General features: G+C 63.8%; 105 protein-coding genes and 2 tRNA genes (2 of these 107 only partly in view). 40 read left to right on the top strand and 67 right to left on the bottom strand.

What is annotated here, in order from left to right:
- A protein-coding gene (locus tag BN3266_RS03015; RefSeq protein WP_059003659.1) for an aldo/keto reductase crosses the window boundary here: on the bottom strand, positions 1-135 show its beginning. It extends 720 nt beyond the left edge of the window; 135 of the gene's 855 nt are visible here — the first part of the coding sequence; the start codon lies at positions 133-135; the stop codon falls past the left edge of the window.
- Between the two features lie 214 nt (positions 136-349).
- On the opposite strand from BN3266_RS03015, the gene BN3266_RS03010 reads away from it, so the two are divergent.
- Entirely contained in the window at positions 350-1,264 is a 915-nt protein-coding gene (locus BN3266_RS03010) for a phosphotransferase family protein (protein WP_059003657.1), read from the top strand.
- Positions 1,265-1,490: 226 nt separating this feature from the next.
- Here BN3266_RS03010 and BN3266_RS03005 read toward each other — a convergent pair whose 3' ends face one another.
- The 5 genes from BN3266_RS03005 to cdd form a co-directional block, all read right to left on the bottom strand.
- Complete coding sequence (locus BN3266_RS03005) at positions 1,491-2,120, bottom strand: TetR/AcrR family transcriptional regulator (RefSeq protein WP_059003655.1); 630 nt, start codon at positions 2,118-2,120, stop codon at positions 1,491-1,493.
- A gap of 17 nt (positions 2,121-2,137) precedes the next feature.
- Entirely contained in the window at positions 2,138-2,572 is a 435-nt protein-coding gene (locus BN3266_RS03000) for a hypothetical protein (RefSeq protein WP_059003653.1), read from the bottom strand.
- Positions 2,573-2,884: 312 nt separating this feature from the next.
- Positions 2,885-3,415 carry a hypothetical protein gene (locus tag BN3266_RS13715; RefSeq protein ID WP_154668955.1) on the bottom strand — a complete coding sequence of 177 codons (531 nt, stop codon included), beginning with the start codon at positions 3,413-3,415 and terminating at the stop codon, positions 2,885-2,887.
- A gap of 359 nt (positions 3,416-3,774) precedes the next feature.
- Entirely contained in the window at positions 3,775-4,662 is an 888-nt protein-coding gene (gene rsmA, locus BN3266_RS02995; RefSeq protein WP_059003652.1) for a 16S rRNA (adenine(1518)-N(6)/adenine(1519)-N(6))-dimethyltransferase RsmA, read from the bottom strand.
- A gap of 3 nt (positions 4,663-4,665) precedes the next feature.
- Positions 4,666-5,073, bottom strand: a complete 408-nt coding sequence (gene cdd / locus BN3266_RS02990; protein ID WP_021660369.1) for a cytidine deaminase — start codon at positions 5,071-5,073, stop codon at positions 4,666-4,668.
- A 222-nt stretch (positions 5,074-5,295) separates the two neighbouring features.
- On the opposite strand from cdd, the gene BN3266_RS02985 reads away from it, so the two are divergent.
- From BN3266_RS02985 to BN3266_RS02970, 4 genes are all read left to right on the top strand, one after another.
- Positions 5,296-5,790, top strand: a complete 495-nt coding sequence (locus BN3266_RS02985) for a deoxycytidylate deaminase (protein WP_021660367.1) — start codon at positions 5,296-5,298, stop codon at positions 5,788-5,790.
- Between the two features lie 29 nt (positions 5,791-5,819).
- Positions 5,820-6,728 carry an NAD(P)-dependent oxidoreductase gene (locus BN3266_RS02980; protein WP_059003650.1) on the top strand — a complete coding sequence of 303 codons (909 nt, stop codon included), beginning with the start codon at positions 5,820-5,822 and terminating at the stop codon, positions 6,726-6,728.
- Between the two features lie 137 nt (positions 6,729-6,865).
- Entirely contained in the window at positions 6,866-7,729 is an 864-nt protein-coding gene (locus tag BN3266_RS02975) for an AraC family transcriptional regulator (RefSeq protein ID WP_059003648.1), read from the top strand.
- Positions 7,722-8,192 carry a hypothetical protein gene (locus BN3266_RS02970; protein ID WP_059003646.1) on the top strand — a complete coding sequence of 157 codons (471 nt, stop codon included), beginning with the start codon at positions 7,722-7,724 and terminating at the stop codon, positions 8,190-8,192. Before BN3266_RS02975 ends, BN3266_RS02970 begins: the two co-directional genes overlap by 8 nt.
- 129 nt (positions 8,193-8,321) lie before the next feature.
- Here the strand turns inward: BN3266_RS02970 and BN3266_RS02965 are convergent, their stop codons facing one another.
- Positions 8,322-9,308, bottom strand: a complete 987-nt coding sequence (locus BN3266_RS02965) for a nucleoside hydrolase (RefSeq protein ID WP_082671613.1) — start codon at positions 9,306-9,308, stop codon at positions 8,322-8,324.
- A gap of 26 nt (positions 9,309-9,334) precedes the next feature.
- Entirely contained in the window at positions 9,335-10,423 is a 1,089-nt protein-coding gene (locus BN3266_RS02960; RefSeq protein WP_082671612.1) for a BMP family ABC transporter substrate-binding protein, read from the bottom strand.
- A gap of 67 nt (positions 10,424-10,490) precedes the next feature.
- Here BN3266_RS02960 and BN3266_RS02955 point away from each other — a divergent pair, with 67 nt between their 5' ends.
- Both BN3266_RS02955 and BN3266_RS02950 read left to right on the top strand, forming a co-directional pair.
- The gene (locus BN3266_RS02955) at positions 10,491-11,123 is read left to right on the top strand and encodes a Crp/Fnr family transcriptional regulator (RefSeq protein ID WP_059003642.1); all 633 of its coding nucleotides are present in this window, start codon (positions 10,491-10,493) and stop codon (positions 11,121-11,123) included.
- A gap of 134 nt (positions 11,124-11,257) precedes the next feature.
- Positions 11,258-11,884, top strand: coding sequence for a Crp/Fnr family transcriptional regulator (locus BN3266_RS02950; protein WP_059003640.1), 627 nt, complete (start codon positions 11,258-11,260; stop codon positions 11,882-11,884).
- 8 nt (positions 11,885-11,892) lie between these two features.
- Here BN3266_RS02950 and BN3266_RS02945 read toward each other — a convergent pair whose 3' ends face one another.
- Positions 11,893-12,564 (bottom strand): HD domain-containing protein, encoded by a 672-nt coding sequence (locus tag BN3266_RS02945; RefSeq protein WP_059003639.1) that lies wholly within the window; start codon positions 12,562-12,564, stop codon positions 11,893-11,895.
- Between the two features lie 202 nt (positions 12,565-12,766).
- Between BN3266_RS02945 and BN3266_RS02940 the strand changes: the two genes are divergently transcribed.
- The 3 genes from BN3266_RS02940 to BN3266_RS02930 are packed head-to-tail and all read left to right on the top strand — an operon-like array spanning position 12,767 to position 14,714.
- Positions 12,767-13,252 carry an RNA polymerase sigma factor gene (locus tag BN3266_RS02940; protein WP_059003637.1) on the top strand — a complete coding sequence of 162 codons (486 nt, stop codon included), beginning with the start codon at positions 12,767-12,769 and terminating at the stop codon, positions 13,250-13,252.
- Entirely contained in the window at positions 13,249-13,860 is a 612-nt protein-coding gene (locus BN3266_RS13710; RefSeq protein WP_059003635.1) for a zf-HC2 domain-containing protein, read from the top strand. The genes BN3266_RS02940 and BN3266_RS13710 overlap by 4 nt, the downstream gene beginning before the upstream one ends.
- The gene (locus BN3266_RS02930; protein WP_059003633.1) at positions 13,857-14,714 is read left to right on the top strand and encodes a YfjL-like protein; all 858 of its coding nucleotides are present in this window, start codon (positions 13,857-13,859) and stop codon (positions 14,712-14,714) included. Before BN3266_RS13710 ends, BN3266_RS02930 begins: the two co-directional genes overlap by 4 nt.
- 329 nt (positions 14,715-15,043) lie before the next feature.
- On the opposite strand, the gene rbsK is transcribed toward BN3266_RS02930, so the two are convergent.
- On the bottom strand, positions 15,044-15,979 hold the full coding sequence (gene rbsK / locus BN3266_RS02925) for a ribokinase (protein WP_059003631.1): 936 nt from the start codon (positions 15,977-15,979) through the stop codon (positions 15,044-15,046).
- 396 nt (positions 15,980-16,375) lie between these two features.
- Positions 16,376-17,077, bottom strand: a complete 702-nt coding sequence (locus BN3266_RS02920) for a peptidylprolyl isomerase (protein WP_082671610.1) — start codon at positions 17,075-17,077, stop codon at positions 16,376-16,378.
- Positions 17,078-17,334: 257 nt separating this feature from the next.
- On the opposite strand from BN3266_RS02920, the gene BN3266_RS02915 reads away from it, so the two are divergent.
- Both BN3266_RS02915 and BN3266_RS02910 read left to right on the top strand, forming a co-directional pair.
- Complete coding sequence (locus BN3266_RS02915; RefSeq protein ID WP_021660351.1) at positions 17,335-17,679, top strand: DUF1292 domain-containing protein; 345 nt, start codon at positions 17,335-17,337, stop codon at positions 17,677-17,679.
- 946 nt (positions 17,680-18,625) lie between these two features.
- A complete protein-coding gene (locus tag BN3266_RS02910) occupies positions 18,626-19,345 on the top strand; it encodes a tRNA threonylcarbamoyladenosine dehydratase (RefSeq protein ID WP_059003630.1) in 720 nt (239 codons plus the stop codon).
- Between the two features lie 92 nt (positions 19,346-19,437).
- On the opposite strand, the gene BN3266_RS02905 is transcribed toward BN3266_RS02910, so the two are convergent.
- From BN3266_RS02905 to BN3266_RS02835, 15 genes are all read right to left on the bottom strand, one after another.
- Positions 19,438-19,800 carry a VOC family protein gene (locus BN3266_RS02905; protein WP_059003628.1) on the bottom strand — a complete coding sequence of 121 codons (363 nt, stop codon included), beginning with the start codon at positions 19,798-19,800 and terminating at the stop codon, positions 19,438-19,440.
- Complete coding sequence (gene ruvX / locus BN3266_RS02900; RefSeq protein ID WP_059003627.1) at positions 19,797-20,237, bottom strand: Holliday junction resolvase RuvX; 441 nt, start codon at positions 20,235-20,237, stop codon at positions 19,797-19,799. Before ruvX ends, BN3266_RS02905 begins: the two co-directional genes overlap by 4 nt.
- Before the next feature lie 20 nt (positions 20,238-20,257).
- Positions 20,258-20,914 carry a histidine phosphatase family protein gene (locus tag BN3266_RS02895; protein ID WP_021660346.1) on the bottom strand — a complete coding sequence of 219 codons (657 nt, stop codon included), beginning with the start codon at positions 20,912-20,914 and terminating at the stop codon, positions 20,258-20,260.
- A gap of 72 nt (positions 20,915-20,986) precedes the next feature.
- Positions 20,987-21,403 (bottom strand): DUF3887 domain-containing protein, encoded by a 417-nt coding sequence (locus tag BN3266_RS02890; RefSeq protein ID WP_059003625.1) that lies wholly within the window; start codon positions 21,401-21,403, stop codon positions 20,987-20,989.
- Positions 21,394-22,104, bottom strand: coding sequence for a YhfC family glutamic-type intramembrane protease (locus BN3266_RS02885; protein WP_154668953.1), 711 nt, complete (start codon positions 22,102-22,104; stop codon positions 21,394-21,396). The genes BN3266_RS02890 and BN3266_RS02885 overlap by 10 nt, the downstream gene beginning before the upstream one ends.
- Positions 22,105-22,593: 489 nt before the next feature.
- Positions 22,594-24,510 (bottom strand): lysine--tRNA ligase, encoded by a 1,917-nt coding sequence (gene lysS, locus BN3266_RS02880; protein WP_059003622.1) that lies wholly within the window; start codon positions 24,508-24,510, stop codon positions 22,594-22,596.
- A 117-nt stretch (positions 24,511-24,627) separates the two neighbouring features.
- Positions 24,628-25,104 carry a transcription elongation factor GreA gene (greA, locus tag BN3266_RS02875; RefSeq protein WP_021660339.1) on the bottom strand — a complete coding sequence of 159 codons (477 nt, stop codon included), beginning with the start codon at positions 25,102-25,104 and terminating at the stop codon, positions 24,628-24,630.
- Between the two features lie 98 nt (positions 25,105-25,202).
- The gene (locus tag BN3266_RS02870) at positions 25,203-25,958 is read right to left on the bottom strand and encodes a hypothetical protein (RefSeq protein WP_059003620.1); all 756 of its coding nucleotides are present in this window, start codon (positions 25,956-25,958) and stop codon (positions 25,203-25,205) included.
- A gap of 162 nt (positions 25,959-26,120) precedes the next feature.
- Positions 26,121-27,488 carry a S41 family peptidase gene (locus BN3266_RS02865; protein ID WP_059003618.1) on the bottom strand — a complete coding sequence of 456 codons (1,368 nt, stop codon included), beginning with the start codon at positions 27,486-27,488 and terminating at the stop codon, positions 26,121-26,123.
- 235 nt (positions 27,489-27,723) lie between these two features.
- The gene (locus tag BN3266_RS02860; protein ID WP_059003615.1) at positions 27,724-28,923 is read right to left on the bottom strand and encodes a murein hydrolase activator EnvC family protein; all 1,200 of its coding nucleotides are present in this window, start codon (positions 28,921-28,923) and stop codon (positions 27,724-27,726) included.
- Between the two features lie 31 nt (positions 28,924-28,954).
- Positions 28,955-29,860 (bottom strand): permease-like cell division protein FtsX, encoded by a 906-nt coding sequence (gene ftsX, locus BN3266_RS02855; RefSeq protein ID WP_059003613.1) that lies wholly within the window; start codon positions 29,858-29,860, stop codon positions 28,955-28,957.
- A complete protein-coding gene (ftsE, locus tag BN3266_RS02850) occupies positions 29,857-30,537 on the bottom strand; it encodes a cell division ATP-binding protein FtsE (protein ID WP_021660333.1) in 681 nt (226 codons plus the stop codon). The genes ftsX and ftsE overlap by 4 nt, the downstream gene beginning before the upstream one ends.
- Before the next feature lie 18 nt (positions 30,538-30,555).
- A complete protein-coding gene (locus BN3266_RS02845) occupies positions 30,556-31,641 on the bottom strand; it encodes a PucR family transcriptional regulator (protein WP_021660332.1) in 1,086 nt (361 codons plus the stop codon).
- Between the two features lie 402 nt (positions 31,642-32,043).
- Positions 32,044-32,673 carry a hypothetical protein gene (locus BN3266_RS02840; RefSeq protein WP_154668951.1) on the bottom strand — a complete coding sequence of 210 codons (630 nt, stop codon included), beginning with the start codon at positions 32,671-32,673 and terminating at the stop codon, positions 32,044-32,046.
- Positions 32,670-34,640: a hypothetical protein gene (locus BN3266_RS02835; protein WP_154668950.1), complete on the bottom strand. Its 1,971-nt coding sequence runs from the start codon at positions 34,638-34,640 to the stop codon at positions 32,670-32,672. The genes BN3266_RS02840 and BN3266_RS02835 overlap by 4 nt, the downstream gene beginning before the upstream one ends.
- Positions 34,641-35,234: 594 nt before the next feature.
- Between BN3266_RS02835 and BN3266_RS02830 the strand changes: the two genes are divergently transcribed.
- Both BN3266_RS02830 and BN3266_RS02825 read left to right on the top strand, forming a co-directional pair.
- Entirely contained in the window at positions 35,235-35,819 is a 585-nt protein-coding gene (locus BN3266_RS02830) for a chitin-binding domain-containing protein (protein WP_059003608.1), read from the top strand.
- A gap of 5 nt (positions 35,820-35,824) precedes the next feature.
- The gene (locus tag BN3266_RS02825) at positions 35,825-36,400 is read left to right on the top strand and encodes a hypothetical protein (protein ID WP_059003606.1); all 576 of its coding nucleotides are present in this window, start codon (positions 35,825-35,827) and stop codon (positions 36,398-36,400) included.
- A 101-nt stretch (positions 36,401-36,501) separates the two neighbouring features.
- On the opposite strand, the gene BN3266_RS02820 is transcribed toward BN3266_RS02825, so the two are convergent.
- The 3 genes from BN3266_RS02820 to BN3266_RS02810 form a co-directional block, all read right to left on the bottom strand.
- Complete coding sequence (locus BN3266_RS02820; RefSeq protein ID WP_059003604.1) at positions 36,502-38,517, bottom strand: HAD family hydrolase; 2,016 nt, start codon at positions 38,515-38,517, stop codon at positions 36,502-36,504.
- A gap of 251 nt (positions 38,518-38,768) precedes the next feature.
- Positions 38,769-39,533 (bottom strand): 23S rRNA (guanosine(2251)-2'-O)-methyltransferase RlmB, encoded by a 765-nt coding sequence (gene rlmB, locus BN3266_RS02815; RefSeq protein ID WP_059003601.1) that lies wholly within the window; start codon positions 39,531-39,533, stop codon positions 38,769-38,771.
- A 343-nt stretch (positions 39,534-39,876) separates the two neighbouring features.
- Positions 39,877-40,134 (bottom strand): hypothetical protein, encoded by a 258-nt coding sequence (locus BN3266_RS02810; protein WP_044992675.1) that lies wholly within the window; start codon positions 40,132-40,134, stop codon positions 39,877-39,879.
- Between the two features lie 608 nt (positions 40,135-40,742).
- Between BN3266_RS02810 and BN3266_RS02805 the strand changes: the two genes are divergently transcribed.
- Both BN3266_RS02805 and fba read left to right on the top strand, forming a co-directional pair.
- Complete coding sequence (locus BN3266_RS02805) at positions 40,743-41,678, top strand: DNA-3-methyladenine glycosylase family protein (RefSeq protein WP_082671608.1); 936 nt, start codon at positions 40,743-40,745, stop codon at positions 41,676-41,678.
- A gap of 113 nt (positions 41,679-41,791) precedes the next feature.
- Positions 41,792-42,727, top strand: a complete 936-nt coding sequence (fba, locus tag BN3266_RS02800) for a class II fructose-1,6-bisphosphate aldolase (protein WP_044992674.1) — start codon at positions 41,792-41,794, stop codon at positions 42,725-42,727.
- A gap of 179 nt (positions 42,728-42,906) precedes the next feature.
- On the opposite strand, the gene BN3266_RS02795 is transcribed toward fba, so the two are convergent.
- Both BN3266_RS02795 and BN3266_RS02790 read right to left on the bottom strand, forming a co-directional pair.
- Positions 42,907-43,857 carry a nucleoside hydrolase gene (locus tag BN3266_RS02795; protein ID WP_059003599.1) on the bottom strand — a complete coding sequence of 317 codons (951 nt, stop codon included), beginning with the start codon at positions 43,855-43,857 and terminating at the stop codon, positions 42,907-42,909.
- A gap of 19 nt (positions 43,858-43,876) precedes the next feature.
- Complete coding sequence (locus BN3266_RS02790; RefSeq protein WP_059003597.1) at positions 43,877-44,848, bottom strand: nucleoside hydrolase; 972 nt, start codon at positions 44,846-44,848, stop codon at positions 43,877-43,879.
- 73 nt (positions 44,849-44,921) lie between these two features.
- Between BN3266_RS02790 and BN3266_RS02785 the strand changes: the two genes are divergently transcribed.
- On the top strand, positions 44,922-45,542 hold the full coding sequence (locus tag BN3266_RS02785; protein WP_059003595.1) for a Crp/Fnr family transcriptional regulator: 621 nt from the start codon (positions 44,922-44,924) through the stop codon (positions 45,540-45,542).
- Between the two features lie 228 nt (positions 45,543-45,770).
- On the opposite strand, the gene BN3266_RS02780 is transcribed toward BN3266_RS02785, so the two are convergent.
- From BN3266_RS02780 to gltX, 3 genes are all read right to left on the bottom strand, one after another.
- The gene (locus BN3266_RS02780; RefSeq protein ID WP_154668949.1) at positions 45,771-48,122 is read right to left on the bottom strand and encodes a SpoIIE family protein phosphatase; all 2,352 of its coding nucleotides are present in this window, start codon (positions 48,120-48,122) and stop codon (positions 45,771-45,773) included.
- 356 nt (positions 48,123-48,478) lie between these two features.
- Positions 48,479-49,057: a cyclase family protein gene (locus tag BN3266_RS02775; protein WP_059003591.1), complete on the bottom strand. Its 579-nt coding sequence runs from the start codon at positions 49,055-49,057 to the stop codon at positions 48,479-48,481.
- A gap of 103 nt (positions 49,058-49,160) precedes the next feature.
- A complete protein-coding gene (gene gltX, locus BN3266_RS02770) occupies positions 49,161-50,615 on the bottom strand; it encodes a glutamate--tRNA ligase (RefSeq protein WP_059003588.1) in 1,455 nt (484 codons plus the stop codon).
- 917 nt (positions 50,616-51,532) lie between these two features.
- Here gltX and BN3266_RS02765 point away from each other — a divergent pair.
- From BN3266_RS02765 to BN3266_RS02755, 3 genes are all read left to right on the top strand, one after another.
- Positions 51,533-52,723, top strand: a complete 1,191-nt coding sequence (locus BN3266_RS02765) for an aminotransferase-like domain-containing protein (protein ID WP_059003586.1) — start codon at positions 51,533-51,535, stop codon at positions 52,721-52,723.
- Positions 52,724-52,754: 31 nt separating this feature from the next.
- Positions 52,755-53,765, top strand: a complete 1,011-nt coding sequence (trpS, locus tag BN3266_RS02760; protein ID WP_059003584.1) for a tryptophan--tRNA ligase — start codon at positions 52,755-52,757, stop codon at positions 53,763-53,765.
- Between the two features lie 203 nt (positions 53,766-53,968).
- Entirely contained in the window at positions 53,969-54,226 is a 258-nt protein-coding gene (locus BN3266_RS02755; RefSeq protein WP_021660530.1) for a helix-turn-helix domain-containing protein, read from the top strand.
- Between the two features lie 133 nt (positions 54,227-54,359).
- Here the strand turns inward: BN3266_RS02755 and BN3266_RS02750 are convergent, their stop codons facing one another.
- Both BN3266_RS02750 and BN3266_RS02745 read right to left on the bottom strand, forming a co-directional pair.
- Positions 54,360-54,881, bottom strand: coding sequence for a spore maturation protein (locus BN3266_RS02750; protein WP_021660532.1), 522 nt, complete (start codon positions 54,879-54,881; stop codon positions 54,360-54,362).
- Positions 54,878-55,507 carry a nucleoside recognition domain-containing protein gene (locus BN3266_RS02745; protein WP_082671605.1) on the bottom strand — a complete coding sequence of 210 codons (630 nt, stop codon included), beginning with the start codon at positions 55,505-55,507 and terminating at the stop codon, positions 54,878-54,880. The genes BN3266_RS02750 and BN3266_RS02745 overlap by 4 nt, the downstream gene beginning before the upstream one ends.
- 170 nt (positions 55,508-55,677) lie before the next feature.
- Here BN3266_RS02745 and BN3266_RS02740 point away from each other — a divergent pair, with 170 nt between their 5' ends.
- Entirely contained in the window at positions 55,678-55,917 is a 240-nt protein-coding gene (locus BN3266_RS02740; protein ID WP_021660535.1) for an AbrB/MazE/SpoVT family DNA-binding domain-containing protein, read from the top strand.
- A gap of 212 nt (positions 55,918-56,129) precedes the next feature.
- Here the strand turns inward: BN3266_RS02740 and BN3266_RS02735 are convergent, their stop codons facing one another.
- The 3 genes from BN3266_RS02735 to BN3266_RS02725 are packed head-to-tail and all read right to left on the bottom strand — an operon-like array spanning position 56,130 to position 58,266.
- Positions 56,130-56,990: a DUF975 family protein gene (locus BN3266_RS02735; RefSeq protein WP_059003582.1), complete on the bottom strand. Its 861-nt coding sequence runs from the start codon at positions 56,988-56,990 to the stop codon at positions 56,130-56,132.
- Positions 56,991-57,019: 29 nt separating this feature from the next.
- A complete protein-coding gene (locus BN3266_RS02730; protein ID WP_059003580.1) occupies positions 57,020-57,562 on the bottom strand; it encodes a cob(I)yrinic acid a,c-diamide adenosyltransferase in 543 nt (180 codons plus the stop codon).
- Between the two features lie 53 nt (positions 57,563-57,615).
- Positions 57,616-58,266 (bottom strand): histidine phosphatase family protein, encoded by a 651-nt coding sequence (locus BN3266_RS02725; protein WP_059003578.1) that lies wholly within the window; start codon positions 58,264-58,266, stop codon positions 57,616-57,618.
- Positions 58,267-58,432: 166 nt separating this feature from the next.
- On the opposite strand from BN3266_RS02725, the gene BN3266_RS02720 reads away from it, so the two are divergent.
- On the top strand, positions 58,433-59,110 hold the full coding sequence (locus BN3266_RS02720; protein WP_353590584.1) for a helix-turn-helix domain-containing protein: 678 nt from the start codon (positions 58,433-58,435) through the stop codon (positions 59,108-59,110).
- 246 nt (positions 59,111-59,356) lie between these two features.
- On the top strand, positions 59,357-60,703 hold the full coding sequence (locus BN3266_RS02715) for an APC family permease (RefSeq protein ID WP_242861704.1): 1,347 nt from the start codon (positions 59,357-59,359) through the stop codon (positions 60,701-60,703).
- Between the two features lie 823 nt (positions 60,704-61,526).
- On the opposite strand, the gene gap is transcribed toward BN3266_RS02715, so the two are convergent.
- The gene (gene gap, locus BN3266_RS02710; RefSeq protein ID WP_021660543.1) at positions 61,527-62,543 is read right to left on the bottom strand and encodes a type I glyceraldehyde-3-phosphate dehydrogenase; all 1,017 of its coding nucleotides are present in this window, start codon (positions 62,541-62,543) and stop codon (positions 61,527-61,529) included.
- Positions 62,544-62,798: 255 nt separating this feature from the next.
- Between gap and BN3266_RS02705 the strand changes: the two genes are divergently transcribed.
- A complete protein-coding gene (locus BN3266_RS02705) occupies positions 62,799-63,956 on the top strand; it encodes a sensor histidine kinase (protein WP_195891599.1) in 1,158 nt (385 codons plus the stop codon).
- 260 nt (positions 63,957-64,216) lie between these two features.
- Here BN3266_RS02705 and BN3266_RS02700 read toward each other — a convergent pair whose 3' ends face one another.
- Both BN3266_RS02700 and BN3266_RS02695 read right to left on the bottom strand, forming a co-directional pair.
- Positions 64,217-65,179 (bottom strand): hypothetical protein, encoded by a 963-nt coding sequence (locus tag BN3266_RS02700; protein WP_059003576.1) that lies wholly within the window; start codon positions 65,177-65,179, stop codon positions 64,217-64,219.
- A gap of 11 nt (positions 65,180-65,190) precedes the next feature.
- The gene (locus tag BN3266_RS02695) at positions 65,191-66,555 is read right to left on the bottom strand and encodes a citrate synthase (RefSeq protein WP_059003574.1); all 1,365 of its coding nucleotides are present in this window, start codon (positions 66,553-66,555) and stop codon (positions 65,191-65,193) included.
- A gap of 258 nt (positions 66,556-66,813) precedes the next feature.
- Here BN3266_RS02695 and spoIID point away from each other — a divergent pair, with 258 nt between their 5' ends.
- The 4 genes from spoIID to BN3266_RS02675 all read left to right on the top strand — a co-directional run bounded on the left by spoIID (position 66,814) and on the right by BN3266_RS02675 (position 73,963).
- Positions 66,814-67,842: a stage II sporulation protein D gene (spoIID, locus tag BN3266_RS02690; RefSeq protein ID WP_059003572.1), complete on the top strand. Its 1,029-nt coding sequence runs from the start codon at positions 66,814-66,816 to the stop codon at positions 67,840-67,842.
- A 241-nt stretch (positions 67,843-68,083) separates the two neighbouring features.
- Positions 68,084-68,443, top strand: a complete 360-nt coding sequence (locus tag BN3266_RS02685; RefSeq protein ID WP_021660427.1) for an ArsR/SmtB family transcription factor — start codon at positions 68,084-68,086, stop codon at positions 68,441-68,443.
- A 32-nt stretch (positions 68,444-68,475) separates the two neighbouring features.
- Positions 68,476-71,289: a heavy metal translocating P-type ATPase gene (locus BN3266_RS02680; protein WP_059003570.1), complete on the top strand. Its 2,814-nt coding sequence runs from the start codon at positions 68,476-68,478 to the stop codon at positions 71,287-71,289.
- Between the two features lie 1,207 nt (positions 71,290-72,496).
- Positions 72,497-73,963 (top strand): amidohydrolase, encoded by a 1,467-nt coding sequence (locus tag BN3266_RS02675; protein WP_059003568.1) that lies wholly within the window; start codon positions 72,497-72,499, stop codon positions 73,961-73,963.
- 163 nt (positions 73,964-74,126) lie between these two features.
- On the opposite strand, the gene BN3266_RS14405 is transcribed toward BN3266_RS02675, so the two are convergent.
- The gene (locus tag BN3266_RS14405; protein WP_059003566.1) at positions 74,127-75,098 is read right to left on the bottom strand and encodes a GNAT family N-acetyltransferase; all 972 of its coding nucleotides are present in this window, start codon (positions 75,096-75,098) and stop codon (positions 74,127-74,129) included.
- A 253-nt stretch (positions 75,099-75,351) separates the two neighbouring features.
- On the opposite strand from BN3266_RS14405, the gene BN3266_RS02665 reads away from it, so the two are divergent.
- The 3 genes from BN3266_RS02665 (at position 75,352) to BN3266_RS02655 (ending at position 77,017) form a co-directional block, all read left to right on the top strand.
- Positions 75,352-76,650 carry an alkaline phosphatase family protein gene (locus BN3266_RS02665; protein WP_059003564.1) on the top strand — a complete coding sequence of 433 codons (1,299 nt, stop codon included), beginning with the start codon at positions 75,352-75,354 and terminating at the stop codon, positions 76,648-76,650.
- Positions 76,651-76,801: 151 nt separating this feature from the next.
- Positions 76,802-76,888: transfer RNA gene (locus BN3266_RS02660), tRNA-Ser, on the top strand.
- 38 nt (positions 76,889-76,926) lie between these two features.
- Positions 76,927-77,017 (top strand) — tRNA-Ser (locus BN3266_RS02655).
- A gap of 138 nt (positions 77,018-77,155) precedes the next feature.
- On the opposite strand, the gene BN3266_RS02650 is transcribed toward BN3266_RS02655, so the two are convergent.
- The 12 genes from BN3266_RS02650 to BN3266_RS02595 all read right to left on the bottom strand — a co-directional run bounded on the left by BN3266_RS02650 (position 77,156) and on the right by BN3266_RS02595 (position 89,675).
- On the bottom strand, positions 77,156-77,602 hold the full coding sequence (locus BN3266_RS02650; protein ID WP_059003562.1) for a hypothetical protein: 447 nt from the start codon (positions 77,600-77,602) through the stop codon (positions 77,156-77,158).
- Positions 77,599-77,997: a hypothetical protein gene (locus BN3266_RS02645; RefSeq protein ID WP_059003560.1), complete on the bottom strand. Its 399-nt coding sequence runs from the start codon at positions 77,995-77,997 to the stop codon at positions 77,599-77,601. The genes BN3266_RS02650 and BN3266_RS02645 overlap by 4 nt, the downstream gene beginning before the upstream one ends.
- 12 nt (positions 77,998-78,009) lie before the next feature.
- Entirely contained in the window at positions 78,010-80,967 is a 2,958-nt protein-coding gene (locus BN3266_RS02640; protein ID WP_059003558.1) for a DUF859 family phage minor structural protein, read from the bottom strand.
- 48 nt (positions 80,968-81,015) lie between these two features.
- Positions 81,016-82,962 (bottom strand): phage tail spike protein, encoded by a 1,947-nt coding sequence (locus BN3266_RS02635; protein ID WP_059003557.1) that lies wholly within the window; start codon positions 82,960-82,962, stop codon positions 81,016-81,018.
- Between the two features lie 79 nt (positions 82,963-83,041).
- Positions 83,042-83,752 (bottom strand): phage tail family protein, encoded by a 711-nt coding sequence (locus BN3266_RS02630; protein WP_059003555.1) that lies wholly within the window; start codon positions 83,750-83,752, stop codon positions 83,042-83,044.
- A 200-nt stretch (positions 83,753-83,952) separates the two neighbouring features.
- Positions 83,953-84,558 carry a lipoprotein gene (locus BN3266_RS02625; protein ID WP_059003553.1) on the bottom strand — a complete coding sequence of 202 codons (606 nt, stop codon included), beginning with the start codon at positions 84,556-84,558 and terminating at the stop codon, positions 83,953-83,955.
- A 188-nt stretch (positions 84,559-84,746) separates the two neighbouring features.
- Entirely contained in the window at positions 84,747-85,625 is an 879-nt protein-coding gene (locus tag BN3266_RS02620) for a hypothetical protein (RefSeq protein WP_059003551.1), read from the bottom strand.
- 63 nt (positions 85,626-85,688) lie between these two features.
- Entirely contained in the window at positions 85,689-87,665 is a 1,977-nt protein-coding gene (locus tag BN3266_RS02615) for a phage tail tape measure protein (RefSeq protein ID WP_154668947.1), read from the bottom strand.
- Positions 87,666-87,815: 150 nt separating this feature from the next.
- On the bottom strand, positions 87,816-88,259 hold the full coding sequence (locus BN3266_RS02610; RefSeq protein WP_059003546.1) for a hypothetical protein: 444 nt from the start codon (positions 88,257-88,259) through the stop codon (positions 87,816-87,818).
- A gap of 11 nt (positions 88,260-88,270) precedes the next feature.
- Positions 88,271-88,831 carry a hypothetical protein gene (locus BN3266_RS02605; protein WP_154668946.1) on the bottom strand — a complete coding sequence of 187 codons (561 nt, stop codon included), beginning with the start codon at positions 88,829-88,831 and terminating at the stop codon, positions 88,271-88,273.
- A 203-nt stretch (positions 88,832-89,034) separates the two neighbouring features.
- Positions 89,035-89,478 (bottom strand): sigma factor-like helix-turn-helix DNA-binding protein, encoded by a 444-nt coding sequence (locus tag BN3266_RS02600; protein ID WP_059003542.1) that lies wholly within the window; start codon positions 89,476-89,478, stop codon positions 89,035-89,037.
- Positions 89,479-89,483: 5 nt separating this feature from the next.
- Entirely contained in the window at positions 89,484-89,675 is a 192-nt protein-coding gene (locus BN3266_RS02595; RefSeq protein ID WP_059003539.1) for a hypothetical protein, read from the bottom strand.
- A 503-nt stretch (positions 89,676-90,178) separates the two neighbouring features.
- Between BN3266_RS02595 and BN3266_RS02590 the strand changes: the two genes are divergently transcribed.
- Complete coding sequence (locus tag BN3266_RS02590; protein WP_059003537.1) at positions 90,179-90,565, top strand: desulfoferrodoxin family protein; 387 nt, start codon at positions 90,179-90,181, stop codon at positions 90,563-90,565.
- A gap of 54 nt (positions 90,566-90,619) precedes the next feature.
- Here the strand turns inward: BN3266_RS02590 and BN3266_RS02585 are convergent, their stop codons facing one another.
- The 7 genes from BN3266_RS02585 to BN3266_RS02555 all read right to left on the bottom strand — a co-directional run bounded on the left by BN3266_RS02585 (position 90,620) and on the right by BN3266_RS02555 (position 97,700).
- Entirely contained in the window at positions 90,620-91,552 is a 933-nt protein-coding gene (locus BN3266_RS02585) for a 3'-5' exonuclease (RefSeq protein ID WP_059003536.1), read from the bottom strand.
- Positions 91,553-91,565: 13 nt separating this feature from the next.
- A complete protein-coding gene (locus BN3266_RS02580) occupies positions 91,566-92,003 on the bottom strand; it encodes a hypothetical protein (RefSeq protein ID WP_059003534.1) in 438 nt (145 codons plus the stop codon).
- 149 nt (positions 92,004-92,152) lie between these two features.
- Complete coding sequence (locus BN3266_RS02575; RefSeq protein WP_059003532.1) at positions 92,153-94,102, bottom strand: carbohydrate-binding domain-containing protein; 1,950 nt, start codon at positions 94,100-94,102, stop codon at positions 92,153-92,155.
- A gap of 17 nt (positions 94,103-94,119) precedes the next feature.
- A complete protein-coding gene (locus BN3266_RS02570; RefSeq protein ID WP_021658060.1) occupies positions 94,120-94,812 on the bottom strand; it encodes a DUF4956 domain-containing protein in 693 nt (230 codons plus the stop codon).
- Complete coding sequence (locus BN3266_RS02565) at positions 94,805-95,554, bottom strand: polyphosphate polymerase domain-containing protein (protein ID WP_059003530.1); 750 nt, start codon at positions 95,552-95,554, stop codon at positions 94,805-94,807. Before BN3266_RS02565 ends, BN3266_RS02570 begins: the two co-directional genes overlap by 8 nt.
- Positions 95,555-95,757: 203 nt before the next feature.
- Positions 95,758-97,029 carry a sensor histidine kinase gene (locus tag BN3266_RS02560; RefSeq protein ID WP_059003528.1) on the bottom strand — a complete coding sequence of 424 codons (1,272 nt, stop codon included), beginning with the start codon at positions 97,027-97,029 and terminating at the stop codon, positions 95,758-95,760.
- Positions 97,026-97,700 (bottom strand): response regulator transcription factor, encoded by a 675-nt coding sequence (locus BN3266_RS02555; RefSeq protein ID WP_044991735.1) that lies wholly within the window; start codon positions 97,698-97,700, stop codon positions 97,026-97,028. The genes BN3266_RS02560 and BN3266_RS02555 overlap by 4 nt, the downstream gene beginning before the upstream one ends.
- A 344-nt stretch (positions 97,701-98,044) precedes the next feature.
- Here BN3266_RS02555 and BN3266_RS02550 point away from each other — a divergent pair, with 344 nt between their 5' ends.
- The 4 genes from BN3266_RS02550 (at position 98,045) to BN3266_RS02535 (ending at position 101,958) form a co-directional block, all read left to right on the top strand.
- The gene (locus tag BN3266_RS02550) at positions 98,045-99,373 is read left to right on the top strand and encodes a replication-associated recombination protein A (RefSeq protein ID WP_059003526.1); all 1,329 of its coding nucleotides are present in this window, start codon (positions 98,045-98,047) and stop codon (positions 99,371-99,373) included.
- A gap of 149 nt (positions 99,374-99,522) precedes the next feature.
- Positions 99,523-99,849 (top strand): hypothetical protein, encoded by a 327-nt coding sequence (locus tag BN3266_RS02545; protein ID WP_059003523.1) that lies wholly within the window; start codon positions 99,523-99,525, stop codon positions 99,847-99,849.
- 42 nt (positions 99,850-99,891) lie between these two features.
- On the top strand, positions 99,892-100,491 hold the full coding sequence (locus BN3266_RS02540; RefSeq protein WP_059003521.1) for a DJ-1/PfpI family protein: 600 nt from the start codon (positions 99,892-99,894) through the stop codon (positions 100,489-100,491).
- 72 nt (positions 100,492-100,563) lie between these two features.
- Positions 100,564-101,958, top strand: a complete 1,395-nt coding sequence (locus BN3266_RS02535) for an MFS transporter (RefSeq protein ID WP_059003519.1) — start codon at positions 100,564-100,566, stop codon at positions 101,956-101,958.
- Between the two features lie 307 nt (positions 101,959-102,265).
- Here BN3266_RS02535 and BN3266_RS02530 read toward each other — a convergent pair whose 3' ends face one another.
- Both BN3266_RS02530 and BN3266_RS02525 read right to left on the bottom strand, forming a co-directional pair.
- Positions 102,266-102,796: a GNAT family N-acetyltransferase gene (locus tag BN3266_RS02530; RefSeq protein ID WP_059003518.1), complete on the bottom strand. Its 531-nt coding sequence runs from the start codon at positions 102,794-102,796 to the stop codon at positions 102,266-102,268.
- A 70-nt stretch (positions 102,797-102,866) separates the two neighbouring features.
- Positions 102,867-104,042, bottom strand: coding sequence for a VanZ family protein (locus tag BN3266_RS02525; RefSeq protein WP_059003516.1), 1,176 nt, complete (start codon positions 104,040-104,042; stop codon positions 102,867-102,869).
- Positions 104,043-104,694: 652 nt separating this feature from the next.
- Here BN3266_RS02525 and aspS point away from each other — a divergent pair.
- The 3 genes from aspS to gatB are packed head-to-tail and all read left to right on the top strand — an operon-like array spanning position 104,695 to position 109,667.
- Positions 104,695-106,770, top strand: coding sequence for an aspartate--tRNA ligase (gene aspS, locus BN3266_RS02520; RefSeq protein ID WP_059003514.1), 2,076 nt, complete (start codon positions 104,695-104,697; stop codon positions 106,768-106,770).
- A 21-nt stretch (positions 106,771-106,791) separates the two neighbouring features.
- A complete protein-coding gene (gene gatA / locus BN3266_RS02515; protein ID WP_154668965.1) occupies positions 106,792-108,240 on the top strand; it encodes an Asp-tRNA(Asn)/Glu-tRNA(Gln) amidotransferase subunit GatA in 1,449 nt (482 codons plus the stop codon).
- Between the two features lie 20 nt (positions 108,241-108,260).
- On the top strand, positions 108,261-109,667 hold the full coding sequence (gene gatB / locus BN3266_RS02510) for an Asp-tRNA(Asn)/Glu-tRNA(Gln) amidotransferase subunit GatB (protein WP_082671627.1): 1,407 nt from the start codon (positions 108,261-108,263) through the stop codon (positions 109,665-109,667).
- Positions 109,668-109,747: 80 nt separating this feature from the next.
- Here gatB and BN3266_RS02505 read toward each other — a convergent pair whose 3' ends face one another.
- Together BN3266_RS02505 and BN3266_RS14550 are read right to left on the bottom strand one after the other, a co-directional pair.
- Complete coding sequence (locus BN3266_RS02505; protein ID WP_242861703.1) at positions 109,748-110,683, bottom strand: translation factor GTPase family protein; 936 nt, start codon at positions 110,681-110,683, stop codon at positions 109,748-109,750.
- Between the two features lie 38 nt (positions 110,684-110,721).
- Entirely contained in the window at positions 110,722-111,933 is a 1,212-nt protein-coding gene (locus BN3266_RS14550; protein ID WP_059003506.1) for a GTP-binding protein, read from the bottom strand.
- 131 nt (positions 111,934-112,064) lie between these two features.
- Here BN3266_RS14550 and BN3266_RS02495 point away from each other — a divergent pair, with 131 nt between their 5' ends.
- Positions 112,065-112,577, top strand: coding sequence for a nitroreductase family protein (locus BN3266_RS02495; protein ID WP_059003504.1), 513 nt, complete (start codon positions 112,065-112,067; stop codon positions 112,575-112,577).
- Positions 112,578-112,639: 62 nt separating this feature from the next.
- Here BN3266_RS02495 and BN3266_RS02490 read toward each other — a convergent pair whose 3' ends face one another.
- Positions 112,640-113,108 carry the 3' portion of a thymidine kinase gene (locus BN3266_RS02490; protein WP_059003502.1) on the bottom strand. Its footprint extends 92 nt past the window's final position, so 469 of the gene's 561 nt are visible here — the last part of the coding sequence; its start codon lies beyond the right edge, outside the window — the gene reads right to left on this strand; the stop codon is at positions 112,640-112,642.

Raw genomic sequence — 113,108 nt, 5'->3', positions numbered from 1 at the left:
GTGGCGGTAGCCGATGTCGATGGCCGCCCGCACCGCCCGGTAGGTCTCCTCCTCGTGGGTCTTGTAGGTGCCATAGCCCACACAGGGCATTTTGACGCCGTTTTTCAAAATATAGCAGTCTTGTAGGTCCTTCATTCCAAACCTCCCGGCTCTCGTGTTTCCGTATAGGCCAAAGGCCGTCTTTAGTATACCATCGGCGCGCCGGGGCAAAAGGGAAGATTTTGTGAACTTTTGCCATTTTCCCTTCAAAAAAGCGGCCGCGCCATTGTCTTTTTTTCCGCTGGGTGGTATCCTGTTCTCCCACGGCAAAACGCCGCCGGAAAGGCGGCCCGAAAAGGAGGAAGCGCGTGTGAACGAGTGGCAGGACATCCCCGGCGCCGGGCGCTGGGACGAGGTGACCCCCATCCTCGCCGGCTGGTCGGCCGAGCGAAAGTACCGGGTGCGCACCCGGGCGGGAGAGGACTTTCTCCTGCGGATCACTGATGCACAGCAGCGCCCCCAAAAAGAGGTGGAGTACCGGCGCATCCACCGCTTCGGCGAGCTGCCTTTCCCCCTCTCCCGCGCGGTGGAGATGGGCGAGTGCCAGGGCGGCAGGTCCCTCTACATGCTGCTGGAATGGGTCGAGGGCGAGTCGCTGGAGACCGCCCTCCCCCGCCTTGCGCCGGATGAGCAGTACCGGCTGGGGCGGGAGGCCGGCCAGTTCCTGCGGACGCTGCACAGCCTCCCCCTCTCGCCGGGGGAGGGGGCGGAGGACCTGCTCGGCCGGCGGCTGGACAAGTTGGCCCGATACGAGCAGAGCGGCGCGCGGGTCGAGGGGGACCAGGCCGCCCTCGACCTGGTCAAAGCCCAACTGCCCCTGCTGGCGGCCCGACCGGCCGTCTACCTGCACGGCGACTTTCACCTGGGCAACCTGATTTTCACCCCCCAGGGGCGGGTGGGGATCATCGACTTCAACCGCCAGCGCATCGGCGACGGGTGGGAGGAGTTTCGCATGGTCCAGGCCTTTGACGTCCCCGTCAGCGTTCCCTTCTCGGTGGGGCAGGTGCAGGGCTACTGGCAGGGGGAGCCCCCGGGACCCTTTTGGCAGGCCCTGGCGGCCTATGTCGCCTACAACTCCCTCGGCGCCGTCGAGTGGGCCGAGGCCTTTGGTCCCGCCAAGGTGGCGGATATGCAGGCCCGCTGCCGCAGCGCCCTGGCCGACTACGACGGCTTTGCCCAGCCGGTCCCCCGCTGGTACCGGGAGTGGAAGGGTCTCCCCACCTAGAGAGCGGCAGCCTCCGCCTTGCCCCTTTTCTCTGCGCCCTGTCCGGCCAGGCCCGCTCTCCCGGGCACGGGGCGGGGAGAGAGGGGGGAGGGAGGCGCTCCTCCCTCCCCACAAGTAGCCCTGCAAAGTCGGGCCGCCTGCCCTGTCATCCGGCGGCGCACCATCCCCCCTTTCCCCGACGACAGAGACAAGAGAGGGGCGGCCGATGATTCGGCCGCCCCTCTCTTTATTGTTCTGCACCGCTCCCGTGGTCGGCGGCGAACTGAGCCACATGCCGCTCCAACAGGGCCAGGCAGTCCTCCTCGTCCTCCGGTCCGGCGCAGCGGGAGAGCAGCAGGAAGATGGGCCCGTAAAACTGCAGGGCCATGGCCTTTGCATCCCCCTCGCGAAAATAGCCCTGGGCGATCATCCGGGAAAAAAGCTCGGTCTGAAAGGCAATCGGCCCGTCCAGAAAGAAGTCTCGGTAGGTCGCCATCACCTCGGGCGAGGCGTACTGCTCGATGGTGAGCATCTTGCGAAACTGGGTGGCGTAGGGGTCGCGGGTGCTGTGCAGGAACATCTTCCGGCAGAGGTCTGCCAGCTGCTCCGGCCCGATCTCGCCGTAGGCTGCGGCGAGGTCCCCCTCCCCCGCCTGGGGGACCTGCAGGGCCCGCTCAGCGGCGGCATACCGGCCCCGCATCTCCTCCACAATGGCGTCAAAGATGGCACGCTTGCCCGGAAAGTGTTTGTAGAGCGAGCTCTCGCGGATGCCCACGGCGGCGGCGATGTCCCGCACGCTGACCCCGGCGTACCCCCGCTGGGAAAAGAGGTCCAGCGCCCTCTCCAAAATGATCTCCTTGGTGTTTCGCCTGGGCATGCGACCCCTCTTTTCTGTCAGAATTTCCAGCCTGTGCTCCCCGACAGCCAGAACCAGACGCGGGAGAGTTCTACAAAGGCAATTTTCACCAGCATACACCCGGTGGCCGTGAAAAACAACCCCCGCCGCCCCGACTGGCTGCCCACAAAGGGGGTGATGATCGCGCAGAGGACCACCGCTGCCGCCAGCGCCCCGCCGACGATGGCCTGGGGGCCCGCAGCGGCGAAGAGGCCGGGTGCGCAGCTGCCGTCGATGGCGTGCTGCACCGAGAGGTGGTAGCCGTCCCGCACGGCGGCCTGTGCGCAGAGCACCAGCCCCCAGGCCAACACCAACAGGGTCCTGCGGCCCCAGTGCTGGATCTCCGCCCGCCGCCAGAAGGCGAGGGCCGCATAGGCCACAAACCCCGCCAGCAGCAGGGTGGTCAGGGTCGATTTTCCAAAATAGAGTTTCATAAAACCTCCTCGGCGGCAGGCCGCCATTAAGCTAACGTTCGTTCGCTTTTATATTAGCTAACAATCGTTCTCCTGTCAAGTGATTTTTCTGTTTGGGAGCAAAGCCCTGGCACTTCCCACCGGACTCCTGTGCAGCCCATTGCCCCACAGAGAGGGTTCCCGTTCGGGCAGCGAGGTGTGTTCCCCACCGGGAAAGGCGGCGGAAAACGTCCCTTTTGCCTCGGCGGGCAGCCCCCTCTCCGTCTTCGCACACAGAAAGGGCCATTCCTCTATCCCCCCCCCGCGGAAAGAATGAAGGCTTGGCAGCCCGCCTCAAACACTCTCCATCCCCGCTGCACAAAAGGTGATATTTCTCTGTTCCGGCCCACAAAAAAGTTCCCGCAGGCTTGGCGGCCCACGGGAACTTTTTCTGTTATCTCTCTTTTCCCTCTGCGGCGATCCCGTTTGGGAATAGGAGCAGAGGGTAGACGGCAGTGCGGCCGACTGTTCCATGGAAGAGGTTTCCGCCTGGGCAGCGAGGACGATTTCCACTTCGGCAAAGGCGGTGGGAACGTCCCTTTTGCCTCGGTGAATAGTCCCGAACCTTCCCCACCCCCACCGCGTAGAAAGGGGTATTTCTCTGCTCCATCCCACAAAAAAGTCCCCGCAGGCCTGGCAGCCCACGGAGACTTCTTCTGTCATCTCTCTTTCCCCCTGCGGCGATCCCGTTTGGGAAGAAGGGCAGAGGGCGGTCGCCAGTTTGGCTGGCTTTTCCACGGAGGGGCCTCCTCCCGGGCGGTGGGTAATTTTCACGCCAGCAAAGATGGCGGAAAACGCTGCTTTTGCCTCGGTGAACAGCTCCAAACCCTCCCCACCTCCGCCGCGCAGAAAGTGGTATTTCCCTGCTCCAGCCTGCAAAAAAGCCCCCGCAGGCCTGAACCCACGGGGACTTCTTCTGTCATCTCTCTTTTTCACCCTGCAGCGATCCCGTCTGGGAATAGGAGCAGAGGGCAGTCGCCAGTGCGGACAACTGTTCCATGGAAGGGTTTCCGACCGGGCGGTAGGGTGCGTTTCCCACCGGTAAAGGCGGCGGAAACTGCCGTTTTTGCCTCAGCCCGCAGCCCCGGACCCTCCCCACCTCCGCCGCGCAGAAGGAGGTATTTTCCTGCTCCGGCCCACAAAAAAGCCCCCGCGGGCCTGACAGCCCACGGGAACTTTTTCTGTTATCTCTCTTTTTCACCCTGTGGCGATCCCGTCTGGGGGAAGAGGGCGGCCGCCAGCGCGGCCAGCTGTTCCATGGAGAAGTTTTCCGCCCGGACGGTGGAGGCGATCCCCGCGCCTTCAAAGGCGGCGGACACCGTCTCCTTGGGCAGCCCCAGGTTCATGGAGAGGCTGTTGACGGCGGTCTTGCGGCGGCCGGCGAAGGCGGCCTTCACCACCCGGAAAAAGGCCCGCTCACTCTCCACTTCCACCGGGGGACGCTCCCGCACCGCCAGTTGGATCACCGCCGAGTCCACCTTGGGGGCGGGGAGAAAGCTCCCCGCCGAGACCCCAAAGACCACCCGCGGCTCGCTGAAATAGCGCACCGCCACCGTCACCGCGCCGCACTCCCGGCTGCCCAGGGGGGCGCAGAGACGGGCGGCCGCCTCCTTCTGCACCATCACGGTGATGGATCTCAGGGGCAGCCGCTCCTCCAGCAGGCGCATGATGACCTGGGAGGTGATGTAGTAGGGCAGATTGGCGCAGAGGCAGACCTCCATCCCGGCGAACTCCCGCTCGATAAGCCCTTTCAGGTCGATTTTCAGGATGTCGCCGTGCACCACCGTCACATTCTCCCGGCCGCCCAGGGTCTCCTCCAACACCGGCAGCAGCCGGTCGTCCAGTTCGATGGCCACCACCTTGCGCGCCCGCTTGGAGAGCTCGGCGGTCAGCACCCCAATGCCGGGGCCCACCTCGATCACCCCGCTGTCGGGGGTGACGCCGGAGACCTCCGCCATCCGGGGGCAGACGGTGGGGTTGATGAGGAAATTCTGGCCCAGGGCCTTGGAGAAGGTGAAGCCGTGCCGGGAGAGGATGTCCTTGATGGAGCCAATCTTCCAGAGCTGCGGCATCCGCTAGTCCTTCTTGAAGGAGGTGAAGGCGAACGGCATGATCTCGGCAAAGGTCTTGACCATGTAGTCGCCGTTTCTGGCCACGGTGTAGACCGGGGCGTCGGGCGCCATGAACTCGCAGAGGAACTGCCGGCAGATGCCGCAGGGCATGGTGTCACAGGTGTCGCCGGCGGCCACGGCCAGGGCGAGGATCTTGCGGGAGGAGCTGTTGGTCATCATGTTGATGGCCGCCGAGCGCTCGGCGCAGATGGTGGCGCCGTAGGAGACGTTCTCCACATTGAAGCCGGTGTAGAACTTGCCGTCCTCGCCCAGCACGCAGGCGCCCACGTGAAAGCCGCTGTAGGGCACATAGGCCCCCTCGCAGGAAGCGATGGATTTTTCGATGAGAATCTTCTCTTGCTCTTTTGTCATGGAAATGACCTCCTCAAAATCAGGTGGCGGCCGGTGGGCCGCCCGCTTGGGCCCGGTCGCGCCGGGCGGGCTGTCCTGCGGCCATTATAGCACACTTTTTTGGCTGGGAACAGTCCCCATCCCCCGCTGGAAAATTGGGGATCTCCTTGCAAACGGTTTCAAAATCTCCTATGATAGAGAAAACGCCACCAACTTGAAAAAGCAACCTGGGAGGGATCGGATATGGAAAGACGGCGGGACAAGACAAACTACTACCTGGACATCGCCGAGAGCGTGCTCACCCGCGGCACCTGCCTGCGGCGAAAGTACGGGGCCATCATCGTGCGGGACGACGAGATCATCTCCACCGGCTATGTGGGCGCGCCCCGGGGCCGCAAGAACTGCTGCGACCTGGGCTACTGCATGCGCAGCAAGCTGGGCATCCCCCGGGGAGAGCGCTATGAGATCTGCCGCAGCGTCCACGCCGAGGCCAACGCCATCATCTCCGCCGAACGCCAGAAGATGATCGGCGCCACCCTCTACCTGGTGGGGCGGGAGTGCGAGGGGGGCGACTACGTCAAGAACGCCAGCTCCTGCTCCATGTGCAAGCGGCTCATCATCAACGCCGGCATCAAGACGGTGGTCATCCGCGACACCCGGGACGAGTACCGGGTCATCGACGTCCAGTCCGCCTGGGTGGACGAGGACGATTCCCTGACCGACGTGCTGGGCTACTGAATTTTCATCGACCGAGGGAGGAATACAGGATGGAGCGATTTTCCCATGCGGTGGTCATCGACCCCACCAATCTGACCGATGAGGGGCGGGCGGAGCTGCGCGCCCTCTGCGACCGGGTCGACTTTTTCGACACGGCCCCCGACAGCGAGGAGGAGACCGTCCGCCGGATGGCGGGGTGCGACGCCCTCTTTGTCTCCTACAAGACCCCCATCTCCGCCGCGGCCATTGCCTCCGCGCCGGGCCTGCGCTACATCGGGATGTGCTGCAGCCTCTACGGGGCCGACAGCGCCAACGTGGACATCCGCGCCGCCGAGGCCCGGGGCATCCCGGTGACCGGCATCTTCGACTACGGCGACGAGGGGGTCATCGAGTACGAGGTGGCCGCCCTGGTCAACCTGCTCCATGGCTTCGAGGGGCCCCTCTGGCGGGGGGAGCCGCGGGAGCTGGGGGGGCTCAAGGTGGGCATCATCGGCCTGGGGACGGTGGGCGTCAAGCTGGCCCGCGCCCTGCAGTTTTTCGGCGCCCAGCTCTACTACTTCAGCCGCACCCCCAAGCCCCAGGTGGAAAAGGAGTTGGGCATCCGCTATCTGCCCCTGAAGGAATTGCTGCAGACCTGCGACGCCGTCTCCACCCACCTGCCCCGGGGGACCCGCCTGTTGGGCGGGGAGGAGTTTGCCGCCTTCACCGGCGGGAAGCTGTTGCTCAACACCTCTTTGGGGGACACCTTCGACCGGGCCGCCCTCAAGGAGTGGCTGGCGGAGGACGGGGACAACTACTACCTCTGCGACGGCTGCGGCATCGGCGACGCCGCCCCCGAACTGGAGGGGCTGCGGGGGGTGCTGCTGACCCACCGGGGCTCCGGCGCCTCCCTCCAGATGAACCAGCGGCTCAGCCGCAAGGTGCTGGACAACGCCCTGGCCTTTTTACAGGGCAGGTAGACACCCGCTTTTCCCGCGCGGCGGCAGGGGCGCTCTCCCCCGCCGCCGCGCGTTTTTTCGGCCTCGCAGGACCCGGCCACCAAAAGAGAGGACACCTTCCGCCCCCGGCGGTATGATGGAGACAAGGAGTGGATTTCATGGAGTGGATCGAGCAACTGAACCTGGCCGTGCGCCATATCGAGGAGCACCTCGCCGGCGAACTGGACCTGGACGAGGCGGCCAAGGTTGCCTGCTGTTCGTCCTATCACTTTCAGCGGATGTTCAGCTACCTGGCGGGGGTCCCCCTCTCCGAGTACGTCCGCCGGCGGCGGATGTCCCTGGCCGCGGTGGACCTCTGCCGGGGGGAGGAGACGGTCCTCGACATCGCCCTGCGCTACGGCTACGCCTCCCCCACCGCCTTCAACCGGGCCTTTCAGGGCGTTCACGGCATCGCCCCGTCCCTGGCCAAGAAGGGCGGCGTGCCCCTGAAATCCTACCCTCCCGTCAGTTTCAAAATCACCGTCAAAGGAGTGGAGGAAATGAACTACCGCATCGAAGAGAGAGGCCCCATCCGCATCCTGGGGATCAGCGCGCCCCTGCACCGGGAGATCCAGCAGAACTTCACCGTCGTCCCCCAGATGTGGGAGCGGGCCGCGACCGACGGCACCATCCCCCGGCTGGCCGCCCTGATGGACACCCCGCCCATGGGGCTTTTGGGGGTCAGCGCCTGCGGCGACGAGGAGGAGTGGCGCTATTTCATCGCCGTCTCCTCCAGCCAGCCGGCGCCCGAGGGGCTGGAGGAGTACACCATCCCCGCCTTCACCTGGGCCGTCTTCCCCGGCGGCGGCACCGGCCGCTCCATCCAGGAGCTGGAACAGCGCATCGTCACCGAGTGGCTGCCCACCTCGGGCTACGAGTACGCCGACGGCCCGGACGTGGAGGTCTATCTCAACCCCGACCCCCAAAACACCCAGTACGAAGTCTGGATCCCGGTGGTCAAGAAGGAGTCCCCCCGTGGCTGACGGCGCGCCGGAGCACTTTCTCGCCGCCCTGGGCGAGGGGGAGCGCCCTGTGGCCCAGGCCCTGATCCGGCAGCTCGCCGAGGGCGGGTGTCCCTGTACCCTTAAAGAGGCCAAGAGCGGGCCCACCCTCTCCTTCAAGCGGGGGGCCAAAGGGGGCACCCTGGCGGTCTTTGTCTGCCGCAAGTCAGGGGCCAAGGTGCGCCTCTACCCCCAGCGCGCCCTCGCCGACGCCGCCCTCCTCGACAGTCTGCCCGAGGGGATGAAGGACGCCGTCCGCCGCGCCGCCCCCTGCAAGCGGTTGGTGGGGAGCGGGGCCTGCAACCCCCGCTGTCCCATGGGGGTCTCCTTCTCCCTGGACGCACAGCCGCTGCAGCTCTGCCGGCACACCGCCTTCTTCTTTCCCCTGCGGGAGGAGACCCTCCCCGCCCTCCAGCGCCTGCTCGCGAGCGAACTGCCCGCATAGCGGCTGCAAAACGCCCCCGCCTCGCGATTGAGAGGCGGGGGCGTTTTTGGCGGCCAAAAGCGCCGGGGCCCGCAGGCCCCGACGCTCTGGTTTGGAAAAAGGGGAGGTTTCAAATGCCCTTGCGGGCACTCACCTGCTCAGCACCCGGAACAGCTCGGTAAACACCCTGTCCCGGTCGATGCTGTAAATATAGCCCATCAGGTGGCGCAGGGAGCCCACCTCGTAGTAGCCGCTGTAAGAGGGCTGCACGCTGGTGACCAGCCGGCTCTGGGCGAAATCGTCCTCCATCAGCCAGGCCACCGGGGCCACGTCCCAGATGATGCGGCTCCAACAGCCCTCCTGGTGGTAGATGGCCGCCTCCTTCTCGGTGACGTCGCAGAGGTAGTCACAGAGGGGGTTTTTCCCCCGCAGCCAGTACTCCAACTCGGGGCCGGTGACGGCCAGGGTGTTGGTGACCCCGTTGGCCGGGCACTGCACCAGGGGCAGCCCGGTGCCGAAGAGGACCCGTGCGGCGGCGATGTCCTGCAGGAGGTTGAAGCCCTTGCAGTTGGGCCAGTCCCGGCTGTGGCCGCCCAGCCAGACCACCACGATCTTCTGGCAGATGGCGGGCTCCAGCAGCACGGCGGAGGCCAGGTTGGTGGCGGCGGCAATGCCGATCACATAGAGGGGTTCGTCGTCGGGCTGGGCCAGGGCCAACTCCACCAGCCGCCGGGCGGCCGGGGTGTCCTCCGGCTCGGTCTCGCCTTTTAGAAAGCGCTCCGCCCCCCGGTAGACCAGTTCGGCCTTCTCCTCCTGTCCCACCAATTTTAAGACCCGCAAAATTTCCTGGTAGGAGCGCTCCATCCCCAAAGCCGGGGTCTCGGCCTTGATGTTTTGGAAGGGAGCGGCTAAAATAGCCTTGAGGTCAAAGCGCTGGGGATTTTTGAGCAGGTAGGCCAGGGCGTACTGGTCGTCCACCTCGTTAAAGGTGTCGGTGTCCAGCACCACCGCCAGCCGCTTGCCCCCTTCGGGGCGCTGCAAGCGCCGGGCCAAAAAGTCGGGGCTGCAGGCGGACTGGGGCCATTCGCGGCCGTATCCTGCGTCAAAGTATGCCTGTAAAATGGGGCTGCAATCCATTGTTCATCCTCCCGGTCGGTTTTCCGCTAGGGCTTGACCCCGTCGCGCATCTGTACGAAGACACTCTGCTCCATTCCATAGGCAGTCTGCACCTTCAGCTCACCCGAAGAGATCTTATCTTCCAGGCCGTCGATGTAGTCGCGGGTCTCCTGCGGCACCTGTTTTTGATAGTAGTCGTTTTCTGCCAGCACCGTGGCCCCCTCTTTGACCCCCCACTTCACCTTAGTGCCGTAGGGCGTTTCCCCCTTGATGGTCTCGCCGATGGTTTTGTAGAGGGATGTGTCGTTGCGCTTGGTCATTGAAGTGAGGATCACGTCGGCAATTTCGGGTTTGCTGTCCACAAAGAACTCCCGCTGGTCGGCGTCCACCCCAATGCCCCAGACCTTTCTCTCCTGACAGGCGGAGAAAAGGCCTAGTCCGGCACCGCCGGCCACCTGGTGGAGCACGTCGGCCCCCGACTGGCTGATCTGCACCAGCGCCAACTCTTTTGCCTTGGCGGTGTCGGTGTAGCCCCCCACGTAGGAGGAGGCCACCTTCCCCTCGGGGTTGGCGTAGGTCGAGCCCTGGATGTAGCCCACCAAAAAGTCGTTGATGCCGGTGGAATCGTTGCCGAGCACACAGCCGATGGTGCCGGTGTTCGACATCTTCTGGGCCAGGGCGCCGGCCAAAAACTCGCCCTGGTGCTGCATGTAGGTGATGGCAAAGACGTTCTCCATGTGGAGCTCGTAATCGGGGTCGATGTCAAAGCCGATGAATTTGGTGTTCGGGTAGTCCTGGTAGTACTGCTCCAAGGTCTCGATGACCTCGTTGCCGGTGAAGACCACAATATCGTAGTTTTCGGCGGTGTCGAGCAGGGTGGGGGCGATCTTGGCCTTGTCGGTGCCGTACTCCACGGCTTTGGCCTCGATCCCGTAATCCTCGCCCGCTTTTTTCACACCGGCCCAGGCCAGGTCGGCAAAGGACTTGTCGCCCAGGGCACCGGTGATAAAGGCCACGTTACGAAGGTCGCTTTTTTCGGATGTGTCGCCGCCCGCTCCCTTCTGGTCGCCGCACCCGGCAAGCAGGGCGCCGGCGGCAAGGGTCAGGGCCAGCAAACTGGCAATTGTCTTCTTCATTTTTCTTCCTCCAAAAAATCCATCTGGGTCATTGTCTTTCCATTATTGAGCAAAAGGGGTGATTTTCATGTTGATGCGGGGACCCTACGACATCCTCAAGAGCCACGGTCACCTGAACCGGTGGACCGAGGTCGCCTTTCAGGCAGGCGACGTGATCTCCTCCATCGGGGAGATCATCGTTCAGGTCTACCTGATCGTCGAGGGCGAGGTGCGCACCGTCCTCCCCCTCACCGACGGGGTGGAGCTGGAGGTGGCGCGGGTGGGTCCCGGCACCTTTTTGGGCGAATTGGCTGTCCTCTGCGATGAGCCACCCCTGGTGGACACCATCGCCTGCACCCCCTGCAGGATGCTCCGCGCCCCGGCAGGCGTCTATCTGGACATCCTGCGGCGGGACAACGAGCTCTGCCTCTGGGCGGCGCGGTACTGCGCCCAGGGGATCCTCAACTACACCCGGGACACCGTCTCCAACATCCACCGCCCCCTCAAAGGGCAGATCGCAGAATACCTTCTGCGGGAGGCACGCCGCCGCGGCGAACCGCTGCGGCTGGACAAGCCGTCTATGGCCACCTTCCTCGGCACCACCGTGCGCACGGTGAACCGCTATCTCAAAGAGCTGCGGGAGGAAGGGATCATCGCCCCCGTCGGGGACGGCGTCCGGATCGCCGATCCCCAGCGCCTCAAGGGGCTGATTTCATTGTAAACAATAAGGCAGGACCGCGAATAGGTTCGCTGTCCCGCCTTGTTGCACAAACAATCAATATTTTTTTGTGTAAATCTTCCAACGCGCTACTTTTGAGCCGTGCCGCTGGGCACGGGGAAAGGGGGACGCCCACAGTGGACAGCCCATATCAACTCCTCCGCGCAAGCAAACAGCTGGGGCGCTGGCGGCCGGTCTCCTTCGCCGCCGGGCAGACCATCTTCTCCCCTGGAGAGATCGCCGTGCACGTCTACCTGCTCCTGGAAGGGCAGGTCTGCACCCTCCGCCTTCTCCCCAACGGCACCTATCTGGCCGGCCGCCCGGTGGGGCCCGACATCTTTTTGGGGGAGTTGAACGTCCTCACCGGGGAGGCCTCCCTGGTGAAAATCGAAGCGGTCACCCCCTGCCGGGCGCTGCAGATCACCGCCGGGGAATTTATGGAGATCATCCGCGACGACCCCGCCCTCTCCCTTTGGGAGGCGCAGTACTGCGCCCAGGGGATCCTCAACTACACCCGCCAGGTGGTGTTCGACCTCTACCGCCCCGCCAAGGAGCGGGTGGCCGAATACCTCTGGACGCTGGCCCAGAACCGAGGCCAGCCCCTGGCTGTCGACAAGGACGCCCTGGCCGCCATTCTGGGCAGCACGGTGCGCACCGTCAACCGCTATCTGAAGGAGCTGCGGGACGACGGGGTCATTGCCCTGGTGGAAGGGGGCGTTGCCATCGCCGACCCCGCCCGTCTCAAGCGGCGCTTTCGCCCCTGAACGGGCCCCTACGAGACCAGCAGCACCCCGTTGATCTCCAGGTGAAAGCGCAGCTTGAGGAAATTGGCCGCCTTTTTGCACAGGACCATCCGCTGCATGAAAATCTCAAAGTAGTCCATCACGTCGGAGATGGCGCTGTCCAGTTCCAGCCGCAGGAGGATGACCGACCGGTCTTCGGAGAGCTGCAGGCTGCTGTTGGTGACGGCGTAGTTGACCCGGTCGTGGATCTCGTGGTGGCGCACCGGGCCCCGCACCCGGTTGCGGCGCACGTCCGACTTGTCGGCCAAAATCAGGGCCGCCGAGGCGGGGTTGACCGGTTGGGCCGTGCCCTCGTCGTGGTTGCCGATGGCCGCCACCACCGTGGCCACCTCCTCCGGCGCCATCCCCAGCTCCTCCAGCAGGCGAAAGGCCATCAGCGCCCCCGACTGGGCATGGGCCACCCGGTTGACGGTGTTGCCGATGTCGTGCATGAACCCGGCGATGCGGGCCAGCTCCACCTCCCGGGGGGAGTAGCCCAGGGCCGCCAGCAGGTCGCCGGCCTTCTGGGCGCAAAGGGTCACATGGGCAAAGGAGTGCTCGGTAAAGCCCAGGGCCGAGAGCATCTCGTCCGCCTTTTGAATGTAGGTGCGAATTTTCGGGTTGCTGCGAATGTCCTCATAGGTGATGGTGTTTTCGTTCATCCCGCTCCTCCTTCTCGGCTGCAGGGCGCAGCCACTCTGTGTTTAATGTTTGATGATAGCACCCATCCTATCCCGCGTCAAGCAAACAATTTTGCAGTTTGCCCCTTTTTTTCGAGAGGGGGTGTAACGCCGGACCCCTTTTTGGCGACAGATAGGTGAAGACACCCCAATGGGCCCGACGGCCGGAGAGGAGGGAGCCGCCTTGCACCCCATCGAGCGCTTTTACCGGCAGTACCGGGACGATGTCTACCGCTACCTGTTGGGGCTGGCGCGGGACCCAAATCTGGCCGAAGACCTCCTCTCCGAAACGTTTTTGGAGGCGCTGCGGGCCCTTCCCGCCTTCCGGGGGGAGTCCACGGCCAAGACCTGGCTCTTCGGCATTGCCCGCAACGTCTGGCTGCGGCAGCTGCAAAAGGGGCGCGCCCACGCCCCCCTCGACGAGCGGCTGGGCCTCTACCTGGCCGACGGGCTGGACGACCTCTGCCGCCGCCAGACCCTGGCGCGCATCGGGGAGCTGCTGCGCCGGCGAGGCGACCCGGCCGAAACGGTGGTGCGGATGCGGGCCGACGGCTGGCCCTACGCCGAGATCGCCGGGCGGCTGCAGATTTCCGAGGCGTCGGCCCGGGTGATCGATTTTCGCACCAAGCGCTGGCTGCGCGCCGCGCTGGAAAAGGAGGGATCGCTGTGAGCGGTGAACGAACCGACATCCCCTGCCAGGTCTGCCTGGACCTCTGGCCCCTGGTCTGCGACGGGGTGGCCAGCGAGGAGAGCCGCCGCCTGGTGGAAGACCACCTGGCCCACTGCCCGTCCTGCCGGGCCGAGACCGCCGGAGAGACCCCCTTCCTCCCCCCCTCGCCCCCCAGCGACGAGCGGGTGCTGGCCGCCCTGCGCCACCGGCTGCTGGCCGGAGGGCTGCTGCTGGCCGGGCTGGGCTGCCTGGTGGGGCTGGCCATCACCTATTCGGCCAACATGTTTTACAACCTGCTCCTCCTCCCCCTGGCGGGGGCGGCGGGGGCCCTGGCCCTGGGCAGGCGCTGGCCCTGGGCGCCCCTGGGCTGTTTTGGGCTGACCTACCTCTGGCTGTTTCTCCGCGCCGGCTGGGAACTGCTGACCTCCCCCGGGAGTATGGGGTGGGGGGAGGGGCTCTCCCTCCTCCTCTTTTCCCCCTTCTTGATGGCCCTGATTTACAGCCTGCTCGCCCTGGTGGGGGCGGTGATCGCCAGGCTGCTGGCCTTTGTCTTTCGGCGGGAGCCCGGCGATCCCGCCCGACCCCACCACCCAGGAGGTGCAAAATGAACGCCAACCGAACCCGCAAGAAAACCGCCCTGAAGATCCTGGCCCTGGCGGCCGCCCTGCTGCTGATGGCGCTGCTGGCCTTTTTGGCAAACGCCTTTGTGGGCAACCCCCTCTCTGCCTGGATGGCGCGGCGGGACATCGTCGCCTACCTGCAGGCCGCCTATCCCCAGCAGGAGTGGCAGGTGGAGAAGGCCCGCTACAACTTCAAGTTCGGCGAGTACACCGCCCAGGTGCAGAGCCCCGACAGCGAGGACACCCACTTTGCCGTCTACTGGCGGGGCGGCCGGGTCAAGCACGACGACTACGGCACCTATGTCACCGACCGCTGGAACACCCGCCAGCGGCTGGAGGAGAGTTACAGCGCCGAGGTGATCCCCCTCCTCCAAGCGGTCCCCGGGTTGGAGGGGAACCGTTCGATGGTGACGCTGGGGGGCAAGGGCAGCGCCTCCGAGGCGGTCGTTCGCGCCCTGCCGCTGGACGTCCCCTTCTCCAAATCCCTCTCCGATCAGTGGGAGCTCACCATCCGCGCCGACTGGGAGGACGACTCCCTTCCTGCCCTGGCGGAGATGTTCGAGGCTGCCCACCAAAAGCTGACCACGGCCGGCTGCACCTTTGCCCGCTACCACTTTTTCACCACCACCGAGGAGGGCGCCACCATCATGATCGACGGCCTCACCCCCGCCGACATCGAGAGCGGTGAACTCCTCGCCCGGCTGGAGGCCGCCCAGCGGGAAGGGGAGGCTCGGGAAGAGGAGGAGCGCCGGCAGATGGAGGAGAGCGGCGGCCGGCTGGAAAAGGGGGAGCCCCTCGACGAAAACCGCCTCACTGTCTACATCCACCGCAAAGAGGGATAGCTTCTCTGCCCAATCAAAGCCGCCGGTAAAGCGGGCGGTGCGTGCGGGCCCGAGAGGGGCGCTGTTCCGGCGTGCCTCCTCAAGGGGCATCAAAACCTTAGGGGGCACTGCTCCACCACCGCCGGTCATCTGGCAAGTTAGGGTGTCCTTTCGCGTTCTCCGCACCCGGAGACCGCCCTTCCTCTTGCGCCGTTGGGCATTGGCGCTCTCCCACCCAGAGAGCCTGTTTGTCCCCCGGCAGGACCGGGGAGCTTGGGCGCTCGAGCGGCAGGCAAAGCGGCCCGCCCCCTGCAACAGGGGCGGGCCGCTTTTTTCTGCACCGTTATGCGCTATCCCATCAGGCCGTTTGCGGCGATGAAGGCGTCCACTTCGGCGCGGTGGGGCATGGCCACCGAGGTGCCCATCTTGGTCACCGCCAGGTTGGAGACCGCGTTGCCGAAGGCGCAGGCCTCAAAGAGGTCCTTCCCCTCGGCCAGGGCAGCCACAAAACCGCCGTTGAAGGCGTCCCCCGCGCCGGTGGTGTCCAGCACCGGCACATCGTAGTTGCCAAAGAGCTGGTGGCGCTGGGGGGTGACGGCCAGCACCCCCTGTTTGCCCAGGGTGATGACCACCTGGCCCACCCCCTTGTCCAAAAAGACCTGGGCGGCCTTCAGGGCGTCGTCGGGTGTCTTGATCTCCACCCCGGTGAGGATGGAGGCCTCCACCTCGTTGGGGGTGATCACGTCCACCTGGCGCAGCATCTCGTCGGTGATGGGCTGTACCGGCGCGGTGTTGAGCAGCACCGTGGTGCCGCTGCGGTGGGCGATGTCGATCACCTTTTCCACCGCGTCCACATTGGTCTCCAGCTGGGTCAGCAGGATGCCCGCCCCCTCGATGAGGGGGGTCACCTGGGCGATGTCGGCGTCGTCAAAGGTGGAGCAGGCGCCCAAGGTCACCAGGATCTGGTTTTGGCTGGTGTGCTCATCCACCATGATGAGGGCCGCGCCGGTGGACGCCTTGTCGGTGACAAAGACGTGGGATCGGTCCATCCCCTCGCCCTCCATCATCTCCAGGCAGACGTTGGCAAAGCTGTCTTTGCCCAACTTGGTCACCATCTCCACCTCGGCGCCGGCCCGCTTGGCGGCCACCGCCTGGTTAAAGCCCTTGCCGCCGGGCCCCATCTTGAACAGGTCGCTCTTGACCGTTTCGCCGGGCACGGGCAGGTGGTCCGCCCGGGCCATCAGATCCACCACGAAACTGCCGAATACCACCACTGGTTTTGCCATCGAACATCTCTCCCCTCACCGGCCCGCCGTGGGGCCGGAAAACTTCTTGATAAACCCATTGTACCCTTCTCGGAGAGGCTCCGTCAACCGGTTGTAAAAACGTTTTTGCAAAATTGGAAATCTAGCCAAAAAAGGGGGCTTTCCTTGTGCAGGATGGCGCAAATCTTTGCCGTGTTCGACCGGGTTTTACTCCCCCAGGGCAATGGTGACCCACCGGCAGGGTTGTTTGAGCCTTTTGTGCAGTTGGCAGACCGCACTTTTATGGTATCAAAAGGAACTTCCATTCTCCCCGCAGCGCCAACGCCTTTCTGGTCCCCCGGCACAGCCGGGGAGGGGCTTTGACAAAAAGGCGCCCCGCCGGCATCGCAGCCGACAGGGCGCCCCCGCTCTCTTTTTTTACTGGGCCCATTCGCCGTAGGTGGTCACGTCGATGGACTGGATCACCACGTCCTCTTTGGGCTTGTCGCCGGCGCTGGTCTCCACCTTGGAAATGGCGTCGGCCACCTCCTGCCCGGCGATGACCTGGCCGAAGATCGAGTAACCGCCGTCCAGGTGGGGGCTGCCGCCCTTTTCCCGGTAGGCCTTGATGATCTCCTGCGGCCAGCCCAGCTGCTCCATCTGCTTCAGCAGCGAGGAGTCCACCTTGTCGCCGGTGACGATGAAGAACTGGCTGCCGTTGGTGTTGGGGCCGGCGTTGGCCATGGAGAGGGCCCCCACAAAGTGGCGCAGGTCGCCGCTGACCTCGTTTTCAAAGACGCGGCCCCAGATGCTCTGGCCGCCGCGGCCGGTGCCCTCGGGGTCGCCGCCCTGGATCATAAAGCCCTCGATCACCCGGTGAAAGATGACCCCGTCGTAGTAGCCGTCCTTGGCGTGGGTGAGGAAGTTCTCACAGGCCTTGGGGGCCTTTTCGGGGAAGAGGACCAGGGAGATGTCCCCCTGGTTGGTGTGCATGACGGCCACAGGCGCGTCCTGGGCCGGGGTCTGAAACTGCATAGGCATCTTGCTTCCGCTCTCCTTTTTGTCTGTGCCGCACCCGGCGAAGAGCAGGCTGCAAGCCAGTGCCAACGCCAGGGGGACAGACCAAATTTTTGAATTCATTGCGCGCCCTCCCGATCGGATTGCAACCCCTATCCTACCCTGTTTTGGCGGCAAATGCAAGAAAAAGCGGGCGCTTTTTGGCAAATCGGGGCGGCCGGGGACGGGGATGGAAAATGGCCCCCTTTTGCTGTTGACGAACCCCCTGTAAAGAGGGTACAATAAGGGCAGGGAGAAGGCGCCGGAGACCGGCCGCCTCCCGCGCAAGGGCCCCTGTAAACAGGCCCCCTTGCCCATCAGCAAATGAGGAGGTCATTCCCATGGCCCAGGATTTTGAGCCCCTTTCCGAGGGCAGCGAGAACGAGCAGGAGACCGGCGAGCCCTATATCGTCACCATGAGCGACGAGGACGGGTGCGAACACAGCTTTGAGCTGGTGGACTCGATGGAAAAAGACGGGGTCCTCTACACCGCGCTCATCCCCATGTACGACCAGCCCCAGGAGATGCTGGAGAGCGACGGCCAACTGGTCATCATGAAGTCGGAGGAGGACGAGGGCGAAGAGGCGGTCTTTACCCCCATTCAAAACGACGAGGAGTTCGGCGAGATCGCCCAAATCTTCATCGAGCGCTTGAGCGACCTTTACGACATCGAAGAGGAGGAATAACCCCCTTTTCCCCCGGGAAAGCTGAAGAGGATAGGAGCGTGGCTCTCCCTCCTCCGCGCTGTTTCCCGAATGTCTATTGAAAGATCTATCTGCCTGCGGCAGGCCCCATCTAACTTTTGGGCCCTGTTCAAGGCGCAAAGTACCCCCGTTTTTCTGTAGAAAATAGGGGTAGCCTCGAAAATCATCTCTACCGGTGGCAGGCCCCATCTATTTTCTGACCCCGTCCGAGGCGTATAGTACCCATTTTTCCAAAGAAAAATGGGGGTAGCCTCGAAGGGTATCTCTGCCGATGGCATGTACCATCTATCTTCCGACCCCGTCCGAGGCGCAAGGCACCCCAGTTTTTCCGTAGAAAAATGGGAGTAACCTCGAAGGGTATCTCTGCCGGTGGCAGGCCCCATCTATCTTCCGACCCCACCCGAGGCGCAAAGCACCCCAGTTTTCCGTAGAAAATAGGGTGGCCTCAAAGGTCATCTCTGCCGGTGATAGGCCCCATCTATCTTCCGACCCTGTACGAGGCGTAAAATACCCATTTTTTCTTAAAAAAATGGGTGTAGCCTTGAAGAGTATCTCTGACGGTGGCATGTACCATCTATCTTCCGACCCCATCCGAGGCGTAAAGCCCTCATTTTTTCCGTAGAAAAAATGAGGGTAGCCTCGAAGAGTATCTCTGCCGGTGGCAGAGATACTCCGTCCTGCGGTGTTCGACTTGTTGCAGCCTTTTATAATCCTACAAGTATGTAATTGGAAGGTCGTCTCTTCTCACCAACTGCAGACCTCCCCCGCAAGGGGACGAAGGGAGCGCGCGGTGCGAAGGAGCCCGTATCCACCCTGTTTTGAAAAAAGCGGGTTTTAACTTGGCTGCAGACGGCATCGCGGGATTTTTGTTGCCATTTTTGCCCCGGCAAGGGGCATTTTTCGACGATCCGAGAGAGGAGTGGAGCCCATGTGGCTGGACAGACAGGCCCTCGTCATCGGCCAGGAGGGGTGCGACGCCCTGCGCCGCAGCCGGGTGGCCGTCATCGGCATCGGCGGGGTGGGCGGCGCGGCGGCCGAGGCCCTCTGCCGCTGCGGCATCGGCGACCTGCTGGTGATGGACCACGACCGGGTGGACGACACCAACCGCAACCGCCAACTGTTGGCCACTGCCGAGACCGTCGGCCGGCGCAAGGTCGCGGTGCTGGGGGAGCGGCTGCGCGCCATCAACCCCGACTGCCGGGTGGAGGAGCGGGACTGCTTTCTCGACGCCGACACCCTGCCTGAACTGCTGGCCTGGCGGCCCGACTACGTGGTGGACTGCATCGACACCGTCACCTCGAAACTGGCCCTGATCGAGGGCTGTCAGGGGGCCGGTGTCCCCCTGGTGTGCTGTCTGGGCACCGGCAACCGGCTCGACCCCACCCAGTTTCACCTGGGCGACCTCTACGACACCGGCGGCTGTGGCGACCCCTTGGCCCGGGTGATGCGCTCCCTCTGCCGCAAGCGGGGGATCGAGCGGCTGGAGGTGGTCTACTCCACCGCCCCCGTCATCCGCCCGCCGGAGGGGTTTGCCGACGACTCCCCTCAGGGGCGGCACTCCCCCGGCAGCGTCTCCTTTGTCCCCCCGGTGGCCGGGTACACCCTGGCCTCGCTGGTGGTGCGGCGGCTGCTAGGCCTTCCCTGCTAAAGGGAAAAGGCGGACCTCATTTTCTCCACCGTCTGCAAAAGCGCTCCCCCACCCCAAAGAATGGGGATGGGAGAGCGCTTTTTCTACTGCCGCTATTCCCCGTCGATCTTCTGGAACTCCAGGGTGTAGCCGTTGGGGTCTTTTAAAAAGAAGGAGTAAACCGGGAAGCGGGGGTGGTGGCAGGGCCCTTCCCCCAAGGTGGGAAGGCCGGCCGCCTGCAGCCGGGCGTAGACTGCGTCCACCTCAGCCCGGTCGGCGCAGTCAAAGGAGAGGCAGACCCCCTGGGCCAGAGGGCGGCCGTCGCCGTAGTCTACAAAGCCCAGGCAGCCCCGCCCGGTGTCCACGATGAACTGGCCCTCCCCCTCCTGGCGCAGGGAAAGGCCCAGTGCCCCGGTGTAAAAGCGGCGGCAGGCCGCCAGGTCACGGGTGGGGAAAAAGGCGGTCAGCCCGGTCATCTCTCCGCCTCCCCCTCGTTCTTGCGGCGGCGGAGGTAGGCCTCTAAAATGAGGGTGGCGGCCACCGCGTCCACCGTCTCCTTCCGCTTTTTGCCGCGGATGTTCTGCTCGTTGAGGATGCCGATGGCCGAGACGGTGGTCTGCCGCTCGTCGAACAGATCCACCCGGATGGGGGTGGCGTTGAGCCGCCCGGCAATCTTGCGGGCCACCTTCTCACAGAGTTCGGCCCGCTCGCCCCGGCTGCCGTCCATGTTTTTGGGCAGCCCCACCACGATCCGCTCCACCCCGTTGTCCAGGGCAAAGGCCACGATCTCCTTGACGGTCTTGTCCAGCCCCGGCTCGCAGATGACCCCGGCCGGACGGGCCAGCATCTCCCCCCTGTCGCAGAGGGCCAGGCCGGTGCGCACATCCCCGTAGTCCACCCCCAAAATGACCATCTTCTCTTCCCCCTTTGCCCCTACTTGCGGCTGTAAAAGGTGCCGCCATGCAGGATGGTGCCCGTGTCGATGTGGCCGGTGTAGCCCTGAAATTCCGCTTTGCCGGGAATTTGGTCACCGGCAAACACCAGTTTGGAGACGCCGCCGTTGCGGACCCACTCCACCTGGCCCAACCCCTCGACCGGCAACCCCAGCGCCGCGGCGATGCAGGAGCGCAGGGCGCACCCGTGGGAGACCACCGCCAGGGTCTTGCCCGCGTTCTGGGCCAGGATGTCCTGCACCGCCGCCGCGCAGCGCGCAAAGACCTGGCGCATGGTCTCGCTGCCCTCGACGGCGAAGTTCCAGGGCTCGCTCTGCCAGGTGCGAAAGGCCTCGGGGTAGTCCCTCTCCAGCTGGTCGATGGGCTGCCCCTCCCAGACGCCGGCCGAGATCTCCTTGATGCGCTCGTCGGTGTAGAGGGGGATCTCCCGCCCGCCGACGATGGCCGCGCCGGTGCGGACCGCCCGCCGCAGGGGGGAGGAGATCACCTTGTCCAGCTCCACATCCTCAAAGTAGTCGGTGAGGTTTTGGCACTGGATCTCCCCCTGGGGGCTGATGTCAGTGTCGATGGCGCCCTGAAAGGTCCGCTGAATGTTTCCCGCGGCCTGTACGTGCCGCACAAAGTAGATGGTGGTCATGGCTACACAACTCCAATTCTCGCAGGGGCGCTCCTCCGCAGGGCGCCCCCCGTCTCTCTTCTCGGTCCTATTTTATTTGAGGTAAAAGCCCACCAGCCGCCCCTCTTTGTCGAGGCTGATGGTGTACTGCACCTTTCCCCGTTCGTACTTGGCGATGAGCAGCACCACCACATAGGGCTCGCCGCCTTCGTCCTCCCTGCCCACCGCCTCCTCGGCGGTGTACTCGCTGCGCTCTCCCAGCTCGGGGCCGCCCAGCCCCTCCCAGGCCTGGCGCAGCTTCTCCTCCAACTGGCCGTCCCGAAGGTCGGGCCGCCAGCACGCCACCAGCCCCTGGTAGTCCTCTTCCTCCAGCAGTTGGGAGGCGGCCTTGGCCTGGGCGATCACCTCGTCCCGCGAAAACCCTTCGGGCAGTTTGCCGCCGCAGCCGCTCAGGCAACCCAGGGCGAGCACCAGCGCCAGGGCGGTCCCCAACCATTTTTTCACCTGCATCCTCTCTTCTCCTTCCCCTCTCTCCTCCGGTCCCCGATCATCCAGGCGGCGAGCAGCGCCGCCACCGCCAGCAGTCCGCCCTCGATCTCCCAGAGGGGCAGCCCCGCCAGGGGGCCCAGGGCGGCCAACAGGTCCACCAGGGTGTGCAGGGCAAAAGCTGCCAGCAGCGGGAGCGCCCGGCACCGGCGCACCCCGGCAAAGACCAAGCGGGTGGCCGCCAGGTGGACCGGCAGGGCAGCCACCCGCTCCACTCCCGCCGCCAGGAGCCCCCCAGCCCCGGCGGCCAGGGTCAGCCCCGGGGCCGCCAGAAGGGAGAGGAGGAGAGGCAGCCCCACCAGGGCCAGGGCCTCCAGCCCCCAGTGGCCCAGGCCGAAGGCCATCGCCTCCCCGCAGCCGGTGCGCCCTTTCAGCAGCAGTCGGGCTGCCAGATAGCGGCCCCCCTCCTCAAAGAGGGCGGCGGTGAGGGCCAGGAAGAGGGCGTAGAGCCAGGGGCTGCGAAAGGCCAACAGGGCCAACCCATCCCACCCCCTGAGCCAACCCAGCAGGGGGATGCGCAGCAGCAGTTGAAAGAGGAGGAAGGTCCCCACCCCGGCCAAGAAGGGGCGCAGGAGGACCCGCCGCCGCACCAGCAGGTAGAAAAGCGCCCCCAGGGGCAGCCCCACCGACACCGCCAAGGTGAATATCATCGCCAGTGCCGCCACGGTCGCTCCCCCCTCTTGCTATGCCGGGCCGACTGCCGACCCGGCCGGTTTTCAGCCGCCCTCGGCCCCGCGCCTTTTCACGGTGCACATCGGGTCGGGCCCTTCTGCGCATAAACGGCATTGCCGCCGCCATCCGCTCAGGACGCCGCAAGGGCCGGGCGCACAGCGGCATTTCGGGCCATGGGGCAGGGGGCAAACAGCGCTTGCACCCCTCCCCCTGTTTATGGCTATTATACCATAAACAGGGGGAGGCTGCACCCCAAAAAGGGCGAATGAAGGGGCCCCAGACGCCGGGGGCGGGGCGCGCTGTCAGCTTTCTCTCCCCGCCAGCACGCCCTCACTGGGCGCCAAAAAAGGCGGGTCTGCCCCCGCGGCTCACCGCCGGTGCAGGCCCGCCCTTCGCCGCCCGAGCGGGCGGCGGGAAGTTGACTTTTTATTCTCTGGCGCAGATAAAGGGGATCGACCCCAAGCGGGGCGCCTTTCGTGCATTTAGTACAGCTTTGCGCCCGCCGGGATCCGGTCGTCCACCATCAGCAGGTTCAGCCCTTCGCGGCCGTCCTGTTCGTGGACCGCCGAGATCAGCATCCCCTCGGAGGAAATGCCCATCATCTTTCTCGGCGGCAGGTTGACGATGGCGATAGCGGTCTTGCCCACCAGCTCCTCCGGCTCATAGTACTCGTGGATACCGCTCAAAATCGTCCGCCTGCGGTCTGTCCCGTCGTTGAGGGTGAACTTGAGCAGCTTCTTCGACTTCGGGACCGCCTCACAGGCCTCGATCTTTACCGCGCGGAAATCCGACTTGCTGAAGGTCTCGAAGTCCACCAGCTCCTCAAAAATCGGCTCTACCTTTACCTGGGAGAAGTCGATCTTCTCCGCCGGCGCTGCTGCCGCAGAGGGGGCGGAGGCCGCCTTCTTCTCGCCGCCGATGGATTTCATGGTGGGGAAGAGGAGCACGTCCCGGATGGCCGGGGAGTTGGTCAGCAGCATCACCAGCCGGTCGATGCCGTAGCCGATGCCGCCCGTGGGGGGCATGCCGATCTCCAGCGCGGTGAGGAAGTCCTCGTCGGTGTGGTTGGCCTCCTCGTCCCCCTGGGCCAGCAGCTTCTCCTGCTCGGCAAAGCGCTCCCGCTGGTCCACCGGGTCGTTGAGCTCGGAGTAGGCGTTGCACATCTCCCGCCCGTAGATGAAAAGCTCGAAGCGCTCCACATAGTCGGGCTTGTCCGGCTTTCTCTTGGTCAGGGGGGAGATCTCCACCGGGTGATCCATGATGAACACCGGTTGGATCAGGTGCTCCTCCACATACTCCTCGAAGAAGAGGTTGAGGATGTCGCCCTTGGTGTGGCGCTCCTCGTAGTGCAGCCCCCGCTCGTCGGCCAGCTTCTTGGCGGCCGCCGTGTCGGGCACCTGGTCGAAGTCGACGCCGGCGTACTTCTTCACCGCCTCGGTCATGGTCATCCGCTCAAAGGGCTTGCCCAGGTCGATCATGGCGTCGGCGTAGGGGATGAGGGTGGTGCCGCAGACCTTCTGCGCCACGTGGCGGAACATGTTCTCGGTCAGATCCATCATCCCGTTGTAGTCGGTGTAGGCCTGGTAGAGCTCCATCAGGGTGAACTCGGGGTTGTGCCGGGTGTCCAGCCCCTCGTTGCGGAAGACCCGCCCGATCTCGTAGACCCGGTCCAGTCCGCCGACGATCAGCCGCTTGAGGTAGAGTTCCAGCGAGATGCGCAGCTTGATGTCCTCGTCCAAGGCGTTGTAGTGGGTCGAGAAGGGCCGGGCCGCGGCGCCCCCGGCGTTGGCCACCAGCATGGGGGTCTCCACCTCCACAAAGTCCTGGCCGTCCAGAAAGTTACGGATCTCGCGGATGATGGCCGAGCGCTTGATGAAGGTCTCCCGCACGTCCTGGTTCATGATCAGGTCGATGTAGCGCTGGCGGTAGCGGGTGTCGGTGTCGGTCAGCCCGTGGAACTTCTCGGGCAGCGGCTGCAGGGATTTGGAGAGGAGGGTCATCTTTTGGGCCTTGACCGAGATCTCCCCCCGGCGGGTGCGAAACACCTCGCCGGTCAGGCCGATGATGTCGCCGATGTCCCACTTTTTGAACTCGGCGAACGCCTCCTCGCCCAGGCCGCCGATGTTGGCGAAGATCTGGATGCGGCCGGTCTTGTCCTGCAGGTCGATGAAGTTGGCCTTGCCCATGTCCCGGCGGCCCATCAGCCGCCCGGCCAGCGAGACGATCTGCCCCTCCATCCGCTCGAAATCCTGCTGGATCTCGGCGGCGTGGGCGCTCACCTCAAATTTGGTGATGACAAAGGGGTCGCGCCCCTCCGCCTTCAGCCGCTCGAGCTTCTGGCGGCGCACCGCCAGCTCGCTGCCCTCTGCCGGGGCGCTGACTGATCTCTCATTTTCCACGAAAAAATCCCCCTTTTTCGTCCTTGCGATTCACTCTAAAAAAGGAGCGGACTCTTCGCTCCGCTCCTTGCAACCCAACTGTTTGGCTCTCCGCCGCTTGACCGGCGGGGCGGGGCACTATTTGCCGATCTTTACAATGGTGTAGTGCACCAGCTGGCCGCTGGGCAACTCCACCTCGACCGTGTCGCCCTGCTGGTGGCCCATCAGGGCCTTGCCCACCGGCGACTCGTCGCTGATCTTCCCCGACAGGGGATCGGCCTCGGTCGAGCCGACGATGGTGAAGTTGTCCTCCCCCTCGTAGGCGTCGCAGGTGCATTTGACCACCGAGCCCACGTTGACGTGGTCGGTGCCGATGTCGTCCTCGTCCAGCACCCGCACGTTTTTCAAACGCTGCTCCAGCTGGGCGATCCGGGCCTCCACCATGGCCTGCTCGTTCTTGGCCTCGTCGTACTCGCTGTTTTCCGAAAGGTCGCCAAAAGAACGGGCAACCTTGATTTTCTCCGCCACATCCTGCCGGCGAACCGTCTTCAGCTGCTCCAGCTCGTCTTCCAGTTTTTTGAGACCTTCTTCGGTCACGATAAGCTGCTTATCCAATGGTTTCTTCTTCCTTTCCGTAAACGGCGGGCACCCAGGCACGCCAAGGCAATATATATATTATAGGGAGTGGGACTGCCAATGTCAAGGCGGATTTCTCACCGCCCCCGCCCCCCGCCGGCGGCCTCTGCCCGGGCGGGGACGCACTGGCGGCGCACGTACTCCGCCAGCTCCCCCAGGGAGATGCGCCGCTTGGCGGAGACCTCCCACTCGTCGCAAAAGAGGTAGGCGGGCTCCACCTGCCCGTCCCGGCAGAGGGCCCAGACCCAGTCCAGCGGCAGCCCCGCGCACTCGGCCGGCTCCACGCCGATGCCGCCCCCGCCCCCCAGGACGATGCAGCCCGGGGCCCACACCTCCTCCCCCAGGGGGTTGAGCACCAGCACCGCGCCACCGCTCTGGCCGAGGGCCTTCTCGGCCTCCGTCCAGGGGGAGACGGCAAAGAGCGCCCCGGTCTGCAGAAAGTGTTCCTCGGCAAAGGCGCGATATTCCTCCACCCGGTCGGTGGCCACCGTCAGGGTGTTGACCCGGCGCAGGCAGCGGGCCACCAGTTCCCGACAATCCCCCTCCCTGTCGCAGAGGAGCAGCCGCAGGCGGCAGGCCTCCTCCCCCAACAGGGAGAGCAGCTGCTCCGCCGCCCCCTCCACCAGGCCGCGGCGAAAGGCGGGGTCCGGCTCCTCCTCCCCCACCGTATAGACCGGCCCCTCCTGGGCCCGCAAAAAGGCCTGCAGCTTGCGGCTGCTGGGGTAGGTGACCCGGTGCAGGAGATAGCCCTTCTCCCGCAGGGGTTCACACTTCACCCGGGCAAAGAGGTTGCGGGGAAACGGCCTCTCGTCGGCCCGCAACAGCACCACCATCCGCCATCCCTCCTTTTTCCCAGTATACGAGGGGGCGGCGGGGGGTATTCCCCCCTTTTCGGGCGGGGAGAGAAGGCAGCGCCCAGTGGCCTTTCACATGTTGACACTAAAAATCCGCCCCTCTCTCCGCAGGGGAGAAGGGGACGGATTTCGTCTTTTTCTTTAAAAGGCGTACCAGCTGCGGGGGCCGCAGGCGGCCTCCTGTCCCTCGCCGCCGTCGGAGGACCCGCCCTCCGGGGCGCTGCTCTCGCCTTCGCCCTCGCCGCCTTCCGGCTGGCCATCTTCCCCCTGGCCCTCGGAGGAAGGGGCGGAAGAGGAGGCGTTGGCGCTGCCCTGGGCGTTGTTCCCGGCGCTCACCACCTCGACGGCCTTTTTGATTTGGGGGTCGGTCTCAACGGTGAGCATGTGGGCCTGCTGCTGTTGCTGGGTGCTGAGGGTCACCTTGTAGTCGGGTTTGAGCCCGGTTTCGTTGAACTTCTCCCCAGAGGGGGGGACCAGGTAGGCCACGGTGATGTCGATGCCCGACCCGTCCGAGAGCTGTTTGTACTCCTGCATGACCCCTTTGCCGTAGGTGCCGGTCCCCACCAGCTTGGCCTTGCCGAAGTCCCGCAGCACGGCGGCGAACATCTCGGCGGCCGAGGCGGTGTTCTCGTTGACGATCACCGTCATGGGCAGGGTCTCCTCGCTCTTGCCCGAGGTGTAGAGGGTCTTTTGCTCCCCGCTCTTGTACTCGGCCGAGAGGATGGTCCCCTCCGGCACCAGGGTGTCCAAAATCTCGGCGGTGACCTTGGTCAGGCCGCCGGAGTTGTCCCGCACGTCGAAGATCAGGCTTCTGGCCCCGGCGCTCTTGAGCTGGTTGAGGGCGTAGTCGAACTGGGAGGCGGTGGTGTTGTTGAATTCAAAGATGCGGATGTAGCCCACCCCGTCCAGGTTCTGGTACTCCACCGAGGGGACGGTGATGCTCTTGCGGATGATCTCCACGCTGTTTTTCACGCTGTCGCGCTGAAAGTCCACCTTGACCTTGGAGCCCGGGTCGCCCTGGATCAGGGCCATGGCCTTGGTGACCCCCATGGCCAGCACGTCCTGCCCATCCACGGCGATGATCAGGTCGTTTTTCTCGATGCCGGCCTCTTTGGCGGGGGAGCCGTCGTAGACCTTGGTCACCCGGATATAGCCCGAGGTATCGGCCTTCCCCGCCACCCCGATGCCGGTGACCGCGCCGTTGAAGGTGGACTCGATGCTGTTCCACTCCTCCACGGTGTAGTAGCGGGCGTACTTGTCCCCCATCCCGCTGACATAGCCCTTGAGCATGGCGTCCATCAGGTTCTGGTCGGCCAGTTCCCCTACGTAGTTGTCCCGCACGTAGGTGTCCACCTCGGAGATTTTGGAGTACATGGCCTCCCGGCTCTTGGTGGAGTTCATCTTGTTGTCGAACAGCCCGATGGAGAGGACCATGGTGATGGTGAAGGTCAGGGCGCAGACCATGGCCAACAGGGAGATGAGGACCCCCACAGAAACTTTTTTATTCATAGACAAAACCGCCTTCTCTGCCCGCGGCAAAGGGCGCGGGCGGGATCGCGGCCGCTGCGGCCGCGTGCAAGCCGGGTGCCCGGGGCGCCCGGTGAAAACAAACGATATTTATCATATTATAGCACATCCTGCCCCCTGGGGTACAGCCCCAATCGCGCCGGGGCCGCCCTGCGCGCAAAAGAGGGCCGGCAAAACCGGCCCTCTCTCACCGCCCTGCGGGGGCGGACTCTATGCGTTAACTCTGCAGGTAGGGCATGGGGTTGACGTCGCTGCCGTAGCTGATGCCCTTGCGCACCTCAAAGTGCAGGTGGGGCCCGGTGGAGTTCCCGGTGCTGCCCACATAGGCGATGGTCTGCCCCTTTTTGACGTACTGCCCCTGTTTCACCGCGATCGAGCTGGTGTGCCCGTACAGGGTGTAGAGGCTGCCGCCGTGGTCGATCATCACATAGTTGCCGTAGCCGGTGTTGCCGTAGCGGACCACCGCCACCTTGCCGTCGTTGGCGGCCACGATGGGTTTGCCGTAGATGCTGGCCTGGCTGCCGCGGGAGATGTCGATGCCGGTGTGGAACTCCCACCCGTAGGCCGCCGACTTGCCGTAGGGGGCCGAGATGTGGTAGTACCCCGGCACCGGCCACTGGAACTGGCCGCCCACGTACTTGTCGCCCATGGTGTCGCCCGCATTTTCGTAGGAGGCCAGCAGATCGGAAATCTGCTGCTGCACCGCCTTCTGCTCAGAGCGGTACTGGGCCACCTGCTTTTCGTTCATGGCCTGCTGGTCCTCCAGAGAGGAGATGCTGTTGCCCACCTCTTCGGCCTGGCTGGCCAACTGAGCCTTTTTGGCGTCCAGCAGGGACTTGGAGGCCTCGATGTCCGCCTTGTTGGCAGCCAACTCGTTCTTGGCGTCCACGATCTCCTGCTTCTCCCGCTCCAGCTGCTCGATGAGCTGCTTGTCGTGGTCGGCGATGCGGGTCATGGTGTCCATCTTCACGAGCATCTGGCTGAAGTCCTCCGACCCGAGGATGGCGGTGAGCCCGTCGGTCCGGGGGGACATGTACTGGGCCCGCAGCCGCTTGCGGAAGAGCTCCTCGTTGTCGGCGATCTCCTCTTCCTTCTGGGTGATAAAGGCCTCTTTTTCGGCGATCTGGGTGTTGAGGGCGGTGATCTTGTCCTCCAGCACCGCCACCTGCTGGCGCACCAGGGAGAGCTGCTCGTCCAGCTGCTCCTTCTGGGCCTGGGCCTCCGACTTGGAGCTTTTCAGGTCGTTGATGCTGTCTTGCAGGTCGTTGATCTTGTCGTCGAGCTGGTCGTATTTCGAGTTGAGATCGTCCACCGACGCGCCCTTGGCCGTCTGTGTTCCGCCAAAGGGCCCCGCCAGGGTGATGGCGAGGGCCAACAGCAGGGACACCACCGCCTTTTTTCTGTGGGTTCGATGCATGGGAAAGACCTCCTTCATTTGGAAAAAGCGATCAGACTTTCAGGTGTTTGCGGATGGAGAGCACGCTGCCCAGGGCGCCGGTCCCCATCCCCGTGAGGGCAAAGCCGGCCAGCACCCAGTACCAGATCTCGCCAAAGGGGATGAGGCTGTCGGCCATGGACTGCAAGAACTGGGAGGTGGTGCCCATAATCATGTTCATGATCCCCTGGTACCCGCCCCAGACGGCAAAGTAGGCGATGAGGGCGGCCAGCAGGCCGATGAACATCCCCTCCACCACAAAGGGCAGGCGGATGAAGCCGTTGGTGGCCCCCACGTATTTCATGATGTTGATCTCCCGCCGGCGGGCGAACACCGTCAGGCGGATGGTGTTGGAGATGATGACCAGGGACACCGCCACAAAGACGGCGATGATGGCGATGCCAAAGATGCTGACCATGTTCTTCAGCGAGACGATGGTCTCCGCCACGTCCTGGGGATAGCTGACCGTCTCGACCCCGGGGGCATTTTGGAAGGTGGAGACGGTGTCGTACATATAGTCGAGGTTTTGCAGTTTGATGCGGTAGGAGGCAGGGAGAGGGTTGTCTTCCTCCAGCCCGTCCAGCAGGGCCGAGTCGGGGCCGAACTCCTCCTTTGTCTCTTTGAGGGCGTCCTCCTTGGAGATGTACTGGTAGCTCTCGATGTTGCCGGTGCCGGCCACCAGCGCCTCCAAATCGGCCCGCTCCTCGTCGGTGGCCTCCTCGGCGATAAAGACCACGATCTCGTTTTGGCTCTCCACATAGGCCAGGGCCTCGCCCATGTTGACCGAAAAGAGGGCCGCGACCCCCAAAATCATCAGGCAGGCGCTGAGCACGGCGATGGAGGCCAGGCTCATCAGCTTGTTGTGCCAGATGCTCTTGATCCCGGTTTTGACCAGGTATCCCGTTCCGCTTCCCTTCACCGCGCATCCCTCCAATCCGGCCGGTCGCTCAAAATCGAACCGCCCTCAATGGTGATGACCCGGTGGTCGTACCGGCGAATGAGTTCGTGCTCGTGGGTGACCATCAAAATGGTGGTACCCACCTTGTTGATGGAGTCGAGCATGTCCACGATCTCCATGGACATCTCGGGGTCGATGTTGCCGGTGGGCTCGTCGGCGATGATGAGGGCCGGCTTGTTGACCAGGGCCCGGGCCAGCGCCACCCGCTGCTGCTCCCCGCCGGAGAGCTCGTTTGGCATGTTCTTCGCCTTGTGGATGAGCCCCACCAGATCCAGCACAAAGGGGACCCGCTTGCGGATCTCCCGGTAGGGGGTGTCGGTCACCCGCAGGGCAAAGGCCACGTTGTCGTAGACGTTCATCGAGGGGATCAGGCGAAAGTCCTGAAAGACGATGCCCATGGACCGGCGCAGCTTGGGCACTTCCCGCTGCTTGAGCCCGGCCAGGGAGAAGCCGTTGACCACCAGCTCGCCGGAGGTCACCTTCTCCTCGTGCATAATGAGTTTTAAAAAGGTGGACTTGCCCGCGCCGGACGCGCCCAGGACAAAGACAAATTCCCCGTCGTCGATGCGGACGTTCACGTCCTTGAGCCCATAGGTGCCGTTGGGGTACACCTTGGACACATTTTTGAATTCAATCATGTAAAAACTGCCTCAATATCAGTATTTCACAGGGTTGGAGTTCAGATATTTCTTGACCATCAAGGCCACCTTGAAGACAATGGCGTGATCGAATTCCCGCAGGTCCAGCCCGGTGAGCTTTTTGATCTTCTCCAGCCGGTAGACCAGGGTGTTGCGGTGGACAAACAGCCCCCGCGAGGTCTCGGACACGTTGAGGTTGTTCTCGAAAAACCGCTGAATGGTGAAGAGGGTCTCCTGGTCCAGCTGGTCGATGGAGCCCTTTTGGAACACCTCTTTGAGGAACATCTCGCAGACGGTGGTGGGCAGCTGGTAGATCAGCCGGGCGATGCCCAGCTTGTCAAAGGAGACGATGGTCTTCTCGGCGTCGAACACCTTGGAGACCTCCAGCGCCACCTGGGCCTCTTTAAAAGAGCGGGCCAGGTCTTTGATGCCGGTGACCACGGTGCCGATGCCCACAAAGGAGCGGATGTAGAACTCGCTGGAGAGGGTGTCCACAATGCTGCGGGCCAGCTTCTCGATGTCCTTGGTCTCGATGTCGGGGTGGATCTCCTTGACGATGACGGTGTCGGTCTCGGAGATGTTGAAGATGAAGTCCTTCTGCTTGTCGGGGAAGAGGTTGACGATCACATCGTAGGCCGAGACCTCGGTCTTGCCCACGGTGCGCACCAACAGCACGATGCGGTGGGCGTCGGTGCCAAAGTGCAGCTCCCGCGCCTTCACGTAGACGTCGCCGGGCAGGATGTTGTCCAGGATGACGTTTTTGATGAAGTTGTTGCGGTCGTACTTCTCGTCGTGGTACTGTTTGATGCTTGTCAGCGCCACCGTCAAAAGCCCCGCATAGCTGGCGGAGATGTCGTCGATGCCGGCCACGAAGACGGCGTAGTCGCCCTTTTCGTTGGTGCCAAAGGGCTTGAAGGTATAGCCCTCTTTGACAAAGCACTCCTTCAAATTGGCATTTTGCAGATTGCAGCCCTCAAATACATCGCCGATCTTGGTCAGCTCGCTGCAGGAGATGACGTTCCCCTTGTCATCGATCACACCGATGACCCGGTCCACCGTGTCTTTCATCTGGTGGATGATGCCCTGAAATAATCTGTTAGACATAGTGCGATTCCTCTCTTTTCCGAAGGTGCATGGCCCTGGCGGCAAAAGGGCCCCGCCGAGGCGGGGGACCCGGCCACCTCCATTGTGGAAAATGCCAGTATTGCCAAACCATATTATCTATATTGTACACAGCTTTTGGTATTTGTGCAATATAAAACGCGAAGATATTTCACGAAATTGTGCAATACTAAAGCGAACAGAGGGAATCACCCCTGCAATTGGCAGTATAGTTTACAATTGTGACTGCAATTTTAACGTTCTGTGAACGGCAAGGGGGTAAAATAACGGTTTTACAGGGAAAAAGAGGAAGCCGGGCGAACTCGCCCGGCTTTTGTCCGCTCCCCTTCTGGGGCGCTTTCCCCCCTCTTTTGAGGGGAGAGGGGCCCTCTCAAAAGAGGGCCTTCACTCCCGCATCCGCCGCAGCCCCCAGCACCCCAGGGCCGCCAGCAGCAGCCCCGCCGCCGCAATGATCCCGCACTTGGGCCAGAAGGTCGGGCCGGTGTGCACGTCGAAAAAGATGGTCGTCTGCTCCATGACCTCCCGCTCCAGCAGATAGGCGCCAAAGCAGTAGGCCGCGCAGAGGAGCAGCGGCACCGCCAGGGAGCGCAGGAGCTCCATCAGCAGCAGGCAGAGCCCCCAGACAAAGAGGACCTGCGCCCCGGTCTTGGCCAGGTGCTCCGCCCCCATCTCCGGCAGCAGCCAGACCCCCGCCGCCACCGGCAGGGCCGCATGGAGGAGGTACCAGACCAGGGTGAAGAGGACCGGCCCCAACCGGCCCCGGTAACCCCCGTAGATGTAGAGCAGCTCCCGCCCGTCGCCGGTGAGCTCCTCCTTGCGGGCCATCACCAGCCACCAGACTGAAAAGAGGGGGATCACCTGCTCGCAGAGGCGAAGGTAGCTGGTGGCGGCCAGAAGCGGGTCCTGATGGTACCAGATGGCCAGCATCCCCGGCAGCACCAGCCAGAGGGCGATCAGCGGCGGCAGGTACCACCAGCCCATCCCCCGCATCTTCCAGTAACACAATCGGTTCATCCCTCCGCCCCCCTGCGCAGGTCATTCAAAAATTCCAGGGCGGTGCGGGTGTCGGTCCCGTCGGCCAGGTAGGCTTTCACCTGGGCGATCACCGGCTCCTCCCCCAGGCGGAACACCGCCTCGCCAAAGGGCTGCACCACCGTCCAGCCGCCGCACCTGTCCAGGTCGATGACCCCCAGCATCGGCTCCGGCAGCCCCGCCCCCACACAGTTGACCTCGAACGCCTTGCGGGTGCGCTCGTCCAGCAGTAAGATGGCCGTCTGTGCCACCTTCTCCTTCTCCGGCGCATCCGCCAGCGCCTGGTGGACGAATTCGTCCGCCACCCACCGCATGGGCGGGACACGGCAGAGGTAGTGGTCGGAGAACTCCACAAAGGGGGTGTAGTTCGCCCAGTCGGACTGGTCGGTGAGAAAGACCGGTTTGTCCTTTAGCTTGTCGGAGAAGCCAAACCCCAGCTGGGCGGCCGCGTCCAGCCGGCTCTGGTACTCGTCCCAGAAGATGTTCCCCATGCGGTGGGAGAGGGAGGCGCTCACCAGCTCCATCCCCCCGCAGTCCCCGCGGGTCACCAGTCCACCCAGCAGGGTCACCCCCTGGGTGCGCCCGGCATACCCCTTCTCCGCCGGGGGAAGGGAGACTTCCAGCGGGCAGGAGGCCGACACCTGTAAGGTGAAGTCCTTCTCCGCCCCCACGGCGGCAAAGGGCACCTCGTCCTCTTCATACAGGGGTACCCACCCCTCCAGGGGGTAGTAGCCAAACCCCGCCGGCAGAAAGACCGCCTGCCGGTTGGAGTAGGAGAGCCCACCCTCGCCCCTGTACTGAAAGACCAGCTCCTCCAACCGCTCCCCCGCAGGAGGGTAGACCGTCAGGTAGTCGCCCTCCCGCTTGTAATCCAGGGGATCGCCCGCCCCGTCGGTGAGGGAGGTGAGCTTGTAGCCGTGGTAGAGGGTGAAGCGGCAGTCCGCCCCCACCTCGTTTTTCTCCACCGCGAGGACGGCCGTCCCCTTGAGCCGGTCGGTGATTTTCAGCTTCAGGTCACAGGAGCGAACGGCGAAGTCCGCCGGCTGGTCTCGGACAGGATTTTCGCTGTAGTAAAAATAGAGCACATCCGATGTCCTGTCCGGGCCTTCTTCCCGCACCAAGGCCGACCCGCGGAAAAAGAAGCCCCCGACGCAGAGGACCGCCAGCCCCCCGCACAGCAGCGCAGGCCAGCGCCGCCGCATCCGGCAGCCCAGCCAGAGAAGGCCCGCCAGCAACAGAAGCCAGAAGGCGACCCGGAAAAACCGGTACCCCTCCAGGCCAAAGCCGTAGTCCTCGTCCAAGAGCGACCGACTCTGGAAGGGCAGGGTGAAGAGGGTCAGCAGCCGCCCGGCAGCCCTCCCTCCAAAGATGTTGACCGCCTCCAGCAGTTCGGCAAAAAGGCTAGAGGAGAGGTAGCCGATGAGCACCATCACCCCGTAGGCGGTGTATCGCCCGGCAAAAAGAGCCAGAACCGTTCCCATGAGACAGGCCGCAAAGCAGGGCAGGAAGAGGTAGAGCAGGTGCGCGCCCAGCAGGTTGAGCCCGTACCCCGCCGTGGCCCCCTGGTAGCGCAGGCAGGCGTAGAGGTTGTACCCCCCGTACTGCAGGGTCAGCAGGAAGGCAAAGCCCGCCAGCACCAGCAGATGGGCCAATACCACCCGCCCCAGGCCGTTTCTGCCGGTCCCCCAGACCTCCTGCAGATTTTCGGCGCGGATCCCCTCGCTCAATTCATACCCGATGAAAAGGCAGAAGAGAAACGGCACCAGGGAGTAGCTCAGTAGCATGGCATTGACCATCGACGGGTTGACCGCTTCCACCGCGTATTTTGAAAACGGCCCGCCCAGGTAGGAGAGGCACTGAAAGTGGGCTGCCGCCAGAGAGAGGATCACCGCAAAGAGCAGGGATTTCTTGCGAAACCGCTGCACCGTCAAACAAACCAGCCTCTTCACCAGGCCCATCCCCTTTCAAAACAGGGAGGCACCGCTTGGCCAGTGCCCCCCTACCCTCCGCCTTCTATCCATTGTGGACAATGGGTGTCCCCACCCCTTCAGCCGTTGGCACTGCCAGGGCCTTTCTCCGCCCACGGCGGCTATCCGTGGCCTACCCAAGCCAGAGGCCCTTGGAAATACGTCGGGCGCGCCGAAAACCACTCCCACCCCTGGCCGGCTGTGGGGGAAACGATTTTTCCTCTTTCCCGGCAGCGGGCACCGGAAGAGAGCGATGTCAGACCGCCTGCGCCACCGGCAAGGGTGGAAAGGCAAGGGATGCCACAGCCGCAGCCACCGGCATTCCAATCCCTTCGCCATCCTGATCGCCTCTCTTTTTAATAAGAGCAGCAGGGCGCCCCCTACCGCTCCAACCCTCCGTCCGGCGGGATCATTCTTCTACATCCAGCATAGCCCTTTCGCGAAAAAAATCAATCATATTATATAAAATAACATCAATTTGTAGTTTTAAATAGTTCAAAAAGAATCGAAATGTGCAGATATTCCATATCTTTTCTGCTCTCCCCCTGTTATACTGATAAAAGGAGGAAAACTGCCGTGAAAAACAAAAAGGGGCTCATCTTTTTCATCTGCGTCCTCGTCCTGGTGGTGGGGGTCGCCCTGCGCCCCCTCATTATGGACTGGATTTGGTACACTTTTATAGAAAAGCCCGTTGTTCTGGATGAAAACCGAGGGGTCGCGGTGTCCCTCTTTCCGGGGGAGTACCCTGTCGATCTCATCTGCAACGGCTACGACTACACCAAAAACGGCGAAAAGATGGCCCTCGACCGGGCCTGGGAAGGGCGGGAACTCCACCAGGCCGAGGGGGTCGTCACCGGCAGTTACAGCAAGAGCGACTACCTGGGCGGCGAGGGGGTTGCCTACAAAACCTACTACTGGGCCTACTCCATTCGTCTGCCCGAGGGCACCATCGACATCTACCGCATCTTTCCCGCCAGCGACTATGAGCCCAATGCCTGTATCCGCACCGGCGACGAAATTTCCTTCACCTATTACAAGGACCAGAAAGGCGACCTGGTCATCGACGAGTACCACTGTCCCCGGGCCGAGCAGCGGCTGCAGGCCTGGACCGACGCCCAGAGCGATGAGATCCTGCAAAAAGCCGGGCTCAAAGGGAGGTAACTGCCGTGAAAAACAAAAAGGGGCTCATCTTTCTCATCTGTGTTCTCGTCCTGGTGGTGGGGGTCGCCCTGCGCCCCCTTCTCATGGAGTGGATCGACCGCATATTTTTCACCCAGCCCCCACCGGACAACAACAAGGGTGTCGCGGTGTCTGTCTTCCCGGGAGAAGAGCCTGTCGACATCCTCTCAAGCGGCTTTGACTACACCAAAAACGGCGAAAAGATGGCCCTCGACCGGGCCTGGGAAGGGCGGGAACTCCACCAGGCCGAGGGGGTCGTCGCCGGCAGTTACAGCAATAGCGACTACCTGGGCGGCAAGGGTGCGGCCTACAAGACATATTACACCGCCTACTCCATCCGCCTGCCTGAGGGCACCGCCGACACCTACCGCGTCTTCCCCGCCAGCGACTATGAGCCCAGTGCCTGTATCCGCACCGGCGACGAGATTTCCTTCACCTATTACAAGAACCAGAAGGGCGACCTGGTCATCGACGAGTACCACTGTCCCCAGGCCGAGCAGCGGCTGCAGGCCTGGGTCGACGCCCAGAGCGACGAGACCCTGCAAAAAGCCGGGCTCAAATAGACCGCTCTGCCTGTCCGTGCAGACAAAGAAAGAGGGCGGCTTCCCGTTTGGGGGAAGCCGCCCTCTCTCTTTTTATTGCATCGCGGCTTTTTGCCGCAGAGTTACTGTTTTTTCAGGGCGGGCAGGGCCACGGTCAGCACCAGCCAGATAAACTGGTAACCCAGCACCACCGCGGTGCTCAACTGTCCGGCGCCGCCGGTGAGGGCGAAGAGGGCCGCCAGGGCCACCCCCAGTCCCAGCCCCACAAACTGCACCACCAGGGCCGCCAGCACCCCGCTCTTGGCCCCCAGGGCGCAGAGGATGCCCTGGGCAAAGGAGAGGAAGGAGCCCATGGTGGTCAGCCCGCAATCCCCCGGCCGGTCGTCGTGCAGGGCGTCCAGCTGGGCGGCGGTGTGGCTGTGCACCAGGGTGAACATGTCCTCCGGCAGGCCGTAGGTCTCGGAGATGCGGGACACCGTCAGCCCCGGGTCGCCGGTCTTCACCGCAATCAGGGCGCCGGTCTTGTCCAGCCGGGACAGCAGTTGGCCCACCTGCTCGTTGGGGGTGTAGCTGAGGACGAACATGGCCGTCAACTCGCCCGAGGTGGCCAGGTAGAGCAGCTCCCGCTCCCCCTCCTTGCGGTACTTGGCCTCGTAGTCGGCCGAGGGCAGGTCGATGCCGTGGTTGCGCATCAGCTCCCGGTTGCCCACCAGCACCCGCTTGTTCTCGATCCAACAGGAGTAGCCCATGGCGTTTTCGTAGGCAAAGCTGTCGTAGGGCAGCAGGATGTCGGTGCGGTTTTCGATCACCTTCATAAACACCGGCTTCAGGTCAGACTCCCCGGCGCAGAGGACGCTGGCCGCCTTGAGGATGGCCTCGTCGATCCGCTCCCCGCCGAAGGTCTTGATGCCGTGCAGCAGCACGCTCCCCCGGGGGAAGAGGTCGGTGTCGCTGACCACCAACCCGTTGAGGTCGTACAGCCGCTCCACCGCCGAGTAGCCCGCCAGCACCCCGCCATAGCGGTTGAGGGTCTTGCAGGTGCGGCTGAAGGGGACGTTGAAGGCAAACATCAAAGAGAAGGGGGCCGACAGGCAAAGCAGCAGGGAGAAGGCCCCCGCCGCCCCCACCAGGTCCTGCCTGAAGAAGTAGAGGCCGCAGCCCACCGCCAGGGAGAGCACCAGGCAGATGCCCGACGCCACCCGCGCCCAGCGGTCGGAGGGGTCTTCGGAAAAGCTGTGGGAGACAAAGCCGTCGAGCACCTGACTGCGCTTGCGGTAGCAGAGCACCGGCTCGCGGATGGCCAGGTCCTTGACGATGTTTTCCGCCAGGGAGGCCGGCTCCACCATCTCGGTGGTGTACTTGTCGCTGTCCGAGGCGATGAAGCGGTAGTTGCGCAGCACCCGGTGCACCATGTTGAGTTTGCCCATGCAGTTGCAAAAGAGGGAGAACATGGCCACCGACGAGTAGAGAAAGACGTCGGGGCTCTTGAGATAGCCGGGGTTGGCAAAGAGGACCGCCGCCTGCACCAGGCAGCCGAAGAAGGCCAGCCCCACCAGGGAGTCATTGTCCCCCTTGAGGGTAAAGGTGTAGAGAAAGCCGTTGACCACGGTGGAGGTGCAGCAGAACACCCCCGCCAACAGCAGCAATAAGTTGAGCCCCAGGTAGAGATAGGGCCCCTCCCCGGGGGAGAGGAAGGCGGGCACCGGCAGCCCAAAGACCGGCACCAGGTTGTGGTAGCACAGCAGCAGGAAGAGGGCGAAGGTGATGCCCATGCGCATCTTCAGCTTCCCCTTGAGGGAGATCAGTTTCTCCAGGGCGGTGTGCTCGTCCTTGTCGGTGAGGAAGTCCTCCTCGTCCTCGGCCTGGGTGTAGGCCGACTCCTCCTCCCCGGTAAAGGCCTCGGCGTCGCCGATGGCCCCGTGCTCGATGGTGAACTGGGACACCTTGGGCGCCCGCGCCCGGCGCAGCAGCTCCCGGGTGTCCAGGCTCTCGGCCTCGACCACCGCCTGGCGCATCTCCCGGTCCATCCGCTCGCTGATGTCAAAGGTGCCGGAGGGGGCCTCCGCCGCCAGTTCCCGGGCGCGCTTCTCGCTGCGCTCGACAAAGATCTCCTCCTGGCCGGAGACGTTCAGCGGCACCGGAAGAGAGCGATGTCAGACCGCCTGCGCCACCGGCGGGAAATCGGGCCTGCAGGGGGTCGGGGGCAGCGCTCCGCTCGGCCTGTACCTCCCTGACCAGCTCGGCGGCCGAGGGGCGCTTCTCCCCGCCAGGGCGGGGCAGCGTGGGTGCAGGGGTGGAGGATGGGGCCTCCGGCTCCCGCTTGGCCCGCACCTGTTTGAGGATCTCGTCCACCAGGGCGTTTTTGGTCAGCGTGTCGTACTTGCGGTTTTTATCCACGTTCCTTCCCCCTTCCCCTCTCGGCGGCCAGCCGCTGGTTTGCCACCTCGTACAGAACGATCCCCGCGGCCACCGAGGCGTTGAGGGAGGTGATCTTCCCCCGCAGGGGGAGGCTGACGGTGACATCGCACCGCTCCTTCACCAGCTTGGAGACCCCCTCGCCCTCGCTGCCGACCACCAGGCCGACCCCGCCGGCAAAATCGGTGTCCCGGCAGTTCTGGCCGTCCATGTCGGCGCAGTAGAGCCAAAGCCCAGCTTTTTTGAGGCTCTCAATGGCCTGCACCAGGTTCCCCACCCGGCAGATGGCCAGGTGTTCGCAGGCCCCGGCCGAGGTCTTGTAGACCGCCGCCGACAGGGGGGCGCTGCGCCGCTTGGGGAGGATGACCCCGTGGGCGCCGGCGCACTCGGCGGTGCGGATGATGGCCCCCAGGTTGTGGGGGTCTAAAATCCCGTCGCAGAGCACCACAAAGGGGGCCTCTCCCCGCGACAGGGCGATCTCCAATATCTCCTCGATGGAGCGGTAGGCGATGGGCGCGACCGTGGCCGCTACCCCCTGGTGAGGCACCTCCCCCGCCATCTCGTCGAGCTTCTCCCTCTCCACCTCTTTGAAGGGGACCCCCTTCTCCTTGCAGGCGGCCAGGATCTTGGCCACCCCCTTGGGGCGGGCCCCCCGCTGCAGGTAGACACAGTCCACCCCCCGGCTGCCGCAGAGCGCCTCGTACACGGCGTTGCGCCCGGCTACCAATTCATCGTACATCGCTCATTCTCCCGCTTCTCTATCCCTCGCGGCCCGGCGTTGGCCGGGACCGCGGTGTCTCTGTTTGGCGTTTGGCGTTCCGGCCCTGTTGCCGCCGGCTCACTATCTGTACCAGTATAGCACAGAGGGCCGCCCCCTTTCAATTTTTTGCGGCCTTTTTCGCCCCTGTGCGACAAAAAAAGAGGGGCTCGCACCCCTCCCGTCCCGGGTCCGCCGCGCCCGGCCGATCGGCGGCTCCCCCCGCCGCGGGCCCGCCCTGCCAAAAGGGAGTGCTTTCGGCGGGGCCGCGCCCTTTGGGAGAGAAAAAAGGGGAGGGCGCCCCTTCGCCCTCCCGCCGCTTCGGTCAGTGGATCAGCCAGTAACAGGCCCCCGCCCCGGCCAAAAAGGCCCCCAGGTAGCGCAGGCCGACAAGCAGCCAGTCCCGCCAGAGCGCCGTCCGCCGGTAACTCACCAGGCCGGAGAGGGCGCCCGTGGCCCTCTGCCGCAGTTGGGCGGCGCCCAGGCCGTCCGCCTCTCCCCTCACAATGACAATGGCCCGCTCAAAACAGTCCTCTTTTTGGCCGACGATCTCCACCACCCGCTTGCTCACACCGCGCACCACCCGGCATCTCTCCCTTCCGCCCATTTCTCACCTTTAGGTTTGCCAAATCGGCGGGGGATTTATGCACCCCTCGGGAATTATACCGGTGGTATTTGCTGGAGGTTTCCATAATTTCAGTGGAAAACCCTGTGGAAAGTGTGGAATCTCTCTGTGGAAAACAGGTTGAAACGGTGGAATACCGGGATTTGCAACCTCCTGCACCCCGGTGGAATGTGAATATTATGTAAACTTCGCGGCAATTTCAATGCCTGCATCGCCCCAAAATGCAAGGGGGGAAGGCCCCGTTTTTTCGCCGTTTTTCGGGGCGGTCACCGGCTGGCATTTCGTGCAATCTGTCTAAACCCCACCAATCCACTCGGATTCTCTCCTCTCCGGCGGTGGGATTTTCCGTTTTCCAACACCCCTTTTTCTGGTATAGTGGGGACAGCACAGGGCGACTGCCGGCCCTTTTTCCCCGCCCGGGCCGCCTCCCAGAGGGCCGCCCGGGGGCGGTGGAAAGCCCTTTTGCGCCCCCCTGCAAATGGCGAAAAAAGGGGGGAAATCAGTCCCTGCAAGCGCCCGGCCTTCGCCCTTCATTTTCCGTTTTTTAGAAAAGAGGTGTCTTTTGTATGTCCACCGAATTGCTCCTCCCCTCGCCCGCCGGACTCACCGCCCGCAGGCAGGGGGACCGCCTCCTCCTCACCGGGGAGGGGGGAGACCCGCCCTTCTCCCTGGAGGGCACCCTGCAGTGCGGCCAGTGCTTTGGCTGGTGGCAGGACGGAGAGGGCTGGTGGCAGGGGGTGGTGGGGAACACCTTCTGCCGCGCCAGGGAGGAGGGGGACGCCGTCGTCTTCACCGGGCTGCGCCCCGGGGAGGAGGGGGCGATCCTCTCCTACTTCGACTGGGACCGGGACTACCGGGCGGCCAGGGAGCTGCTCTGCCGCAACCCGATGCTGCGCCGGGCGGTGGCCTTTGCCCCGGGCATCCGCCTGCTGCGGCAGGACCCGTGGGAGGCCCTCTGCTCCTTCATCCTCTCCCAGAACAACAACATCCCCCGCATTCAAAAAATCGTCCGCGCCCTCACCGCCCTGCTGGGGCAGCCCCTGGCCCACCCCGACGCGCCGGGGACCGTGCTCCACACCTTCCCCACCGCCGAGCGGCTGGCCCGCTGCACCCTAGAGGAACTGGCCCCCATCCGCGCGGGCTTTCGGGCCAAGTACATTTTGGACGCAGCCGGGCAGGTGGCCACAGGCCGGCTCGATTTGGACGCGGTGGCCGCCCTGCCCCTGGAGGAGGCCCGGGCCGCCCTCTGCCAAATCAGGGGGGTGGGGCCCAAGGTGGCCGACTGCGCCCTCCTCTACGGGCTGGGGCGGTGGGAGGTGGTGCCCATGGATGTCTGGATGAAGCGGGCCATGGCCCAACTCTTTCCCAAGGGCTTTCCCCGCTACCTGCGGGGATACGAGGGGCTGGCCCAGCAGTTTCTCTTTCACTACTGCCGGCTCTGCCCCGGGGCGCTGAAAAGCCGGGCCGCCGGGAGGGCGGCGGGGGGAACGGCCCCTGTTTAAAAAAAGACAAATGCGCCCAGACACCTTTCCAAACGGCCCCGGGTCTGCTATACTAGGGGCTAGGAGGCCGGCATGTGAGACCGGCCGACAAAAGAATAGGAGCGTGAATTTCTATGCCACTGGTAAATACCCGTGAGATGTTCAAAAAGGCATACGAGGGCGGCTACGCCATCGGCGCCTTCAACGTCAACAACATGGAGATCGTGCAGGGCATCACCGAGGCCTGCAAAGAGCTGCAGGCCCCCGTCATCCTGCAGGTGTCCGCCGGCGCCCGCAAGTACGCCAACCACACCTACCTGACCAAGCTGGTCGAGGCGGCGGTCGAGGAGACCGGCGTCCCCATCGCCCTGCACCTGGACCACGGCAACTCCTTTGAGCTGTGCAAGAGCTGCATCGACGGCGGCTTCACCTCGGTCATGTTCGACGGCTCCCACCTCCCCTACGAGGAGAACGTGGCCGTCGCCAAGCAGGTGGCCGATTACGCCCACCAGTTCGATGTGACCGTCGAGGCCGAGCTGGGCCAGCTGGCCGGCATCGAGGACGACGTGAAGGTCGACGCCGACAAGGCCTCCTTCACCGACCCCGCCCAGGTGCAGGACTTTGTCACCCGCACCGGGGTCGACTCCCTGGCCATCGCCATCGGCACCAGCCACGGCGCCTACAAGTTCAAACCCGGCCAGAAGCCCCAGCTGCGCTTTGACATCCTCGAAGAGGTGTCCCAGCGGCTGCCCGGCTTCCCCATCGTCCTGCACGGCGCCTCCTCCGTGGTGCCCGAGTTCGTCGAGATGATCAACCAGTACGGCGGCGCCATGCCCGACGCCATCGGCATCCCCGAGGAGATGCTGCTGCAGGCCTCCAAGATGGCCGTCTGCAAGATCAACGTCGACTCCGACCTGCGCCTGGCCATGACCGCCGCGGTCCGCAAGTACCTGTGGGAGAACCCCTCTCACTTCGACCCCCGGCAGTACCTGGCCCCCGCCCGCGACGCCATCCGCGAGATGGTCAAGCACAAGATCAACAACGTCTTGGGCTGCGCCGGCAAGGCCTAACCACCGCTCCTATCCCCCGGCAGGCGGCGCTTTCCGCCCCGGGGTGCAAAAAGAGGCACCGGCCGTCTGGCCGGTGCCTCTTTTATCCCCTTCCCCCAAGCGACAGCGGCAGAGAGCCGGCCCCCGATGAGGGCCGGCTCTCTCTGATGGAAAATGGGAAAGGCTTGTGGGCGGCCCCGTCACAGGGCGACCCGGTCGAAGAGGTACTGGTGGAAGCCCGCCACGTCAAGGCCGGTGACCACCAGGGAGTTTTCTGGCGCGGGCTCGTCCCCGAAGGCCGGGTCGTAGAGGTTGCCGGGTTTGCAGAAGATGGTTGCTCCCCGGGTGAACTCCCCCTGGGTCTCCACCTGGGTGTGGGCGGGGAAACTCTCCCGGATCAGCTCGGGCCGGGCCAGGACCGCCAGGGCCGCCGGGTCGGGCAGCCCCAGAGAAGGCGCGCCCCTCTGCGCCCGGGCCAGCTCTGTCAGGGTGCGATTACAGTCCACGCAGAACCGGCCGATCTCGCCGGCTTCCCGCATCTGCTCCATGGCGGCGTCATCCAGCTCGGCCGCGCCGCCGCAGGCCTCCAGGGTCACCAGGGTGATGGGCACCCCAAAGGAGAAGACGATCTGGGCCGCCTCCGGGTCCACCATGATGTTGAACTCGGCACAGACGGTGTGGGGGTTGTGGTAGGGGTGCGCCCCGCCCATGATGGTGATGTGCCGCAGCTTTCTCATGGCCTCGGGGTGCTTGCGGATGGCCAGGGCCACGTTGGTCAGGGGCCCCAGGGTCAGAAGTTCCACCTCCCCCTGGCCGGCATAGCGGGCCAGGGCGTCGGCCCCGTGACCGGGGGCCGGGACGAGGGTGGGCTCCCCCAGGGTCCCCAGGTCCCCCATCCCGTCGGCCCCGTGGATCTGGTCGGCCGTCTCCAGCTCGCAGAGGAGGGGGCCGGGGGCCCCCACATGGACCGGCGGCCGGTAGCTGCCCGCCCGCTCCACCGAGAGGAGGGCGTTTTTGACCGCCAGGGGCAGCTCCACATTCCCCGCCACGGTGGTGATGGCCAGCACCTGCAAGGTGGGGTCCCGCAGGGCCGCCACCAGGGCGACCGCGTCGTCGGACGCGGTGTCGGTGTCGATGATGATTTTTTTCACGGTACTTTCCTCCTTCACGCTATTTCACCAGCTCGTACAGGTAGTCAAAAAAGCCCTCTTGGTCCATCTCATAGACCACCTTTGCCTGGAAGGGCCGGCGGGGTCCCTCGTGCTTGGAGACCGCCTTGAAGTCGGGCAGGCGGTGGTCGCGGACCATCATCCCGTAGGTCAGGTCCGATCCCTGGGTCTCCACCCGCACATAGGCGTCAAAGGAGCCGGTGATGAGTTCGGGCCGGGTGAGGGCCGCCAGGGCGATGGGGTCGGGCAGTCCGATTTGGGGGACCCCCCGCCGCTGGATGCCCAGCTGGCGCATGGTGTCATTGCAGGTCACGCAGAACCACCCCCGCTCGGAGACGGCCTCCAACTTGGCCATCTCCTCCGGCCCCAGATTGCCCGCCTTGTGGCAGGCCTCGATGGTGGCGATGGTCAGGGGGATGCCCGAGCGGCAGACGATGTCTGCCGCCTCGGCGTCCACCCAGAAGTTGAACTCGGCGGTGGGGCTGGTGTTGCCGTAAAAAGCCGCGCCCCCCATGGCGGTGATCCGCGGCACCCGCTTCATGGTCTCCGGCTCCTGCAAGATGGCCAGGGCCAGGTTGGTCAGGGGCCCCAGGGTCACGATCTCAATGTCCCCCTCCCCCTCTCTGACCAGCCGCAGGATGGCGTCCACCGCGTGGGTGCGCTCGGCCTCCACCTCCGGGGCGCGAAAACAGGTTTGGTCCCCCATCCCGTCTTTGCCGTGGATCCCCTCGGCGCAGCGCAGGGGGCGGCAGAGGGGGTGGGCCGCCCCCGGGTAGATGGGCGGGCGCGCCCCTCCGGCGTAGGTGACGCTGAGGCAGGCGTTTTTGGTGGCCAGCTCCAGCGGGACGTTCCCCGCCACGGTGGTGATGGCCAGCACCTGCAAGGTGGGTTCCCGCAGGGCCATGACCAGGGCCACCGCGTCGTCGGACGCAGTGTCGGTGTCGATGATGATCTTTTTGCGCGCTGTCTGCACGTGCGATCTCTCCTCTCTCAATTGACAAATGGATGCCGCCCCCCTATCATAAAAGAAAAAAGGGGGTGGGCCTGTGGACAACGTTTTGGAATACCTGGTGCAGCGGGACCTACTGGGGCACTTTTCCCCCTTTGCCTGCAAAAACGGGGAGGCCATTTTGCTGCAGGGGGAGGTGCCCGAGTGGGCCTGCCTTCTCACCGAGGGGGAGGCGGTGGTCCGCACCCTGGACCCCGACGGCTTCTCCGCCATCCTCTACCGCTACCGGCCGGGGGAGATTTTCGGCGACCTGGAGATCGTCTGCCGCCAGCGGGTCATCACCACCGTCTTTGCCGCGGGGGATTGCCGGGGCTACCGCATCGGCGGGGCGGCGCTTTTGGCCCTTTTGCAGCGGGACGCGGGGCTCGCCCTGCGCCTCTACGAAAAGACCGCCCGCCAACAGCTGAACCAGTCGCTGGAGCGCACCGGCGCCAAGGGAAAGACGGTGGCCGTCCGCCTGGCGGCCCTCCTGCTGGCCAATGCCGACGAAAACGGGGTGGTCACCCTGCCCAAACAGGAGATGGCCGACGCCCTCTTCACCACCCTGCGCAGCGTCCACCGGGCCCTGCAAAAGCTGGAACAGGCGGGGTTGGTGCGGGCGGACCGCCGGGCGGTGACCCTCCTTGCGCGGGAGGAACTGGCCGCACTTACAGTATAAGAGCCCCCTTCTAAAAAGAAAAAGACCGCCGTCTATTTTTTCGCAAAATAGACGGCGGCTTTTTTGTGCACCTTTGCAGAGGGGCCGGGCGCGCGGCAGCGCCCCCTTCGCCGGCAAGAGGGCGGAAGGGGGCGCTGTCACAAAAAGAGGAGATGGTATGCAGGGCCGCTGGACGCCCCTCCCCCGCTGACCGGGCAGGGGAGGGGGCGTCCCCGGCGGGGGAAACGCCTATTGGGCCGAGACCCGAAAGCAGATGGCGGTGATGTCGTCGCGCTGGCCGGCGGCGTGTTTGGCCAATTGGCAGATGGCCTGGGCGATTTCCTCGGGCTCTCTGTCCTTTAAAAGGGCCAGCTGCTGGGCGATGAGGGCCTCGTCCTCCCCCACCGCGCCGTCGCTGACCATCAGCACCAGATCGCCGGCCTTGAGGCGGGCGGCGCTCTTGTCCAGCGCCACGCTCTGGAGGATGCCGATGGGCAGGGAGGGCTTGCCCAGCCGAGCGGCCCGGCCGCCCCGCAGCAGGTAGGTGCAGGGGCTGCCCCCTTTGACAAAGAGGGCCTCGCCGGTAAAGCAGTCAAAGCGCATCAGGTCGATGGTGGAGACCGCCTCGTCCCCGGTCTTGACCGCCAGGGCGCTGTTGATGAGCTCCACCGAGCCGTCGATGTCAAAACCCGAGCGCAGCACGGTGGAGACCACCGAGCAGGTCATGGTGGAGTCGATGGCGGCGAAGTCGCCGGTGCCCATCCCGTCGGAGAGGACGCAGTAGCAGTAGCCGTCCTCTCCCGAAAAGACGTCGAAGCTGTCGCCACAGCGGCCGTCCGCCGCCAGCTGGCAGACCCCGTGCTCCAGCACCAGGGGCGGGCGCTCGTTGAGGGTGAGGTAGCTGCCGTCCAGGGTCTTTTTGAGCACCCCCTCGTCAAAGTTTCGCTCGCAGTAGTCCGAGAGCTCCTCCGAGATGTAGCGCTGCTGCTTTTCACTCAGGTCGTTGTCCAGCTTGAGCTCGATTTTGGCCCCCTTCTGGCGGGAGGTGGTGCAGAGGACGTCCTTGGGCGCAAAGCCCAGGTCGGTGAGGAGATTGGCGATCTGGCGGCTGGACTGCATGTCCACGTCATCCATGCTCTCCACCTGTTCGCCCATCCCCGCCAGCAGTTTGGAGAGGCTGTCCATCTGGCCGATGACCCCGCTCTTGACATAGGACATCTTCCGCCCCACCGCCCGGTTTTGCAGGTAGCGCTCATAGCCCTCCTCCACCGCCTGCAGCAGGGGGGCCAGCTTGACACAGCGCTTGACAAAATAGGGGGGCAGGTCCTCCCCGGAGAGCTGGCCCTGCTGCCCCAGCGCCTCCATCCCCTTGTTGAGACAGTCGCAGGTCTCGGTGTATTGCTGCTCCCAGCAGAAACTGCACAGCCCGCAGTTTTTGCAGACCTTGTCGGCGGCGCAGTGGTAGACCTGGGAGATGTCCTCCCCGCCCAGGGTGTCCAGCCGCTTGTAGAGGGTCTGGATCTTGTGGGAGATGGTGGAGAGGGAGGCGGCGGTGGACTGCAGCTTGTAGCTCACCATCCGCTTGACCCGCTCGCTCTTGACCAGGCTGTCCGCCCCCTCTCCCAGGGGCAGGGCCCCCAGCAGCCTCCCCGGCAGGAGGAGGAAGAGGGCACAGCCCACGAACCACTCCACCACCAGCCCGCCCGAGAGCTCCTGCGCCGGCAGGAAGGTGGCGACAATGGTGCAGCAGACCCCAAAGGAGAGGGCGCAGAGCACCTTGTTCTGCCGCGCGAAGAGGCCCGCCACCAGCCCGCCCAGGGGGAAGGCCCCCATGAACAGCAGCATCTGCGGCCCCGAGAGGGAGATGGCCAGCGCCATCAGCACCCCCGCCACCGCGCCGGTGGACTCCTTGCCCAGGTAGGCGGCCACCAGGGTGAAGACCACCGCCGCCATCCGCCCCACCGAGAGGCCCAGCACCGCGATCCCGTCGAGGGCCATCAACCCGCAGGCCAGGCAGATGAAGAGACTGGCCAGCTGTAGGTTGGAAAAGCCCTTGAGGCTCTTTCCCTGGGAGAAGGCCGCGGCGGTGACGGTGAAGAAGTAGCAGACCCCCATGGTCAGCAGCGCCTCGCTGGCGGCCAGGGCCAGCCGGTCGGGCGCCAACCCGACCGCCGAGGCCAGCCCCACCCGGGCGATGAGCACCCCCAGGCCGCAGGCGGTGATCTTCGGCCAAGCCGCACGCCGGTCCTCCGCCCGGAAGGCCAGGGCCCAGCGCAGCACCACCGTCAGCAGTGCCGCCGCCAGGTAGGTGAGCCCCGTCTCCAGCGGGGTGAGCAGCAGGTAGCCGCAGAAGGCGCCGGTGGCGCTCCAGAGCAGATAGTCGCCGGGGACCGCCGCCAGAAAGGCGATGGCCAGGGGGGACATCTCCCCCAGCAGCGAGGCCCCCGCCAGCACAAAGCCCACGGCGAACACCCCCGCCTGCCGCAGCAAAAAGGCGTGGCGGTGGGCCATCTGGGCCAGCCAACTGCGCTGGCCCTCCCCCTTCTTCCCCGCCCTGCCCCGGGCCAGCCGCCCGGCGGCTGTAAACAGCATCCCTCTCATGGCCAATTCCTCCCTGGTTTGCGCATCTTCCCTTCCCCCGGCGCATACACATAGGGGGGAGGGGTGTCGGTCCTCTTTGGTACATTCAGTATAGAGGGCCGGCGGGTGGAAATTCTGTCGCAGCGGGCATGGGGAAAAATAGCCCTTTGCGGCGAGGGAGGCGGGAGAAGGGCCCCTTTTGGGAGAAGGGGGCGCTTTTTCTCGGGAAGGGGCGCAAAAAAGGCGGCCCCTTTCGGGCCGCCTCTCTCTGTTTGATAGGGATCGCCATCCAACGGGGCCGCCCGGGCAGGCGCCGGGCGCTCGCGGGGAACGCCCTCCCGTTCGCCGCGCAGAGGAATGGGCGGAGGACCTGTCCCCTACTCCTCCCCCTCGGGCAGCTCGGCCACCACCCGACAGGGCAGGCCGCTCATCTGGGCGAAGTTCACCGGGAAGGTGTAGAGGGTGCAGCCCGCCCAGGGCGCGCCCCGCAGCACCCCCTGCAGGTTGCAGAGGTTCTCCACCACAAAGGCCCCCCGGTCGGCGCAGCGCTGGTCGGCGGGGGTGTGTTCCCTGCCCCGGCGGATGCCGGCGCAGTCGATGCCCAGGAGGGAGACCTCCCGCTCCAGCAGGGCGTCGATGAGCCGCTGGGAGAGCTGGGGGTGCTCCTTGAAGTAGGCGGGGGTGGCGTAGCCCTCCCGCTCGAGCCAGCCGGTGGAAAAGAGGACGGCGTCGCCGGGGAGGACCCGCTCCAGGGGCAGGTCCTCCGGCTCAATGTCTCGCCCCGCCACCGCCGACACGTCGAGCACCAGCGCCGGGCGGCGGAGAAACGCCAGGGGGAAGACCTTGTCCATGACGTCAAAGTGGGTGCCCAGGTGGCCGGTGAGGGCCTTTTTTTCATTCCCCTGGGCGTCCTTGGTGTGTTCTGGGGTGACTTTGAGGGTGAGGTCGACAAACACGTTCACTCGCTCCTTTCGCGGCGGGGCCGCACACAGAAAAAGGGGACCGCAGGGCCGACAAGGCCCCGCGGCCGTCCCTTCTCTTTTGAAGGGGATCTGCCCGTCAGCCCTGCAGCTGGGCGATACCCTTGCGGATGCGGGCGAGAGACTCCTCCTTGCCCAGGATGACCGCCATCTCCACCCCGCCGCCGGGGGTGAAGGACTTGCCGGTGAGGGCCACCCGCAGCGGCCAGAGGACGGCGCCGTTTTTGACCCCCAACTCGGCGATGAGGGCGAAGAGGGCGTCGTGGACCGGCGCGAGGGTGAAGTCCTCGATCCCCTCCAGCACCGGCAACACCTTCTGCAGGGCGTCCAGGGAGGTCTCGGCGTTGGTCTTCATCTTCTTGTGGGTGTAGAGGTCGTTGCTGTAATCGGGCAGGGCGTCGATGAAGTCCAGCTGGGGGGGCACCTCTTCCAACACCTCGGTGCGGGCGTGCAGCACCTGGGCCAGCAGGTGAAAGTCGATGTCCTCCCGGGCGACGCCCTTCTTCATCCAGGGGAGAACGGTCTCGTAGAAGGTCTCCTCGTCCATCCGCCGCAGGTACTCGGCGTTGATGTAGCGCAGTTTCTGGGAATCGAAGATGGCGGGGGACTTGGAGATGTCCTCGGGGGAGAACTCCCGCACCAGTTCATCGAGGGTGAAGATCTCCTCCTCGCCCTTGGGGTTCCACCCCAGCAGGGCGATGTAGTTGAGGACCGCGTCCTTTAAATAGCCCTTGGCCACCAGGTCTTCAAAAGAGGCGTCGCCGTTTCGCTTGGAGAGCTTTTCGGTGGCGTTTTTCATCACCGGCGGGCAGTGGATGTAGACCGGGATCTCCCACCCGAAGGCCTGGTAGAGGAGGTTGTACTTGGGGGTGGAGGAGAGGTACTCGTTGCCGCGGATGACGTGGGTGATCCCCATCAGGTGGTCGTCCACCACGTTGGCGAAGTTGTAGGTGGGCATCCCGTCGCGCTTGATGAGCACCTGGTCGTCGAGGGTGCTGTTCTCGACGGTGATGTCCCCGAAGATCTCGTCGTGGAAGGTGGTCGTCCCCTCCAGCGGCATCTTCTGGCGGATGACATAGGGCTCTCCGGCGGCGAGGCGGGCCTCCACCTCCTCCTTGGAGAGGTTCCGGCAGTGGCCGTCGTAGCGGGTGGGCTGGCCGGAGGCCTTTTGGATGGTCTTCATCTGCTCCAGCCGGTCCTTGTCGCAGAAGCAGTAGTAGGCGTGGCCCGACTCCACCAGTTGCTTGGCGTAGTCGATGAACATCCCCATCCGCTCGCTCTGCACATAGGGGCCCACCGGGCCGCCGATGTCCGGGCCTTCATCCCACCGCAGGCCGCACTGGCGCAGGGTGCTATAGATGATGTCCTCGGCCCCCTCGACCTTGCGCTGCTGATCGGTGTCCTCGATGCGCAGGATGAAGGTGCCGCCGTCTTTCTTGGCCACCAGATAGGCGTACAGGGCGGTGCGCAGGTTGCCCACGTGCATGTAGCCGGTGGGGCTGGGTGCAAACCGGGTGCGAACTTTGCCTTCCATTCTCTTTACCACCTTTTCTTCTCTTCAAATCAAAACTGCCCAGCCGCCGGGGCGGGCGCTGCTGCGGCGTGCAGTCGGCCGGCGCCGCACAAAAAAGGCGGCGGCAGCCACCTGCCCTTATAGTACAGTCTGGGCCGGCATTTGTCAATTTATCGGCTGCCGGCCGGGGGATTTTCGGCGCTTTGCGGGGGCGGGGGGATTTTCTCCCCCCGCTCTTTGTGGTATAATGGCCGCAACGCGGCTATGATGCCAATGGCAGTCAGGCAGATGCAAAAAAGTCCCTGGCCCCATGGCCTATACCACGCGCGCGGCGCATCGGCGGCATCCAAACCGCAGCGCGGCCATGACACCGGTGGCTGGGCGGATGCACAGACGCCTCCGCTCCCCGCCCCGTGGCCCATACCACGCGCGCGGCGCATCGGCGGTATCCAAACCGCAGCGCGGCCATGATACCGGCGGTGGCCGGGCGGATGTGCAAATGCCTCTGCTCCCCGCCCCATGGCCCATACCACGCGTGCGGCGCGCCGGCGGCATCCAAACCGCAGCGCGGCCATGATACCGGCGGTCGGGCGGATGTACAGACGCCTCCGCTCCCCGCCCCGTGGCCCATACCACGCGTGCGGCGCGCCGGTGGCCTTCAAACCGCAGCGCGGCCATGACACCGGTGGCCGGGCGGATGCGCAAACATCTCTACTCCCCGCCCCATGGCCTGTACCACGCGCGCGGCGCGCCGGTGGCATCCAAACTGCAGCGTGGCCATGATACCGGCGGTGGCCGGGCGGATGTGCAAACACCTCTGCTCCCCACCCCATGGCCTGTACCGCTTCCTGCTGCGCGCCTCTGGCATTCTCAGCCGCACCCATCCCCCGGCCCGGCCCATCGGGGCCCGGCTGGGACCGTGAAAAGGAGGAACCGTCATGTCCTACCCCATCTCGCACAAGATGTCGACCCTCAAGCCCTCGGTGATCCGGGAGATCCTCAAGTACTCGTCCGACCCGGACGTCATCTCCTTCGCCGCCGGCAACCCCGCGTCCGAGACCTTCCCGGTGGAGAAGATCGCCGCCATCACCGCCGACATCCTGCAAAAAGACCCCACCGCCGCCCTGCAGTACTCCCTCAGCGAGGGCTATCCCGCCCTGCGCACCACCTTGGAGCGATGGCTGGCCCAGGACTACGGCATCGACTTTTCCGAAAACACCCTGCTCATCACCTCCGGCGCCCAGCAGGGCATCGACCTGGTGACCAAGTGCCTGTGCGACGAGGGGGACACGGTGCTGGTGGAGAAACCCACCTTCATCGGCGCCCTCAACACCTTCCGCTCCTACGGGGTGCAGTTGGCCCCGGTGGAGCTGGAGGACGACGGCCTCTCCCTCGCCAGCCTGCGATCCGCCTGGGAGGGGGCCCACAACCCCCGCTTCCTCTACATCATCCCCACCTTCCAAAACCCCAGCGGGGTGGTCACCTCGCTGCAAAAGCGCCAGGCCATCCTCGACTTTGCCCAGGCCCACGACCTGCTGATTTTGGAGGACAATCCCTACGGCGACCTGCGCATCGACGGGGAGCCGGTGCCCACCATCAAGTCCCTCGACCGGGGGGGCGACCGGGTCATCTACCTGGGCAGCTTCTCCAAGATCCTGGCCCCCGCCCTGCGGGTGGGCTTTGTGGTGGCCCGGGACGAACTGGCCTCCAAGCTGGCGGTGGCCAAGCAGACCACCGACGTCCACTCCAACTCCCTGGCGCAGATCATCTGCAACGAGTTCCTCACCCGCTGGGACGTAAACGAGCACATCGCCGGGCTGCAGGCCACCTACCGCAAAAAGGCCCAGACCATGTGCGAGGCCATCGACCGCTACCTGGGGGGCAAGGTCACCTACCGCAAGCCCCAGGGCGGCCTGTTTTTGTGGTGCACCCTCCCCGATGAAATCGACATGCTGGATTTCTGCGAGCGGTGCGTCAAGGCCGGGTTGGCCCTGGTGCCGGGCAACGCCTTCTACACCGACGAGAGCCAGCCCTGTCACTCCTTCCGGGTCAACTACTCCACCCCCAGCGACGAGGAGATCGTCAAAGGGGTGCAGATCATGGCGGAAATTGTAAAAACTTTTGCATAAATTACGTTTAGTATAGAAAAGAGGAGCATTTATGGAACAGAGCACGACCCCGCGCAAAAAGGTCATCTTCAGCGGCATCCAGCCCACCGGGGTATTCACCCTGGGCAACTATCTGGGGGCGGTGAAGAATTGGGGTCCCCTGCAAGACGAGTACGACTGCACCTACTCGGTGGTGGACCTGCACGCCATCACCGTCAAACAGGACCCGGCCAAGCTGCGCCGCCAGACGCTGGACTGCTACGCCCTGCTCATCGCCTGCGGCATTGACCCCCAGAAGAGCCTGCTCTTCATCCAGAGCCACAACCCCGCCCACAGCCAGCTGGCCTGGGTCCTCTCCTGCTTCACCCAGTTCGGCGACCTGGGGCGGATGACCCAGTTCAAGGAGAAGAGCCAGAAGCACCCTGACGACATCAACGCCGGGCTCTTCACCTACCCGGTGCTGATGGCCGCCGACATCCTCGCCTACGGCACCGACCTGGTGCCGGTGGGGCAGGACCAGAAACAGCATCTGGAGCTGGCCCGGGGGATCGCCAACCGCTTCAACGGCCGCTTCGGCGAGACCTTTGTGGTGCCCGAACCCTACATCCCCAAGACGGCGGCCAAGATCATGTCCCTCACCGAGCCGGAGAAGAAGATGAGCAAGTCCGACCCCAACCCCAACGGCTTCATCTCCATCCTCGACGAGCCGGACGTCATCCTCCGCAAATTCAAAAAGGCGGTCACCGACTCCGAAGGGGTGGTCTGCCGCCGGGAGGGGAAGGCCGGCATCAACAACCTGATGTCCATCTACTCCGCCATCACCGGCAAGGACTTCGACGAGATCGAGCGGGAGTTTGCCGGCAAGGGCTACGGCGCCTTCAAGATGGCGGTGGGCGAGACCGTCAGCGACGAGCTGGCCCCCATCCGCGAGGCCTTTGCCCGGCTGTCGAAGGACAGGGAATACCTGGAAAAATGCTACACCGAGGGCGCGGAAAAGGCCTGCCGCGCCACCGCCAAAATGCTGCGAAAGGTCTACAAAAAAGTGGGCTTCATCGGCCTGTAAAACACCTGTGCAACCGCGCATTCCATGCGCCCGAGAGGGTGGGAGAAGCAGTGGCTTCCCCCGCCCTCTCTTTTTTTATTCCCTCTTCCCACAGCCGCGCGACCCTGACATTAGGCGAATGTCACCCTCTCTCCCGGGCAAACCTATAATAAAACTGGCTTGAAAAAACGCCTGTGTAAGGCGAGCGAGAAGGTGATACGACCATGTACAAGAACAAAGCTCCAGACGGCCGCAACAACCTTTGCGGCAAGCAGATCGCCCGGCTGCGCAAACAGATGCGGCCCCGGGTGTCCCAGCGGCTGTTGGCCGAGCGGCTACAGGTGCTCGGCCTGGATCTGGACAAGAACGCCATCCAGCGCATCGAAAACGGGAGCCGTTTTGTGACCGACGTGGAGTTGGCACAGATTGCCCAGCTGTTGCAGGTCTCGATGGAGGAGCTGACAGAGGGGCGGACCGGTTGAGCGCCCTCCCTGCCCGCGGGGAAGGGACCCGAACGGCCAAAAGACCGCCTCCCCCTGATCCGAAAGGGGAAGGCGGCCCAAAAAGGGGCGCAGACACCGCGCGCGGCGGGCCTGCGCCCCTCCTTTTTCGCCCTTAGCCCGCCGCGCCGAAAAAGAGGCGCACCAGCAGGGCGCTGCAGACAAAGCCCGCCAGGTCGGCCGAGAGGGCCGAGGGCAGGGTGTGCCGGGTCTTTTTCACATGGGTCACCCCGTAGTAGACCGCCAGGGTGTAAAAGGTGGTCTCGGTGGAGCCCATGAGCACACTGGCCACCCGGCCGATGTAGCTGTCCGGCCCAAAGGACTGGAGCACGTCCTGGAAGATGACCATTGCCCCGCTGCCCGAGATGGGGCGCAGGAGGGCCAGGGGGATGATCTCCCGCGGGATCTGCAGCAGCGACGCCACCGGCGCCAGCCCCGCCTGCAGCAGGTCCAGCGCCCCGGAGGCCTTGAACATCCCCACGGCGGTCATCAGCCCCACCAGGGAGGGGAGCACCCGCAGGATCACCTTGGCGTTCTCCCCCGCCCCCTCCATAAAGGCGTCAAAAACCGGCACCTTCTGCGAGATGCCGTAGAGGGCAAAGGCGCAGAGGAGCAGGGGCACCACATAGGCGGTCACGGCCGGCTCCCCCCCTTGGCGATCCGGCGGGCGGCCGACTTGGTCCCCCGGGGGCGGGTGGCGCCCCGCAGGGCGCGGTTGACCAGCAGCCCCGCCGCCAGGGCGAGGACGGAGCAGAGCCAGACGCAGGTGATGATCTCCATGGGGTTTTGGCTGCCCGCCTTGAGCCGCAGGGTGGCCGCGGTGGTGGGGATGAGCTGCAGCGAGGCGGTGTTGAGCACCACAAAGGTGATCATGTCGTCAGAGGCGCTCTCCCTCTCGCCGTTTTGCCGGTCCAGCTCCCGCATGGCGGTAAGGCCCAGGGGGGTGGCGGCGTTCCCCAGCCCCAGGAGGTTGGCCATCAGGTTCATGGAGATGGCGGCAAAGGCGGGGGAATCCCGCCGCACCCCACTGAAAAGCCTGCCCACCAGGGGGTAAAACCAGCCGGAGATCTTTTCGGTCAGCCCCGATTTCTCGGCGATGTTCATCACCCCGCCCCAGAGACAGAGGGAGCCCAGCAGGGTGATGGACAGCTCCACCGCCTTGATGCACTCCCCCATGGCGGCGGCCGAAACCCCCTCCATCCGCCCGGTGAGGGCCCCGCAGATCACCGACAGAACGAGCATCCCCACCCATATATACGTCATCACGAAAATCCGCCCCTCTCTCGAGGATAAATATGTCAAGAGTGTAAATTGTATTCCTTTCTCCCATTTATTTACTTGAAAAAATTGACAAATCGACGCCCTTTGACTATAATAATCTCAGTTCCCACATTTTTTGCAGTTTTATATCGACAAGAAGGAGAGAAATAGCAATGAAATCTACTGGCATTATTCGTGAGATGGATGAACTCGGCCGCATCGTGATCCCCATTGAGCTGCGCCGCAGCCTGGACATGACCAAGGGGACCAACATTGAAATTTTTGTGGAGGACGATGTCATCAGCCTGCGCAAGGTCAAAGACAGCTGCGTCTTCTGTGGCTCGGACAAGGACCTGGTCAACTACATGGACCGCCTGGTCTGCAGCGATTGCATTGAGAAGTTGAAAAAATAGACTTCTTCTCCCCTCGCTTGCCCTCTTTGTTTTTCATACAAGTTTTGCACTTCGCGTTTTCCTCACGCGGCAAGAAGGCGGCGCCTCGGCGCCGCCTTTTTTGCGCCCTAAAAAGCCGGCTGCCCACGGGGCGGCCCGACAAAAAAAGAGCCGCACCGGATCGTCGCCGGTGCGGCTCTTTCTTTTGCTCTGTTGGGGCAGACGGCGCTGTTTTAGGCACCGCCCTCCCCCTGCGCCGCCCGCTGCGCCGGGCAGCCGTAGGCGGTGAAGTCCAGCTCCCGCAGCCAGCAGTGGGCGTAGAGGGCGGTGCTGGTGGAGAGGTGGGGGAAGAAGTAGAGGATGGGGATCACCAGCAGGGAGAGGAGGGCCCAGGGCAGAAAGGAGAGGTAGAGGAAGAACAGCTCCCCCCGGCGGCTGGCCATCTCCTTGACCGAGATGTGAAAGGCCTTTCGCACCGGGATGTCGGAGCGGGAGATGACGATGTACTTGGCCAGAAAGTACCGGGTCAGAAAGTAGACCAGCAGCGGCACCGTCAGGGCCATCAACAGCAGGGAGAGGATGATGACCACCGCCCCCAGGGCGGTGAAGAGGGTGCTGTCGGTGGAGATGTAAAAGTAGTACCCGGCCCACAGCAGCCCCGCCGAGGGGGCCAGCATGCAGACGCTGTAAAAGGCGCTGCGGGCAATCAGGTTGAGGGCGTACCAGATGCTCCGCCCCATCCGCCGCAGACTGCCGAAGTAGTGAAAGACATCCCACACCGGGGCGTCGGGGTCCAGGGCCACATTCCAGTACCAGCGGTGTTGCCCCAGGTAGAGGGGGGCCAAGACCAGCCCCCGCAGCAGCCAGATGGCGAGGATGACCGAAGCGCTGAGGATCACCACCGGGGCGTCAAAGGGGACCTCCTCCAGGGCAAAGAGGTCGGAGAGGCCCCAGATGTTGAGGGTCTGCGCGCAGATGCGCTCCACCAGGGTGAAAAACATCAGCACCGACACCACCATGAAGAGGACGGCCATGGCCTTGCCGATTTGGTGGCGGAGGATCTTTTTCGAGTCCCGCTTGATGCTCTGTCTCAACTCGCTTGCTCCCTCCCTTCCCATCAGCGTCAAAACTCGATCCCCTTGCGGGCGGGGACGCCCCTCTCAAAGGGGTGCTTGCGGCAGCACATCTCGGTGCAGTAATCGCTCTGTTCTACCAGGGCGGGCGGGGCGTCCCGCCCGGTGAGCACCACCTCGGTCCCCGGATCCCGGCCCGCGAGGAGGGCGAGCACCTGCCCCTCCTCCACCAGGCCCAGGGAGAGGGCGGCCATGATCTCGTCGCAGACCACCAGCCGGTAGGTCCCGCCGGCGGCCGCCGCGGCCGCCGCGGCCAGCAGCTCCTGCTGCTGGGCCCGGCAGGCCGCCTTCTCCCCCTCGTCCATGGCAAAGTAGAACTTGCCGCTGGTGCGGGGCGAACACACCTGGGCCCCCAGGCGGCGCAGGCTCTCCAGCTCGGCCGAGTCGCCGCCCTTTAAAAACTGGGTGAAGTAGACTCGCTCCCCCGCGCCCAGCGCCCGGACACACAGCCCCACCGAGGCGGTGGTCTTCCCCTTGCCGTTCCCCGTGTAGATATGCACCAGGCCCAACTGCTCTCTTCTCTCTTCCGCCATCACGCGACCGCCTTTCTCTCCATGGGGCCACAGGCCCCGCCGAATCTCTCTTTTTACCGCCCGCTGAGGGGGGTCGGCGTCTGCGCCCCATGGGGCATGATGCCGATGACCTCAAAGGCCTGGGCGGCCTGCCACAACTGGGGGGTCACCAGCAGGGTGTAGCCGCAGCCGTCGTCGCAGTGCCACTCCAACTGGCGCTTGCGGGGGTAGCCAAAGGCGGCCAACAGCCCCATGATCACCCCGCCGGGCACCACCACTGCCGCCGACTCCACGCCGCCCTTCATCATGTCCTCGATGACGGTGCGGATGCCCAGGGTGCAGCGGGCGGCAAACTCCTCGATCTCCTCCCCGTCGGGGATCAAGGCGTCCGGCGACCCGGCAGCAAACTTCTCAAAGTCGGGGTCGCCCTTGAGCTCTTCCAGGGTCTTGCCCTCAAAGCGGCCGAAGTCCAGTTCCCCCAGCTCCTCCATGACCTCCTGCTCGGCCACCCCGGGGTAGAGCAGGTGGGCGGTCTGCCGGCAGCGCAGGTGGGGCGCCACATAGAGCTTGTCCGCTGCCGGGTAGTCGTAATCCTCCTGCAATCGGCGCAGGCGGGCCACCCCCTCGGGGCAGAGGGGCAGGTCGGTGCGCGCCCCCACATACCGGCCGTCCAAATTGCCCTGGGTGAGGCCGTGGCGGATGAGGTGGACCTTGTAAGTTTTCATAAAAACACCATTCCTTATTATTGCAATGCGGAGAAAGAAAAATCCCTCCGCCCAAATCACTCAAATTTGCCTTTACAAAAGGTTTTGCTTGCTTTATAATTTACACTATGTAAAAATGCGGGGAGTTTTGACGATGAATGCCGATTTTCATAGGATCCTGACTCTTTTGAGGAAGGAGAAGGGGGTCAGCCAAAAGCAGGTGGCTGCCAGCCTGGGGATCTCCCAGGCCCTCCTCTCCCACTACGAAAAGGGCATACGGGAGTGCGGGCTGGAGTTCGTGGTGAAGGTGGCCGATTACTACGGCGTCTCCTGCGACTACCTGTTGGGCCGTTCGCCCGACCGCGCCGGGCTCACCCTCTCGGTGGACGACCTGCCCGATGGGGACGGCGGCCGCCAGAACGCCTTTGCCGGCAGCATCATGCCGGTGCTCAATAAAAAGCTCATCACCAACTCCCTGCACATCGTCTTCGATATGCTCTCCAAGGGGCGCAACGATTCGCTGACGCGGGAGGTGTCGAGCTACCTGATGACCGCCGTCTACAAGTCCTTTCGCAAACTCTGCGGCATCAACCCCAAAAACCAGGACACCATGTTCAGCATCTCCAAGGTGCGGGTGTCCCACCTCTGCGGCAGCGCCATGAGCCAGAACGAGGCCAACATCGACTGCCTGTCGGCAGGGCAGGACCTGGAGGGACTCACCCCCATCGAAAACCGGGACGCCTTTGCCCTGACCACCCAGTCCATGACCGAGAACTACCCGCTCTACTACTCCTCCCTGCAAAACCTCATCAGCAATGTGGAGGCGGAGCTGGGCAAAAACGGCGGTGGCAGGGGCAAAAAGTAGGCGGCACCCCGGGGTCGGGCCGTCGCCCCCTGTCCATTAGTATACTACCATTTTTACCCGCAATTGAAAACGCTTTTCAAACTTTTTCTCCCTTTTCCAACTCGACTGCGGACTGCCCTTTCCGGGCGGCCCGCCTTTTTTCTGTCCGCCGGGCAGCGGCGGGCGGCTAAAGGGCAGTGCAATCGACCATACTCAACACAAAGCCCTCTTTCCGCCGCGCGCGAAAGGGGAAAAGGAGGCAACCGCGTGGAACTCAAACCAAAATACGGCCTGTTCACCGCCTTTACCATGATCGTGGGGATCGTCATCGGCTCGGGGATCTTCTTCAAGGCCGACGACATCCTCACCCTCACCGGGGGCAACATCGCCCTGGGGGCCCTGGCCTTTGCGGTGGCGGCCATCGCCATCGTCTTCGGCGGGCTGGCCTTTGCCCAGCTGGCCTCCCTCACCGACTCCCCCGGCGGGCTGGTGGCCTACGCCCAGGAGTTCGGCAACCGCCGGCTGGCCTGTGCGGCCGGCTGGTTCCAGACCTTTTTCTACTACCCCTCTCTCATCTCGGTGGTCTCCTCGGTGGTGGGGGTCTATCTGGCCCTCCTCTTTGGGCAGAGTTGGTCCCTGGGCACACAGGTGTTGGTGGGGGGTGGCTTCCTGCTTCTCTGCTACCTCTACAACACCCTCTCCCCCAAATTCGGGGGTGCCTTTCAGCGCCTCTCCTCGGTGGTCAAGCTGATCCCCCTCCTCCTCTTCGCCGCCGTGGGGATGCTCTTCGGCGACCCCACCTCCATCGTCCCCCCACAGACCGGCAGCGCCTTTGCCGCCCTGGGGTGGACGGCGGCCCTGGCCCCCATCGCCTTCTCCTTTGACGGGTGGATCGTGGCCACCTCCATCGCCCACGAGGTGCGCGACGCCAAGCGGAACCTCCGCATCGCCCTCATCGCCGCCCCCCTTTTGGTGCTGGCGATCTACCTGCTCTACTTTGTGGGGGTCTCCTGCTACCTGGGCCCGGAGCGGGTGATGGCCCTGGGGGACGCCCACATCGACGTGATGGCAGGCAACCTGCTGGGGCCCTGGGGGGCCAAGGCGGTGCTGGTCTTTGTCCTCATCTCGGTGATGGGGACGGTCAACGGCCTGGTGATGGGGAGCATCCGCATGCCCCACGCCCTGGCCCTGCGGGGGATGGTGCCCGGGGCCGCCACCCTCGAACGGGTCAACGCCCGGCTGGACATCCCTGTCCCCTCGGCCATCCTCTCCTTTGCCACCTCGGCGCTCTGGCTGGGGCTGCACTACTGGAGCCAGCGCGGCGGCTGGCTCCCCAACGCCGACCTGTCCGAGTGCACGGTGGCCTTTAGCTACCTGTTTTACATGGCGGTCTACTTCCTCCTCATCCGGCTGTTTTTCCGGGGGAAGGCAGGCGGTTGGGTCAGCGGGGTGCTCATCCCCCTGCTGGCCACCCTGGGTGGGCTCTTGATCCTGGCGGGCGGCACCCACAACCCCCTCTTCTGGCCAGGGGCCGCTGTGGTGACCGCCGTCCTGGCCGCCGCCGTCTGGCGGTATGGAGGCCCGGTTCCCCAAGAGGGCGGCATCCGGCCCTAAAGTCGCTGTGGGAACGGCGCCCCAGCCCTTCGCTGCCGGGCTGGAGGGAGGCGTCGGGCCGTGACAGGAGAGGTGTCCACCGCGAAATAGGGGTCGGCCTTTGGGATGTCACTGTCGGGAGACGCCAGGGGCTGGCCCCTAAAGAGAAAAGGCCATTTGGGCCGGAACAGGAGGACGCGGCCGTTCCCGGCAGCCGCACGGAGCGAGGGATCGCAGCCGCCGTTCCGGCTGCTTGTCCGGCGATCTGAACCCTCAAGTTCTGGCTTCCAGCAGGGCCCGGCTGTCCGGTTGGAAGCAGGCCCCCCTGTGCGGGGTCGCTCCAACCGCCGCCGTGCGGTAAAAAGGCCAGACGGGAAGGACAGGTCTCCTTCAAAGCAAACTGCGAAGAATAGCCGTCCCGCCCGCCACCTGTTGGGCCAGAGCGGCAGGAGGCTCTCACCCTGACGCACACCGGCCACAGCGACAGCGTTTTTTCCACCTCTCTTCGGCGGTGAAGGGCACCATCTCAAAGGGGAGAGCATGGCCAGCTTCAAACCGCCCGCAAAAAGGCCATCCTCTGCGATTTTCCCGCTCGCGGAGGGCGCAGAAAACCGTGCCGTCGGAACAGGCCGCTCCACCTTGAAAAACGCTGCCCCCCCGTCCAGAGGGGGCAGCACTTTTCTCGCCCGGCCGGAGCGTTGGAAGGGCACATCCCTCCTCCCCGCAGACCGCGCGGCCCCCCGCAGGCCGCTTTGCCCCTTTCCCGCATATTGCCGCCCATTTTTCGCACAATAAAAGGGCCGCTGCCTTTCGGCAGCGGCCCTTTTGAATGCTTGCGGCAAAGTTACTTCGCGTCGACCTCGGCCATGTGGGAGATCAGCTGCAGAACTTTGTTGGAGTAGCCCCACTCGTTGTCGTACCAGGAAACCAGCTTCACGAAGGTGTCGTTGAGCATGATGCCGGCCTTGGCGTCGAAGATGGAGGTTCTGGGATCGCCGTAGAAGTCGGAAGAGACAACGGCGTCCTCGGTGTAGCCCAGCACGCCCTTCAGAGAGGTCTCGGAAGCCTCTTTCATCTTGGCGCAGATGTCCTCATAGGTGGTGGCTTTGGCCAGTTTGACGGTCAGGTCGACCACGGAGACATCCAGGGTGGGAACGCGCATGGACATACCGGTCAGCTTGCCCTTCAGAGAGGGGATGACCAGAGCGGTGGCCTTGGCGGCGCCGGTGGAAGAGGGGATGATGTTGCCGGCAGCGGCGCGACCGCCTCTCCAATCCTTCTTGGAGGGGCCGTCAACGGTCTTCTGGGTGCCGGTGGTGGAGTGAACGGTGGTCATCAGGCCCTCGACGATGCCGTAGTTGTCGTTGATGACTTTGGCGATGGGAGCCAGGCAGTTGGTGGTGCAGGAAGCGTTGGAGACGACCATCATGTCTTTGGTGTAGGTCTCCAGGTTGACGCCGCACACGAAAGTCGGGGTCTCTTTGTCCTTGGCAGGAGCGGAGATGACGACCTTCTTGGCGCCGGCTTTGATGTGGGCAGAAGCCTTCTCGGTGGTGCAGAAGACGCCGGTGGACTCAACCACGTAGTCGGCGCCGCACTCGCCCCAGGGAATGTTGGCGGGGTCCATCTCAGCGTAGAACTTGATCTCTTTGCCGTTGACGACAATGGCGTCATCGGTGTAGCTGATTTCGCCCTTGTACTGGCCGTGCACGGTGTCGTAGCGCAGCATGTAAGCGCAGTAGTCAGGGGTCATGAAGGGATCGTTGATGCCCACGAACTCGTAGTCGGGGTTGTCCAGACCAGCGCGGAACACCAGTCTGCCGATGCGGCCAAAGCCGTTGATACCGATTTTGATAGCCATTGGAAACAGCCTCCTATATTTTAAGTTGCTTTCATTTTATATCAAAACAGGGGAAACCGCAAGGGTTTGTCACAAAATTAACTGTTCCTTTCCAGTATTTTCACGTTTTCCCCGCCGGGGCGTGCAGGCGTTTGCAAAAAGGGGCCCTTTCGCCCAACAGAAACCCCAATATTTGGAGAAATGTCTTTACAAACCGATTTCAGTGATAGTATACTGACACTATCCTATTTTGTCGAATTATGGAGAATATTGTCGATGAATGGTTTGGACCCAACCCTTCACCCTCCCATCGTGGAGATGGTCAAGCGGTGTTTTCGAGATATGCAGGCGCCGGTGTCCCTCTGCGGGCCCGCGCTTGACACCCTTTGGCAAAACCCATATTTAGAGCGCCAGTGCCCTCTCTTTTCCCTGCGCAACCTGCGGGAGCTCTCGCAGGAGTGCGACTGGCCGCAGGTCGAGTCGCAGCTGCGCCGGGGGCAGGAGGTGCTGTTGCGGCTGCCCTCCCTCTTTTCCGGGGAGGAGACCTCCTCGGTGCGGCTGCTGCCCTGTCTGGACGACGGCGCCCTGGAGGCGGTCTTCGCCCTCTTCCCCGCGCCGGCTGCCGCCGCCTCCCCCCTGGAACTGGAGGGGGCGCAGCGGGTGGCGGCCGCCTTCTCCCAGTCCTATCGCACCAAGCTGACCGCCATCTTCTCCGCCCTGCCCCCCCTGGCTCGCCGGCTGGAGGAGAGCGGCGACTACACCGGCCAGCAGCTGGTGGAGCGGGTCAACCAGAGCGCCTACCGCCTGCTGCGCATCAGCCGCAACGTGGAGGAGATCGCCAAGTACCAGTCGGGCAACAACCCCTTTTTGCCCCAGCCCCTGGACATGGGCCGGTTTTTGGAAAACCTCTGCGAGGGGGTGCGGCTGGTGATGGGGCGCAGTGGCATCCCCTTCACCAGCCAAATCGAGCTGGACGGGGTGCAGATGCAGGCCGACCAGGGCAAATTGGAACAGGCGCTGACCAACCTCCTCTCCAACGCCTTCCTCTACACCCGGGACCAAAACGCCGTCCACCTGGACGCGCGGCTGGTGGGCGGTGAAGTGGTGATCACCGTGCGGGACCGGGGGCGGGGCATCGAACCGGCCCTGCAGGCCAAGGTGTTTGAACCCTATTTCTCCCACGGGCCGGATGGGGGCTTCCCCTCCACCGGGCTGGGGCTGACCCTCTGCAGGTATGCAGTCGCCCTCCACGGCGGGCGGGTCCTCTTGCAGAGCACCCCTGGCGAGGGGACCACCGTCAAGTGCACCCTCCCCGTGCGGAAGAGCGCCGAGGATCCGGTCCTTCGGAGCGAGAGCCCCTTTGAGCTGCTCCAAAACCGGTATTCGGCCCTTTACGTGGAGCTGGCTGATGTCTGTCAGCTGCCTTACGCGTAGTTTTTTCAAGCCAAGGAAAGCGGCCCTGCGCGGCGGATCGCGCAGGGCCGCTTTCCCTTTCCCCAAAATCAAAAAGGCCGCCGCCCGCTTCCAGCCGGGCGACGGCTTTTTTCTCTCGATTTGGGCGCTACCGCCCCCGGCGGGGGCCGCCCTCTCTCTTGCTGCGGGGCCGGTACACATAGGCGCCGTCCCCCCTGCCCGCCGCCCGGCGGGGGGGGGACGTTCCGCTCCTCGGGGCCGGTGCTGTCTCTTAGCCCCATCTAGAGGGGTATAAGAGACCGCTCCCCGTCTGCGGCGGCCTTCCCCCTTCCCTCCCCAGAGGGGGGTGCAGCCCTCTTCTCCTCTGCGGGGGGGCCTTCCGGCTCCTCTTCCCTGTCGGCGGTGTAGAAGAGCTGCGCCCGGTCCGCCAGCGGGATGCCGGCGGCAGGGGCCAGGTGCTCCCCCGCCACGCGAGCGGGGTCCAGCTCTCCCGCCAGGTAGAGACAGAGCACCAGCCCGGCCGCGAAGTAGAGCAGGTCAAAGGCAAGGCCCAGCAGGTCGCCCAGGGCAAAGGCCGACCCGCCCCCCAGCGAGAGGACCGCCGGCGGGAAGGTGGCGAGGGCGAAGCAGAACAGGTGCAACAGCCCCCAAAAGGTCCCCTTGCGCACCCGGTCGCCGCCCCACTGGGCGCCCATGGCCCCGGCAGCGTGGACAAAGAAGAAGCAGGCAGTGCAGCAGGAGAGCAGCTCCAAAACCCCCTGGGAGACCAGGGCCGAGACCGCCCGCCCCGCAATCAGCAGCACCAGGGTGTAGCCGGGATAGAGGGCGCAGAGCACCGGCAGCCGGCTGGCCGCCCCGGCGAGGTAGCGTCCGCAGCCGAAGAGCCCCACCCCAAAGAGGACGGCAAAGGCATAAAGGCCCAGCCGGGCCAGAGGGACCCGCCCCCCCAAAAAGAGGAAGACCAGTTGGGCGGCCCCCACCCCGGCGACCAGGATGCCAAGGGCGCAGAGCACCCCGCCCCAGCCGGGCCGGGCGGAGCCGTCCCGGCGGCCCCGCGGCTCCCCCCTGGCGCAGAAGAGGGCCAGCAGGATGCAGAGCAGCAGCGCCCCGGCAATGGCCCCGTACTGGAGCAGGGACTGGCTGGTAAAGAGCCCCCCCGCCACATACCGGTCCAGCTGGAAAACGCGCAAGGCCGCCGAGGCAGCCGTAAAGACGGCCCAGGCGGCCAGAAAAGCGATCTTCATAAAAACCCCACCTAACGTTGGTTAATGGGGACGTACGACTGTTTTGCCGTCAGGTTCTTGTAAGCCGGGCGGATGATCCGGCCGCCAAACATCAGCTCTTCCATGCGGTGGGCGCACCAACCGGGCATCCGGGCAACGGCGAACAGCGGGGTGAACAGCTCCTCGGGGATGCCGAGGGTGCGGTACACCAGTCCCGAATACAAGTCTACATTGGCGCACAAATTCTTGTCAACACCTTTTTCCTCGGCAAACACCTGGGGGGCCAGCTTCTCCACCATCTGCAGCAGGTGCAGGTCCTCGCCAAAGCCCTTTTCCACCGCCAGGTGCTCAGCGTAGCGCTTGAGGATCTGGGCGCGGGGGTCGCTGACGGTGTAGACCGCGTGGCCGATGCCGTAGATCAGCCCCGAGCGGTCCCCCGCCTCCCGCCGCAGCAGGCGGCGCAGGTAGTCCTTGACGTCCTGCTCGCTGGCGGGGTGGGAGATGGCCTCCTTCATCCCCTCCAGCATCTGGGTCACCTTCAGGTTGGCGCCGCCGTGGCGAGGGCCCTTGAGGGAGCCCACGGCGCTGGCCAGGGCCGAATAGGTGTCGGTGAGGGAGGAGGAGAGCACCCGGCAGGCAAAGGCCGAGTTGTTGCCGCCGCCGTGCTCGGCGTGGAGGATGAGGCAGAGGTCCAGCAGGTGGGCCTCCTCCTCGGTAAAGCGCTTGTCGGGGCGGACGGTGCGCAGGATGGTCTGGGCGGTGGAGTGCTCCCGCTTGGGCAGGTGGAAGTACATGCTCTTGTGGTCGTAGTTGCGCCGCTTGACCTGGTAGGCGTTGGTGATGATGGTGGGGGTGCCGGCGATGATCTCGATGCACTGGCGCATCACGTTGCCCATGGAGAGGTCCTCCGCCTCGTCGTCATAGCTGTACATGGCCAAAATCGAGCGGGCCAGCTTGTTCATCACGTCGGGGGAGGGGGCCTTCATGATCATGTCCTCGGCAAAGCCGGGAGGCAGGGCGCGAAAGTCCGCCAGCACGTCGTTGAAGAAGTCCAGCTGCTGCTGGGTGGGCAGCTTGCCGAAGAGCAGCAGCCAGCTCAACTCCTCAAACCCGTAGCGGCCCGACTCGATGACCCCGGCCACGAACTCGTCCAGGTCGATGCCCCGGTAGAGCAGCTTGCCGGGGGTGGCGGTCTTGACCCCGTCGACCATCTCGTAGCCCACCACGTCGCAGATCAGGGTCAGCCCCGCCAGGACGCCGGTGTTGTCGGCGTTGCGCAGTCCCCGCTTGACCCCCAGCTTCTCGCAGTCTTCCGGGTCGATGAAGTTATATTTCCGAAACTCATCACATAGGATGTTAATGGCCTTTTGCTTAGAACCGGACACGTTGTATCCCACAGGTACCACCCCTTTATCAGGCTAAAACCGGCGCGGCCGGTTTTGCGAATTGTTCTTATTGTACTGTTCTGTCCAGGGCTTGTCAACACCGTTTTGCACTTTTCTCTCTTTTGTATTTCATTTTATTCAATTCAAGCGAACACTTTTGGCTTATTTTTTCAAAATTTGAAATATTATTTTTAAAATCCTGCAAAATAAAAAATGTCGATCCCCGTCTGTTACAGGGGGGAACGGCACAGCGGAGAAGGATGTGTTCACATGCGTTTGAAAGTGTCGGTGGCGGCGGTCTTTGCCGCGGTGACCTTTGCCTCCCCCCTGGCGGTCTTTCTGGCCGGCACGCCGGAAGGGGGCGGCGGCAGTTCCCCGGCCAGCCCGCAGTCCGGCGGGACGGAGAGCAGTTCCCCCGCCCCGGCCGGCGGTCAGGCCACCATCAAGGTCTACGACAGCGCCCAGGACAAGGTGATGGAACTGGCCTTTTCCGACTATCTGCGGGGCGCTCTGGCCGCCGAAATGCCCCCCACCTTCGCCCCGGAGGCGCTGAAGGCCCAGGCCACCGCCTGCGCGACCTACGCCCTGCGGCTCAAACAGCAGGCGGCCGAAAGCCCCAACGAGTCCCTCAAGGGGGCCGACATCTCGGTGGATTCCCGCCTCCACCAGGGGTATATCAGCGACGCCGACCTGCAGACCCGCTGGGGCCAGAATTACGACTACTACCGCTCCCTCATCCAGGAGGCGGTGGACCAGTCGGGCAATCAGATCCTCACCTATGAAGGGGCCCCCATCATCTCGGCCTACCACTCCATCTCCCCCGGCAAGACCGAGGCGGCCGAGGACATCTGGGGCCAGGCCGTCCCCTACCTGGTAAGCGTCGACAGCCCCGGCGACCTGTTGGCCCCCGACTACGAGACCAAGGAGACCTTCACCAAGGACGTGGTCAAGGAAAACCTCTCGCAGAAGTGGTCGGACATCGCTCTGGGCGACGACCCCGCCACCTGGTTTGCTGACCTGGCCACCACCCCCTCGGGCACCGTCAAGACCCTCACCGTCGGCGGCAAGGCGCTCAGCGGCGGAGACATCCGCTCCGCCCTCAACCTGCGGTGCGCGGCCTTCTCCGTCTCCTATAAAGACGGCACCTTCACCTTTGACGTCAAGGGCTACGGCCACGGGGTGGGGATGAGCCAGTACGGCGCCGACTACATGGCCCGGCAGGGCTCCTCCGCCCAGGACATCCTGGCCCACTACTACCCCGGCACCGCGCTGGAACCCCTGGCAAACTTCCTCTCCTAAACCGCCTTTGTCCCCCGTGACAGCCCGCCCCTCCCCCCGTCGGGAGGGGCGGGCTGTTTTGCCGTTCCCCCGCCTCTCCCCTGCCGCGAACGGCCGCAGCACCGGTCAAAAAAGGCGAAAAAACACTTCTCACCCCCTTGACAAATGGGCAGGAAGAGCATATCCTATGAACAGATGAACAGTTATTCACATGTTCACTTGTTTCAAACACCCGTCCACTTTGAAAATAGAGGAGGCCCCCATGAAACCTGACGAGCGCTGCCAAGAGCAGCACAAGCACACCTGTCTCATCCAAACCGCCCGGGCGCACATCCTGGACGACGACAAGCTCGACCCGCTCTGCGACATCTTCAAGGTCCTCTCCGACCCCACCCGGATGCGGATCATCCTCACCCTGGTGGACAGCGAGATGTGCGTCTGCGACATCGCCGGCGCGGTGGAGTGCAGCCAGTCAAACGTCTCCCACCAGCTGCGGCTGATGCGCCAGAGCGGCATTGTCAAGTTCCGCAAGGACGGCAAGTCGGTCTACTACTCCCTGGACGACGACCACGTCAAGACCATCATCGTCCAGGCGGTCAACCACATCTCCCACATGGGGTAAATCAACAACGCAATGGAAAAGGGGAACTTTTTATGAAACAGCGGGTCTACTTTGAACATCTCAGCTGCTCCCACTGCGCCATGAAAATTGAGGAGAAGCTGGAGAAGAGGAAGCTCTTTCCCGAAGTGGCGGTGAGTTTTGCCACCGGTGTCATCCTGGTGGAGAGCGACCACCCGGTCAGCGAAGGGGAGCTGGCTGCCATGCAAAAAATCTGCGACGACATCGAGCCGGGGGTCACCCTCTCCCTGCAAAAGCCGGGGACTGCCCCGACCGCAGGCGCGGTTCCCGGCAGCGGACATGACCACAGCCACGGGGAACACGATGCCTGCGGCTGTGGACACGACCACAACCACGGGGAACACGGCGCCTGCGGCTGTGGGCACGACCACGGCCACGGGGAGCACGACGCCTGCGGCTGCGGGCACGACCGCGGCCACGGAGAGCACAACGCCTGCGACTGTGGGCACGACCACGGCCACGGGGAACACGGCACCTGCGACTGTGGGCACGACCACGGCCACGGGGAACACGACGCCTGCGGCTGTGGGCACGACCACGGCCACGGGGAGCACGACGCCTGTGGCTGCGGGCACGACCACGACCGCGGGGAACACGACACCTGCGGCTGCGGGCACGACCACGGCCACGGGGAGCACGACGCCTGCGGCTGTGAGCACGACCACGGCGAAGAGGCCGCCGTCGAGGCCAGCGAGCAGGCCGCCCGCAAACTGGCTGCCCGCCCCGGCACCCAGACCCTCCGCTTCACCGGCCTCAGCTGTTCCCACTGCGCCATGAAAATCGAGGAGCGGCTGGAGAAGTCGGGTCGCTTTGAGGCGGTGTCGGTGAGCTTTGCCACCGGGACCATCCTCATCCGCTCCCTGCGCACCCTCAACCTCGAGGACCTCACCTTCGTCCAGCAGGTGTGCGACGACATCGAGCCCGGCGTCCAGGTCTCCCTGGCCGGGGCGGCCCCCTCCAAAAAGGCCGCCCCCAGCGAGGAAGGGACAGAAAAGCGCCCCCTCTGGCCCCTGCTGCTGGCGGTGTTGCTGGCGGTGTCCGGGATGGCAAGCGAACACCTGGCGACGGCCACCGCCGTCCTCTGGATCGCCGACGGCCTGCTGGTGGCGGCCTGTGCCCTGGCCTGTTACGACGTCTGGTACAAGGGCGTCACCGGCATCTTTAAAAAGAGAGTCGACGAAAATCTGCTGGTGACGGTGGCGGTCATCGCCTCCTTCTTCCTGGGCGAGTTCGGCGAGGCCGCCATGGTGGCCCTCCTCTTTAAAATCAGCCTCTACTTAGAAGATCGGGCCGTGGGCGCCACCCGCAAGAGCCTGAACGCCATCACCAACATCCAGCCCGAAACCGCCGCTGTGGCCGGGCCGGGCGGCCAGATCACCGAGACCCCGGCCGAGCAGGTGCAGGTGGGCGACGAGATCGTCATCCGCCCCTCCGACCGGGTGCCGCTGGATTGCGTCATCCTCTCGGGCAGCACCGCGGTGGACAAATCGGCCATCACCGGTGAAAGTCTGCCCGTCAACGCCGCCGAGGGAGACGCCCTCCCCTCCGGGGCCATCAACCTCTCCGGCCTGGTACGGGCCAAGGTCACCTCCCCGCTGGAGGAGTCCACCGCCGCCCGCATCATCAAGCTGGTGGAGGAGTCGGCCGCCCAGAAATCCAAATCCCAGAAGTTCATCACCCGCTTTGCCGCCATCTACACCCCGGTCATCCTCCTGTGCGCCCTGCTGGTGGCGATCCTGCCCCCCCTGACCGGGCTGGGCAGCTGGAACCACTGGATCTACACCGCCCTGGTGTTTGTCGTCTCCGCCTGCCCCTGTGCCCTGGTCATCTCCATCCCCCTGGGCTTCTACGCGGGCATCGGCGCCGCCTCCAAGCGGGGGGTGCTCATCAAGGGGGGCAAGCACATTGAAAACCTGGCCAAACTCACCGACGCCGTCTTTGACAAGACCGGCACCCTCACCGACGGCAAGCTGCAGGTGACCGAGGTGAAGGCCCTGGCCGACTTGAGCGAGGAGGAGGTGCTGGCCTACAGCGCCCTGGCAGAGCAGTACTCCAACCACCCCATCTCCCGCTCCATCGTCGCCCAGTGCCCCCAGCTCCCCGGCGAAAAACTCCTCTCGGTGGAGGAGATCGCCGGCAAAGGGGTGCGCGCCCAGCTGGAGGGCAGAGAGCTGCTCTGCGGCTCGGCCCGGCTGCTGCGGGACGCCGGGGTGGCCGTCCCCGAGGGGATCGAGGCCAACGTCCTGCTGGCCATCGGCGGGCAATGCAAGGGCTATGTGACTGTGGGCGACCAAGTCCGTCCCGACAGCCGGGAGACCATGTCCCAGCTGAAGGCCCTTGGGGTGCGCACCGCCATGCTCACCGGCGACAGCGCCAAGGCGGCCGCCAAGGTGGCCGGCCAGCTGGGGCTGGACGACTACCGGGCCGACCTGCTGCCCCAGGACAAGGTGGACGGCCTCCTCTCCCTCAAGGGGGAGGGGAAGACGGTGGCCTTTGTGGGCGACGGCATCAACGACGCTCCGGTCCTGGCCGCCTCCGACGTGGGGGTCGCCATGGGCTTTGGCACCGACGCGGCCATCGAGGCCGCCGACGTGGTGCTGGTCTCGGGCAAGCCCAGCTCCCTTCCCGGCGCGGTCAAACTCAGCCGCCGGGTGATGAACCTCATCAAGTTCAACATCGCCTTTGCCCTCATCGTCAAGTTCCTGGTCATCGGTCTCTCCCTCTTCGGCCTCTCCACCATCTGGATGGCGGTCTTTGCCGACGTGGGGGTCACCGTCCTCTCGGTCCTCAACGTCACCCGGCTGTTGCTGGGCAGCAAAAAGCAATAACCGCTCAAACAGGCGGGGCGAAACGTCGCCCCGCCTGTTTTTTTGCTGCCTGCGGCGACATGAGCTGCACTTTGCCTGCAGCGCCGCTGCCACGGCCGCCGCATCCTCTGTGGGCGCACGGATGAAAGGGAAGGACGATACAATCGCCGCCTCTCCATCCGCATCGTCCTCCGCACGCAAGCGAGGGATCCACAATCGACCCGATGGCGGCGGCGTTCGGTGTCCTCCCCGCAGGCGATGGCGGACTTGGAGAGGGCATGGGTACAGGCGAAGCCCGAGGGAGGCCAAAGGGGTCTCGGCTGTCGCCGCTCTACCCAGCCACACCCCATTTCAACCCACACAGGTGCATCGATCGAAATGCCCTCTCCAGAATTGGCCAACCCCCTCTTCCCGACCACCCCCTGTGCGGGCTGCAACAACACCCTTTCGGGGACGGACAGCCCCGAGCACGCCGCCCCCACGCGGATGCGTGGATTGAAATAGCTTGTTCAGCCGCGTGGTATAGGCGCGCTGGGGTCACACCTCACACGGGCGCGTGGAGTGGAATGGGGATGCCGTCAAGATGTCAAGCCGCCGGACCCATCCCCCCACATGGTGCACAGATCGAAATATCGCCGCAGAGAATGGCGCGATCTGCCTTCAGCACCGCCTCCCACATGGGGAAATGGATCGAAAGAACACCTTCTTCGAGCCGTTCTCGACCACCCCCGGCACCCCTGCGCGGGTGTGCGGAATAGAGATTGCCAGGAGGAACGCGGCAAACGATTTTCCCTCGTCCGCCCCCCCTGCAGGTGCGTGGACAGCCATTCGCCGAAATCGCCTCCCGCCGCGCCCTCTGCGGCGAACCAACGGCGCACAGCCATCCACCCTCGCCCTTCCCCTCGACGCCCTCTCCCTGCGGGAGGCGCCAACTGAAATGGGCCGCCCGGCAATGCCGCGGGGGCCAGTCCCCTCTCCACGACAGACCTGGGCCAACATCAGGGCGCCGTAAAGCCGCCACCTCCCGGTGGTGAAAGCGGTGCAAAAGGGCCCCTCTTTTTTATGGAACACGCCGATTTTTCCCATCCCCCCCCTCCTTCGCTTCAAAAGTGTCCGCCCCTGTGCTACACTGGCAGTAGAGCGGAAAGGGGGCCCTCCCCCTTCCCCCGAAACTGCCGGGCACACCCGCCGGGTGCGCGCTTTTTTTAAAAAAGGAGGCAATGAACCCATGGATGCAAAACAGCAAGTGCAGGCCGCCGTCCGCGAGAAGGAGGCCGCCATCTGGGAACTGCAGGAGGCCGTCTGGTCGGCCGCCGAACTGGGGTACGAAGAGGTCAAGTCCGCCGCCAGCTTCTGCCAGGCGCTGCGGGAGCAGGGCTTTGAGGTGGAGTCCGGGGTCGCCGGCATCCCCACCGCCTTCATCGGCACCTACGGCAGCGGGAAGCCGGTCATCGGCATTCTGGCCGAATTCGACGCCCTCTCCCAGCTGGGACAGGCCGCCGCCACCCCCGTCAAGACCCCGGTGCCCGAGAATGAAAACGGCCACGGCTGCGGCCACAGCGCCCTGGGCGCCGGCGCCTTTGGCGCCGTTCTAGCCGTCAAAGATTACCTGGAAAAGACCGGGAAAAGCGGCACCGTCAAGCTCTACGGCTGCCCAGCCGAGGAGACCGGCTACGGCAAGACCTTCATGACCCGCGCCGGCTGCTTTGAGGGGGTCGACGCGGTCCTCACCTGGCACCCCTTTGACAACAACGCCGCCTGGGGGGTCAGCTGCCTGGCCAACATCAACATCGTCTTCAACTTCCACGGCCGCACCGCCCACGCCGCCGCTGCCCCCCACGCGGGGAGAAGCGCCCTGGACAGCTGCGAGATCATGAACGTGGGGGTCAACTACCTGCGCGAGCACGTCATCCCCGAGGCGAGGATGCACTACGCCTACCTGGACGTGGGCGGCACCTCCCCCAACGTGGTGCAGGACCACGCCACCCTCAGCTACTTTATCCGCGCCCCCAAAATTTCCCAGGTGCACGAGATCCTGGAGCGGGTGAAGGACATCGCCAAGGGCGCCGCCCTCATCTGCGGCACCACCATGGACTGGTACATCCGCACCGGCGTCAGCGACTACATCCCCAACCCCACCCTCACCGGCATCCTCTACGACGCCCTGGTGGACGTGGGCGCTCCCGACTTTGACGAGGCTGACTACGCCCTGGCCCGCCAGTTCCGCGACTCCCTGGGCGAGGACCTGCGCCAGGCCAGCGATGCGGCCATCCTCAAATCCCGCGGGGAGGAGCACGGCAAGAAACTGCTGGCCCAGGGGTTGGACACCGACATCGCCCCCCTGGTCCTCTCCAAGGTCGCCATGCCCGGCTCCACCGACGTGGGCGACGTGAGCTATGTGGTCCCCACCGCCCAGATGGGCACTGCCGGAATGGCCATCGGCACCCCCGGCCACACCTGGCAGATCACCGGGCAGACCTGCTCCTCCATCGGCAAAAAGGCCCTGCTCAAGGCCAGCGAGGCGCTGGCACTGGCCGCTGCGCGGGTGCTGGATGACCCCTCGGTGCTGGAAAAGGCCAAAGCCGAACTCAAAGAGGAGACCGGCGGACAGTACGTCTGCCCCATCCCCGCTGAGGTCGAACCCCCGGTCCCCGACTGGGTCTTTGGCGAGGCCAAAAAAGCCGGCTTGCTGTAAGCCATCCGCCTACATCAAAAAACGGGGGGCGAAGCGCATTGCTTCGCCCCCTGTTTTTTTGTCTTTCTCCCTGTAAAGGCCGCGCGCCGGCGGCGACAACCTCCCCGCTGCCAACGGGAAACCTGAAAAACGAGCGGCAAAACGCCCCTTTTACAGGCGCCTCTCAGACATCGGGTTGCACCGGCGCGGCCCGGCGGCACTTGCCGGACAGGTGGCTCACCTCCAGGCAGAAGACGACCACCGCCTGGCAGGCCTTTTCCTCAAAGGTCCAGTCCCTGCGTCCGGTCTGGTGGGCCATCAAGATTTCCAGCCCCCGGCGCTTTTCCTCCCCGTGCAAAAAGCGGACCGCCCCCTCGCCGATCAAACTCCGGTAGGCCCAACCGTGCTGGCAGGCGGTCTCTCCAGCCGTCAGCCCGCCCCCGTCGTCTACCCCAAAACAGGCGCGGGGGGAGCGGCGCAGCAGGTCCAGCTTGCGCCCCTCCCTCGCCGAGTGGAAGTAGAGCCGCAGCCCGCCCTCATCCCAGCTGTACCCGTAATTCAAGGGCACCAGGTAAGGGCGGTCGCCGTCGCAGAGGGCCAGCCGGCAGACCCTGCCGAGGCGCAGCAGCTCCTCCTGCTGTGCCCGCTGGTCCATGGCGCGCTCCCCCCTCCGCAGCGGCTGGGGCAGGGGTTCGCGCAGCTCCATCCGCCAGAAGTCCGCCGGGCCGGTGGGGGTGTTCTGGCGGTAGACCTCCACCCCCTCAAAGCCCGCGCGCTCGTAACAGCGGATGGCACGGGCGTTGTCGGCGCGCACCTCCAGCAACACCGGCCGCCGGGGAAAGCGGGCCGCCGCCTGGCTGCAGACCAGGCGCACCACCTCCTGCCCCAGGCCGCGGCCGCAAAATCGCGGCGCCAACCCCAGGCCGATGGTGACGCCCTCTGGGCGTCCCTTCAGCCGGAAAAAACCCGCCAGCTCCCCCTCCTCCGTCAGCAGGGCCCGCCAGTTCTCCCGCCGGCGCTGGGGGTCCGCCAAACCCCAGCCGCTGGCGCAAACCTCCTCCCAGTCCGGCAGGTTGTACATCTGCCAGGGCGGCGGGTAGACCCAACCGCAGACCTCCCTGGCCCTCTCCTCGCTCAACTCGGCAATGGTAAACACCGCAGCGCCTCCTCTCTTTTTGTACAGTCTACCATCCACCACCCCGCCCGGCAACCCAATTTTTCCCGTCGCCTTCCACAAGAGAAGGGCGGCAGAATCGGCAATTTGCCAGTTGCGCCGGACCGTCCGCCGGTCTACAATGGAATTGCCCCCGCAAAAGGGGTGTTTTTTGCCCCGAGTGTAAAAACGTTTTTATTAACTGCTTTGTGCAGTGTGCGGGCGCTTCGCCCGAAAAAAGGAGGGTGTTTTTTCCGTGCAAAAGAGAAAGCTCTATGTTCTCTCCATCGACGCCATGATCTATGAGGACACCGCGTTTATGGAGACCCTGCCCAACCTGGGCCCCTTTGTCAAACGGGCCTCCCGGGTCAAGCGGGTCAAAACCGTCTACCCGTCGCTGACCTATACCTGCCACGCGTCCATGATCACCGGCTGCTACCCCGACCGGCACGGCATCGTCCACAACGAGCAGTTCACCCCCGGCGACCCGCTGCCCATCTGGTACCACTACCGCACCCCCTATCAGGCGCTCGACACCCTGCCTGAACTGGCCCATCGCAGCGGCTACAAGGTGGGCAGCGTCTTCTGGCCCACCACCGGCGGTCTGGACATCGACTGGAACGTGGCCGAAATTTGGGACTGGTCCTTCCAGCCCGAGGACATGCGCCGCCAGCTGATGGAGAGCAGCACCCCCGCCTTTATCGAGGAGATCTGGCCCACCTATGGGCAGATCCTCCAGGGCCTCAGCGACCCCTACTTCGACTGGTTTTGCAACCACGCCCTGGCTTACATGATCAAGGAGAAAAAGCCCGACGTCTTCTTCCAGCACCTGTCGGCCGTCGACCACGCCCGGCACAATCTGGGGGTCTTTGCCGAGGGCCTCAAGCGGGACGCCTGGATCCAGCAGGACAAGGAGTTCGGGATGATCGTCCGCGCCCTGGAGGAGAGCGGCGAGTTGGAAAACACCACCTTCTGCATCACCAGCGACCACGGCCAGACCCCGGTGGACCACCTGGTCTGCCCCAACATCAAGCTGGTGGAGGAGGGGCTCATCCGCCTGAACGAGGACGGCAGCCTAAAGGACTGGGACGTCTTTGTCAACTCCGCCGCCCACTCGGCCCACGTCTACCTAAAAGATCCCGGCGACAGCGACCTGCGCGCCCGGGTGGCCGCCCTGTTGCGCCGCTGGCAGGACGAGGGGGAGCTGGGTATCGAGACCATCTTCACCGCTGAAGACGTGAAGGCGCACCGCCTCACCGGAGACTTCGCCTTTGTTTTGGAGGGGGCCGACGGCTATGCCTACAGCAACAACCTGACCGGGCCGCTGGTCTTCTCGGCGGACAATTCCGACTACAAATACAGCGTTGCCACCCACGGCCACCTGCCCGAAAAGGGCCCCCAGCCCACCTTTATGCTGGTGGGCCCCGGCGTTAAACCGGGGGTCGAGCTGGAATGCTGCGACATCGTCGACGAGGCCCCCACTCTCGCCGCCCTTCTGGGGCTGGAGATGAAGGGGGTCGACGGCAAGGTCCTCCACCAACTGCTGGCCGACTGACCCCAACACTCCGCCAAACCACCCTATTTCCTGCAGGAAGCCCGTCCCTCCCGCAAGCCGGAGGGACGGGCTCTTTTGCGCCCTGAAAAATTGGAAATTCCCGTTGACAGCAGGGGGGCATTATGCTAATATAATGGATGTTACTTGCCATGGAGAGGTGTCCGAGCGGTTTAAGGAGCTGGTCTTGAAAACCAGTGACTCGCAAGAGCCGTGGGTTCGAATCCCACCCTCTCCGCCAGCTCTCAACTTTATTTTATAGATGATTCCTTTGACTTTGGAGAAGTACTCAAGAGGTCGAAGAGGCTCCCCTGCTAAGGGAGTAGGGCGGGAAACCGTCGCGAGGGTTCAAATCCCTCCTTCTCCGCCAAATCCAGCGGCACACGATGTGCCGCTGGATTTTTTGTGCGGAAAATATTTTTTCTTTATGATACCAGGAGAATCTGCACGCAAAAAGGGCCCCCGCCTTTTAAAAGGCGGGGGCTCTTTGCTTTGTCCATCTTCTTTTCTAGCAGCACTCCCATCCCCTGGGATACTCGCTGGGGGAGTGGGTGTTATTGTCAATCTTTGACCGATAGGCCGCCCCTTTTTCCGTACAGCAGTCACCTGCCATATAAGGGCTGGTAGACATTGCAATAAACGGCAGGGCTTTACGGGGATCAGTTGACCATACAAAGCCCCACTGGGCCGGCAAGTCCTCTGGCTCACCCATATAGACGTCGCTGTCGTATGGCTGAATCAACCTCACGACCCGCCCCGCAGCAGACTTGCACACAAAACCAACTGGCCGGGAAAGCATATTTTGAACGTCCTTGGCGGTCTGAAACTCGGGCAGATAGCTGTCTTCTGCGACGAGTTCCGTTCCCGCCATACTGGGGGCCCTCTTTTGCAAGTCAAAGGCCATAGCACGGCCCTGCCGTCGCATGGTGTCCAGAACAAAATCCTTTTTATTCAAATGCTATTCACCCCCTCTAATAATGCCGTCTCCAAATCGGCCCAAGTCACAGCATCAAAGGCAATTTCTTTTGCTCGATCAAGACGCGCCGCGTCCTCCTCCTGTAACTTTTTTTGCGCTTTTATTTCTGCAAGTTTTTCCTCACTGTAGAGCACGTAGCGCAAAATGTCTTCATACTCGTCCCACGCCTCTTCTGCTTCCACGGCAGGAACATCAGCCACCCAATTTACATCTCTTCCACCATTGGGATATTCCACAACCGTTTCCCAGTGCCCCTCTTCTTCAACCGCTTCAACCGCTTCGTGGTGGGCGATAAAAAGGCGCTCTTCTTTGAGATAGCCCCTCTCTAAATTGGGGGCCTCCACCTCAACATCGTTCACATCTAAAATTCTCACACTTTCACTCCTTTACGCTGTCCGACGCCAGATAGCGACATTGATATATGGGGGAATGTTGTTGTGGGCTGCGCTTGCGCCAGTTGAACTGATTCCATAGTTACTGGGATAGTCAGCTGCCAGATTGGTGTAATTGCTTCCCAAATAACCTCTTGGAACCGTCCCCCCATCGTTGGCAAGACCTCCGCTTCCTCCTAAAAGTTGGTTAAGTGTATGACTGTGCTTCGGCATCTCATTTACAGTCAACACGTGTGTCTGTTCACCGCCGGTGGCACCAATTGTACTACCCGCCGGGCCTGCCCATAAAAAGCGACTTTCCACTCTGTACCAAGTGCCCCCAAACAGCGATGCCGGAGAAGTATTTGTGTGGCCAATCCAATATGATCCGACTGGATAAGTTCGATTTAGCCACTGGTCCACCCACCCGCTGAATTGCCATTCAGTTGACGGTTGAGTAGCATCAGTTATTGAGGTGACTGTATTCATCAGTTGGTTTGGATTCACCGCTGTACAGTAAACAGTAAAACCCTGCCAATACTGTTGCCTTGGAAACCAAAAACACAGTTTCCCCTTATAGCGGAAGGATACAAAACCACTCAACGGCTTTGTTTCATATTTCCCTGAATTGTAAACTGTCTTGCTGTAATAATACCCCTGGTACAAATTATAGGCGGGGCCGCCTCCAGCATATAAATTCCCTTTAATTTCCAAGAAGAATGGCGCCGACTGCCCGTTATCATTTATAGCAATAGAAGTCTGAATCAGCGTCCCAATCGAAAAATCTCTTTGCGATTGTGCCCAGTTCAGGTTGCTGTACAAGTTTCCTTTTACCGTTGCTGACCCGCCTATTGTCAGCGCACCACCTATATCAACGGCTTCCGAAAAATGCGCGCTTCGGCTCCCATCAATGGCCCCCGAAATGTGTGTATCCCCTTCCACATCCAGAGCCCCGTTCTCCCGGATCTTCCCAATCCCTACGCCGCCTTTATCCATGTGCATGGTGGGGATGCCGCGGTCCACCGTCCCGGTCTCTGTCGCAGCGTTGAGGACATCCTCGACCGTCACCTCAACCGAAAAGGACTTCCGAAAGTCAAAGCCCTCCGCCCCCATGTCCCCAGGGAGATACCCTTCATACGACCACTCGCCTTTCTGGAAGGCCAGGGGGACGGTGGCTCCTTCGACAAACTCTCCTGCCGAGGTGACCTTGTACCGGTAACGGGCCTCCAGCGCGTTGTCCACCGCGCCAAAATTTCCCGGCCACCACACCCCTTTGACAGTCAGCTTGGTCTTGTTGTCCACGTTGTTGTCCCGGCGCAGCTGCATCTGGGTGACCCGAGGCGGAATGTAGTCGACCAAAGCGGCCAACCGCTCCACCACCGTTTGATTCCCCCGGCTGTCCACCGCCGCCAGCCGCACACTCCCCGCTTTGGCCCTCTCCATCTGGATGGAGACATCCCCTGAAGCCGCATATCCCCCCGTGGCTGTGGAACCTCCACAGTAGAGGATGTACTGCTTGATGCTGGCGCCAGTGGTGCTTTTGGCCGCCTGCGCAGCGGGCACGATGACCTTGAGGGTGCTCTCCCCCGCCACCAGCACCTGGTCGTCTCCGGTAAGAGCCGTTGTCTCAGTGCGGGTATCGGCAAAGGAAAAGCCAGAAAAAATCGGCGCAGCCGCTGCCGGGTCAACGGTGGCCGTCCCCCCCGCCGTGGCGGTGCCGATAAGCTTGCCGTAGTGGTAGCACCAGACGGTGGCCTGGGCCGCTGCCGTGTTGCTGTTGGGGGTGGCCGCATACTCCGCCGCCACCTCTGCCGCCGTGGGCGTCCAGGTATAAGCAGTCGCCACCCCGCCGATCTCCTTGATCATCTGCCCCGCCACATAGAGCCGCAGGGTGTGGCTCACCGCGTTCCGGCTGCGGGAGATGGAGGTGGTGTACCCGCTGCCGATGGTGTGGTCCGGCTTGCTGGTGATGCTGCTGACCGGCGGTGCCGAAGCGGTCCCCGTCAACTGGGATGTGCCGATGTTTCGGCCACAATGGTAGGCCGTGCAGACCATTTTGGTTGCGACCGATGTCCCCAGGGCGTAGATTTTGGCAATCTCCGCCTCGGTGAGTGTCAGGGAGTACGATGTCCCCACCCCCGTCGCCGTGCGGATGAGGGTCGACCCGGCGAACAGCTGTAGGGTGTGACTCACCGAACCACGCAGGCGGTTGACGGTGTAGGTCCGGCTGTCCCCGACCACAAAGGTCGGCGCCGTCTGCAGGGCGCTGTTTCCCACCTGGTAACAGGTGGCGTTGGTGTGGGCGTCCCCCACCAGAGTGCTCCCCGAATAGGTGTTGCACCAAACTGTGGCGCTGGCCGAACTCGCCGAGCCCATGGCCGCGTAGATCTTCTTGATGTCCGCCTCTGTAAAGCTCCAGGTGTGGCTGGTCCCCACCCCGCTGGCCGTTTTGATGGCCACCCCGCCCACATCCAGTTGAATCGAATGGGTGAAGTTCCCGCTGGCCCGGCTGATGTTCACCGTCACATTGTCCCCAGCCGTAAAATTGGCAAGGGAAACCGAGCTGGCCCGCGGGATGTTGTCCAGGGAGTTGGAGGAGTTGACATTCACCGTCCCAATATGTCCAACTCCCGAAATCGTCACATCCACCCCCAGCGAGGCGGTGATATTCAGGTATTTGCTGCCGTCGGCGTTGTGGTAGACCCGCTTGCTGGCGCTGGCCAGCTGTTTGGGGGTGTTCCCCGCGCTGACAGAGCCGATGACCGTCGTAAAGTCGATCTGGTCCCCGTCAATGGTGATGTTTCCGTACTTTGTGGCGTTGGCGCTGATGGACCACCCGCCAAAACAGGTGATGTACAGCTTCGCCGAAATGTCGCTGTAGTTTCCCGAAACGCTCTGCGAGGCGCTCCAGGACAGGGTGAGCTGATAGTGCCCGCCCCCGAAATTCGTGTACCAGCTTCCGCTGCTCGCCATCCTCTATTTCCTCCTCTTGTCGGTCTGCGCAAAACTCCGCTTCCGCCCTCAGTCGTTGACGATCCAAAACACCCCGCCCTCGACGGGCATCAACCGCAGAGCGCCGCTCTGGTTTCCCCGGCGGCGGACGGTCAGCCCGTCCTCCGCCGTCAATTTGGAGATTCGCCCCTCGTCCTTGTTGAAATAGGCCACATCCTCCCCCGTGTCGGTGTTGTGGATCAAAAACTGCCGGTTGTCGATCCTGGCGGAGAAGGGATCCCCCGCCTGGGCGACCTCCATTCCCCTCTCGCTCACCGACACACTGCCGGCAATCAACTCATTTTTTGCCTGTTGCCAAGCCGTGCAGACCAGCCCCTCCACCAGGGTGATGTCCGCCACCCAGAGCTGCCCCTCCTCAACCGAAAAGGCGATCTCTCCGCTCTGGTCCTGGGCGACAAAGGCCCCGGTGTGCTCTGTCCACTCCTCCACCTCGCCCGACAGGTCGATGGTCACCCCGCCAAAGGAGGCGCTTGCCCCGGTCGTGATCCCCTTCTCCAACTTGCAGCGAAAATACCAGGCGTACTGTCCCCCCGGCACCAGCTTCACCGTCTGGGCCAATCTCCCGCTGCTGTTTTCAAGGCCCTCTCCCAACAGGAACGCGGCCCCGGCCGAGGTGTTGCGCCGGCAGTCCGCCCCGTCGTCGCAACAGACCGTCCCCGCCACCGTCCAGCCCTCCAGGCCCAGACGGGCGTCGGACGCCCGCACCAGATTGTCACCCCCCGTTCGGCTGACCGACAGGGTGATTTCCTCCACCCGCTGCTCGATTTCCGAAGCGCGCTTCTGCATCTCCTCCCCGGTGACATAGGTCTCGCTGACCTCGGTGCGCAGGACATCCTTTGCCTGGGTCACCTGGCTGGCGATCACCGCGTCGGTCTCTCCCTTGGTGTAGGTCTCCGAAATGCGCGCATAGGTGGCGTCGGCATCCACCACAAATTCATTTAGCCGCCGCTCCCCGCTGGCAAGGTCTCGGTCCAGGGCCCCGATCTTCTCCTTGATCCCGGTCTCCAGTCGGCGGCCCAGCCCCTCCAAGGTGGCGGTGTTTTTCTCCCTGCAGAGGGGGAAGTCCCGGTACTCCACGATTTGGTGGTCGACCCGTCCCCCCTCCTCCCGGTCCAAAAGGGTCACCACCTGGTGCAGGGCAAAGGTCTGGGCACCGTCAGCGATTTTGCACTCGTAAGAGCGCTGCGGGACCGCCAGGGTCTTGAGCATCTCAATGGCCCGGTCCTTGAGCTCCTGCGGGTCCTCACAGTCCTTGTCCCGGTAGCAGGCGGAGATGACCTTGTCGCTGTAGCTGTGGTCCTCCACATATTCCAGCCCCTCGTTGACCGAGGCGATGTTCAGCACCTGGCCGCTCTCCCTGTCCTCTTTGCCATAGGGGTAGAGCCGGGTGGCGAAATCTCCCGTCTCCCCGCAAAAGCCCACCGACAGCAAATTCAACTCGTCTGTCAAAAATTCCCCCGAAGGCGCCACCTCCGAGGGTTTGATGACCTGTAGCAGCCGTTTGGGCACGTCCCACCGATAACAGACCCCGTGTACCTCTCTGGCCTTCTCCAGCACGTCGAAATCGGTCCCCGCCTCCAGCCCAACGACCCGCTTTTCACTCACCAGTCCCCCGGTCTCCCAACGCCACTCCGGGGGCAGATGGCGGGCAAACAGGTCAGGCAGGGTCTCCTCGCTCCTGTACGCCCTATAAAACCGGCTCTTGAGCTCGTCCAGATCCAGCTGACAGAAAAACTCTCCCGTCTCGCCGTGGCTGTCCCTTTCTTTCACTAGGTACCGGTTTGAGTCGTCCGAGATCACCGACTCCTCCCGTATCTTCAAGTAGACCGGGTCGCTCTTGGGCACCTCAAAGGTCAGTTCATCTGCTCCCCCCTGCTTGTAGGTGACACAGTAACTTCCCGGAATGGGGTCGATGGCGGCCACCGGCCGCTTCCCCTCTCCACACAAAAACAGCAATGCTTCCCCTCCTCATCCACACGGCGGAGGGGACGGCCTCCACCGCCCTCTCTCGACCGCTGTCATTTTTCCCTTTTCTCTACAAATAGGTGGGCCGAAAGGCGATCTCCACCGGCACAGGGGTCGACAGCTCCACCCGGTTTTCCCCCGGCAACGCCGCTGGGAAGGCGGTGAGGTTGGTGTCCAAAAACCGATTTTTTCCCTCGCAGGTGATCTCCTTTTTCACCCCGTCAATTACAAACCGCTCGCCGGCCTTCAAATTGCGCAAGGTGATCCCCGCCACCGTCAACTCCGCCAAATCCTCTGCCGGCAAAATAGACACCACACAGCCCGAAGCCACGTTCCCCCCGTTTTCATAGCTGCCGCTGTCGGACAGGTACACCACCTGCTCAGCCCCCCGCAGGGTGCCGGCCAGGGCGATTTCCAGGTAGAAATAGTGCTCGATCCCCGTCTCCTCCCGACTGCAGTCGGTGAGAAACCCGTCAAACGCCATATCGCTGCTCTCCCGGGTCACCTCGCACCTCCGACAGGCCTTCATCAGGTTTGACATCCGCTGCTCTGCCTCATCGTCGCTCTCTCCCCCCACCACAAAGCGCAGTTTCATCTGTCGCAGATCGCTGTCCGCCCCGTAGTGAATAAAGTCCGCCGAACCGCTTATCCTCTGGTGCGCCTCGCTGGCCTTTCCCAGCGAGAGGGCGCATTCCGCCAAGTCGGCGCCAAATGTCGCAAACGCATCTTTGCCGTCGATCCTGCAGATTTCCCCCACCCGGCCGCCTGCTGTTTTTTCCATCAATATTCCTCCCTCCCAAAATAAAAGCCGCCATTTGAGAGTTCGCCTTTCAAATGGTGGCACGAAAAAGGAGCGCCCCTTCGGTGCGCTCCCTCAAAATGTATATTTGCCCCAACCGTGTAAATGGCTTCGCCATGAGACAGAGACATTCCCCCGCCATCGCTGAAAACCAGGATTCCAAATTTCTCTGCTACCTGCTCCTATTGGTCGATGTCCCTGCCACTCGTTGCTGCATCAGCTATTGAGAAATCAAAATTAAGTGTTCTTTTGTTGTTTCCCTTCAGCTTTCCATCAATACTAAAATAAAAATGGAATCCCCCTCGGTCTTCAGAATAACTTCCCCCATCATCTACGAGAGACTGTATACTTTGCTCCACCTGTTCCCGGTCCTCTTGGCTCAATTTCAAACAGTTCAAAAAAGCGCGTATGTACGGCATGCCGACCGTTGCAGTCCCATAAAGGTGAAATTTTGTAATCGTTTTTGCATTTTCTCGCTCTTCTATACTGATGAGCAATTCGTTTTCAAGTTTAAACCGAGAGGTGACCTCCCGGTAGGGATGAGAAATCCCATAGATGTCAATATAGCTGGAGTGCTCTGTTATCGTGGGTGAAGTCTGCTCCCCAATTTTTTCCGCATTGCCGGCAAGCTCTTTTACAATGAGTTTGTTGTAAAGCGCAATAAACTCATCTTTTCCCAGACCCAACCCCTCATCAGCCTGTGCTTCCATCAGTTTTGTTCTCCCGCAACCGGTCAAAAGGGTGACCGCCATCAGCAGCACCAGCGCATTCTTCAAAAACCTTTTCATGCTCCCCCCTCCTCTTATGTCATTTTACAATAATTTTCACATCCAATCAAATAGAATTATTGTTTGTGACAACTCTTCTTTGACCTACTGCTCTGAAAAGTGTTTTGCTCACACCTCTCAACTGCAAAAAGAGAAGTTCAGCCCCTACGAGCTGAACTTCTCTTTTCAGTGCAAACCATCCGAGCACTCTACTCTATTACTTCAATCCGGTCTGCAAAAACTCGCTTTCCATACAGTGCCTTCCCCGTATCTCCATAAACTCGGACCCGCTGTCCCACCTCAAACTCAATGAAGCCGTGGAACCTATACGCGTACTCAATATGGTATTCCTTCCCCGTATCGTCTACAATACGCATATTGGTCAGGGATCCAATCACCCTTGCTGGCGGTAAACGAATCCAGGAAACCTCTCCTTCTGCTACCACTTTGGTTCCTGCATTCAGTTCTATGTCGTACAATTCCGGCGTGATCGGCTCGTACTCCTCCTTGTTTACTTCTGGGAATCCGTACCGGCTCGCCTTGTAGATCCACACATGGGACGTGCTGCCATCGGGGCAAATCACCACCCGCATCTCCCCGCACTCCACTATTTTACTGTACTCGTCTTCGCTGTAGCTGTCGATCAGCTCCTTGACTTTCTCCCGCGCTCCCGCTTCGTCTAGGTTCTCGTCCCAAATCAGAAACGTCGCCGTCAAGAGGTCTCGCAGGCCACTCGCTTGTTTCCGGGGGTCAAAATACAGGTCGTACTCCCCTGTGTAGTTCTTCTTCGTGTCTACATCGGGATAGACACTGGCGATGTTTTTAACTCCGTCCGGTGTTCTTACCTCAAAAACGTCTGTTCCCAAGTCAGAATCATAGTATACACCGCGCTCTATATTGTACGCCAGCTCATACGTCTCTGCCTTTTCCCCGTACTCCTCCCATAGCCCCTCTACAAAGTTCTTCGCCTCTTCCGGTTGTGACTGTGGATCCTTTTCCACATCGAGTTCATCCTCATAGGGAATACATCCTATCAATCCCACTAAGCAGCAGCACAAAACCAGCAGAAAGCACAGTCCCTTCTTCATTGATCTACCCTCCTTCGCAGATTTCTTATTTTCAGTATACTCTGCTTTGGAAGGTTTTGTCAATTAACTCAAATTTCGTGCCAATACCCGTGAAATCGTTGGTGCAATTGACCGCCCTACTCGTTCCCCGTCCAACTCCACCATATTGGTCGTTTCAATCATCGCATCCACAGTAGACCGTACTTGAATTGGGCTCTCTCGCAATGCTCTGGCCAGTTTTTCCGCCAGTTCATCACTGTTTTGACCCGCTAGCTGCACCGTCTCCTCAAAAACTCCATTCACCTGTTGAACGATATCCTGCCCTGGCAAATCTGGCAAGGTCAATCGCGAATTCTGGAGGCCCTTTTCCAGCCGCCCTATTACTCCCTTGGCAATGTCGTCGCTCTGCTGGTAGAGGCCCTTTTCTTCGTCTTCCATCCCCAACAGCCCACCCTCCATCACAAAGCGGAATATCTTGCGGGTCTCTCTGGAGGGAGAATGCTCGTCAAAAGCCTTGCGTAACCGACTGAGGATTCCTTTGCCAATGTTGATTGCCTTGCTAAAAAGGCTTGGTTCTGACTTTTCCATCTCCTCCACCATCGGTTTCATTGCTTTTTCCATAGCTTCTCTCGTCTCTTTGGGCATCGAATCATAGCTAGAGACAATGGCTTCTGCCGTCTTCTGCGCGTTTTCGTCGAGCTTTCCACCATACATCTCACTATTGGCCGCCATCCCCATAAAAACACCCAGTTGCTCAACTTCGTTTTGGGACATGTCCTTTGTCAAACTTTTCCAAATGCTGCTCATTCGATTCTGGTGCTCTGAAGTCTCCCTACCAATAGCCAAGTTTTTTTCCTCTTCGCTTGTCCATTGCTGCTCATTAAGCGCTTCAATTGTTTCTGTGTATCGCTTGTTCTCATCTTCCATGGATTGATGATTCGCCCCCACCTGCTTGGTAAAAATATCCTGCAGACCTGCTTGCTCTGCATACCCGCTGGCAAAGGCCGCCGTTACTTCTCCTACCTCAGCGTTGGCTGCTTCAATAGATTTCTTTTTTTTGTCCATAAGCGCATTGTATTCTCTGGCGTAATCAGCATTCTCCATATTGGCTTTTTCGCCATGTCTCTGGTTGAGAAGTACCAGCTCCTGAGTAGTCTGTTCTTCTATAAGTGCTTTCTGCTTGTCCGCCTGCTCCTGGGCGGTGGCGACCCACTGCTCCGCATTGACCTGATATTCCTCAAGGGACATGTCGTGGGTTTCCGCCATCATTACAGCCTGCTGTGCAATTGCCTCGCTCTTCATCTGTTCAGCTGCAACCTGCTGACTATTGAGCTCTTCTAGCTTGGCAAAATACTCATCAAGGTTATTGGACTGTTCTGTAGTATACTCTCCATTTGCCGCCATGGCCTCTTGAATCAGGTCTCGAATATTTGCCTGAACCTCTTGAATGCCCTGTACGATCTCTGTCTGTTTTTCAGCAGAAACAAACAAGCTGTCGTCAAAACTAGTCAAGTAACCCTGTGCCGTTTGGACTCCTTCTTGAAATCCGTTGAATCCACTGGCAATCAATTCCCCGGTTTTTGCCCGCGCCTCCTCAATATTTTTTACGTAAGCACCTATTCCCGCGCCTAAAAGGCCAATAGCCGTCGTAGCCAAAGCAGACGGAGAGACCATCTCCAAAAGTGTCTGTCCCAATCCCAAACCCTTTTCGCCAGCGTTGAATAAAGACTCACCTGCGTTAGCCGCAGCCTCGCCTACGTTGCCAGCCGCATTTGCAAATCCCCGAGTCCCTTCAGTGGCGTTTAGAAAACCCTCTAACATTTGCTGAATGCTCTCTACCGCTGTTTCATTTTTTATTTTTAGATGATCTAGAGCATTCTCCACTAGAGAAATAGGTGCTGCCAAAAGGCCATAACTCTGAGCTGCCTCACTTAGAGGGCCACTCAAAACGCCCAACTCGCTTCCCATGTTTGAAGTACTCGTTGCCAGCCGCTCCATCTCATCTCGAACACGACGGATCTGATACTCCAAATTTTCTAGCTCCTTGAGCTCTTCACTCATCTATTCACCCCCAATCTCTGATAAAATTGTGAAAATCCCACTGCCTGTTCGCGGTATCGGGGTGCCTCCCCGCTCTTTTCCATAAGCGCAATATACGCGCAGGCTTCATCAAAACAGTAGGCAGTGTATTCGTCAGCGAGCCCCAAAATCTCACTCGGCCGCTTTTGATACAGCTCTGCCATTCGGATCACCGGATTTGCCCCTCTGCCCTGTACGAAAGTTGGCAAGGGCGTTGACCCCCGTTTGCATAAAGCCGTAAATACTGTATAGTTGCAGGTCTGTCAAACTCAGACCGGCGGCCTTGATCTCTTCAAAGGTGGGGGCGACTAGACATGCCTTTGCCACCTGCATCAGCACCTCTGCCGTCTGCCGGAACTGCTCGCCGTCGTATCCCAGGGATTGGCTCACCCCGTCCTGAAATAGTTTGGCCGCTGAACCGAGCAGTGGGTTGGGGATTTCCCCTTCCACAATCAACTCGACAAGGGAAGGCCTGCGCAGTCGAACGACAAACGGCTGCTCAGGGGTAAAACCGGGCAGTTCCACCTCGCTGCCGTCGGCGTACTTGCGCAGCTCTTCAATGGTTGTAACAGCCATCCTTCTCTCTCCTATTTGCCGGGGGCCGGAGTGACGGCGTCGACATCGGGCAGCTCGTCCACGTAGGAGAGCTCATACGGCGCCTCGCCCTTGCCGGGGGCCGAGTTGATGACATACTCGTGCAGGCGGAAAACCCCATCCTCCGAGTTGATGCCGACGGGCTGGCCGGTGCAGCCGGGGTAACGGACCTTCTCGTACTTGATCACATTGCCGCCCTGGTCGATCTGCGAGGAGTATGCCTCCAGCACGAACTTTTTGGGCTTGTAGGCCTCTCCCACAACAGGGGGGGTGTAACCGGTGATCTCCCCCGCCTCGTTGCGGGTGAGGGTGCCGCCCTGCATCACTTCGATAAACTCCAAAATGGTCATATTGTCGGTCAGGGTGAGGGTGTGGCCAGTAATGGTTTTCACCTCGGGCTTCTGCGCTTTGAGCACACCCTTGATGATCAGCTTCACCGCCTCGGTCACCTCGACCAGCGGTTCCACCCCCAACTTGGTATTGGAGGTGACGGCCAAACCCTTCTCCTCGCCCTCGGGGGTCACGACGATCATACAGCAATCGATCATCGCCATCTCGGTTCCTCTTTTGATTTCAGATACTGCCATTGTTGCATTCTCCTTTTCATTTCAATAAAATTTGTTTCTTATAGACAACACCAAATGTTGCCTGCCCTCCTGAAAAAAAGAAGCGGAGGGTCCGTCTTCTTTTCTCCAATATCATCTTAGCACACGGCGAAGGGACAAAAAAGGACATCCTCCCTCAAGGGTACCGCCCTTCACCCTGCTTTGACAAACCGACCTCTCCCCGCCAACTCTTTTACCGCCAAATTGTGCAGGCGGGCAGCGTGGCGCAGGCTGTACCCCAGCGCGTCGCCGGTCTCCTCCCAATTTTTCCCCGCCAGGTAGCGCATCTGCAAAACCGCCCGCTGCTCCCCGCTGTCCACCGCTGCAATGGCCCGATCCACCGCTTCCTTGGTCCCCCGCAGTCGGTCGATCTGCTCCAAAAGGGCCTCTTCCAACTCCACGATCCGCTCAACAGTCTCTTCGAGACGGTTTTTCCGGCTCCCCTGTACCCGCTCACCGCCAATTGCCCCCGTGGTCTTGACCGCCAGGCACCGGCACCTGGCCAGCTCCTCTGCGCGCACCTCTATCTCCCGCTCGCACTCCAGATACTGGCGCAAAAACGCCTTGACCCGCTCTTCCTCTGTCGCCATCTCCACACCCTCTATCTCTTGTACCGTCGCCGGATCATCTCCGTGCGCTCCATCTCCGTCTGCCGGACATCTCTCTCCCGCTCCTGGGCCCTCCTTCGCTCCTGCAACAGTTCCTCCCCGTGCTGCCGCATCAACTGAAATGCCAGGCAGTGCTCTCGGTCGCAGGGCCTCTCCTCCTTGCAGTTGTAACAGGGGTAAATCATTTTCTCTCCTCCTTTGCCGATCCAACCGGTATTTTTCTCTGTCGCTGTAAGGGCGCGTCACTCCGCAGCCCCGCCGACGCGATAGATTTTCCCAACCTCTCCGTGCGATCCACCCTGGCCACCTCTCGCTTTTAATCCTAAAAAGAAACAATTTAAGCAATACTTATATCGTTTTCGCTACTTCGTAGCCAGCATTGGCCCTCTCGCCAGTTTCGTCTCTGCCCGACATCGGCTGTATCTCTATGATAGTACAAGAACATTTGTTTTTCAATATATAATAGACAAGAATCTTGCACTATCTTTTGAAACAGTTTTTGGCTATTTCGTTGCGAATCAAAAACGCAGCATCGCTCTCTGTGCCTGCTCCGCGATCCCTCTTCCTCTTTTCCCCTCTCTTGACGAATGTTCCCCGAACCGGCCGCACATAATTGCCATAGACCCACCAATAAGAGAGGACGGGAGCGCCCATTGCCCTCCCTCCTCCCCGTGAAAGGAGTTCACTGATGAAATTTTACAAGTGCGACATCTGCGGAAAAATCGTCGAGATGGTGGAGCCCACCTCTGTCCCCACCGTCTGCTGCGGCCAGCCCATGGGGGAGCTGCACCCCGGAACCACCGACGGCGCGGTCGAAAAGCACCTCCCCGTCGTCCAAGTCGACGGCAATGCCGTTCACGTCTGCGTCGGCTCCGCCGAACACCCCATGACCCCCGAACACTCCATCCGCTGGATCGCGCTGGAGACGAAAAACGGCGTCCGCCAGTACAAGTCCCTCTCCCCTGACCAGCGGCCGGTGGCCACCTTTTGGCTGGACCCCGATGACCAAGCCGAAGCGGTCTACGAGTACTGCAACCTCCACGGCCTCTGGAAAGAGGAGTACCCCTTCCAATAAAGGCAAAAAGCGAGAAGCCGTCTCTCCCCCACGGAGAAACGGCTTCTCGCCTTTTTAGTTCTCGCCCGCCTGTTCGCCTGTTGCCCCATCCGCGCGCCGCTTTTCCGCCCGCTGCCGAGCGCGCGACGCCTTTTCCCGGTAAAAGGCGTCGATCTGTTCGTCCGGCCGGCAGAGTGTCCGCCGGGCGGAAAAGGTCTTGCCGGTGCGCCACAGCTTGAGCCGCACGAAAAACCGCCCGTGTTCGGGGCAGACGGCCATGGCAATGCGCTTTTCGCCGTTTTGCTCTACCCACTCGCCCCTCTCCAGCGGCCGCCCGCACACAGGGCAGGGGATTCCCCCCACCGCCCCTTCCAGGGCGGCCGCCGGGTCCGCCAGCCCCCGAAACCCGGCGCTGACCAGCACATCGGCGCAGAGGAGGGCGGAGGTGGCGTCCCGGTACCCGGCGATCCCCTTGTCCAAGTCCAGCCGGGCGGCGATCTGGGCAGTGCTGCGGGCATCGTGTAGGGCGTCGTGGGCCGCGTCGTCCGGGGCCAGCCCCAGCTTTTCCAATCCCGAGGCCAGAGACCACTGCCGGTTTTCTCCCGTCACCTGCTCGTTGAAGAGCACCTGCAGGTTGTAGGGAGCGGCGATCCAGTCGGTGGACAGGCCGTGCAGCCGGGCGTTCTCCTTGAGCAGCGGGCCGTCGTCGTGCCCCCAGGTCAACAGGGCAAAATCCTCCCCGCACCAGCGGTGAAAGGCGTCCAGCGCCTGTGGGAAGGGCATCCCCCCCGCCAACATCTTCTCGTCGATGCCGGTGAGTTTTTTGACATACCGGTTCATCTTGGTGTAGCGGCAGGGGCGGACCACCGCCTCAAAGCTGTCCGCCACCCGCTTTTCCCCGTCCAATTTCACCGCGCCAAACTGAATGATCTCCCCGGCCAACCCCTCGATTGCCCGGTCCTGCGAGACCGGCTGGTTCCACTCCAAATCCAAAATCACATAGTTCATCCGTCTTATCCCCTCACGGTTCCCGGTCGCCGTTTTCCGCCATCAGCCGCGCAATGTCGTCCTCCCGGTAGCCCAGCAACCGGCCAAAATTCACTGCCAGCCGTTCCCTCGCCGCCCCCCGGTAGGCCCCGCCGGCCAGCAGCCGCGCCTTCTCCTCGCCAATGGCCCGGTAGGCCACAATGTCCTCCTCCCGGCGGTAAAACACCAGGTTGTAGCTGCCCTCGTTGAGGGCGCGGGGAAACAGGTCGGTCACCAGCCCCCCGTTCTCCAGAAAACAGCGCACACCGTATTTCCGGCAGAGCTCCTCCGCCACCGGCAGGTAGCTGTCCCGCTCCTCCCGGGTGGGGCAGGGGTGGCTGAGGGCGATCCTCTTGACCCCGGCGTGGACCATCTCGCAAAAGGCGTCCATCACCCCGCACTGGTAGGAATAGGCATCGATTTGCCGCTCCATCTGCGTCCCCCTCTCCCCCGGTCCAAGCCGGGCGATCTGCTCCCCCTACCATACCATTTCCCAGCGGCCCCGGTCAATGCCCGCCCGCCAAAAAAGGGCCCGGCCAGGCTGTCGCCTCCCGGACCCTTCTCCTATACTGGCGCCGTCTTCTAGCGCATCCTTCCGCCCTGTTGGCCGGGCATGCCGCCCATCTGGCCGCCGCCCATTCCCCCCTGGCCATAGGTGGTGGCCAGTTCGGACAGGGTCACCTCCGCCGTCTGGCTGCCGGCGCACAGGGTGTAGCTCTCCCCCTGCTTCATTGCAGGGCAGCTGACCACTACCGACTGGTAGGCCTTCTGGGGGGTATAACTCACCAGGGTGTTGCCCGCGCTGTCCTTGAGGGCAAATTCGGTCCCCGCCGCCACCGACGAGGGGAAATTGCAGAGGATGGAGCCCTGGGCGGAACCGCTGGTAAAGCCCATTGCCATCCCCACACTGCCGACCGCCACCACGGTGCCGCCGCTGATTTCGCCGCTGCCGTCGTAGTCGAGGGCCCCGTCCCCCCCGCTGGTGGGCCCGTCTACATAGACGGTGCCACCGCTGATCAGCAGGTCGCCGTTGGAGTCGATGCCGTCCCCGGCCGCGTCTATCCTGAGCACCCCGCCCGAGATGGAAATGGTAGCCGCGTCCCCGTCGCCGGCAAAGCCGTTCTGTCCCGGCCTGCCGCCTAGGGAGGAACCGTCGTTCCCCCCCGCCGCGTTGAGGCCGTCGTCGCTGGCCACCAAGCTGATTTCGCCGCCGGAGATGTCGATGTGCAACCCCTCGATCCCCTCGTAGCACTTGGCGATCTCGATGGTGCCGCCGCCGATCTGCAAGCTGCCGTCGGCGTGGATGCCGTCATCCCCTGAGGAGAGGCGGAGGGTCCCGTCCGTGACCGTCAAATCGCCATTGCAGTGGAGGGAGTCGTCCGACGAGTCGATGTCAAAGGTGCCGCCGTTGACGATCAGCTCGCTCCCCGCCTTCAGCCCCTTGGCGCTGTCCCCGCTCTGGGTGCCGGCGGTGTCGATCTGCTGGGCCGCGGTCTGCACCGTCTGGGTCCCGGTGGGGGTGGCGTCGGGCGCGCTGCCCATCCCCCCGGGCATCCCTCCACCCGGCCTCTCCCCGCCGGGCATGTCGCCGCCCCACTGGCCCCAGCCGGGCTGGGCCTCGCCGGCGGCGTCGGTGCTGGCGTTGGCGCTGCCCCCGCCGCTCACCACTTCAAAGGTCCCCCCGTCGATCCAGAGGACCGTCTCCGCCTGCACGCCGTCGTTGCCCGCGTGCAGGGTAAAATCCCCCCCGGCAATATAGACAAAGCCCCGCCCGGCGTCCTCGGCATTGCTCGACTGGATGGCGTCGGTCCCGCTGGTGAGAACAAAGGTCCCGTCCCCGATCTTGACGCAGTCCTTCCCCGACAGGGCCTGCCCCACCGCGGTCACTGTCAGCTCCCCGCCGGTGATCACCAGGTCGTCCTTCGAGACGATGCCGTGCTTGTAGTTGCCGTCCACCGTCAGCGCGCCGGCGCCGTTGACGGTCAGATCCGCCCGGCTGAAGACGGCGCTGTCCAGGTTGCCGTCGGCCTCGTCCAGGGAGTAGCTCTCCCCGTCACTCAGGGCGTTTTCGCTCCCCTCCGCCAGGGTGATGAAGACCTTGTCCCCCTGGGCGATGTAGAGGACCGGGCCGGTGCTGCAGTGCACCGTCACCCCCTGCAGCACCAGCTGCACCTTCTCCTCTTTCCCCACCGAGACGCGGATCTGCCCCTCGTCCCACCGTCCGGAAAGGAGGTAGGTCCCCTCGGCGGAGATGGTCAGCACCCCGCCGTCCAGGGCCGCACCGCTGCCGGTGACGGTCGCGCCGGAGCCGTCAAACGCCACCTTGGTGGCGCTCCCCTCGTCGTATCCCACGTCCAGGTCCCGGGCGGTAAAGGTGATGTCGATGTCGGCGGCGGAGACAGCGGGCGCGCCGCTCTCCTCCTCTCCGGTCTCTTCGGCCGCCTTCTTCCCGCACCCCGCCAAGCTCCAAAGGGCCAAGGTCGCCGCCAGCAGCAGCGCCAGCTTCTGTCTTTTTCTCCCTGTCAAATCCATACGCCTTCTTTCTCCACTCACAGCTCCTCGGTGAGGAGGGGGAGGCGGCCGCAGACAATCTCCAGATTGCCGTTCCGGCAGCGCAGTTCGTCCAAAAACGCCTTTTCCTGGGCCGGGTCCCGCAGCGCGATGCGGTAATCCAGCCGGTAGAGGCTGCCCATGTTGGTGGTCTTGACCTGCTCCAGCTTCCAGTGGGCGGTGTAGCGGGCAAACAGGTCGTCAAAGAGGTCGGTGTAGTCCAGCGTCTCGGGGATGGTGATCTTCAGTTCCTTTTCCAGCTGTTTTTGCTCCCCGAATCGCAAGCAGGTGTAGAGGATGCTCGCCCCGCCGATGACCAGCACGAAAAGGGCGGCCGCCGCCAGGTAGCCCATGCCGGTGGCCAATCCCACCGCCATGGCCAAAAAGATACTGCAGATCTCCCGGGCGCTGCCGGGAGCCGAGCGAAAGCGCACCAGGCTGAAGGCCCCCGCCACCGCCACCCCGGTGCCCAGGTTGCCGTTGACCATCAAAATCACCATCTGCACCACCGCCGGCAGCAGGGCCAGTGTCATGACAAACCCCTTGGTGTAGCGGTTGCGGAAGGTGTGGATGGCGGCGATCGCCGCCCCCAGCACCAGCGAGGTGGCGGTGCAGAGGAGCAGCTTCCCCAAGGAGAGGGCCGCCGCGGCGGACGAGGTCGTCAAAATGCTGGCAAAAAGCGAATCAAGCACAGATGGATGCCCCTTTCTCTTTCAGGTGTCGGTCGTCTGCGGGGGCGCTGCCCCCCATCTTCTGGCAGTAGGCGCTGCCGTATTTGGAAAAGGAGATGGGGAAGACCCCCTGCCCGCTGAGGGCATCTGCCAGCCAGAGGGGCAGCGCCCCCGGCGCCTTGATCTCCATCAGCCGCTCTCCCGGCCGCAGCAGCGGGTCGCCCCAGACCCCCTCCCGCAGGGAGAGGGCCTCCTCCCGCCAGCGGATGTCCCGGTCAAAGGTCACCCGCAGCCCCTCGTCCCGCACCCCGCAGAGGGCGACCCGCTCGCAGGTGATGAGCATCCGCGGGGCGACCTCGCCGTAAAAGTGGCAAAACCAGTCGATTTCCCGGGTGATCTGGCTGGGATTTCCCGCCGGTTGGCCGCGGTAGAGGTAGGCCTCCGCCTCATCCAAGGTCATCTGCACCCGCCGCTTGTAGACGATGCCCCCGTATTTTTTCTTTAGCTCCACAAAGACCGGGTCGTCGCCCCTTACCTCGCCGTAGCTGCGCAGCCGCAGTTTTTCCTTGTAGCCGGGCTTCTCCAGCGAGCGGCGGATCAGCCGGTAGCTGGGGGTGTCGAAATAGACGCTGCACACCGTGCTGCGGCCGTACTGGTCGGGCTCGGTCCGCCCCTCCATCTCTTGGCGAAGGGCCCGGTACTGCCCGGGGGTGAGGAGATACTTTTTTTCATAGCGCTCAAAAACGCCCTGGTAATCCCCCATTTCGCTGCCTCCTTTTTGCATTCGGCAGGGGGTTCCCCCCGCCTTTTCTCAAAGTGTACAGGGCCAACCTAAAAACAACTTAAGGCCCTCGACCCCTTCGGCCAAAAAGGGCGCATGTTCCCCCAAATCCTCCCCGAAAAGGAAAGATGGAACAAAAAAACAGCTCCCAGCAGACGGCCGTCCGCTGAGAACTGTTTCTTTGCTTATTTCTGCCCTCCCGGGCCCTCTATCCCCGCCCGCAGGGCGACCAGAAAGCGGATCTCCCCCTCGCCCCGACGGGCGGTGATCCTGCCGCCGTGGGCCTCGGCGATGGCGCGGGCGATCGAGAGGCCGATGCCGTACCCGCCGGTGGCGCGGGCGCGGGAGGAGTCGGCCCGGTAAAAGCGGTCGAAGAGCCTGTCCAAATCGCCCTCAGGCAGGCTGTCGGCGGTATTGACCACCTCCAAAAAAGCGCCCCGCCCCCGGCGGCCGGCCCGCAGCTGGATGCGCCCCCCCTCGCCGGCGTACTTGACGGCGTTGTCCAGCAGGATGGAGACCAACTGCCGCACCCCGCCCTTGTCCCCGCAGAGGGCGACCCCCGGCTCGATTGCCAGCTCGAGGGTCTGCCCCCTCTGCCGGGCGGGGGCGAGAAAGGGCTCGGCTGCCTTCTCCACCACGTCGGAGAAGGAGAAATCGCTCAGGGAGAGGGCGATCCTCCCCTCCTCCATGCGGGAGAGGGCCAGCAGGTCCTTGACCAGCCGCTCCAAACGGGCGGTCTGGTTGCGGATGCTCTCGGTCCACTGGTTGGCCCCGCTCTCCAGCTCCAGCACGTCGGTGTTGGCCGAGATGACCGCCAGAGGGGTCTTGATTTCGTGTCCGGCGTCGGTGATGAACTGCTTTTGCTTCTCCAAACTCTCCATCACCGGGCGCACCGCCCGGCGGGAAAAAACGCTCACCAGCACCAGCACCACCAAAAAGCTGGCCGCCGCCACCCCGCAGGAGACCGCCAGATAGAAAAGCCCGGTGCGCATCTGGCTGCTGCAGTCGACAAAGACCACCATGCTCCCGCTACCGCTGGCGGTCTTCAGGTATTTGTAACTGCCCTTGTAGCCGCCCGTTCGCCCCGAGGCGAGCACCTCCTCCCCCAGGCTCCGGGCCTCCTGGGAGGAGAGGGCGGCAATGTGGCTGGTGTCCAGCTGGGAGACCTGTCCCGCCCCGTCGGCCCACACCACAAAATAGCGGGTCTCAAAGGGAGTCTCCTCGGTCATGCCGGGGCCCAACAGCCCCTCTTTCTGGGGCTTCTCCCCCCGGTAGGGCTCCTTCCCCCCCGCCGGGAACCCGCCCCCGTTTTGGGAGATCAGTTCCAGCAGCCGGTCCGCCCGCCGGTCCATCTGCACAAAGTTCACGGCGTTGATGGCCCCCACCAGCACCACCATCACCGCCAGAAGGGAGCCCATGGCGATGAGGACGAACTTGCGCTGCAGCCGCTTGATCATCCCCTCTCCTCCAGCCGGTAGCCGATGCCGCGGGCCGCCTGGATCTGCACCCGGCTCTCCAGGGCCGCCAGTTTCTTGCGCAGCCCCGAGAGGGTGACCCAGACCACGTTGACCTCGGCCTCCGCGTCAAACCCCCAGACGTGCTCCATCAACTGCTCGGTGGAGAGGTAGCGCCCGGGGTTTTGCAGCAGCATTTCAAGCATCTGAAACTCCTTGTTGGCCAACCGCTGGGCCCGCCCTCCACAGCGCGCCTCAAAGCTCTCCCTGTCCAGGGAGAGCTCGCCAAAGGTGAGGGTGTTGGGGGCGTATACCTCTCGGCGGCGGGTCATGGCGCGGATGCGGGCCAACAGCTCCCCCATGGCAAAGGGCTTGCTCAGGTAGTCGTCAGCCCCGCCGTCCAGCCCGGCAATGCGGTCCTCGATCTCGGCGCGGGCGGTGAGGAGGAGCACCGGCGTCGAGACCCCCTGCTCCCGCAGCCGGGCCAGCACCTGCAAACCGTCCATCTTCGGCATCATGATGTCCAGGACAATGCCGTCGTACTGGCCGCTCTCGCCGTAGGCCAGGGCGTCCTCCCCGTCGTAGACGGCGTCCACCTCATATCGGTTGTGGCGCAAAATGGCCACCAGGGCGGCAGAGAGCTCCCGCTCGTCCTCGGCCAGCAGCAATCGCACAGCGCCTCTCCCCTCTCCTTCCGCCGCCCCGGCCGGCGGCCCCTCTCTCCAATCGGGTGCCCCCCGGGGGGACATCTCCCCCTGCCCGCGGCGTTTTTTTCCATTATACCCCGGCATCGGGGAAAACCCAAGGCCGCGGCGGTCAAATTTCTCTTTTCACCCTACCGCCTCCGCCTAAAATCAACTTAAAGAAAATGCCCTCCCCCTTCTTCGTCGGGCCGTCCCCTTTTCTCCTGCCGTGCTCTCCCTTGCCCTCCTTTGCTCTCCCTTGCCCTCGTCCCCTGCGCCGGGTATAATGGAGAAAACAAAGGTTTGCCCACATGGCACAGAGGAGGGAGAGCCGCTTGAAACAGCAGAGCTTTTTTGATTCCCGCACCCAGTCGCAGCCCCTGGCCGCCCGCCTGCGGCCGGAGACGCTGGAGGAGTTCGCAGGGCAGCGCCACCTGTTGGGGGAGGGAAAGATCCTGCGCCAACTCATCGACCAGGATTTGATTTCTTCCATGATTTTCTGGGGGCCGCCGGGGGTGGGCAAAACCACCCTGGCCCGCATCATCGCCCGCCGCACCCAGGCGGAATTTGTGGATTTCAGCGCCGTCACCAGCGGCATCAAGGAGATCAAAGAGGTGATGGCAGCGGCCGAGCGCAGCCGGATGATGGGGGACCGAACCATCCTCTTTGTGGACGAGATCCACCGCTTCAACAAGGCCCAGCAGGACGCCTTCCTCCCCTATGTGGAGCGGGGGAGCATCACCCTCATCGGCGCCACCACCGAAAACCCCTCCTTTGAGATCAACTCGGCCCTTCTCTCCCGCTGCAAGGTCTTTGTGCTCCAACCCTTAAAGGAGGGGGAGATCGTCGAACTGCTCCACCGCGCCCTGACGGACGAGCGGGGCTTTGGCAAGTTGCAGGTGGAGATGGCCGACGAACTGGTGCAGGCGGTGGCCGCCTTTGCAAACGGCGACGCCCGCACCGCCCTGGGCACTCTGGAGATGGCCGTCCTCAACGGAGAGCGGCAGGGGGAGCGGACGGTGGTCACCCGGGAGAGCCTGGAGCAGTGCATCAGCAAGAAGTCCCTCCTCTACGACAAGGGGGGCGAGGAGCACTACAACCTGATTTCGGCCCTGCACAAGTCGATGCGCAACAGCGACCCCTCGGCGGCCATCTACTGGCTGGCGCGGATGTTGGAGGCCGGGGAGGACCCTCTCTACGTGGCCCGGCGGCTCATCCGCTTCGCCAGCGAAGACGTGGGGATGGCCGACAGCCGCGCCCTGGAGGTGGCGGTGGCCGCCTACCAGGCCAGCCACTTCATCGGCATGCCCGAGTGCTCGGTCAACCTGGCCCACGCGGTGGCCTACCTCTCGCTGGCCCCCAAGTCAAACGCCCTCTACGCCGGGTACGAGAGCGCCAAGAAGGACGCCCTGGGGATGTTGGCCGAGCCGGTGCCCCTGCAGATCCGCAACGCCCCCACCCGCCTGATGAAGGAGCTGCACTACGGCGAGGGGTACGAGTACGCCCACGACGCCGACGAGAAGGTGACCGCCATGCAGTGCCTGCCCGACTCCCTGCTGGGCAAGCGGTACTACCAGCCCACCGACCAGGGCTCGGAAAAGCGCTACCGAGAGCGGCTGGAACAGATCGAGCGGTGGAAGCGGGAACACGGCTGGAAGGGATGATCCCCCTCCTCCCTCTGCAAAATCTCTGTCATTTTTCTCCCCGATCGGTTGCCATTTCGGGCAGCTGTGGTAGGATAGGGGTGACCCCCGTGCTGGGCGGTCCACCTGGCGCCGCCCCCGGCGCCCGTCTGGAAGGAGGCGTCTCAACAATGACCCACTGGCAAATCGCCCTGGCTTGTGCCACGGGCGCCCTGGCCCTGCTGGGCGGCGTCTACACCGCCTTTGCGGCGAGGGGCCGCGGCCCCATCCTCTCAAACACCTATCGCTGGAAGGGGAAAGCGGAGCGGCGCCGGGCGGACAAACGGGCCGAATACCGCCTGGTGGCGGTGATTTTTGGCGGGCTGACCGCCTTTTTCGCCCTGGAGACCGTCCACATCCTCACCCTATCAAAAATCCCCTTCCTCCTCGCCCTCTGCGCCCTGGGCTTTGACATGGTCTACGCCGTCGCCGACGCGGTGAAGAGCGGAAAAAAATAGCTGGCCGCGGCTCTGCGCGGCGAAAAAAGGAGTGCTGTCGTTTTGAAAACCATTTTGCTTGTATTGCTCGACCGGTGGGCCGACTGGGAGGGCGCCTATCTCGCCTCCGCCCTGGGAATGCTGGCCCCCGGCAAATACGCCGTCAAAACCGTCTCTTTGACCGGGGAGCCCGTCTCCTCCATCGGCGGGGTGCGGGCGCTGCCCGACTTCTCTGTGGACGGGGCGCCGGAGGAGTACGAGGCCCTCTTTTTGATCGGCGGCCTCTCCTGGCGGGAGGAGAGCGCCCGCCGGGTGACCCCCCTGGTGAAGGACTGTCTGGCCAAAGGGCGGGTGCTGGGCGGCATCTGCGACGCCGCGGGCTTCCTGGGGACCGTTGGGGCCCTCAACCAGGTGCGCCACACTGCCAACGACCTGGGGGACTTGAAGCGCTGGGCAGGGGAGGCCTACACCGGGGAGGAGCGCTATCTCACCCGGCAGGCCGTGCGGGACCAAAACATCGTCACCGCCAACGGCACCGCCGCCCTGGAATTTGCCAAAGAGGCCCTGTTGGCCCTTGACGCCGCCCCCGAACCCCTCATTCAGGAGTGGTTCGCCTTTCACAAGCTGGGCTACTACAACGCCCCCCTGTCGACCATGTCGTGATCGACCCGGCCCGCCGAAGGCGGCGGCCGCCTTTCCCCCTGCAAAAAATGAGAGAGAGACGAGGGTATCGCAATGGGACTGTTAAAGGGTTACAGCAAAGAGGAAAAGAGCTGGATGATGTACGACTGGGCCAACTCGGCCCACAGCGTGGTGGTGGTCACCGTGCTGCCCATCTTCTACGGCACCGTGGCCGGCTTCACCCGGGACTCCTCCAGCAGCATGGCCACCTGGGGGTACTGCACCAGCATCGCCATGTTGCTGGTGGCCCTGTTGGCCCCCATCCTGGGGGCGCTGGGCGACTTCTGGGGCTGGCGCAAGCGGCTGTTCTGCATCTTTTTGGCGGTGGGGGTCCTCTCCTGTGCCGGGCTGGCCATCACCCCCCTCACCGGCTTTACCGACACCGCCGTGGCCGAGCGGGTGGGCCTCTGGATCTTGGGGCTCTATATCGTCAGCACGGTGGGCTTCGCCGGGGCCAACCTCTACTATGACAGCTTCCTCGTCGACGTCACCTCCCCCGAGCGGATGGACCAGGTCTCCCTGCTGGGATACGGGCTGGGTTACATCGGGGGGAGCACCATCCCCCTGCTCCTCTTCCTCCTCCTCAACCTGGTGGGGGTGGAGATGATCTATTGCCTGAGCTTTGCCTTTGGCTTCACCGCCCTCTGGTGGCTCTGCTTCAGCTGGCCGCTGCTCAAAAACGTCCGCCAGAAAAGCGGCGCCCCCTACCGCCCCGGGGCGGTGAGACAGGCCCTGAAGGGGCTGGGCAAAACGGTGAAGGAAATTGTTCGCCACCGGCAGATGCTGGTCTTCCTGCTGGCCTATTTCTTCTATATCGACGGGGTGAACACCATCATCCACATGTCCACCAGCTACGGCGACACCCTGGGCCTGGGCTCCACCGAGATGCTGCTGGCCCTGCTGCTGGTGCAGCTATTGGGGCTGCCCTTCGCCCTGCTCTACCAAAAGCTGGCTGGCCGCTTCGGCGCCCGGACCATGGTGGGGGTCGGCATCGGCATCTACATGTGCATCTGCGTCTTCGGCTTCTTCATCCGCTCCATCTGGCAGTTCTGGGTGCTGGCCATCCTGGTGGCCACCAGCCAGGGGGGCATCCAGGCCCTCAGCCGCAGCCTCTTCGGAAAGATGATCCCCGACCGCTCCCGCTCGGGCGAATTCTTCGGCTTCTACGACATCTTCGGCAAATTCTCGGCCATCATCGGCCCCAGCGTGGTGGCCCTGGCCTCCTCGGTGGCAGCCTCTGTCATCCGCTCCTCCCGGGGGATCGCCGCCGACGCCCCGGCCGCCGTGCTGGAAGGGGTCGCCCAGGAGGCCGCCCCCTGGGGGGTGCTCAGCATCCTGCTGATTTTCCTGGTGGGAGCGGCCCTCTACTTTGTCGTCCTCCCCCGCTGCGAGAAACGGGTGGCCGCCCCCTCCCCCCTCCCCGCCGAGGCGGGGGAGCCGGCTCCCTGACCCCACGCCTCGATGGGCGCTGGACGGCAGCTCCAAAGGGGCATCGCGTGGGCTCAGCCGCCCAGGGCGCAGCAGGGTTTTACGGCCGCGTGTACCCCACTGCCGCCGCCAGACCGGCGATCCCGGACACCCCTTCATGTCACCCACCCCCAAAAATCGCATTCTTTTCCACCCCTCCAACACCCTTTCAGAAAAGACTTCCGCCAAATCGATTTGACCCCCCGGTAAAATCAGGGGGCGCGAAGCGGCAAAAAAGAGGGCCGCGAGAGAGATCCTCTCGCGGCCCTCTTTCTCTGCGAGGTCGACTTTAGGCGGGGGGCAGGACGATCCAGTAGCGCTGGGTCACGCCGCCGTCCTCCCGCTCCCGCTCGTCCTCCAGCACCCCGCCGCAGGCGAGGATGGTCCTCGCCGAGGCGCGGTTTTCCCGGTTGCAGGTGACGAGCACCCGCGCAAGTCCCATCTCCCGGCAGCGCGCCAGCCCCTGGCGGAGCATCTCCTTGGCGTACCCCTGCCGCCGCTGGGAGGGGCGGACGCTGTACCCGATATGGCCGCCAAACTGCAGCAGGTAGTCGTTGAGCCGGTGGCGGATGTCGATCATCCCCACCAGCCGCCCGTCCTCCGGCCGCACCGCCAGCAGGGTGGTGGCGGGCACCATGCCGGGGAGAGCGGTCTCCTCCCGCCGGTTCCGGCGCACCGCGGCCAGCCAGGCGGCAAAGCTGCCCGCTTCGGCAAGGCCGGCGGTGCCATCCAGGCTGTCGCCCGCCTCCAAAAATTCGGCGCGGTAGCAGAGCACCTGGTCGCTCCACTCCTCGCTGGGAAACACAAGCTGTAACGGCATCAAAAGCCCTCCTCTTTTCACCGCCGGGCGGCGGGTGTTTGGGGCATCATACCATCTGCCCCCGGGGCTGTCAAGGCCGCGGCGCCTCCTCCCCGCCCCGGCGGGCGACGGTGCTGCGGTTTTCGGTGCCGGCCAGCTTGTCGTAGGGCAGCCGGTGCTGCCGGGTGAGCCCGGCGGCAAAGAGGGAGAAGACGAAGAAGGCCGAGACCAGTCCCAGCAGGGAAAAGAGGACCAGCACCGGCAGGTTGAGCCCCTGGGAGAGGGCGGCGCGCCGCTCAAAGAGCCGCAGGGCCACCACCGGTGCGGGGAGAAAGACCAGGTAGAGCATCCCCTGCCGGACCAGAATCTGCCAGAAGCGGGGGCGCTCTCCCCCCTCCCCGGCGAGTTTGAGCCCCACCAAGGCTTTGCCCAGGGTGCGCCCGCCGGTGAGCCAGGGCAGCGCCACAAAGTAGAGGAGCACCAGCCCCAGGTAGAGCAGGGCCGCTCCCCAGCTGCGCAGCCCCAGCAGGTCACGCAGGCCGGGCCAGCCCAAACCCCGGTGGGCCAGGGTGACAAGGCCCGCCAGCAGCCCCCAGTCGAGGCAGAAGGCCACCAACCGCCGGGGGTAGGAGACCCGCCGCCCCTTGCGGTAGGAGAGGGTGTCCAGCTGCTGCCGGGTGGGGAGCAGCCAACTGAGGGCCGGGGTGAGCCAAAAGCCCAGCATCCCCCCCAGGGTGTTGAGAAAGAGGTCGTCCACGTCAAACATCCGGTAGGGCCGGGGGTAGATGCCAAAGAGGGCCGAGTACTGGATGAGTTCAAAGCAGAGTGTGACGGAAAAGACCAGCAGCAGGGTGGAGGCCCAGCCCCGCTTGAAGTAGTAGCACAGGTAGATCCCCAGGGGAAAGAGGAGCAGCAGGTTGAAGGCGGGCTGATAAAAACAGCCCTGGCGCAGAGCGGGCAGCCAGGTGGAGGGGTCGCCGGGCACCAGGCAGCTCTCCTGCAAAAACACCTGCACAAAGTGAAAGGGGTGCAGCTGGCGGATGGGGGTGGTCATCTTCGCCACCTGGGAGATGGGCGGCAGGGGGAGGGCGGTGAGGAAAAAGGCGCACATCAGGTAGAGGATGAGGGAGTAGACGACGAGCACCCGAAAGAGGAGCAGCGCCCCGTACCGCCGGTACTGGGCCACCACATAGGGCAGGGAGAAAAGGGCGGCCAGCACCGGGAAGAGGAGGAAGGCCGCCTGGATGGGGACGAGGTAGGAGCGCACACAAAACACCGCCTTGCTGCGTGTACATTGGAAAACATCACTGCCCTATCTTTGCACACCTGTAGCGCCAAATCAAGGCGCAATTTTTAAAGTTCCAAAACCCCACCAAAACAGCAGGCAAAAATTTGCCAAAACTGTGCAGTCTGCGCCCTCTTGCCTCCCATTTTGCAACCTGCATAAAAGGGGCACAAGTCGCCGCCCAATCGGGCGGGCCGCCGTAAAAATTGCGATCTGCCGCTTGACAACCGCCCAAATCGGGATATAATAACCTCATTCACAACAGAGAAAGGTGACGACGGGAAGAGTAGCCCCGCAGTCCAACGCGACAGAGAGCCGGGAGAGGTGAGAGCCGGCGCAGAGGAAGCGGGGGGAAGAACATCCCCGAGCCGCTGACCGAACCCGGCGCTGCCGGCAGTAGGCTCAGACGCGGGCGGCGCGTTACAGCCGCAGACCATAGGCCGAGAGGGAGCGGATCTTTCCCCTTTCGGACACAGTGTGTGACGAGTGGGCCGCAAGGGCGCGGCTTATTTGGGTGGTACCGCGGAAAGTGAAGAGAGCTTTTCGTCCCAATTTGCGGGGCGGAAGGCTCTCTTTTTCCATCCTCTGCCCGGCGGCATTTGAAGCGCCAAGCGCAAAAGGAGGAGCAATCGTTGTGAAGCGAACCGATTACTGCGGCGCCCTGCGGGAGCGGGACACCGGCCGCACCGTCACCGCCACCGGCTGGGTACAGACCAAGCGGGACATGGGCGGGGTCATCTTTGTGGACCTGCGGGACAGGGAGGGCATCTTACAGGTGGTCTTTGACGCCCGCAACCTCAGCCCCGCGGGCTTTGCAGTGGCCGACCGGCTGAAGAGCGAGTCGGTCATCGCCGTGCGGGGGGACATCCGCATCCGCGGGGAGGAGACCTACAACCCCAAGCTGGAGACCGGCACCATCGAACTGGCGGCGCGGGAGATCGAACTGCTCTCCCGCGCCGAAACCCTCCCCTTCTCCCTGGAGGAGGGGGAGCGGGTGCGGGAGAGCGTGCGGATGAAGTACCGCTACTTGGACATCCGCCGCCCCCAGCTGCAGAAAAACCTCCGCTTTCGCCACCGGGTGGTGCGGGCGGTGGAGGATTTCTTGGACGGGGCGGGCTTTCTGCAGGTGGAGACCCCGATGCTCACCAGATCCACCCCTGAAGGGGCGCGGGACTACCTGGTCCCCAGCCGGGTACACCCCGGCTCCTTCTACGCCCTGCCCCAATCCCCCCAAATCTTCAAGCAGCTGCTGATGGTGGGCGGGGTGGACCGGTACTACCAAATCGCCCGCTGCTTTCGGGACGAGGACCTGCGGGCGGACCGCCAGCCCGAGTTCACCCAGGTGGATATGGAGCTCTCTTTTGTCGACCAGGAGGACATCTTACAGCACCTAGAGCGGCTCTTCAAATCCCTCTTCTCCCAGGTATTGGGGGTGCAGATGGAGGAGCCATTCCCCCGCCTGACCTGGCGCCAGGCCATGGACCGCTACGGCACCGACAAGCCCGACCTCCGCTTCGGCCTCCCCATCGTGGAGCTAAGCGACCTGGCGGCCGGCTGCGGCTTCTCGGTTTTTGACCGGGCGGTGGCGGCAGGCGGTCTGGTGCGGGGCATCAACCTGCCCGGTGGGGCCTCCCTCACCCGCTCCCAGATTGAGGAGCTGACCCGCCGCGCCCTGGGCTACGGCGCCAAGGGGATGGCCTGGATCGCCGTCCGCTCCAACGGGGAGATCAACTCCATCCTCACCAAGTACTTCACCGCCGCCCAACTAGACGCCATCCTGCAGCGGGCGGGCACCCGGCCGGGGGATCTTCTCCTCTTCTGCGCCGACTCCTTCGCCACCGTCTGCCGCACCCTGGGCGGCCTGCGGTTGGATTTGGCCCAGATGTTGGATCTACGGCAGGAGGGGGACTACCGCTTCTGCCTGGTGACCGACTTCCCCGAATTTGAGTGGTCGCAGGAGGAGGGGCGCTACCTGGCCACCCACCACCCCTTCACCATGCCCTATCCCGAGGACCTGCCCTATCTGCAGAGCGACCCCGCCCGGGTGCGGGCCCAGGCCTATGACGTGGTGCTCAACGGGGTGGAGCTGGGGAGCGGCAGCATCCGCATCCACCAGCCCGAGGTGCAGCGGCAGATGTTTGCCGCCCTGGGCTTCTCCCCCGCGGAGGTCGAGGAGCGCTTTGGCTTTTTGGTGCGGGCCTTCTCCTACGGGACCCCGCCCCACGGGGGCTTTGCCTTCGGCCTGGACCGGCTGGTGATGCTGATGCTGGGCGCCCCCTCCCTGCGGGAGGTCATCGCCTTTCCCAAAAACAAAGACGCGATCTGTCCCCTCACCGAAGCCCCCTCACCGGTGGACCAGGGACAGCTGGCCGAGCTGGGGCTGGACGCCCTCCTCCGCCCCGGCAGCCGGGGGGAGGGGGCGCGGCCCGCCCCTCAAATCGACGTAGAGGCGGTGGCCGAACTGTCGAAACTGCGCATCGCCGAGGGGGAGCGGGCCTCCCTCGCCCGGGAGATGGAGGGGATGATTGCCTTCGCCGACGCCCTCGCCCAGGTGGACACCGAGGGGGTGGCGATCACCTCCCACGTGGTGCCGCTGGAAAATGTCTTTCGGACTGGGGGGCCCCGCCCCTTCACCGGCCGGGAAAAACTGCTGCAAAACGCGCCCGAGGCACAAGACGGCTACCTCTTTGTGCCCTCGGCGGTAGAATAGGAGGAGCGCGCCGTGAAAGAGTTGACAGAATACACCGCCTGGGCCCTGGCCGAGGGGATTCGGACCGGGACCTTCACCGCCCAGGAGGTCGCCCAGGCCCACCTGGCACAGATCGCCGCAGCCGAGTCCCAGGTGGCCGCCTTTCTGACCGTCACTGCCGAGCGGGCCCTGGCCGCCGCCGGGCAGATAGACGCAAGGCGGGCCGCCGGCGACCCCCTTCCCCCCCTGGCCGGGGTGCCCATGGGGGTCAAGGACAACCTCTGCACCGAGGGGGTCGCCACCACCTGCGCCTCCAAGATGCTCGAGACCTTCGTTCCCCCCTACACCGCCACCGCTGTCGAGCGGGCCGAGGAGGCCGGGGCGGTGAGTCTGGGCAAACTGAACATGGACGAGTTCGCCATGGGCTCCTCCACCGAGAACTCCCACTTTCAAATCACCCGCAACCCGCGGGATTTGAGCCGGGTGCCGGGGGGGTCCTCCGGCGGGGCGGCGGCTGCCGTGGCCGCCGGGGAATGCGCCTTTGCCCTGGGCTCGGACACCGGCGGCTCCATCCGCCAGCCGGCGGCCTTCTGCGGGGTGGTGGGGATGAAGCCCACCTACGGCGCAGTCTCCCGCTACGGGCTGGTGGCCTTCGCCTCCTCCCTCGACCAGGTGGGGCCGCTGACGCGCACGGTGCGGGACAACGCCCTGGTGCTAAACGCCCTGGCGGGAAAGGACAGCCGCGACGCCACCAGCTTGGACCGGGACTGGGTCGACTTCACCGCCCAGCTCGACGGTGGGGTCAAGGGGATGCGCATCGCCCTGCCGCGGGAGTATTTCGGCCGGGGCCTAGCCCCCGAAATCGCCGCCGCCATCCGCGGGGCAGCCGACACCTTTGCCCGCCTGGGCGCCCAGGTGGAAGAGGTCTCCCTCCCCACCCTGGAATACGCCCTGCCGGCCTATTACGTCATCTCCTCGGCCGAGGCCTCCTCCAACCTGGCCCGCTTCGACGGGGTGAAGTACGGCTACCGCTCCCCCCACTACAGCGACCTGGACAGCCTCTACAAGAACACCCGCACCGAGGGGTTTGGGCGGGAGGTCAAGCGGCGGATCCTGCTGGGCAGCTTCGTCCTCTCCTCGGGTTACTACGACGCCTACTACAAAAAGGCCCAGCAGGTGCGCACCCTGGTGAAGGGGGACTTCGACCGGATCCTCCGGGACTTTGACTGCATCCTCTCCCCGGTGGCCCCCACCACCGCCTACAAAATCGGCGAAAAGGCCGCCGACCCGCTGCAGATGTATCTGGGAGACGTCTACACCGTGCCCGTCAACATCGCCGGGGTGCCGGCCCTCGCCCTGCCCTGTGGGGCGGACAGCCAGGGCCTGCCCATCGGGATGCAGCTCATCGGCCGCCCCTTTGGCGAGGGGGACCTCTACCGGGCCGGACAGGCCTTTGAACAGGATCGAGAGGGGGAGAAATCATGCGTGTGAACACCTATAAAGGGTATGAGATGGTCATCGGGCTGGAGGTGCACGTCGAACTCAAGACGGCCGCCAAGATCTTCTGCGACTGCCCCACGACCTTCGGCGCCCCGCCCAACACCCAGTGCTGCCCTGTCTGCATGGGGATGCCCGGCACCCTGCCGGTGCTCAACAGCCAGGTGGTGGAGTTCGCGATAAAGGCGGGGCTGGCCACCGGCTGCCACATCTCCCCCCGCTCCCGGCAGGACCGAAAAAACTACTTCTACCCCGACCTGCCCAAGGCCTATCAGATTTCCCAGTACGACCTCCCCCTCTGCGAGGGGGGCGCCCTGTCCATCGAGACCGAGGGGGGGCAGAAGACCGTCGGCATCACCCGCATCCACATCGAGGAGGACGCGGGAAAGCTGGTGCACCTGCCCGGGGGCGGCACTCTGATCGACTGCAACCGCTGCGGGGTGCCCCTCATCGAAATCGTCTCCGAGCCGGACATCCGCTCGGCCGAAGAGGCCAAGGCCTACCTGCAAAAGCTGCGGACGGTCATCCTCTACACCGGCATCTCCGACTGCAAGATGCAGGAGGGCTCCCTGCGCTGCGATGTAAACCTCTCGGTCCGCCCGGCGGGGGAAGAGGCCCTCGGCACCCGAACCGAGATGAAAAACCTCAACAGCTTTCAGTCGGTCACCCGGGCCATCGAATACGAGTTTCGCCGCCAGGTGGACGCTCTCGAGGCCGGGGAGGCCGTTGTCCAGGAGACCCGCCGCTTTGACCAGAACAGCGGCAAGACCCTCTCCATGCGGCGCAAGGAAAATGCCAACGACTACCGCTACTTCCCCGACCCCGACCTGCCGCCGATTCGAGTCGACGAGGCCTATTTGGCCCGGCTGCAGGGGGAGAGCCCCGCCCTGCCGGACGCGCGCAAGGCCGACTACGTGGCCCGGTTCGGCCTCACCCCCTACGCGGCCGAACAGCTGACCGCCCGGCAGGAGGTGGCCGATTACTTCGAGGCGGTCGCTGTCCGCTGTCGCTACCCCGCGCTGGCGGCCAACCTGATCCTGGGCGAGGTCCTCTCCCTGCTGGGGGAGGGCGGGGGCGAGATCCCCCTCTCCCCCGCCCATTTGGCCGCCCTCTGCGAGCTCTGGGGGGAGGGAAAAATCAACAGCTCCACCTGCCGCCGGGCGCTGGAAGCCCTCTGGCGGCAAGACGGCCCGCCCGAGGAGTGGATCGAAACCCAGGGGCTGTGGCAGATCACAGACGAAACCGCCCTCGCCCGGCTGGCCCAAGAGGCGGTGCGGGCGGCCCCCCGCTCGGCATCCGACTACCGCCGGGGCAAAAAGGCCGCCCTGCAGGCCCTGGTGGGACGGGTGATGAAGGCCACCCAGGGCCGCGCCGACCCCGCGCGCACCCAGGACATCCTGCGCCGCCTGCTGGACCGCTGACCCCGCAGAGACCCGCCCCAAAAAGCCGCCGCCGGAGAGCTCTCCGGCGGCGGCTTTTTCAGGGGAAAACGAGGCTCTCCCTATTTGAGGTGGGCCATGTCGGGCACATCGCACCAGCGCACCGGGTAGCCTGCCCCCCTGGCGCAAAAGACCGACCCGGGCGGGTTTTCCAGGTCGCGCTCCGGGTCGTAACCGGCGGCAGCCACCACCTCGTCGGCGTTGTGGCAGGGCCGATACCCGCCGTAGACCGCCGAAAAGTGCCCCCGCCCGTGGGTGAAGGCGGGCAGTTCGGCCGCGTAGTGGAGGAAGGTGGCGACCGGCCCGCTGCCATTCACCACCGCTGTGTCCCTGGCGATCTCAGGGGGCGAAAAGCTGCCCTGTAACCGCTGGATGTCGGCCAGCACCCGGCCCAGCTGGTCGGCGGGGAGGATGGCGATGAAGTCGTACCACGGCTCCAAAAGAACGCTTTTCGCCCCGCAGAGGCCCTGGCGGATGGCCCGGTAGACCGCCTGGCGAAAATCGCCCCCCTCGGTGTGTTTGAGGTGGGCCCTCCCTTTTAAAAGCACCACCCGCACGTCGCAGAGGGGGGCACCGGTCAGCACCCCCCGGTGCTCCTTCTCCAAAACGTGGGTCTCGATGAGGGACTGCCAGTTGTGGGCGAGCGCGTCGGTGGAGCACTCGCTGGTAAAGGCGATCCCGCTGCCCGGCGCCCCCGGCTCCAGCCGCAGCCAGACCTCGGCGTAGTGGCGCAGGGGCTCAAAGTGGCCGATCCCCACCGCCGGGGCGGCAATGGTCTCGCGGTAGCAGATCTGCGCCGGGCCAAAGGCGACCTCCAGCCCAAAGCGGCGCTCCATCAGCTCCTGCAGCACCTCCAACTGGATTTCCCCCATCACCCGCAGCTGCAGGTCCCGCAGGGTCTCGTCCCAGCGAACTTCAAGGGCCGGGTCCTCCTCCTGCAGCGCCAAAAAGGCGTCTCGCACCTGGCCCAGCCGCTGCTCCCCCCAGCGGGCCGACACCTGCAACACCGGCTGCAGCGCCGGGGCGGGCCTGTCTCTTATACACATCTAGATGTGTATAAGAGACAGGCCTTGGGGGCGTGGATCTTGTGGCCGGTGAAGGTGAAGAGGTCCACCCCCCAGGCCTTTAGGTTGACGCCGGTGGACAATCCCCCCGGCCCCGTGCCGGGCGCCCCATCAGCGCCCGGTGTTCGATCTGGTCGTTCAGAGGGGGGTAGCGCAGCAGGAATGTCGCCAGGTTGGTCATGGCGGCCACCGCCACCACGGTGACCCTTGCCGGGCGCGCCTCGATCAGGCGGGCCATCAACTCCGCCGCCCGGCAGGGGGCGGCGCAGTCCCGTCATCCCGCAGACCTCCCCCGCCAGGGCGCGGGGGGCCTGGGTGTAGCGCTCCCCCTCGTAAAAGCGGATCTCGTTGACCTTTTCGCCCCCCACCTCCCCCTTGACTTCCAGGGACCCGGAGAGGATCTTGAGAAAGGTGACCCGCCCGCCGCCGGGGTCCCGCCGCACCCCAAAGACCCGGGCGGCAAAGGGGGCCTCCCGGCACTCCTCATAATCGGTGGGGAGAAGGGCCCCCAGCCCGGCCAACAGATCCTCCAGCCCCTGCCCGGTGAGACCCGACCCGGCAAAGACCGGGAACAGTTCCCCTCGCGCCGTCAACTGGGCCGCCCGCCGCAGCCAGAGGGCGGGGTCGTATCCCCCGTCCAGATACCGCTCCAACAGCTCGTCGTCCCACTCGGCCAAGCTCTCCACCGCCGCCGCGGGCAGTTCCCCCGCAAAGCCGCCGCTCAAGTCCAGCAGCCGGGGCGAGAGGCGGACGCGCAGCTGGGCGAGAACGGCGGGGAGATCGGCCTCTTCCCGGTCGCACTTGCCCACAAAGAAAAAGGTGGGCACCCCCCGCTGCCGCAGCAGCCGCCAGATCAGTTGGGTGTGGCCCTGCACCCCCTCGGTCCCGTCCACCAAAAGGACGGCCCCGTCCAAAACCGAGAGGGCCCTCTCCATCTCGGCGGCAAAGTCGGCGTGGCCCGGGGTGTCGATGAGGGCGTACTCATCCCCCCCAAAGGAAAAGCGGGCCTGCCCGGAAAAAACGGTGATCCCCCGCGCCCGCTCAATGGCGTCGCAGTCCAGGAGGGAGGTCCCCTCCTCCACCCCACCCCGGCGGCGGGTGGCCCCCGCCAGGTGGAGAAGCCCTTCCGCGAGGGTGGTCTTTCCCGCATCCACATGCGCCAAAATGCCGATGGTCTTTTTCACGCTGCGCGCCCCCTGTCCCCGCGGCGGTTTTCCCGCCGCACAAAAGCTATTTTACCACACCCCGCCCCGCCGCAAAACCCCTTGCACCCCGCCCGGCGCGGGGGGTATACTGGCAGTGGAGGTGAGCTGCCATGACCGTTATGGAAGCCATTGAGAAGAGAAAGAGCATTCGCGCCTACCTGGACCGCCCCATCCCCCCCGCCGCGCTGGAGGCGGTGCTGCAGGCCGGCCAGCTGGCCCCCTCGGCCCGCAACCAGCAGGCCTGGAAATTTGTGGTCGCCACCGAGCCGGCCCTGCGGGAACAGCTGGCCGAGGCCTGCTGCAGCCAACCGTTTGTGGCCCAGGCCCCGGCGGTGCTGGTCCTCTGCGCCGACCAGGCCGCCCAGATGCGCTGCGGCCAGCCCGCGCGGACGGTGGACTGCTCCATCGCCCTCTCCTTTATGATGCTGGAGGCCGCCGCGCAGGGCTTGGGGACCTGCTGGCTGGGCGCTTTCGAGCAGGAGGGGGTCCGCCGGGCGCTGCAGATCCCGCCGGAGTACGACATCGTCGCCGTGAGCCCCCTGGGCTACCCCGCCGAAGAGGGGCGGCCCCGCAGCCGCAAGCCCCTGGAGGAGCTGGTGGTGCGGGAGCGCTGGGCCGACTAGGTAGAAGAGGGCCGGGGCAAAGCGGTTGCCCCGGCCCTCTTTTTTTCACAGGCCCTGCCCGCTCAGTCGAGCTTGCCCGCCTGCCAGCAGTTGTAGCACATCCCGATATAGGCGTCGTTGCCGCCGATGAGGATCTGCTCCCCCTCCTTGACCACCCTGCCGTCCTTGATGCGGGCGTTGACCTCGGCCTTGCGCCCGCAGCGGCAGACCGACTTGATCTCGGTCAGGCTGTCGGCGATCTCGAACAGGCGCTTGGAGCCCTCGAACATGTAGGTGCGAAAATCGGTTTTCAGCCCGAAACAGAGCACCGGCACAAACTCCATGGCAATGTCCTTGAGCTGTTCGACCTGGGCGGCGGTGAGGAACTGGGCCTCATCGATTACCAGCACGTCGTAGCGGTTTTGCAAAAACCAGTCGTAGAGGTCCAGGTCGTTTGAGATGACGATCCCCCGCCCCTCCAGCCCGACGCGCGAGCGGATGACGTCCGCCCCGTCCCGGTCGTCGGTGGCCGGCTTCATCAGCCCTACGGTA

Source organism: Bittarella massiliensis (ex Durand et al. 2017) (genome assembly GCF_001486165.1).
Lineage (GTDB): Bacteria > Bacillota > Clostridia > Oscillospirales > Ruminococcaceae > Bittarella > Bittarella massiliensis.
The sequence above is the reverse complement of the archived record's forward strand: the minus strand, read 5'-3'. Positions and strand labels throughout refer to the sequence as shown.

What these genes read in the sequence shown, in the direction of transcription:
- BN3266_RS02680 (WP_059003570.1), top strand. Translation starts at nt 68,476, where the DNA reads ATGAAACAGCGGGTCTACTTTGAACATCTCAGCTGCTCCCACTGCGCC.
- BN3266_RS02545 (WP_059003523.1), top strand. Translation starts at nt 99,523, where the DNA reads ATGACCCACTGGCAAATCGCCCTGGCTTGTGCCACGGGCGCCCTGGCC.
- BN3266_RS02685 (WP_021660427.1), top strand. Translation starts at nt 68,084, where the DNA reads ATGAAACCTGACGAGCGCTGCCAAGAGCAGCACAAGCACACCTGTCTC.
- ftsE (WP_021660333.1), bottom strand. Translation starts at nt 30,537, where the DNA reads ATGATTGAATTCAAAAATGTGTCCAAGGTGTACCCCAACGGCACCTAT.
- BN3266_RS02535 (WP_059003519.1), top strand. Translation starts at nt 100,564, where the DNA reads ATGGGACTGTTAAAGGGTTACAGCAAAGAGGAAAAGAGCTGGATGATG.
- ruvX (WP_059003627.1), bottom strand. Translation starts at nt 20,237, where the DNA reads ATGGTCATTTTGGGGGTGGACTACGGGGATGTGCGCACCGGCCTGGCC.
- BN3266_RS02890 (WP_059003625.1), bottom strand. Translation starts at nt 21,403, where the DNA reads ATGCAGGTGAAAAAATGGTTGGGGACCGCCCTGGCGCTGGTGCTCGCC.
- BN3266_RS02780 (WP_154668949.1), bottom strand. Translation starts at nt 48,122, where the DNA reads ATGAGAGGGATGCTGTTTACAGCCGCCGGGCGGCTGGCCCGGGGCAGG.
- BN3266_RS02625 (WP_059003553.1), bottom strand. Translation starts at nt 84,558, where the DNA reads ATGAAAAGGTTTTTGAAGAATGCGCTGGTGCTGCTGATGGCGGTCACC.
- BN3266_RS02620 (WP_059003551.1), bottom strand. Translation starts at nt 85,625, where the DNA reads ATGAAGAAGGGACTGTGCTTTCTGCTGGTTTTGTGCTGCTGCTTAGTG.
- BN3266_RS02765 (WP_059003586.1), top strand. Translation starts at nt 51,533, where the DNA reads ATGTCCTACCCCATCTCGCACAAGATGTCGACCCTCAAGCCCTCGGTG.
- rbsK (WP_059003631.1), bottom strand. Translation starts at nt 15,979, where the DNA reads ATGGCAAAACCAGTGGTGGTATTCGGCAGTTTCGTGGTGGATCTGATG.
- BN3266_RS02905 (WP_059003628.1), bottom strand. Translation starts at nt 19,800, where the DNA reads ATGACCGGGCTGACCGCCTTTTTCCCCACCCGTGACCTGGCGGCCTGC.
- BN3266_RS02955 (WP_059003642.1), top strand. Translation starts at nt 10,491, where the DNA reads ATGTTGATGCGGGGACCCTACGACATCCTCAAGAGCCACGGTCACCTG.
- BN3266_RS02705 (WP_195891599.1), top strand. Translation starts at nt 62,799, where the DNA reads ATGAATGGTTTGGACCCAACCCTTCACCCTCCCATCGTGGAGATGGTC.
- fba (WP_044992674.1), top strand. Translation starts at nt 41,792, where the DNA reads ATGCCACTGGTAAATACCCGTGAGATGTTCAAAAAGGCATACGAGGGC.
- BN3266_RS02945 (WP_059003639.1), bottom strand. Translation starts at nt 12,564, where the DNA reads ATGAACGAAAACACCATCACCTATGAGGACATTCGCAGCAACCCGAAA.
- BN3266_RS02675 (WP_059003568.1), top strand. Translation starts at nt 72,497, where the DNA reads ATGGATGCAAAACAGCAAGTGCAGGCCGCCGTCCGCGAGAAGGAGGCC.
- BN3266_RS03000 (WP_059003653.1), bottom strand. Translation starts at nt 2,572, where the DNA reads ATGAAACTCTATTTTGGAAAATCGACCCTGACCACCCTGCTGCTGGCG.
- BN3266_RS02895 (WP_021660346.1), bottom strand. Translation starts at nt 20,914, where the DNA reads ATGACCACCATCTACTTTGTGCGGCACGTACAGGCCGCGGGAAACATT.
- BN3266_RS02530 (WP_059003518.1), bottom strand. Translation starts at nt 102,796, where the DNA reads ATGCCGTTACAGCTTGTGTTTCCCAGCGAGGAGTGGAGCGACCAGGTG.
- BN3266_RS02980 (WP_059003650.1), top strand. Translation starts at nt 5,820, where the DNA reads ATGGAGCGATTTTCCCATGCGGTGGTCATCGACCCCACCAATCTGACC.
- BN3266_RS02610 (WP_059003546.1), bottom strand. Translation starts at nt 88,259, where the DNA reads ATGGCTGTTACAACCATTGAAGAGCTGCGCAAGTACGCCGACGGCAGC.
- BN3266_RS02585 (WP_059003536.1), bottom strand. Translation starts at nt 91,552, where the DNA reads ATGAACTATGTGATTTTGGATTTGGAGTGGAACCAGCCGGTCTCGCAG.
- BN3266_RS02580 (WP_059003534.1), bottom strand. Translation starts at nt 92,003, where the DNA reads ATGGAGCGGCAAATCGATGCCTATTCCTACCAGTGCGGGGTGATGGAC.
- BN3266_RS02560 (WP_059003528.1), bottom strand. Translation starts at nt 97,029, where the DNA reads ATGATCAAGCGGCTGCAGCGCAAGTTCGTCCTCATCGCCATGGGCTCC.
- BN3266_RS02975 (WP_059003648.1), top strand. Translation starts at nt 6,866, where the DNA reads ATGGAGTGGATCGAGCAACTGAACCTGGCCGTGCGCCATATCGAGGAG.
- BN3266_RS02865 (WP_059003618.1), bottom strand. Translation starts at nt 27,488, where the DNA reads ATGAATAAAAAAGTTTCTGTGGGGGTCCTCATCTCCCTGTTGGCCATG.
- BN3266_RS02700 (WP_059003576.1), bottom strand. Translation starts at nt 65,179, where the DNA reads ATGAAGATCGCTTTTCTGGCCGCCTGGGCCGTCTTTACGGCTGCCTCG.
- BN3266_RS02615 (WP_154668947.1), bottom strand. Translation starts at nt 87,665, where the DNA reads ATGAGTGAAGAGCTCAAGGAGCTAGAAAATTTGGAGTATCAGATCCGT.
- BN3266_RS02630 (WP_059003555.1), bottom strand. Translation starts at nt 83,752, where the DNA reads ATGGAAAAAACAGCAGGCGGCCGGGTGGGGGAAATCTGCAGGATCGAC.
- BN3266_RS02605 (WP_154668946.1), bottom strand. Translation starts at nt 88,831, where the DNA reads ATGGCGATGATCGATTGCTGTATGATCGTCGTGACCCCCGAGGGCGAG.
- BN3266_RS02565 (WP_059003530.1), bottom strand. Translation starts at nt 95,554, where the DNA reads ATGGGGGATTACCAGGGCGTTTTTGAGCGCTATGAAAAAAAGTATCTC.
- BN3266_RS02590 (WP_059003537.1), top strand. Translation starts at nt 90,179, where the DNA reads ATGAAATTTTACAAGTGCGACATCTGCGGAAAAATCGTCGAGATGGTG.
- BN3266_RS02910 (WP_059003630.1), top strand. Translation starts at nt 18,626, where the DNA reads ATGTGGCTGGACAGACAGGCCCTCGTCATCGGCCAGGAGGGGTGCGAC.
- BN3266_RS02805 (WP_082671608.1), top strand. Translation starts at nt 40,743, where the DNA reads ATGTCCACCGAATTGCTCCTCCCCTCGCCCGCCGGACTCACCGCCCGC.
- BN3266_RS02985 (WP_021660367.1), top strand. Translation starts at nt 5,296, where the DNA reads ATGGAAAGACGGCGGGACAAGACAAACTACTACCTGGACATCGCCGAG.
- BN3266_RS02755 (WP_021660530.1), top strand. Translation starts at nt 53,969, where the DNA reads ATGTACAAGAACAAAGCTCCAGACGGCCGCAACAACCTTTGCGGCAAG.
- rlmB (WP_059003601.1), bottom strand. Translation starts at nt 39,533, where the DNA reads ATGTACGATGAATTGGTAGCCGGGCGCAACGCCGTGTACGAGGCGCTC.
- BN3266_RS02845 (WP_021660332.1), bottom strand. Translation starts at nt 31,641, where the DNA reads ATGTCTAACAGATTATTTCAGGGCATCATCCACCAGATGAAAGACACG.
- gatB (WP_082671627.1), top strand. Translation starts at nt 108,261, where the DNA reads ATGGTCATCGGGCTGGAGGTGCACGTCGAACTCAAGACGGCCGCCAAG.
- BN3266_RS02740 (WP_021660535.1), top strand. Translation starts at nt 55,678, where the DNA reads ATGAAATCTACTGGCATTATTCGTGAGATGGATGAACTCGGCCGCATC.
- BN3266_RS02595 (WP_059003539.1), bottom strand. Translation starts at nt 89,675, where the DNA reads ATGATTTACCCCTGTTACAACTGCAAGGAGGAGAGGCCCTGCGACCGA.
- BN3266_RS02870 (WP_059003620.1), bottom strand. Translation starts at nt 25,958, where the DNA reads ATGGTGGTGCTGTTGCGGGCCGACGAGAGGCCGTTTCCCCGCAACCTC.
- BN3266_RS03005 (WP_059003655.1), bottom strand. Translation starts at nt 2,120, where the DNA reads ATGCCCAGGCGAAACACCAAGGAGATCATTTTGGAGAGGGCGCTGGAC.
- BN3266_RS02930 (WP_059003633.1), top strand. Translation starts at nt 13,857, where the DNA reads ATGAACGCCAACCGAACCCGCAAGAAAACCGCCCTGAAGATCCTGGCC.
- BN3266_RS02915 (WP_021660351.1), top strand. Translation starts at nt 17,335, where the DNA reads ATGGCCCAGGATTTTGAGCCCCTTTCCGAGGGCAGCGAGAACGAGCAG.
- BN3266_RS02965 (WP_082671613.1), bottom strand. Translation starts at nt 9,308, where the DNA reads ATGGATTGCAGCCCCATTTTACAGGCATACTTTGACGCAGGATACGGC.
- BN3266_RS02640 (WP_059003558.1), bottom strand. Translation starts at nt 80,967, where the DNA reads ATGGCGAGCAGCGGAAGCTGGTACACGAATTTCGGGGGCGGGCACTAT.
- BN3266_RS02575 (WP_059003532.1), bottom strand. Translation starts at nt 94,102, where the DNA reads ATGGATTTGACAGGGAGAAAAAGACAGAAGCTGGCGCTGCTGCTGGCG.
- BN3266_RS02920 (WP_082671610.1), bottom strand. Translation starts at nt 17,077, where the DNA reads ATGAATTCAAAAATTTGGTCTGTCCCCCTGGCGTTGGCACTGGCTTGC.
- BN3266_RS02960 (WP_082671612.1), bottom strand. Translation starts at nt 10,423, where the DNA reads ATGAAGAAGACAATTGCCAGTTTGCTGGCCCTGACCCTTGCCGCCGGC.
- cdd (WP_021660369.1), bottom strand. Translation starts at nt 5,073, where the DNA reads ATGACAAAAGAGCAAGAGAAGATTCTCATCGAAAAATCCATCGCTTCC.
- gltX (WP_059003588.1), bottom strand. Translation starts at nt 50,615, where the DNA reads ATGGAAGGCAAAGTTCGCACCCGGTTTGCACCCAGCCCCACCGGCTAC.
- BN3266_RS02495 (WP_059003504.1), top strand. Translation starts at nt 112,065, where the DNA reads ATGACCGTTATGGAAGCCATTGAGAAGAGAAAGAGCATTCGCGCCTAC.
- BN3266_RS02840 (WP_154668951.1), bottom strand. Translation starts at nt 32,673, where the DNA reads ATGAACCGATTGTGTTACTGGAAGATGCGGGGGATGGGCTGGTGGTAC.
- gap (WP_021660543.1), bottom strand. Translation starts at nt 62,543, where the DNA reads ATGGCTATCAAAATCGGTATCAACGGCTTTGGCCGCATCGGCAGACTG.
- BN3266_RS02730 (WP_059003580.1), bottom strand. Translation starts at nt 57,562, where the DNA reads ATGGCGGAAGAGAGAAGAGAGCAGTTGGGCCTGGTGCATATCTACACG.
- rsmA (WP_059003652.1), bottom strand. Translation starts at nt 4,662, where the DNA reads ATGCCGCAGCTCTGGAAGATTGGCTCCATCAAGGACATCCTCTCCCGG.
- BN3266_RS02745 (WP_082671605.1), bottom strand. Translation starts at nt 55,507, where the DNA reads ATGACGTATATATGGGTGGGGATGCTCGTTCTGTCGGTGATCTGCGGG.
- trpS (WP_059003584.1), top strand. Translation starts at nt 52,755, where the DNA reads ATGGAACAGAGCACGACCCCGCGCAAAAAGGTCATCTTCAGCGGCATC.
- BN3266_RS02725 (WP_059003578.1), bottom strand. Translation starts at nt 58,266, where the DNA reads ATGAAAACTTACAAGGTCCACCTCATCCGCCACGGCCTCACCCAGGGC.
- spoIID (WP_059003572.1), top strand. Translation starts at nt 66,814, where the DNA reads ATGCGTTTGAAAGTGTCGGTGGCGGCGGTCTTTGCCGCGGTGACCTTT.
- BN3266_RS02860 (WP_059003615.1), bottom strand. Translation starts at nt 28,923, where the DNA reads ATGCATCGAACCCACAGAAAAAAGGCGGTGGTGTCCCTGCTGTTGGCC.